Origin of the sequence: Streptomyces sp. NBRC 110611 (genome assembly GCF_001590865.1) — a bacterium.
Classification (GTDB): Bacteria; Actinomycetota; Actinomycetes; order Streptomycetales; family Streptomycetaceae; genus Streptomyces.
The window spans coordinates 128620-243962 of sequence record NZ_BBUY01000009.1; the positions used below are offsets into that span (position 1 = coordinate 128620).

The 115343-nt window shown below is 72.9% G+C and carries 72 protein-coding genes and 1 pseudogene (1 of these 73 running past the window's edge); 40 read left to right on the top strand and 33 right to left on the bottom strand.

Annotated elements, in window-relative coordinates:
• Window positions 1-137 precede the first annotated feature (137 nt).
• The 3 genes from cseC to AZE13_RS20495 are packed head-to-tail and all read right to left on the bottom strand — an operon-like array spanning window position 138 to window position 2842.
• Window positions 138-1442: a two-component system sensor histidine kinase CseC gene (gene cseC, locus AZE13_RS20485; protein ID WP_066933764.1), complete on the bottom strand. Its 1305-nt coding sequence runs from the start codon at window positions 1440-1442 to the stop codon at window positions 138-140.
• Window positions 1443-1450: 8 nt separating this feature from the next.
• Window positions 1451-2161 (bottom strand): two-component system response regulator CseB, encoded by a 711-nt coding sequence (gene cseB, locus AZE13_RS20490; protein WP_066933772.1) that lies wholly within the window; start codon window positions 2159-2161, stop codon window positions 1451-1453.
• Between the two features lie 9 nt (window positions 2162-2170).
• A complete protein-coding gene (locus AZE13_RS20495) occupies window positions 2171-2842 on the bottom strand; it encodes a hypothetical protein (RefSeq protein ID WP_066933773.1) in 672 nt (223 codons plus the stop codon).
• Here AZE13_RS20495 and AZE13_RS38255 point away from each other — a divergent pair.
• Window positions 2820-2948 (top strand): hypothetical protein, encoded by a 129-nt coding sequence (locus AZE13_RS38255; RefSeq protein WP_258527891.1) that lies wholly within the window; start codon window positions 2820-2822, stop codon window positions 2946-2948. The two genes, AZE13_RS20495 and AZE13_RS38255, sit on opposite strands and share 23 nt — an antisense overlap.
• 53 nt (window positions 2949-3001) lie before the next feature.
• Entirely contained in the window at window positions 3002-3133 is a 132-nt protein-coding gene (locus tag AZE13_RS38260) for a hypothetical protein (protein WP_258527892.1), read from the top strand.
• A gap of 56 nt (window positions 3134-3189) precedes the next feature.
• Here the strand turns inward: AZE13_RS38260 and AZE13_RS20500 are convergent, their stop codons facing one another.
• On the bottom strand, window positions 3190-3804 hold the full coding sequence (locus AZE13_RS20500; protein ID WP_258527893.1) for a SigE family RNA polymerase sigma factor: 615 nt from the start codon (window positions 3802-3804) through the stop codon (window positions 3190-3192).
• Window positions 3805-4332: 528 nt separating this feature from the next.
• Window positions 4333-5292 (bottom strand): A/G-specific adenine glycosylase, encoded by a 960-nt coding sequence (locus tag AZE13_RS20505; protein ID WP_066933774.1) that lies wholly within the window; start codon window positions 5290-5292, stop codon window positions 4333-4335.
• A 242-nt stretch (window positions 5293-5534) separates the two neighbouring features.
• On the opposite strand from AZE13_RS20505, the gene AZE13_RS20510 reads away from it, so the two are divergent.
• Window positions 5535-6149, top strand: a complete 615-nt coding sequence (locus tag AZE13_RS20510) for a pyridoxamine 5'-phosphate oxidase (RefSeq protein ID WP_066934000.1) — start codon at window positions 5535-5537, stop codon at window positions 6147-6149.
• Between the two features lie 241 nt (window positions 6150-6390).
• Here AZE13_RS20510 and AZE13_RS20515 read toward each other — a convergent pair whose 3' ends face one another.
• On the bottom strand, window positions 6391-6975 hold the full coding sequence (locus tag AZE13_RS20515; RefSeq protein WP_066933776.1) for a phosphatase PAP2 family protein: 585 nt from the start codon (window positions 6973-6975) through the stop codon (window positions 6391-6393).
• Between the two features lie 356 nt (window positions 6976-7331).
• Between AZE13_RS20515 and AZE13_RS20520 the strand changes: the two genes are divergently transcribed.
• Window positions 7332-8165, top strand: coding sequence for a hypothetical protein (locus tag AZE13_RS20520; protein WP_066933778.1), 834 nt, complete (start codon window positions 7332-7334; stop codon window positions 8163-8165).
• Between the two features lie 167 nt (window positions 8166-8332).
• Entirely contained in the window at window positions 8333-9325 is a 993-nt protein-coding gene (locus tag AZE13_RS20525) for an NAD-dependent epimerase/dehydratase family protein (RefSeq protein ID WP_079124192.1), read from the top strand.
• A 231-nt stretch (window positions 9326-9556) separates the two neighbouring features.
• Here AZE13_RS20525 and disA read toward each other — a convergent pair whose 3' ends face one another.
• Both disA and radA read right to left on the bottom strand, forming a co-directional pair.
• The gene (disA, locus tag AZE13_RS20530) at window positions 9557-10681 is read right to left on the bottom strand and encodes a DNA integrity scanning diadenylate cyclase DisA (protein WP_066933784.1); all 1125 of its coding nucleotides are present in this window, start codon (window positions 10679-10681) and stop codon (window positions 9557-9559) included.
• A 295-nt stretch (window positions 10682-10976) separates the two neighbouring features.
• Entirely contained in the window at window positions 10977-12431 is a 1455-nt protein-coding gene (radA, locus tag AZE13_RS20535; RefSeq protein WP_066933785.1) for a DNA repair protein RadA, read from the bottom strand.
• A 248-nt stretch (window positions 12432-12679) separates the two neighbouring features.
• On the opposite strand from radA, the gene AZE13_RS20540 reads away from it, so the two are divergent.
• Complete coding sequence (locus tag AZE13_RS20540) at window positions 12680-14569, top strand: RNA polymerase sigma factor (protein WP_066934003.1); 1890 nt, start codon at window positions 12680-12682, stop codon at window positions 14567-14569.
• 43 nt (window positions 14570-14612) lie between these two features.
• On the opposite strand, the gene AZE13_RS20545 is transcribed toward AZE13_RS20540, so the two are convergent.
• Window positions 14613-15557, bottom strand: a complete 945-nt coding sequence (locus AZE13_RS20545) for a hypothetical protein (protein ID WP_258527894.1) — start codon at window positions 15555-15557, stop codon at window positions 14613-14615.
• A 150-nt stretch (window positions 15558-15707) separates the two neighbouring features.
• Here AZE13_RS20545 and AZE13_RS20550 point away from each other — a divergent pair, with 150 nt between their 5' ends.
• The 3 genes from AZE13_RS20550 to ilvD all read left to right on the top strand — a co-directional run bounded on the left by AZE13_RS20550 (window position 15708) and on the right by ilvD (window position 19620).
• Entirely contained in the window at window positions 15708-16649 is a 942-nt protein-coding gene (locus AZE13_RS20550) for a Ppx/GppA phosphatase family protein (RefSeq protein WP_066933794.1), read from the top strand.
• A 112-nt stretch (window positions 16650-16761) separates the two neighbouring features.
• On the top strand, window positions 16762-17586 hold the full coding sequence (locus AZE13_RS20555) for a sugar phosphate isomerase/epimerase family protein (RefSeq protein WP_079124193.1): 825 nt from the start codon (window positions 16762-16764) through the stop codon (window positions 17584-17586).
• 183 nt (window positions 17587-17769) lie between these two features.
• Entirely contained in the window at window positions 17770-19620 is a 1851-nt protein-coding gene (gene ilvD, locus AZE13_RS20560; protein WP_066933796.1) for a dihydroxy-acid dehydratase, read from the top strand.
• Window positions 19621-19851: 231 nt separating this feature from the next.
• Here the strand turns inward: ilvD and AZE13_RS20565 are convergent, their stop codons facing one another.
• Both AZE13_RS20565 and AZE13_RS20570 read right to left on the bottom strand, forming a co-directional pair.
• Window positions 19852-20214, bottom strand: a complete 363-nt coding sequence (locus AZE13_RS20565; protein WP_066933799.1) for a DUF397 domain-containing protein — start codon at window positions 20212-20214, stop codon at window positions 19852-19854.
• Window positions 20196-21038 (bottom strand): helix-turn-helix domain-containing protein, encoded by an 843-nt coding sequence (locus AZE13_RS20570; RefSeq protein ID WP_066933802.1) that lies wholly within the window; start codon window positions 21036-21038, stop codon window positions 20196-20198. Before AZE13_RS20570 ends, AZE13_RS20565 begins: the two co-directional genes overlap by 19 nt.
• A 170-nt stretch (window positions 21039-21208) precedes the next feature.
• On the opposite strand from AZE13_RS20570, the gene AZE13_RS20575 reads away from it, so the two are divergent.
• Window positions 21209-21430: a hypothetical protein gene (locus AZE13_RS20575; protein WP_066933805.1), complete on the top strand. Its 222-nt coding sequence runs from the start codon at window positions 21209-21211 to the stop codon at window positions 21428-21430.
• A gap of 130 nt (window positions 21431-21560) precedes the next feature.
• Here AZE13_RS20575 and AZE13_RS20580 read toward each other — a convergent pair whose 3' ends face one another.
• On the bottom strand, window positions 21561-22307 hold the full coding sequence (locus AZE13_RS20580) for a TetR/AcrR family transcriptional regulator (RefSeq protein WP_079124194.1): 747 nt from the start codon (window positions 22305-22307) through the stop codon (window positions 21561-21563).
• Between the two features lie 254 nt (window positions 22308-22561).
• Here AZE13_RS20580 and AZE13_RS20585 point away from each other — a divergent pair, with 254 nt between their 5' ends.
• From AZE13_RS20585 to AZE13_RS20685, 21 genes are all read left to right on the top strand, one after another.
• The gene (locus tag AZE13_RS20585) at window positions 22562-23947 is read left to right on the top strand and encodes an MFS transporter (RefSeq protein ID WP_398780185.1); all 1386 of its coding nucleotides are present in this window, start codon (window positions 22562-22564) and stop codon (window positions 23945-23947) included.
• A gap of 368 nt (window positions 23948-24315) precedes the next feature.
• A complete protein-coding gene (locus AZE13_RS20590; protein WP_181690393.1) occupies window positions 24316-25191 on the top strand; it encodes a hypothetical protein in 876 nt (291 codons plus the stop codon).
• A 35-nt stretch (window positions 25192-25226) separates the two neighbouring features.
• Entirely contained in the window at window positions 25227-26105 is an 879-nt protein-coding gene (locus AZE13_RS20595) for a diiron oxygenase (RefSeq protein ID WP_066933814.1), read from the top strand.
• Window positions 26102-26347 carry an acetyl xylan esterase gene (locus tag AZE13_RS20600; protein ID WP_066933817.1) on the top strand — a complete coding sequence of 82 codons (246 nt, stop codon included), beginning with the start codon at window positions 26102-26104 and terminating at the stop codon, window positions 26345-26347. Before AZE13_RS20595 ends, AZE13_RS20600 begins: the two co-directional genes overlap by 4 nt.
• On the top strand, window positions 26344-27171 hold the full coding sequence (locus AZE13_RS20605) for a hypothetical protein (RefSeq protein WP_066933820.1): 828 nt from the start codon (window positions 26344-26346) through the stop codon (window positions 27169-27171). The genes AZE13_RS20600 and AZE13_RS20605 overlap by 4 nt, the downstream gene beginning before the upstream one ends.
• On the top strand, window positions 27171-28175 hold the full coding sequence (locus AZE13_RS20610) for an NAD(P)H-dependent flavin oxidoreductase (protein WP_066933823.1): 1005 nt from the start codon (window positions 27171-27173) through the stop codon (window positions 28173-28175). Before AZE13_RS20605 ends, AZE13_RS20610 begins: the two co-directional genes overlap by 1 nt.
• Window positions 28162-29031, top strand: coding sequence for an alpha/beta fold hydrolase (locus AZE13_RS20615; protein WP_066933825.1), 870 nt, complete (start codon window positions 28162-28164; stop codon window positions 29029-29031). The genes AZE13_RS20610 and AZE13_RS20615 overlap by 14 nt, the downstream gene beginning before the upstream one ends.
• Window positions 29024-29278: a phosphopantetheine-binding protein gene (locus tag AZE13_RS20620; protein ID WP_066933828.1), complete on the top strand. Its 255-nt coding sequence runs from the start codon at window positions 29024-29026 to the stop codon at window positions 29276-29278. The genes AZE13_RS20615 and AZE13_RS20620 overlap by 8 nt, the downstream gene beginning before the upstream one ends.
• 10 nt (window positions 29279-29288) lie before the next feature.
• Entirely contained in the window at window positions 29289-29855 is a 567-nt protein-coding gene (locus tag AZE13_RS20625; protein WP_181690394.1) for a 4'-phosphopantetheinyl transferase superfamily protein, read from the top strand.
• A 26-nt stretch (window positions 29856-29881) separates the two neighbouring features.
• Entirely contained in the window at window positions 29882-30142 is a 261-nt protein-coding gene (locus AZE13_RS20630; protein ID WP_066933834.1) for an acyl carrier protein, read from the top strand.
• A complete protein-coding gene (locus AZE13_RS20635) occupies window positions 30139-32868 on the top strand; it encodes an aminotransferase class III-fold pyridoxal phosphate-dependent enzyme (protein WP_066933837.1) in 2730 nt (909 codons plus the stop codon). Before AZE13_RS20630 ends, AZE13_RS20635 begins: the two co-directional genes overlap by 4 nt.
• Window positions 32865-34577, top strand: coding sequence for a fatty acyl-AMP ligase (locus AZE13_RS20640; RefSeq protein ID WP_066933839.1), 1713 nt, complete (start codon window positions 32865-32867; stop codon window positions 34575-34577). Before AZE13_RS20635 ends, AZE13_RS20640 begins: the two co-directional genes overlap by 4 nt.
• Window positions 34578-34597: 20 nt before the next feature.
• Window positions 34598-40120 (top strand): non-ribosomal peptide synthetase, encoded by a 5523-nt coding sequence (locus tag AZE13_RS20645; RefSeq protein ID WP_066933842.1) that lies wholly within the window; start codon window positions 34598-34600, stop codon window positions 40118-40120.
• On the top strand, window positions 40117-41286 hold the full coding sequence (locus AZE13_RS20650; RefSeq protein ID WP_066933845.1) for a saccharopine dehydrogenase NADP-binding domain-containing protein: 1170 nt from the start codon (window positions 40117-40119) through the stop codon (window positions 41284-41286). The genes AZE13_RS20645 and AZE13_RS20650 overlap by 4 nt, the downstream gene beginning before the upstream one ends.
• Before the next feature lie 466 nt (window positions 41287-41752).
• On the top strand, window positions 41753-43513 hold the full coding sequence (locus AZE13_RS20655) for an ABC transporter ATP-binding protein (protein ID WP_258527896.1): 1761 nt from the start codon (window positions 41753-41755) through the stop codon (window positions 43511-43513).
• Window positions 43513-45222, top strand: coding sequence for an ABC transporter ATP-binding protein (locus AZE13_RS20660; RefSeq protein ID WP_066933850.1), 1710 nt, complete (start codon window positions 43513-43515; stop codon window positions 45220-45222). The genes AZE13_RS20655 and AZE13_RS20660 overlap by 1 nt, the downstream gene beginning before the upstream one ends.
• A 144-nt stretch (window positions 45223-45366) precedes the next feature.
• A complete protein-coding gene (locus tag AZE13_RS20665; RefSeq protein ID WP_066933853.1) occupies window positions 45367-49890 on the top strand; it encodes a non-ribosomal peptide synthetase in 4524 nt (1507 codons plus the stop codon).
• The gene (locus tag AZE13_RS20670) at window positions 49887-50672 is read left to right on the top strand and encodes a thioesterase II family protein (RefSeq protein ID WP_066933856.1); all 786 of its coding nucleotides are present in this window, start codon (window positions 49887-49889) and stop codon (window positions 50670-50672) included. Before AZE13_RS20665 ends, AZE13_RS20670 begins: the two co-directional genes overlap by 4 nt.
• Window positions 50673-50845: 173 nt before the next feature.
• Window positions 50846-52444 carry a (2,3-dihydroxybenzoyl)adenylate synthase gene (locus tag AZE13_RS20675; RefSeq protein WP_066933859.1) on the top strand — a complete coding sequence of 533 codons (1599 nt, stop codon included), beginning with the start codon at window positions 50846-50848 and terminating at the stop codon, window positions 52442-52444.
• Window positions 52445-52500: 56 nt separating this feature from the next.
• A complete protein-coding gene (asnB, locus tag AZE13_RS20680) occupies window positions 52501-54351 on the top strand; it encodes an asparagine synthase (glutamine-hydrolyzing) (protein WP_066933862.1) in 1851 nt (616 codons plus the stop codon).
• A 95-nt stretch (window positions 54352-54446) separates the two neighbouring features.
• The gene (locus AZE13_RS20685) at window positions 54447-55775 is read left to right on the top strand and encodes a salicylate synthase (protein WP_066933865.1); all 1329 of its coding nucleotides are present in this window, start codon (window positions 54447-54449) and stop codon (window positions 55773-55775) included.
• Here AZE13_RS20685 and AZE13_RS20690 read toward each other — a convergent pair.
• Window positions 55752-56699, bottom strand: coding sequence for an alpha/beta hydrolase (locus AZE13_RS20690; RefSeq protein ID WP_066933868.1), 948 nt, complete (start codon window positions 56697-56699; stop codon window positions 55752-55754). The two genes, AZE13_RS20685 and AZE13_RS20690, sit on opposite strands and share 24 nt — an antisense overlap.
• A gap of 276 nt (window positions 56700-56975) precedes the next feature.
• Here AZE13_RS20690 and AZE13_RS20695 point away from each other — a divergent pair, with 276 nt between their 5' ends.
• Both AZE13_RS20695 and AZE13_RS20700 read left to right on the top strand, forming a co-directional pair.
• Entirely contained in the window at window positions 56976-58775 is a 1800-nt protein-coding gene (locus tag AZE13_RS20695) for a carbamoyltransferase (RefSeq protein ID WP_066933871.1), read from the top strand.
• 71 nt (window positions 58776-58846) lie between these two features.
• Window positions 58847-59146 carry a hypothetical protein gene (locus AZE13_RS20700; RefSeq protein ID WP_066933873.1) on the top strand — a complete coding sequence of 100 codons (300 nt, stop codon included), beginning with the start codon at window positions 58847-58849 and terminating at the stop codon, window positions 59144-59146.
• Between the two features lie 22 nt (window positions 59147-59168).
• Here the strand turns inward: AZE13_RS20700 and AZE13_RS20705 are convergent, their stop codons facing one another.
• From AZE13_RS20705 to AZE13_RS20790, 18 genes are all read right to left on the bottom strand, one after another.
• Entirely contained in the window at window positions 59169-59738 is a 570-nt protein-coding gene (locus AZE13_RS20705) for a response regulator transcription factor (RefSeq protein ID WP_181690395.1), read from the bottom strand.
• A 163-nt stretch (window positions 59739-59901) separates the two neighbouring features.
• Complete coding sequence (locus tag AZE13_RS20710; protein WP_079124206.1) at window positions 59902-62331, bottom strand: penicillin acylase family protein; 2430 nt, start codon at window positions 62329-62331, stop codon at window positions 59902-59904.
• A 128-nt stretch (window positions 62332-62459) separates the two neighbouring features.
• Window positions 62460-63455, bottom strand: a complete 996-nt coding sequence (locus tag AZE13_RS20715) for a TauD/TfdA family dioxygenase (RefSeq protein WP_066933880.1) — start codon at window positions 63453-63455, stop codon at window positions 62460-62462.
• Window positions 63456-63502: 47 nt separating this feature from the next.
• Complete coding sequence (locus AZE13_RS20720; RefSeq protein ID WP_066933883.1) at window positions 63503-66544, bottom strand: amino acid adenylation domain-containing protein; 3042 nt, start codon at window positions 66542-66544, stop codon at window positions 63503-63505.
• An 80-nt stretch (window positions 66545-66624) separates the two neighbouring features.
• Window positions 66625-67380 carry a thioesterase II family protein gene (locus AZE13_RS20725; protein ID WP_066933886.1) on the bottom strand — a complete coding sequence of 252 codons (756 nt, stop codon included), beginning with the start codon at window positions 67378-67380 and terminating at the stop codon, window positions 66625-66627.
• Window positions 67370-69061 (bottom strand): cyclic peptide export ABC transporter, encoded by a 1692-nt coding sequence (locus AZE13_RS20730; RefSeq protein ID WP_066933889.1) that lies wholly within the window; start codon window positions 69059-69061, stop codon window positions 67370-67372. The genes AZE13_RS20725 and AZE13_RS20730 overlap by 11 nt, the downstream gene beginning before the upstream one ends.
• Window position 69062: 1 nt before the next feature.
• Complete coding sequence (locus tag AZE13_RS20735) at window positions 69063-73760, bottom strand: non-ribosomal peptide synthetase (protein ID WP_066933891.1); 4698 nt, start codon at window positions 73758-73760, stop codon at window positions 69063-69065.
• A 64-nt stretch (window positions 73761-73824) separates the two neighbouring features.
• On the bottom strand, window positions 73825-78495 hold the full coding sequence (locus AZE13_RS38265) for a non-ribosomal peptide synthetase (protein ID WP_066933893.1): 4671 nt from the start codon (window positions 78493-78495) through the stop codon (window positions 73825-73827).
• Window positions 78492-84344 (bottom strand): beta-ketoacyl synthase N-terminal-like domain-containing protein, encoded by a 5853-nt coding sequence (locus AZE13_RS20745; RefSeq protein WP_258527897.1) that lies wholly within the window; start codon window positions 84342-84344, stop codon window positions 78492-78494. Before AZE13_RS20745 ends, AZE13_RS38265 begins: the two co-directional genes overlap by 4 nt.
• Window positions 84341-87721, bottom strand: coding sequence for a non-ribosomal peptide synthetase (locus AZE13_RS20750; protein ID WP_066933896.1), 3381 nt, complete (start codon window positions 87719-87721; stop codon window positions 84341-84343). The genes AZE13_RS20745 and AZE13_RS20750 overlap by 4 nt, the downstream gene beginning before the upstream one ends.
• Window positions 87718-92592 carry a type I polyketide synthase gene (locus tag AZE13_RS20755; RefSeq protein WP_066933899.1) on the bottom strand — a complete coding sequence of 1625 codons (4875 nt, stop codon included), beginning with the start codon at window positions 92590-92592 and terminating at the stop codon, window positions 87718-87720. The genes AZE13_RS20750 and AZE13_RS20755 overlap by 4 nt, the downstream gene beginning before the upstream one ends.
• Window positions 92593-92594: 2 nt before the next feature.
• Window positions 92595-101303 carry an SDR family NAD(P)-dependent oxidoreductase gene (locus AZE13_RS20760; protein ID WP_309302203.1) on the bottom strand — a complete coding sequence of 2903 codons (8709 nt, stop codon included), beginning with the start codon at window positions 101301-101303 and terminating at the stop codon, window positions 92595-92597.
• A gap of 142 nt (window positions 101304-101445) precedes the next feature.
• Window positions 101446-101886, bottom strand: a complete 441-nt coding sequence (gene mce, locus AZE13_RS20765) for a methylmalonyl-CoA epimerase (protein ID WP_220127586.1) — start codon at window positions 101884-101886, stop codon at window positions 101446-101448.
• 195 nt (window positions 101887-102081) lie between these two features.
• On the bottom strand, window positions 102082-103302 hold the full coding sequence (locus tag AZE13_RS20770; protein ID WP_066933906.1) for a beta-ketoacyl-[acyl-carrier-protein] synthase family protein: 1221 nt from the start codon (window positions 103300-103302) through the stop codon (window positions 102082-102084).
• A complete protein-coding gene (locus AZE13_RS20775; RefSeq protein ID WP_258527898.1) occupies window positions 103302-103541 on the bottom strand; it encodes an acyl carrier protein in 240 nt (79 codons plus the stop codon). The genes AZE13_RS20770 and AZE13_RS20775 overlap by 1 nt, the downstream gene beginning before the upstream one ends.
• A 154-nt stretch (window positions 103542-103695) precedes the next feature.
• Window positions 103696-104772, bottom strand: a complete 1077-nt coding sequence (locus AZE13_RS20780; RefSeq protein ID WP_079124200.1) for a beta-ketoacyl-ACP synthase III — start codon at window positions 104770-104772, stop codon at window positions 103696-103698.
• Between the two features lie 889 nt (window positions 104773-105661).
• The gene (locus AZE13_RS35730) at window positions 105662-106657 is read right to left on the bottom strand and encodes a ParB/RepB/Spo0J family partition protein (protein WP_066933909.1); all 996 of its coding nucleotides are present in this window, start codon (window positions 106655-106657) and stop codon (window positions 105662-105664) included.
• 398 nt (window positions 106658-107055) lie between these two features.
• Window positions 107056-107787: a CDP-alcohol phosphatidyltransferase family protein gene (locus tag AZE13_RS20790; RefSeq protein ID WP_066933912.1), complete on the bottom strand. Its 732-nt coding sequence runs from the start codon at window positions 107785-107787 to the stop codon at window positions 107056-107058.
• Between the two features lie 137 nt (window positions 107788-107924).
• Between AZE13_RS20790 and AZE13_RS20795 the strand changes: the two genes are divergently transcribed.
• The 5 genes and pseudogenes from AZE13_RS20795 to AZE13_RS20815 form a co-directional block, all read left to right on the top strand.
• Window positions 107925-108971: a zinc-dependent alcohol dehydrogenase gene (locus AZE13_RS20795; RefSeq protein WP_258527899.1), complete on the top strand. Its 1047-nt coding sequence runs from the start codon at window positions 107925-107927 to the stop codon at window positions 108969-108971.
• A gap of 3 nt (window positions 108972-108974) precedes the next feature.
• The gene (locus tag AZE13_RS20800; RefSeq protein ID WP_066933916.1) at window positions 108975-109373 is read left to right on the top strand and encodes a 6-pyruvoyl trahydropterin synthase family protein; all 399 of its coding nucleotides are present in this window, start codon (window positions 108975-108977) and stop codon (window positions 109371-109373) included.
• Window positions 109374-109387: 14 nt separating this feature from the next.
• Window positions 109388-110488, top strand: coding sequence for a glycosyltransferase family 4 protein (locus AZE13_RS20805; protein ID WP_079124208.1), 1101 nt, complete (start codon window positions 109388-109390; stop codon window positions 110486-110488).
• Window positions 110485-111345, top strand: coding sequence for a class I SAM-dependent methyltransferase (locus AZE13_RS20810; protein ID WP_258527900.1), 861 nt, complete (start codon window positions 110485-110487; stop codon window positions 111343-111345). The genes AZE13_RS20805 and AZE13_RS20810 overlap by 4 nt, the downstream gene beginning before the upstream one ends.
• Window positions 111346-111442: 97 nt before the next feature.
• Window positions 111443-112201: pseudogene (locus tag AZE13_RS20815) on the top strand (lysylphosphatidylglycerol synthase transmembrane domain-containing protein); the annotation flags it as partial.
• Between the two features lie 45 nt (window positions 112202-112246).
• Here the strand turns inward: AZE13_RS20815 and AZE13_RS34220 are convergent.
• The gene (locus AZE13_RS34220) at window positions 112247-113161 is read right to left on the bottom strand and encodes a RibD family protein (RefSeq protein ID WP_079124202.1); all 915 of its coding nucleotides are present in this window, start codon (window positions 113159-113161) and stop codon (window positions 112247-112249) included.
• A 70-nt stretch (window positions 113162-113231) separates the two neighbouring features.
• Window positions 113232-113972, bottom strand: a complete 741-nt coding sequence (locus AZE13_RS20825) for a creatininase family protein (RefSeq protein ID WP_066933931.1) — start codon at window positions 113970-113972, stop codon at window positions 113232-113234.
• Between the two features lie 289 nt (window positions 113973-114261).
• On the opposite strand from AZE13_RS20825, the gene ribA reads away from it, so the two are divergent.
• Together ribA and AZE13_RS20835 are read left to right on the top strand one after the other, a co-directional pair.
• Complete coding sequence (ribA, locus tag AZE13_RS20830; RefSeq protein ID WP_066934025.1) at window positions 114262-114912, top strand: GTP cyclohydrolase II; 651 nt, start codon at window positions 114262-114264, stop codon at window positions 114910-114912.
• 378 nt (window positions 114913-115290) lie between these two features.
• Window positions 115291-115343 carry the 5' portion of a hypothetical protein gene (locus AZE13_RS20835; RefSeq protein WP_147264691.1) on the top strand. 442 nt of this gene lie beyond the right edge of the window, so only the first 53 of its 495 coding nucleotides appear in the window; it begins with the start codon at window positions 115291-115293; its stop codon lies beyond the right edge, outside the window.

Consider the following 115343-nt stretch of genomic DNA (forward strand, 5'->3'; position numbering starts at 1 on the left):
GCGCAGCGGCAACAGCCCGCCGCAGGCGAAACGGCGGGAAACGCCGAAAGAAACACGGGGCGCCGCGCCGGGCGCAACGGCGAGCAACAAGCACGGCGCCGCAGCCAAAAACGTGGGAAGCCGGCCAAGCGCAGCGATTAGCGATCGGGCAAGTGGATCACCGGAAAGCTCCCCGTATTCGTAGGCGCGTTCTCCGGCAGCCACAGCACGGACACCGCCCCCGTCGAGCCGTCCGTGAGCTCGTCCGCGTTACGGAACGTGAGCCGCGCGCCCAGCACCCGGGCCTGCCCGGTCGCGATCGTCAGGCCCAGGCCGTGGCCGCGGCCGGCCCGGTCGCTGCTGCCGGTGCGGAACCGGCTCGGCCCCTCCCGGAGCAGCGCCTCCGGGAAGCCGGGGCCGTGGTCGCGGACCCGCAGTACCCGGCCCTCCACGATGACCTCGATCGGCGGCCGGCCGTGCCGGGCGGCGTTCGCGATGAGATTGCCCAGGATCCGCTCCAGCCGGCGCGGATCCGTGGTGACCTCGGCATCCCGTACGACCTCGACGGTGATGTCCGGGTCCAGGGCCCGCACCCGGCGGACCACGAACTCGCCGAGCGCGACGTCCTGCAGCTCGGCGCACTCGGCGTAGCCGTCGAGCCGGGCCACCTCCAGCACGTCCTCGACCAGGGTGCGCAGCGCCTGCGCCCGGTCCCGTACCAGCTCCGACGGGCGGCCGGGCGGCAGCAGTTCGGCCGCGGTGAGCAGGCCGGTGACCGGCGTGCGCAGCTCATGGGCGATATCGGCGGTCACCCGGCGCTCGGCCTCGATGCGCTCCTGAAGGGCGTCCGACATCGCGTCCACGGCCCAGGCCAGATCGTCGGTCTCGTCGTGCACTCGCCCGCCGCCGACCTCGTCCCGGATCCGCACCGCGGTGTCCCCGTCGGCCAGCTTGCCGGCCGCCGCGGCCGCCTTGCGCAGCCGCTTGGACAGCCGTCCGCCGACCAGTACGCCCAGCGCACAGCCACCGACCACGACCGCGGTCGAGCCGATGAGCAGCGCCTGGTCCAGGTCGTCCAGAACGGCGAAGCGGTCCGGGAAACGGTCGTGCATGGACAGCACCCGGCCGTCGCCCAGCGGTGAGGCGGCCCAGACCTCGGGAGCGGTCTCCCCCGTGTCCTGGAGGTAGGTGGCCCGCTCGCCCTGGGCGATCCCCGCGCGCAGCTCCCGCGGCAGCGCCGGATCGTCGATCTTCGCACCGAACTGCAGCCGGTTGGTGGACTCGAAGATCTTCTGCGTGAAGTTGAGCCGCTCGATCTGCACGTCCCGGCTGTTGTCGAGCATCGAATGCCGGGCGGCGTTGTGCACGACAATGCTCAGCGCGACCGCGACCAGCGCTCCGACGAGCGCGATCGCGGCGCTGAGCTTCCATCTCAGCCCCGTCCGCAGGGCCAGCCTGACCACCGGAGGTGTCAGCCTCTCAGCTTGTATCCAAAGCCCCGGACCGTTTCGATCCGGTCCTGGCCGATCTTGCCGCGCAGCCGCTGGACATGGACGTCCACGACCCGGGTGTCACCGCCCCAGCCGTAATCCCAGACCCGCTCCAGCAGCTGGTCCCGCGACAGGACCGTACCCGGGGCGTTGGAGAACTCCAGCAGCAGCCGCATCTCGGTGGGCGTCAGCGCGACGGGCTGGCCGCCCTTGCGCACCTCCATGCCTTCCGTGTCGACCTCGAGATCACCGAAGCGCAGCACCGACTCGACGGAGGCGTCCGCCTCGTCCGCCGCCGGCCTGCCGCCGTCCGGGCCGCTGGCGTGGCCGAAGCGGCGCAGCACGGCCCGGATCCGGGCGACCAGCACCGCACCGTCGAACGGCTTGGTGACGTAGTCGTCCGCGCCCGCCTCCAGGCCCAGCACCACATCGATCGAGTCGGCACGCGCCGACAGCATGATCACCGGCACGGTCGACTCGTCACGGATCCGCCGGCACAGGCTGACGCCGTCCAGCCCCGGCACCATCACGTCCAGCAGTGCGATGTCCGGGCGGTTGGCGCGGAACGCCTCCAGGCCCGCGAGCCCGTCCGGCATCGCGGTGACCACGAACCCGTCCCGCTCCAGGGCGAGCTGGGTGGCCTCACGGATGACGTCGTCGTCCTCGACGAAGAGGACATGGGTCTCGGCCATGTGGTTCTCTCAGCCCTCCGATACCGCACCGTCGCCGTCCGGCGTGCCGCCGGCGACGGTGGTCTTGCTGTAGTCGGTGTGATACTGCTCGTGCTCGGCGAAGTGGTCCTTGGCCCAGCGGTACAAAATCACGTTCTCGCCGGACGGGCAGCACACTTTGTCACTCGGCGCGTAGGTCTGCGTGGAGATCTCCAGCTCACCCTTGCTGATCCCCGCGTGGACCGACGGCTGCTCATTCGCGTACACGTTGTCATACCCGTCCCTCGCGGCGCTGCTCCTGCGGTAGACGTAAGAGCCGATGCCCACGGAATCCGCGCAGGTCATGACGTTGACGATGACGTCGGGAGCCTCGTTGCCGGTCAGTGACGCATAGGTCACATCGACCGCGTACTCATCGGCCGCACAGGGCTTGTACAGGGACTTCTTCACATCCGCGCCGACCTTGGGGTCGTCCCTCATCAGCTGGACGACGTCGGCCTTGGTGGCGCCGGAGGCGGCGGTGGGAGCGGGGGAGGGGGTGGCGGCGGGGCCGGGCGCGGCGCTCGCGCCCGCCGTGCCCTTCGACGCGGTCGTGCTGCTCGCCGAACCCTCGGGGCGGACACCCTCGGCCCCCGAATGGCATCCGGCCAGCAAAAGGCCGACGGCGGCCACACCCGCCGTGGCCGCGCCGCCTCTGGTCAACCCGATCCTGGTCAATCCGGTCCTGGGCAACCTGTTCCTGGACAATCCGTATCCGCTCACCGTGCTGCTCGCACAGCTGCCGCTCCTGCTGCTGTTCCTGATGTGATTGTCGCGCGCCGAACTGTGAACCGTACGGTATCCGTGGGCGCGACCGCCGCCATGACCGTTCTCACACGGGACGCCGCCGCTGCCGCTGATACGGCTGCTGCTGCCGCCGCCGATGCCACCGCTGCGTCACTGCTGATATCGCTGCTGCCGCCGCTGTGGTGCCGTACGTGTCCGCTGCCGTGATGGCATGCCGTGCCATGCCACGCGTTGTCACGGTATGTCGGGTGCCGCGCCGTGGGTCAGGCCGCGCACCGCTCCCTTACCTGCGCACCGCGCTCCAGCACCCGCGCGTCGATGTCGCGCGACTCCAGCTCCTGGCGCAGCCGGGCCAGCGCACGGTGCAGCGTGCTCTTGACCGTACCGGTGGACATGCCGAGCGCGGCAGCGGTCTCCTCGGTGCTCATCTGCTCCCAGTGCCGCAGCACGACAACGCTGCGCTGCTTCGGCGCCAGTACCCCGAGTATGTCCATCAGCAGGGCGCGGTCGGCGCGCTGCTCGGTGCCGTCGTCCACGCTCGCGTCCGGGAGCTGCTCGGTGGGCACCTCCTCCAGCTTGCGCGCCCGCCACCACTCCGTCCGGGTGTTGATCATGACGCGGCGGAGGTACGCGTCCGCCAGCGACTTGTCCGCTATGCCGTCCCAGCGGCCGTAGGTGCGGACCAGGGCCGTCTGGAGCAGGTCCTGGGCGTCAACCGGATCGGGGACCAGGCGCCGGGCGCTGCGCAGCAGGGCCTCCTGCCGCGTACGCACGTACTCTTCGAAGTCCAGTACCTTGCCGCCGCTGGTCGCCATGTTGACGCCTCCGATCCGCTTGCGATTCCCCACGTTGTCCGTGCCGGCGGTCGTCTCCAGCACGGGGAAGACGCTACGGAGGGGGTGTTGCGGCGTAGTGTGCGTCGGCCCCACAGCGAGTGCACGGAAAACCCTCGGTTGTGTAACAGCCCGCTGGGGGTCATACCTCGGGCGGACGGCGGGCCCGCGCGCGTCATCCTCCGGAGGGACGTGCGGCCGGCCACAAGGTCTACGCGCGTCCCGAGGGACGATCGGACGGCATCACGCCATACGGAGACGCTCTCGGCCACGCCCATGCCCGGTGGCTGACGGCTGCTCAGGGAATCGGAGGGCTGGGGAACCGGGCACGGTCACGGCACGGCGACGGCATGGCGACACAGCGGCAGCTGCCCTCACATCCTCCTCCATGTGACAGTCGCGTGACGGCAGCAGCACGGGTACAGCTACAGCGGCGCCACGACCGCAGCAGGACGGCGGGCGACAGGACGGCAGGCGCGGCAGGACGGCAGGCGGCAGCGACGTGCCGCGCAAGGCAGCTGGTAACGGCGGCTGATCCCGTCCCTTGGTGCCCGTACGGGCGGGGGCGGCGGCCTAGGACAGCGGCAGCCGGTACCGGCCCCCGCCCACCGGCTCCACCAAACCGTCCGAGACCAGCCCGTCCAGTGCCCGGGCCCGCTGCACCGGCTCGTCCCAGACCGCGTCCAACACCACCTGCGGTACCGGCGTCACCGACTCCCGCAGGACGGCGAGCAGCTTGCCGCGCACCTGGCGGTCGGTCCCCGCGTATGACTGGGTGCGGCGCGCCGGACCGTCGTGCGCCGGGGATCCGGCCAGCCGCCAGGCGCACTGCGCGGCGATCGGACAGCGGTGGCACTCCGGGGCGCGCGCCGTGCACACCAGCGCACCCAGCTCCATGGTCGCCGCCGCCCAGCGCGCCGCGACGCGCTCGTCGCCGGGCAGCAGCTGACGGGCGAGCTTGCGCTCCGCGGCGGTGGTGGCGTTCGGCGGGTACTCCCGGCCGGCCACCGCGCGGGCGAACACCCGGCGCACATTGGTGTCCAGCACCGCGTGCCGCTGCCCGTACGCGAACGACGCCACCGCGGCGGCGGTGTACTCGCCGACACCGGGCAGCGCCAGCAACTGGCCGTGCTCGCGCGGTACGTCACCGCCGTGCCGCTCTTGTATGGCGGACGCGGCGGCGTGCAGGCGCAGCGCGCGCCGCGGATAGCCGAGGCGGCCCCAGGCCCGTACCGCCTCGCCCGGCGCCTCGGCGGCCAGGTCGGCGGGGCGCGGCCAGCGGGCCAGCCACTGCTCGTACACCGGCAGCACTCTGCTGACCGGGGTCTGCTGCAGCATGAACTCGCTCACCATCACGCCCCAGGCGCCCGCTTCGGGGCGGCGCCAGGGCAGATCGCGGGCGTGCTCGTCGAACCAGTCGGTGACCGGGCCGTGCAGCTCGGTCCCGTCTGCGGCCCCCGCGGCCGGAACGGCGGCGGAGGCGGTCTCGGCGGCGGCGGTCGGGGCAGGAGAGGTGACAGGCGTCGAAGTCATGGCAACGCCGATCCTGGCACGTTCCCGCGCGCCCCGGAAACGCACCGGGCCCGCCCCGCCGCGCGCCCACCCGCACGCAGGACGACCGCATACGCACGGGTGGCCGCTACCGGCGGTACGTAGCGGAGGGAACCCTTCACTCTCCGTAATCGTTGCCGAGATATGGGAGGCGGCGCGCGAGGATGCAGGCATGAGATGCAGGCATGACGAGCATGAGGTGCAGGCATGACGAGGATGCAGGCATGGCGAAGCCACTGAAGGTTCCGGATTCGGTCCGGCGGGCGCTGGCCGCGCACACGACGATGACGCTGGCCTACGTGGACGCGGACGGGCCCCAGGCCTGCGCGGTCCTCTACGCCACGGGCGCCATGGGCGTCGCGGAGGGCACGGAGGGTGCGGATGTCACTGAGGGCGCAGGCGGGGGTGGGGGTGGGGAGCACGGTGCTGGCGGTGTCACGACCGGCCCTGGCGGTGTGGCTCCAGGGCCGCAATGCGCCCCCAGGCTGTACTTCGTCACCGCGGTCACGACCCGGCATGGGCGGGCCCTGGCCGGGCCGGGCGGCGCCGGCGGGCCCGGTGGCGCCAGGGTCGCGTTTACGGCGCAGCGGGACGGCCAGGAGTGGAGCGGGCTGACGGGGCTTCAGGGGCGGGGCCGCTGCCGCGTACTGACCGGTGCCGAGCGGGCGGTCGGCTGGCGGGTCTACACGGAGCGCTTCCCCTTCGTCGAGGCGAGTGACCAGCTGCGTACCGCCCTGGAGCGCACCACCCTGTGGGAGCTGCGCCCCGACTGGCTGCGGCTGATCGACAACGGGAAAGGTTTCGGCCACAAAGAGGAGTGGCAGCGGACGGCGGACTGACGGCGGGATGGGCGGAGGGAAGCGCTCCGTACGGACAGTGGAGCGCCCGTTACAGCGGACGGTGGCTGGTAGCTGCCTCGCCGGCCCGGCCGGCTGGCGGCGGGCGGTGGGTTGCGGGTCGATCAGCCGCAGCCAGTCGCAGTGGGCTGGCGGGAAACGGCTGGCCCTGGGTGTTATGCCTTGTGTTTACGCTTTGGCGGCGTTTGTGCCTTGAGGCGGCGTTCATGCCTTGAGGCGGCGTTCATGCCTTGACGAGTGCGCGCCAGCGGCCGGCGCGCATGCGGTCCACCAGGTTGGTGACCGGGCGGCTGAGCAGGGCTGCGGTGAGGGCTGCCACGACGGCGCCCAGGGCGAGGCCGACGGCTACGTCGTGCGGGTAGTGGACGCCCACGAACACGCGGGAGAAGCCGGTCAGCAGGGCGACCGGCAGGGCGAGCCAGCAGGCGGTCCGCCAGGCGACGGCGATGCCTACGGCCAGGGCCGCCGCGATCGTCGAGTGGTTGCTGGGGAAGGACCAGTCTCCCTCGGGCGGGCACGGCACGATCGAGGCGGCTGCCCCGGCGACCGCGCGACACGGCCGTTCCTCGTCGACCAGGCTCTTGACGATCTCGCTCAGCACGTATGCGACGGCGGTGGCCACCGGCACCAGGACCGCGAGTGCGACCGAGCGAGCCGTACCGCTACGGGCCCGCCACCACCCCACGACCGCCACGGCCATGAGGAGCAGGATCCCGGCCTCGGTGCCGATGTCGGCCAGGGTGCGGAGCCAGTTGGGTGCGTCGTGTGCGAGGTCGGTGACGTCGCGGTAGAGGCTGGTGCTGTTCATGACCGATAAGCGTACTTTTCCGGGGCGACCGGGGGTGACCGGTGAACGTCGCAAGGCGCGTCCGATGAATGTGGAGGGTATGGGTGGTGAATTCGAGGGTGAGGGGCCGTGAGGGGCTGTCCGGGTCCGTTCGGGAGCGCGTGGCCCGTTCTGGGCATGTCTGTTCCGGGTGTGTCTGTTCGGGTGTGCCCGGGGGGCGGTGCGGGGTGTTGGCTAACGGGGTATCAGGCTTTTGGGGCGGGAAGGCGGTCGGGATGAGGCGCGATGAGGGGCGCCGGGCGGATCATGTGAAAAGTTGCAGCCTGATGCGGCGGGTAGTGGCCGGTGTGACTGCGGATCTCTCGTAGAGTTTCCGCGTGGGATCACTGCGCAATCCGATCGGGCCGCTTCCCTCCTCCATCTACTGGCGGCGGAGGGCCGTTGCGCTGGCCATCGTCGTCCTTCTCGTGCTCCTGATCGTCTGGGTCCTCAGTTTGGGCGGCGACAGTGCCGGCGGTGGCGACGAGGGCAAGGGGGGCGCGCGCGGCAAGGAGCCCGCGACGTCCATCACGCCGGGGCCGTCCTCCAGCGGTCCGGCGATCAGTCAAAGGCCGGGCGGGCGCGATGAGTCGAGCGGTGGGGATGCCGGCTCGGGTGGATCCGGTTCCGGTGGTGGCGCCGGGGCCTCGGGCGGCGGCAGCGGCGGCTCCGGCGGTGGATCCGGCTCCGGTGGCGCCGGTTCGGGCGGTTCCGGGGGCGGCGCCCTCGGGCAGGGCTCCGGAAGCGTGGTGCCGGCCGACTCGAATCTTCCCAACTGCACCTACCCGAAGGTGGAGTTGGAGCTGGAGAGCGTCAAGAGTTCCTACGCGCCCGACGGGAAGCCGAAGTTCGAGCTGACGGTCAAGAACGCCGATGGTGCGGCGTGCAAGGTGGACCTCGGGCAGAAGGCGGCCGTGCTGACGATCACCGACACGGCGGGTGACGACCGGGTGTGGGCCTCGAACGACTGCCCCCCGCGGACCGCCCCCGCGCTGCTGGAGGTGCCGGCGAAGGGTTCCGTGAAGCGCACGATCGAGTGGGACCGCCGGGCCAGCAGTCCGCAGTGTGTGACGCCGAGTTCGGCCATGGTGCCGAACGGCAAGTATGTGATCGAGGCCAAGGTGCCGGGGCTGAAGGCGGTCCGTACGTCGTTCGTGCTGGACGAAGGCTGAGGCGAGGGTCGAGGCGACAGCTGAGGCGACGGCTGGGGCGGCAGCCGGGGTGGCGGCTGGGGCGGCAGCCGGGGTGGCGGCTGAGGCCGTTCGTTTCGCTTGCAGTGATTCCGCTGAGAGCGTGCGGTACTGGTTCCGGCGCTCGCGGGTCCGGCACAGTCGCCGTCATGAGACTTCTGATGCTGGGCGGAACGGAGTTCGTGGGGCGCGCGATCAGTGCGGCGGCGGTGGCGCGCGGGTGGCAGGTGACGGTGTTCCACCGGGGAAACCACACGCCGCCGGACGGTGTGACGGCGCTGCACGGTGACCGGGGAGCCGCGGCGGGGCTCGAGGCGCTGGCCGCGGAGCGCGCCGGTGAGTGGGACGCCGTTGTCGATACGTGGAGCGGTGCGCCGTCGGCCGTACGGGACACGGCACGCCTGCTGGCCGGCCGGGCCGGGACCTACGCGTATGTCTCCAGCCGGTCGGTATACGCGTACCCGGCCGCGTACGGGCTGGACGAGCACGGCCCGGTGGTGGCGGGATCCGCCGACGACACCGGCTCCGAGGACTACGCGACGGCGAAGCGCGGCGGTGAGCTGGCCGCGGTCGACGCCTTCGGGGACCGGGCGCTGCTGATCCGCGCGGGGCTGATCCTCGGGCCGTACGAGAACATCGGGCGGCTGCCGTGGTGGCTGGGCCGGATCGCGCGCGGGGGCCCGGTTCTGGCGCCCGGGCCGCGGGAGATGGCGCTTCAGTACGTCGATGTCCGGGATCTGGCGGAGTGGACGCTGGACGCGCTGGAGGCCGGGCGCGGCGGGGCGTTCAACCTCGTGAGCGAGATCGGGCACGCCACCATGGGCGAGCTGTTGGAGAGCTGTGTGCGGGTCACCGGCTCGGACGCGGAGCTGCGCTGGACCGCGCCGGCGGAGGTGCTCGCCGCCGGTATCGAGCCGTGGACGGAACTGCCGGTGTGGCTGGCGCCGGGGGAGCTGCGGGATGCGATCTACGGGGCGGATGTGGCCAAGGCGCTGGCGACGGGGCTGCGTTGTCGTCCCGTCGGCGAGACGGTGGCCGATACCTGGTCCTGGCTCCGGTCCATCGGCGGGACGGCGCCGCAGCGTCCGGACCGGCCGGTGGTGGGGTTGCCGGAGGAGAAGGAGGCGGCGGTTCTGGGGTAGGGGTGGGTGGGGGCGGGAGAGGGAGTGGGGGCTGTGGGGCGGAGGGGGAGCGTGTCCCGTAGGGGGAGGTCGAACGGATCCCCTAGGGGGTGCAAGGCCCCCCGGTGGGCCACAACGTGGGGGCGACGGAAAGTGTTCCCGGCACTCCCGGCGGCGCGCTCCTGGCACTCCTGGCACTGCACTCCCGGCGCCTCCCGGTGCTCCTGGTGCAGGCCAGGACAGGAGCAGGCCCTAGACGTACCGTTCCAGGATGGACGACTCGGCGAGTCGTGAAAGGCCCTCGCGGACCGAGCGGGCGCGGGCCTCGCCGACGCCGTCGACCGTCTGGAGGTCGTCGACGCTGGCGGCGAGCAGTTTCTGAAGGCCGCCGAAGTGGTCGACGAGGCGGTCGATGACGGTGCCGGGGAGGCGGGGGACCTTGGCCAGCAGGCGGAAGCCGCGGGGGGAGATCGCCGAGTCGAGGGTTTCGGGGGCGCCGCTGTAGCCCAAGGCGCGGGCGACGATGGGGAGTTCGAGCAGCTCGGTGTGGGTGAGGGAGTCCAGCTCGGCGAGTGCTTCGGCGACCGTACGGGAGCGCTTGGCGGTGGGCTCGGGAACGTAGTCGCGGACGACCAGTTCGCGTTCCGGCTCCACGCCGGCGATCAGCTCTTCGAGCTGGAGGGCGAGGAGCCGGCCGTCCGTGCCGAGCTCGACGACGTACTCGGCGATCTCGGTGGCGATGCGGCGGACCATCTCCAGGCGCTGGGCGACCGCGGTGACGTCGCGGACGGTGACCAGGTCTTCGATCTCCAGGGCGGAGAGAGTGCCGGCCACCTCGTCGAGGCGGAGCTTGTAGCGCTCCAGGGTCGCCAGGGCCTGGTTGGCGCGGGAGAGGATCGCGGCGGACTCCTCCAGGACGCGGCGTTCACCGTCGACGTAGAGGGCGATCAGCCGCATGGACTGACTCACCGAGACGACCGGGAAGCCGGCCTGGATGGAGACGCGCTGGGCGGTGCGGTGGCGGGTGCCGGTCTCCTCGGTGGGGATGGAGGCGTCCGGGACCAGCTGGACGCCGGCGCGGAGGATCTTGGTGATGTCCTTGTCGAGGACGAGGGCGCCGTCGAGTTTGCAGAGCTCGCGAAGGCGGGTGGCGGTGAATTCGACGTCGAGGACGAAGCCGCCGGTGCACATGGACTCGACGGTCTTGTCGAAGCCCAGCACGATCAGGCCGCCCGTATTGCCGCGGAGGATGCGCTCCAGACCGTCGCGCAGAGCGGTACCGGGAGCGACGGCGCTGAGCGAGGCGCGCATCAGGCTCTCGGTGCCGGAGGTGCCGCCGGACCTGCCGGGAGTCGATGCCCGGTCGTTGACTGCCACTGCACTCCTCCGTCGCAAGGTCGCTCGGTCCGCAGGCCGCCCGCCCATGCTGCGGTTGACGTACCAGCGGAGCGTACGTGGCCGACAGGCAATTCTGCGGTGACGGGCGGGACCAGGGAAAAGTCTACCGGCGTACGCCCTCATCCTGTGGGGCCTCGCGCCCAGCCGTCCGTCCGCCCGTCTGTCCCCCTGTCGCGCCCGTCCGCCCGTCTGTCTGTATCCCCATCCCCCTGTCGCCGCCTGCCGTGCCCGTCCCCCTGCCGCCGGTCCGTCTGCCGTCCGCCCGCCTGCGTTCCTACGGGCCTGGCCTGGCCTCCCTACCGAGCCCGCGGCCCTCGCGCGGGGCGTCCCGGTCTTCCCGTGGGGCCTCCCGGCGTACGCGCTTGGGCAGGACGCTCAGCGCCTGCCCGACGTCGGCGACCTCCAGGACCCGCATTCCGTCGGGGATCTTGCCCGGGTCGGAGGAGACCAGAGCGTGGGTGAAGCCGAGCCGGGCGGCCTCGGACAGCCGGCGCTGGACTCCGGTGACCCGTCTGACCTCGCCGGCCAGCCCCACCTCACCGATGGCGACCAGGTTCTTGGGGAGCGGGGTGTCGCTGGCCGCGCTGGCCAGGGCGAGGGCCACGGCGAGGTCGGCGGCGGGCTCGGTGAGCTTCACCCCGCCGACGGTGGCGCTGTAGATGTCGCGCTTGCCGAGGGCGTTGATCCGGCCGCGCTGCTCCAGGACGGCGAGCATCATCGACACCCGGGAGGTCTCCAGGCCGGAGGTGGTGCGCCGGGGGGAGGGGATCTGGGAGTCGACGGTCAGCGCCTGGACCTCGGCGACCAGGGGGCGGCGGCCCTCCAGCGTCACCGTGAGGCAGGTGCCGGGCACCGGTTCGGCGCGGCGGGTGAGGAACAGGCCGGAGGGATCGGCGAGGCCGGTGATCCCCTCGTCGTGCAGTTCGAAGCAGCCGACCTCGTCGGTGGTGCCGTAGCGGTTCTTGACGCCGCGGACCAGGCGCAGGCGGGCGTGCCGGTCACCCTCGAAGTGGAGGACGACGTCGACGAGGTGCTCCAGGAGGCGGGGGCCGGCGATGGCGCCGTCCTTGGTGACATGGCCCACCAGGAGGGTGGACATACCGCGTTCCTTGGAGGCCCGGATCAGGGCGCCGGCGACCTCGCGGACCTGGGCCATCCCGCCGGGGGCGCCGTCGATCTCGGGGGAGGCGACGGTCTGGACCGAGTCGAGGATGAGGAGGGAGGGCTTGACGGTATCGAGGTGGCCGAGGACGGCGGAGAGGTCGGTCTCGGCGGCGAGGTAGAGGTGGTCGTTGATGGCGCCGATGCGGTCGGCGCGCAGCCGCACCTGGCTCGCGGACTCCTCGCCGGTCACGTAGAGCGTGCGGTGGTCGTCGGAGGCGGCCTTGGCGGCGGCGTCCAGGAGGAGCGTGGACTTGCCGACGCCGGGCTCGCCGGCCAGCAGCACCACGGCGCCGGGGACCAGGCCGCCGCCGAGCACGCGGTCCAGCTCGGCCACGCCCGTGGAGCGGGCGGCGGCCTGCCGGCCGTCGACCTGGCCGATGGGCAGGGCGGCGGCGGTGACCCGGCCGGGCGCGGTCGTCCGCACGGCGGGGGCGCCGCCGAACTCCTCGACCGTGCCCCACGCCTGGCACTCGGGGCAGCGGCCGAGCCACTTGGCCGTGGTCCAGCCGCATTCGGTGCAGCGGTAGGAGGGGCGCTCCTTGCCCGACGATTTACGCGTTGCCATGGGAGCCACCGTAGCGGTGGGGTCTGACAGCGCCCCCTCGCGGAGCTCTCTCGCGGAGTCCCACACGGAGTCCCCCTCGGAGGTGTTCCAGCGGCGTCTGCTTGCGTCGAGTGAGTGGCGTACGCCGCATGCCGCTCAAGGATGGACAGGGTCGTGTCCCCTTTTGAGGGAGAAGGTCACCCGTATGGGTTAAAACAGACCGGGGAGTGCAGGCGCGGCTGCATCATCCCCCTACCGTCGCCGGGGTGATGAGCAGCAGGCCCGAGCACCCCACGCACTCCACCGGCGCACACCGGTCGCGCGGCGACGACCGGCGCCGGCCGCGATCCGCCGAGCCGCACGACCCGCCCGCCCCCGACGGGCGCGAGGACGACGGCGACGACGGCTACGAGCCCTACCTGGACGGGCTGTTCACCTACTGTCTGTCCGTTCTGTGCGATCACGACGCGGCGACCGCGGTGCTGGGCGAGGTGCTCGCGCTCGCCGAGCGGCACCGTGCCCGGCGCCCCGCCGATCCGGCGCTGCACCGCTCCTGGCTCTACGCCCTGGCCCGTTGGGCCTGTCTGCGCCGGCTGGCCGAACGGGCGGCACCGGACACCAAGCGGACGGTCACCGAGTGGACGGACGCCAAGCGGACGGACACCGAGCGGGCAGATACGGAGTGGGCGGACGCCGAGCAGGCGGGCGCGAAGGGGGCGGCCGACGCCGGTCGGCGGCAGCGCGAACTGGCCGTCCTGGCCTGGCCGGAGGCCGCCGGTACGACGCCGCAGCAGCGCGAGGCGCTGGAGCTCTCGGTACGTCATCTCCTCTCCGCCGACGAGGTCGCCGCGGTGCTCGGCGCCGACCCGATCGCCACCCGCGCCCTGCTGGCCACCGCGTCCTGCGAGGTGGAACGGACCCGGGCGGCGCTGGCCGTCGTCGAGTCCGGCCGGTGCCGCGAGGTCGCACGGCTGGCGGGCGACAGCCGGATGCTGCTGGGCGCGGCGCTCAGCCGGGAGCTGGTACGCCACGTCGACGACTGCGCCGTGTGCCGGCGGACCGCCGAGCGGGCCACCGTACCGGGGACCTGGCCGGGCACCGCGCCGGTGGCCCCGGGCGCGTTGCCGCTGGTCAGCGCGGACCGGGAGGCGGTACTCGGCGCGCTGGCGGCGGCCCGGCGCTCCCGGTCGGGCCGTGCCGAGGGGGTGGCCGGTGCCGGACGCGGCGGTGGCCGGATGCGTGGGCCAAACGGTTCTCCGCGCTACGACCGCAACGGCTTCCCCGTAGGCGCCCCCACGGACCGGGCCGCCCGCCGGCGCAGGCTGCGCGCCCGGGCCCTGACCACGACGGTGGTCGCCACGGTCGTCGCGGCGCCGGTGCTCGCCCTCTGGGCGGCCTACCGGGGGGCACCCGCCACGACGGAGGTGGCGGACGGCTCGCCCTCGGTGACGGCCCACGACACGGAGGCGGAACCGCGGCTCGGCGGCCGCCCGTACGAGAACGCCGGCAACGCCCGGACGACGCCCGAGCCCGGGTTCACGACGGGGGACGGGGCGCCCGATGTGTCGGTCGAGGTGATCGGGGAGGACGGCACTCCGCTGCGGGCCGGGACGGCGGGCCGGCGGGCGAAGAAGGGCCCGGGGCGGCTGACGGTGGCCGCCCAGCCGAGCGGCGGGACCACGGTCGTCACGCTCAGCGCCTCGGGCGGTGAGCCGGTGAGCTGGCGGGCGTCGGCGGTCGCGCCCTGGCTGCAGATGAGCCATACCGCGGGCTCGCTGCGGCCGGGGGAGTCCACGACGATCACGGTCTACGTCGACCATGACCGGGAGCCCGCGGGCGACTGGCGGGCCAGGATCGCCATCGAGCCCGGCAACACCGCGGTCACGCTGGAGGGCCACGGCCCGGCGGACCAGAGCCCCGACCGCCAGGACCCGGAGCCCACGGACCCGACACCGGCCCCCTCGCGTCCGGCGCCGAAGCCGAAGCCGACGGCCACGTCCCCCTCGGCCAGTCCGACGCCCACACCGACGCCGACGCCCACGCCGGCCCCGACCCGTTCGGCGCCCGGCCCGACCGCGACCCCGACCGGCCCGGCGGCTCCGACCGGCCCCGGCGCCTCGACCACGAGCCCGTGGAACACGGCGCACCCGGCCGACTGACCACGGTCGGCCGGCTGAGCCCGGCCGGCTGCTTCTTCTACTTCTACTTCTTCGGCTTCGTCGGTTCGTCCTGCTTCTTCGGCTTCTCGGCCTTCTCGGCCTTCTCGGCTTTCCCGGCTTTCCCGGCCTTCCGGAGTGGCAGCAGCGGCAGCGGATCCGCCGGATGCGGGGCCATCGGCAGCGTCGACGCCAGCCGCTCCTCGCACAGCTCGGCGAGCTTGGTGTAGCCCTTCTCGCCCATCAGCTCGGTCAGCTCCGGCCGGTACGTGACGTACACCGGCTCGCCCGCGCCGTGCGCCGACGTCGCGGACGTGCACCACCAGTGCAGGTCATGCCCGCCCGGGCCCCAGCCGCGCCGGTCGTACTCGCCGATCGTCACCTCGAGCACCTGGGTGTCGTCCGGCCGGTCGATCCACTCGTACGTCCGGCGGACCGGCAGCTGCCAGCAGACGTCCGGCTTGGTCTCCAGCGGCTCGCGGCCCTCGCGCAGCGCGAGGATGTGCAGGGAGCAGCCGGCGCCGGCCGGGAAGCCGGGCCGGTTCTGGAAGATGCACGAGCCCTGCCAGCGGCGGGTCTGCCGCTCGCCGTCCTCGTCCACCTCGGTCCAGCCGGTCTCGGTCCCGACGTCGTGGAACTGCCACAGGTCGGGCGTGAGGCGTGCCACGTGCTGGGCGACCCGCTCCTCGTCCTCCTCGTCGGAGAAGTGCGCGCCGAGCGTGCAGCAGCCGTCGTCCGCCCGGCCGGCCTGGATGCCCTGGCAGCCGCTGCCGAAGATGCAGGTCCAGCGGGAGGTCAGCCAGGTCAGGTCGCAGCGGAAGCGCTGCTCGTCGTCGGCCGGGTCGGGGAAGGTGACCCAGGCGCGGGCGAAGTCGAGTCCGACCTCGTCGGCCTGGGGCTGGTTCCCCTCAGCCGCCTGGGTGCGCTGCTTTTCTGCCTTCTTCAGCGCTTTCTCGGCTTTCTCGTGCTTCGCCTTTTTCGTCTTTGCCACGGGTCCAGCGTACGGGGAGCCGCGTGCAGCCCACGGCGCCGCCGGGCGGCCCGCGCCACCCGCGCCATCCGCGCCACCCGTCCCCCCCCCGCACCACCCGCGCCACCCGTGCCGAGAGGAGGGCGCCGGCCGCGCAGTAGGTTTCCCCCTATGAGACTCGGTGTCCTCGACGTGGGTTCGAATACGGTCCATCTGCTGGTGGTGGACGCGCACCCGGGCGCGCGCCCGCTGCCCGCCTACTCGCACAAGGCGGAGCTGCGCCTCGCCGAACTCCTCGACGAGGACGGCGCCATAAGCGACGCGGGGGTGGAGCGGCTGGTGGCCACCGTCCTGGAAGCGCTCCAGGTGGCCGAGGACAAGGGCGTCGAGAGCGTGCTGCCGTTCGCCACCTCCGCGGTCCGGGAGGCGACCAACGGGGAGGACGTCCTGCGGCGGGTCGCCCTGGAGACCGGTGTGGAGCTGCAGGTGCTCTCCGGGGAGGACGAGGCGCGGCTCACCTTCCTGGCTGCCCGCCGCTGGCTGGGCTGGTCCGCGGGCCGGCTGCTCGTCCTGGACATCGGCGGCGGCTCGCTGGAGGTGGCGTACGGACTGGACGAGGACCCGGACGTGGCGGTCTCGCTGCCGCTGGGCGCCGGCCGGCTGACCACGCACGGTCTGCCCGGCGATCCGCCGGACGCCGAGGACGTCCGCGCGGTGCGGCGCCAGGTCCGGGCCGAGATCGCCAAGGTGGTCAGCGAGTTCCGCCGCTACGGCACCCCCGACCAGATCGTCGGCACGTCCAAGACCTTCAAGCAGCTGGCCCGGATCGCGGGTGCGGCGCGCTCCGCCGAGGGCCTCTACGTCCAGCGCGAGCTGCCCCGCAAGAAGCTGGAGGAGTGGGTGCCGCGGCTGGCCGGGATGTCGGTGGAGGAGCGGGCGGGGCTGCCCGGGGTGTCCGAGGGGCGCGCGCCGCAGCTGCTGGCCGGGGCGCTGGTGGCCGAGGCGGCGATGGACCTGTTCGGGGTCGAGATGCTGGAGATCTGCCCGTGGGCGCTGCGCGAGGGGGTCATCCTGCGACGGCTGGACCATCTGCCGACGCCGACGGCTCGGTGACTGCCGGCGCCGACCGCTCAGCGACTGCCGCGCGCCGACCGCTCAGTGACCTGCAACGCATCCACCCCGGCCTCCTGCCCCGTGCACAGCCCCGGCCCGTACGCTGTCCCTCGTGACAGAGCCAGTGGTGCGGATCCCGGGCGCGAAGGTCGCGCTGTCCACGGCCTCGGTGTATCCGGAGTCGACGGCGACGGCCTTCGAGATCGCCGCGCGGCTGGGCTACGACGGTGTCGAGGTCATGGTGTGGACCGACCCTGTCAGCCAGGACATCGAGGCGCTGCGCCGGCTCTCCGACTACCACGGTGTACCGGTCCTGGCGGTGCACGCGCCCTGCCTGCTGATCACCCAGCGGGTCTGGTCCACCGACCCCTGGGTCAAACTGCAGCGTGCCCGTACGGCCGCGGAGAAGCTGGGCGCCTCGACCGTGGTCGTCCACCCGCCGTTCCGCTGGCAGCGCAGCTACGCCCGGGAGTTCGTCCGCGGGGTGTGGCGGATGGCCGGGGAGACGGACGTACGGTTCGCCGTCGAGAACATGTATCCGTGGCGCTACCGGGACCGCGAGATGCTGGCGTACGCGCCGGACTGGGACCCCACCAAGGAGGACTACCGGCACTTCACCGTCGACCTCTCGCACACCGCCACCGCGCGCAGCGACGCGCTGGCGATGGTGGAGCGGATGGGCGACCGGCTGGGGCACGTCCACCTCGCCGACGGAAACGGTTCTGCGAAGGACGAGCATCTGGTGCCGGGCCGCGGCGGCCAGCCCTGTGCCGAGGTGCTGGAGCGGCTGGCCGCCACCGGTTTCGACGGGCATGTGGTCATCGAGGTCAATACCCGTCGCGCGATGTCCGCCGCCGAACGCGAGGCCGACCTGGCCGAGGCGCTGGCCTTCACCCGGCTCCACCTGGCCTCGCCGTCCCGGGTGCCGGGCACCTGACGGCTACGAGGGCGTTCGCACCCCCGCCCGGGCCTCCGCACCGGATACGGAGGCCGTTCACACCCCGGGCACGCGTCTCATATACCGGAGTCCGGTGTCCAGATCCCGGATCAAGCGCGTAACCTCGGTCTCAGCTGCTACGCATACGTTTTCGTGTTTCCCGTCCCGAGGGAGTGACCCGTCATGCCCGAGCTGAGGTCCCGCACCGTTACCCACGGCCGCAACATGGCGGGCGCCCGCGCCCTGATGCGGGCCTCGGGCGTAGCGAGCGAGGACATCGGCAAGCCGGTCATCGCGGTCGCCAACTCGTTCACCGAGTTCGTGCCGGGGCACACCCACCTCGCCCCAGTCGGCCGGATCGTCTCCGACGCCATCCTGGCCGCCGGCGCCGTCCCCCGCGAGTTCAACACCATCGCCGTGGACGACGGCATCGCGATGGGCCACGGCGGCATGCTCTACTCGCTCCCCTCCCGCGACCTGATCGCGGACAGCGTCGAGTACATGGTGGAAGCCCACTGCGCCGACGCGCTGATCTGCATCTCCAACTGCGACAAGATCACCCCGGGCATGCTGATGGCCGCGATGCGCCTCAACATCCCGGTCGTCTTCGTCTCCGGCGGCCCGATGGAGGCCGGCCAGGCCACCCTCGTCGACGGTACGGTCCGCAAGCTCGACCTGATCAACGCGATCGTCGACTCGGTCAACGACCAGGTCTCCGACGAGGACGTCCTCCGCATCGAGGAGAACGCCTGCCCCACCTGCGGCTCCTGCTCCGGCATGTTCACCGCCAACTCGATGAACTGCCTGACGGAGGCCATCGGCCTGAGCCTCCCCGGCAACGGCTCGGTGCTCGCCACCCACACCGCCCGCCGCGCGCTGTACGAGAACGCCGGGCGCACGGTCGTGGAGATCACCAAGCGCTACTACGAGGACGGCGACGAGTCCGTCCTGCCGCGCAACATCGCCACCCGCGCCGCCTTCGAGAACGCCATGGCCCTCGACATCGCCATGGGCGGCTCCACCAACACCATCCTCCACCTCCTGGCCGCCGCCCAGGAGGCCGACCTCGGCTACGACCTCAAGGACATCGACGCCGTCTCGCGCCGCGTCCCCTGCCTGGCGAAGGTCGCCCCGAACGTCGCGCCCGGCGGCACGTACTACATGGAGGACGTGCACCGCGCCGGCGGCATCCCCGCCATCCTCGGCGAGCTCCACCGGGGCGGTCTGCTCAACGAGGACGTGCACACCGTCCACGCCGCCTCGCTCGCCGAGTGGCTCAAGACCTGGGACGTGCGCGGGGGTTCGCCGTCCGCCGAGGCCGTCGAGCTGTTCCACGCCGCGCCCGGCTGCCGGCGCTCCGCGACCGCGTTCTCGCAGTCCGAGCGCTGGGAGAGCCTGGACCTGGACGCCGCGGGCGGCTGTATCCGCGACGTCGCCCACGCCTACTCCGCGGACGGCGGCCTGGCGGTCCTCAAGGGCAACATCGCGGCGGACGGCTGCGTCGTGAAGACGGCCGGTGTCGACGAGTCGATCTGGACCTTCGAGGGCCCGGCCGTCGTCTGCGAGTCGCAGGAGGAGGCCGTCGACAAGATCCTCGCCAAGCAGGTCAAGGAGGGCGACGTCGTCGTCATCCGCTACGAGGGCCCGAAGGGCGGCCCGGGTATGCAGGAGATGCTCTACCCGACGTCGTTCCTCAAGGGCCGCGGTCTGGGCAAGGCGTGCGCCCTGGTCACCGACGGGCGCTTCTCCGGCGGTACGTCCGGCCTCTCCATCGGCCACGCCTCGCCCGAGGCGGCCTCCGGCGGCACCATCGCCCTCGTCGAGGACGGCGACCGCATCCGCATCGACATCCCCCGCCGGTCGATCGAGCTCCTTGTGGACGAGGCAGAGCTGACGCGCCGTCGAGAGGCCCTCGGCGGCGTCTACGCCCCCAAGTCCCGCGAGCGCAAGGTCTCGGCGGCCCTGCGCGCGTACGCGGCGATGGCCACCAGTGCGGACAAGGGCGCGGTCCGGGACGTGTCGAAGCTGGGCTGAGCGGCACTCAGGCCGGCAGAACAAATGCCCGAATCGCGGCTATAAGCAGTGAGATACTGCCGCCATGATGCTTGAGGAGCCTGGCCCCGCGGATGCATTGGCCGCGGTCACCACGCACGTCTGCGACTGCAGCGCCGTCGTCGAGGGCCTGCACGGCAGATGGGCCTGCACAGCCTGCGGCCGTGTGTCCCCGTACCTGGAACCCCCGCAGGGCTGGCAGTCGGAGCCCGGTTACGCGGACTGGAAGTGAGGCACCGCCTTCACGAACGATGACCAGGCGGCGGCACCGAAGATGAGCGCGGGGCCGCCGGGGTTCTTGCTGTCGCGGACGGGGACGAGGGCGGGGTGGTTGTCGGCGACCTCGACGCACTGGCCGCCGTCCTGGTTGCTGTACGAGCTCTTGCGCCAGGTGGCGGCGGCGAGGAAGTCGTCGGAGACCTCGATGCACTCGCCGCCGTCCGGGTTGCTGTAGCTGGACTTGCGCCAGGTGGCGTCGGCGAGGCAGTCGTCGGCGACCTCGACGCACGCGCCGCCGTCCTGGTTGCTGTAGCTGGACTTGCGCCAGGTGACAGTGCTCAGGTCGATGGTTCGCACGGCACTTCCTCCAACGTCTGGATGATGAACTTCCGCGAGTCGGCCGGGCTCAACGCCAGGTCTCGCACCGCATCGTACGCGTGTTGCAGACGCTCAACCGACTCTGATTCCTGGACGAGTTCGCCCGAGTATCCGGTCTCCACCCATGCCGCGGTGCGACCACCCGGGAGCCTCAGGAACATGGTGTCGGTGTTCGACAGAGCATGGGGACCAGCTTCAGACAGTACGACCTGAATGGTGATGTTCGGCCGCTCCCCCATGGCCACGAGGTGCTCCAACTGCTTCCGCCACTCGTCAGCGTCAGTGAGCGGCGTGCGCAGCACAGCCTCGGACAGGATGGTGCGGAACTGCGGCGGGTTGTCCGCATTCAGCACCTCGCAGCGCCCTATACGGGCATCGACCTGCCGCGTCAGCTCGTCGCCGCTGAGTCCGCCCGCCGCGAGCAAGGCGCGCGCATAGCCCGGCGTCTGGAGCAGTCCGGGAAGGACGCTCACGGCGTAGTGCCAAAGGCTCACCGCCTGGGACTCCAGGAACATGTAGCGCCGGTAACGCTCCTTGAATTGCGTGGGGTCTGCGGCCGCCAACTCCCACAGGGCCAGCAGCAGTCCAGGCGTTCCGTAGTGCTGGTCGAGGGCCTCGGCGACCTCCGGGCTGCCGATCGTCTGCCCGCTCTCCAGCTTCCCGAAGAGGGACGCGTCCCAGCCCAGCGCCTTGCCGAGCTGCCGCAGGCTCTCGCCTCGCTGTGTGCGCATTAACCGCAACTCCTCCGCGTAGCGTCGGCGCGGCTCCAGGCTTCGGCCGGTGACGGTTGTCCTCGGTGGCATGGCGACCTCCTCTGTGGAAGGTGTGGAATTAACGGTTCCGGGCGTAGAGCTACGGCCCGGATCTGTGGGGCAGTCCCCATCGCTGGCCCATGCTCGTAATGGCCGGAATACTCACGGTAGTTGGGCTCCGGCGTGCCATGCAGCGGAACGGCAGACGGGAGCGGCACCAAATGACCACAGAAGCCCACACGACAGAACCGCGCTCGGCGGCGCAGGAGGCGTGCGACGAGCTGGCCGCCGCACTCGCGGAGGCCGGCATCGTGCTGCCCTCGCTGGGCGTCGATCTCGTGACGTACAGCAGTCAGCGGCCGTCCGTGCTGATCGAGCTGGGGCGTTGCAATGTGGCGACGGCGCGTCGGCTCGTCGCGGCGCTCGCGAAGGCGGCCAGGTGAGCGGCGGCCGCCTCCCCTACGTCTCCCCGGCGTGCCATGTGGGCAGGCACGGGAGGTGCGACAAGGGTGTGCCCGAGCCGGGGATCGGCGTCGTGCCCGGGGTTCGGCGCGAGGTCTGTGTCTGTGACTGTCATGGCGAACCCGCGCCGGGGGCCTGCCGGTTCGCCGGGGGCTTCGTGGGCGATGCGGCCTGGGCGAGGAGGCCGTCGACGAACGTGCGGAGTCCCTGGGGGTAGGTGTCGCGTGCGGCCAGTGCGGGCCATTGGTCGCCGATGGCGGCCAGGTACGGCACCTGGGACGTGTCGAGGCTGCTGAAGAAGGTGTCGCTGTAGACGGGGGGCTCGCCGCCGGCCTGCCGGTGGGCGGTGCGGGCGCGTACGAGGATCTCGCCGACGGTGTAGTACCAGACGCCGCGGAAGAGGTCGACGGCCTGCGCGGGGGTGCATCCGCAGTCGCCGGCTCCGGCCACGATGGTTTCGACCATCCACAGCGCCGAGGCGTCCAGGAGGCCGACGAACCCGTCGATGGTGAGGACTTCCGCGGCCCATGGCCAGGCGGCGAGGGCGTCATGCATCGCGGTGGCGGCCGCGACGATGCGGTCCCGGGGGGCGTCGGCCGGCTGGGGGCGCTCGATGTGGCCGATGTAGTCGTTGAGCAGGAGGACCAGCAGGTCCTCCTTGTTCCGGATGTGGTGGTACAGGGTCGTCGCCCCGACTCCGGTCTCGGCGGCCAGCCGGCGGATGGTCAGCTTCTCCCAGCCGTCCCGGTCGATGAGCCGGCGGGCCGCCGCCAGGATCTGCGCACGGGAGGTCAGGGGCGGCCGGCCGGTGCGGCCGTGCGGTGCGTGCGGTGTGGTCGGTGCGGGGGGTCGGGGCATCGCCCCATCATGCCGTCGGCTTCCCGGCGCCGCGAACTGGGTGAGTTCTGCTGTCTTCTGCGCTGCGGACCGGTGCGAGTTCTGCCGTTTCCGTTTGTGGCGGCCGGTCCCGTGGTAGTTTCGGAACATGTTCGAAAAATTAGTCGGGAGCGCCCAGGGCGGAGTCCGCGATGACCGATAGTTCGCTGAGCGGGACGAAGAGGTCGAGTGCCCGGCCGGGGCTCATACTCGCCGCGGTGGCCGTCGTCCAGTTCATGGTGTCGCTGGACCTGTCGGTCGTGAACGTCGGACTCCCGCAGATCGCCGCCGGCCTCGGCTTCAGCGCCATGGGCCTGACCTGGGTGATCCACGCCTACGCCCTCACCTTCGGCGGGCTGCTCCTCCTGGGCGGCAAGGCCGCCGACCGGTACGGCCGCAGGCGCGTCCTGCTGCTCGGGCTCGGCCTGTTCGGCCTCGCCTCTCTCGTCGGCGGGTTCGCCCAGGAACCCGGCCATCTCGTCGCCGCCCGGGCGGCACAGGGCGTCGGGGCCGCCGCGCTGGCTCCGGCCGCACTGGCGCTGCTGACCGCGACGTTCCCCAGCGGCAAGCCCCGTATCCGGGCCTTCGGGGTGTGGAGCGCGATGAACGCCGCCGGAGGCGCCTTCGGCGTGCTGATCGGCGGCGTGCTCACCGAGTACGCCAGCTGGCGCTGGGTGATGTTCGTGAACGTGCCGATGGCCGCCGTCGCGCTGGCGCTGGCCTGGCGCGCCGTCGCCGCCACCCCGCCGAACACCCGCAGCGGCCGTCCGGACGTGCTCGGTGCCGTCCTGGCCACGGCGGGGATGACCCTGCTGGTGTTCGGTGTCGTGCGCACCGACCAGTACGCGTGGACCTCGCCGGTCACCCTGACGACGCTGGCGGTCGCCGTCGCGCTGCTGGTCGCGTTCGTCCTCGTCGAGCGGACCACGTCCCGCGAACCGCTGGTCCGGCTCGGCCTGTTCGCCAACCGCTCGGTCGCCGGCGCGAACTCCTACAACCTCCTGGTCGGCGCGGCGATGGCCTCGGCCTTCTACTTCGTGTCGCTCTACCTCCAGCGCGTGCTCGGGCAGGGGCCGGCGATGACCGGGATCATGTACCTGCCGCTCGCCCTCGGTGTGGTCGTCGGCTCCTTCCTCGCCATCAAACTCGGGTACCGGCTCGCTCCCCGCACGCTGCTGATCGGCGGCGGGCTGGTGACCGCGGCCGGGTTCGCCTGGTTCGGTCTGATCAGCTCCGACGGCACCTTCGCCGTCGATGTCCTCGGCCCCTCGATCGTCACCGCCGTCGGCTTCGGGCTCTGCCTCGGGCCGGTGGTCTCCACCGCCACCGCCGGCGTCGAGCCCCACGAGGTCGGCACCGCCTCGGGTCTGCTCAACAGTGCGCGCCAGATCGGCGCCGCCCTCGGACTGGCCGCCCTCGGCACCGCGTCCCACGACCGCACCGGCCCGGTCGTCACCCCCGAGACCCTCAACGACGGCTACGCGCTCGGCCTGACGCTCGGCGCCGGGCTCCTGGTCGCCGCCGTCCTCATCGCCCTCACCGTCCTGCCCCGGACCGGCCCGCCGGCGCCGGCCGGGCGGCAGACCGAGGAGGAGCGTGACCTGCTCCCCGCCCGGGAGTGACCACGGGAGCCGGCGGTCCGGGGACCAGGACCGCCGGCTCCCCCCCCCGTAACTGTCAGGCATTGGTTTCTCCATTCCGTGCATGTAAAACGCATGGCGACGGATGTGAAGTGAACATGTCGCCATGGGCCATCCGGCTGCTAGCGTCACTATCGCTTTCCGTATGTCAGGGACGGGCGGGAAGCGGCACATTCATGTTCGTGACGCGATGGACCGATGCCGTGCGCCGGTGACCGGCGTGGGTGGCCAAACGGGGGAGATGCATTGTGTTGCACCAAGCCGGCACCACCGGTGCGCCCTGGGAAGACGTAGCGGATTCGGTCGAGTTCATTCCTGCCGAGTATTCCAGCAGGACCCAGCCGGAATCCGTGGCGCGGGAAATGCTCGGCTGCACGGCCGCGGATATCGACAGGCTCGTCGGCGCCGGGTTGCCGTTCGATGACCGGTCCGGGGTACGTCACTTCGACGCGAACGACCTGTACAACCTCGGCATGTATTCGAGGAAGTCGACGACACAGCCGGAGCTGGCGTTCCGTATGCTCTTCCGGTTCGCCGGCCGACCGGTCGGCGATCTGCTGCGCGCGAAGTCCTGGGACTTCCGGGTCCAGCTGGAGTGCACCGACTGTGCCGGGCCCGCGCCGTGGCACTTCGAGGAGCCGGATGTCGTCCGGTTCGGCGGCCGGGTGACGGACGTGACCGTGCCGGTGGCCGGTTCGGGGCGGTCGGAGTACGCGGCGACGGTCACCACGGCCGGCGCGCGCACGCCCCTGGTCTCGTCGACGCTGCGGCGGCTCACCCGCGAGTACCTGGACGCCGGCTACCGCTGGCAGATGATCCCGGTATCCATGCAGGCCGACTACGAGTTGGTGCACCGGCTCGGCGCGACGAGCTGTATCGCGGCGAGCCTGCTGCTGGCCGAGCGCTTCCGCGCGGCCGGGTACCGGGCCGAGGCGCGGCGGGGCTGGTTCTGCGGTGTGCTGGGCGGCGCTCTCGACCTGCCGCACGCGTGTGTCGAGGTCGAGGACGACGACGGCGCGCTGCGGACCGTCGACATCGCCAAGGCGCAGCTGGCCGCGCGGCTTCCGATGAACACCGAGGAGTTCCAGGAACTGTGCCTCGGATCGATCTACAACAAGGTGATTCCGTCCACCGCCTCCGGTAATGCGCCCTTCGGTTATCACGCATGCGGTTCACCGCTGCCGATCCAGGTGCGCGCGGATATTCGTGCGGTGCGCAAGAACTGACGTCGGGGTCTCTACGTGGGGAAAGATGAGTGAAAATGGCGGTACGTGAGATCGAGCCGGTTCTGCTGAACCTCGACCGGCTGGAGCACCTGGCCGAAACCGGCTACTACAACCCGTACACGATGTTCGACTGGCCCGAATCGATCGAGCCCGACCTCCCGTGGATGAGCGAGAGCCTGACCACGCTGGCGGGCACGCCGATGTGGGACGAGCTGTCCCGCGAACAGCAACTCGCGCTGACCAGGTACGAGGCGATCAACTTCTTCAGCCTCAATATTCACGGCATCCGTGAATTGATGAGCGAAGTGGTGATGCGCATCCACGAGCGGACTTATGCGAACGTCTCGGATTTCCTCCACCACTTCATCGGTGAGGAGAACGAGCACATGTGGTTCTTCGCACGGTTCTGTCTGCGCTACGGCGGCAAGCTGTATCCGGCTCAGCCTTCGCTGAAGGCCGGCTCGGTCGATCATCTCTCACCGGTGGCCCGCGAGCTGATCGTGTTCGCGCGCATCCTGATCTTCGAGGAGATCGTCGACTACTACAACGCGCACATGGCCACCGACCAGTCGTTGCCGCGGATCGCCCGGGAGATCAACCGGGTGCACCACCAGGACGAGAGCAGGCATGTCGCGTTCGGCCGGATGGTCTTCGTCAACCTGCTCGACCAGGTGGTCAAGCGTGATCCGGCCGAGGTGCCGGTGGTCGCCGAATACCTCGAAAGCTACCTCCAGTACAGCATCGCCACCCTCTACAACCCGGCCGCCTACCGGGACGCGGGCATCCCGGACGCGCTGGCGCTGCGGCGGCGCGCGCTGGAACACCCCGCCCGGGTGACGGCGCATGACGAGGTGCTCAAGCGGACCCGGAAATTTCTGTCCAAAGCGGGTGTCGGTAGGGAAGCCATCGCATGAGCGTTCAGATGCAGGCGGTACGGGAGTTCATCCTCGGCCGCAACCCCAAGCTCGGTGAGGTGTCCGACGAGCTGGATCTGATCGACAGCCGGGCCATCAATTCGCTGGCCTTCGTCGAGTTCATCTTCCTGCTGGAGGAACTGATCGGCGAGTCGATCGATCCGGAGGACGTGGACCTGGACGACTTCCGCACCCTCAACGCGATCGAAGCACGTTTCTTCCAGCCGAAAGCAGCACGATGACCACAGCGGCCGACAACGGCTTGACAGTTCTCGACGGCGGCCAGCTGCGTCTGCTGCGGGCCATCGACACCGTCTTCCGGGGCTTCGCCGAGGACTGGGACGCTCCGGAGTTCCGGTTCCCGTTCCTGATGCGGTGCCAGGACCTGGACAGGTTCGACTACTACGACAACTTCCCGCATCTGGGGCTCGCCGTCACCGGGCTCGCCCCGGAACGCCTCGGCAGCCTGCTGACCGAGGTGGACCGGCCGGTGGACCGCCTGCCGACCGAGGTGATGGAGGCGAGCGGGTTCGCCCTGCCGTCGGCGGCGTGCTACGCGCTCTACGCCGATCTGGCCGGTGCGAAGCTGCCTGCCGAGGGGACGCTGCGGACCACCGTCGGTACGTGTTTCCGCAAGGAGAGCCACTACGACGGGCTGCAGCGGCTGCTCGGCTTCTCCATGCGGGAGATCGTCTGCGTCGGGCCCGAGGACGGTGCCAAGAAGTTCCTGCTCCGCGCCAAGGAAGCCGTAGCGGCCCTGTGCACCGAACTCGGCCTGGACTTCCGGGTCGAGGTCGCCACCGACCCGTTCTTCGACAAGAACAGCGGCAAGGCGAAGATGCAGCGGCTGTTCCCGGTGAAGGAGGAGTTCGTCGTCGACGGCCTGGCGATCGGCTCGGTCAACTACCACCGGAACTTCTTCGGCGAGCGGTGCGCCATCCAGGCCGGTGAGGCCACCGCGCACACCAGCTGCCTCGCCTTCGGCCTCGAACGATGGGTGCACACCCTGACCGAGCGGTTCGGCACCGCCGCCGCCGCGGCGTCCGCGGTCGAGAGCCTGCGCTGATGCGTACCACCCTGGCGCGGGCCCTCGGCCTGGAGGTGAGCCTGCTGCAGTCGGGCATGGGCGGGGTCGCGGGCGCGGAGCTGGCCTGCGCGGTGTCCAACGCCGGAGCGGCGGGCTGTGCGGGCGGCTACAAGCTCGTCGGCGGGGCGCTGTCGGCGATGCTCCGCCGGCTGACCGCGGGTACCGATCGCCCGGTCGGCGTGAACCTGATCCCGGAGGTGGTCGGGCCGGACGAGCTCGACCGGCAAGTGGCGCAGGTACTCGACGAGACACCCGGGCGCGTGCACCTGTCCTTCTTCGGCATGCCGGACGACGCGGTGTTCGCCCGCGTGGCCGCGGCGGGCCGGAAGACGGTGGTCCAGATCGGGACGGTCGAGGACGGTGTCCACGCGGCCGCGCACGGCGCGGTCGTGGTGGCCCAGGGCACCGAGGCGGGCGGTCACCTCCTCGGTACGTCGCACCGTGACGAGCTGGTGGCCGCGCTGCGGGAACGGCTGCCCGAGGCCTGCCTGGTCGCCTCGGGCGGGATCGGCTCGCCGGAGGAGGCCGGGCGGGTGCTGGCCGCCGGCGCCGACGGGGTGCTGCTCGGCACCGCCTTCGTCGTCGCCCATGAATCAAGGGCCCACGCCCGTTTCAAGTCGGCGGTGGCCGGAGCCGACGCGACCGACACCGTGATCACCGATGTGTACGAGGTCGGATGGCCGGGCCGGCGGCACCGCGTCCTGGCCACGGCCGTGACCGCCGACCCGGATCAGCCCGCGAAGTTCATCGGCAGAACGGTGGTCGAGGGCAAGCCGTACCTGGTGCCGCGGTTCAGCGCGGCGGTGCCCACCGAAGCCACCAGCGGCCGCATCGAAGAGATGGCGCTGTACTGCGGCCGGTCCTGCGGCGCGATCGCGCACGAAGTCCCGGCGGCCGAGGTCGTCGCCGCCTTCGCGCGGGTCCTGCCGGGGGCCGGGGCCGTCAAGAGCGAGGAGAAGGAGGAGAGTTATGCCGGCCGATGAGGCGCAGGACCACCACCACGACCTGAGTTACCGCGAGGACACCGCACCGGTACGCACCAGGGAGGGCGTCGAGCTCTACTGCGAGTCCACCGGTGAGGGCGTCGCCATCACGACGCTCAACAACTTCTTCTTCAGCGCGCCGTTCTGGCGGGAGTACACCGGGGAACTCGCCCGGCACCACCGGGTCATCAGCTACGACCTCTGCAACCACGGCCGGTCCACCCGGCTCGCGCAGGAGCCGACCTGGGAGGAGCACGCCCAGGACCTGATCGGGCTGCTCGACGCGCTGGAGATTCCGTCGACGTATCTGATCGCCTCGTCGGCCTCCACCCAGCTCGCCCGGGACGTGGCGCTCGCGTACCCGGACCGGGTCCGGGGGCTCGTCCTCGCCGGACCGGTCGTCGGCCCGCAGGGAATGCGGCGGCACCGGATGCTGCAGCGGGCCTGGCTGCGGACCCTGAACAGCTATGGCATGCCCGAGCTGTACAGCCATATGTACCCCGAGGTGATCAGCACGGACATGAACGAGGAGACCCGTACGCCGGGCTTCCTCGGCCTCCGGGAGAGCTTCCTGGCCATGTCGACGCCCGAGGAGCTCAACAACGGGCTGACACTGGCGCAACAAGGCGACCCCAGCCCGGAGTTGCTGACGCGGATCCAGGCGCCGACGCTGATCGCCCTCGGCGACGACGACATCCTGCTCGGCCCGACGGCCGGCCACGAGCTGGCGGCGTTGTTCCCGCAAGGCCGCTGCGTGATCATGCCGAAGGCCGGCCATGTGCCCTTCCTCGACGAACCCGAGGGCTTCCAGGAGATCGTCCGGAAGTTCATCGACGAAGTGGAAGCGCATGTCTGACCCGGCGGCCGAGGTACGGCAGCGGATCCGCGAACTGCTGGCCGGTGTCTTCGGCGACCCCTCCTTCGTCAGCACAGTGGACGACGCGGTGTCGCTCCGCGAGGCGGGGGTCCCGTCCACCGCGCTGGTCGCCCTGCTGGTCGCGATGGAGGACGCGTTCGGATTCGAGTGGGACGACGACGTCCGGCCGGAGGTGCTGCGCTCGATCGACTCGCTGGCGTGCCATGTCGTGGCGCTGCGCACCTGAGGCCGTCACGGTGACCGCTGAGCTCGCCGAACCCTGGGGCGTGGCACCGGAGATGTCGGTGGAGACGTATCCGGTGCCGCCGCCCCACGGACCGGCCGAGCAGTCCGCGGCCGGCCGCCGGGCGGCCGCCGCGGCGCTCGCCGCGGCCGGGTCGGCCGAGCGGACGGTGCCCCGGGCCCCGGACGGCAGGCCGCTCTTCCCGCCGGGGTTCGCCGGTTCGATCTCCCACACCGGCCGGCTCGCGGTCGCGGCGGTGGTCCCCGGTGCCGAGGCGGTCGGCGTCGACATCGAGTCCGCGGTCATCACCCCCCGTGCGGCGGCGTTCCTCCTCCGGGAACGGGAGCGGCGCTCGCTGCTCGCCCCGGCCGGGGCCTACACCGCGCGCGACCTGTTCGCCGCCAAGGAAGCGGCGTACAAGGCGATGAACCGCCGGGGCACGCTGGGGGAGTTCCTCTTCTGGCAGATCGCCCTCGGCCGCTCCGATGGCGAGTTGACCGCGACGTACGGCGGCGAATCGGTGCCTCTGTGGATTCGCTCGGAGGCGGATCTTTCGTTCGCCGTGGCGATACGGCGTTGAACTTCATGAGATGGAAAGACAGCGCAATGGACCACGAAATTCTTCAGACCGTCGATGACATGTTCCGCAGTGAACTGCACGTGGCGGAGATCAAGCCCGACGTCCCCCTGGTGGACTACGGACTCGACTCGGTCCGCTCCATCACCCTGGTCGTCGAGATGGAGGCCAGGTTCGACGTGCGCATTTCGGATGAACAGGCCGCCTCGATGCACACCTTGAGCGATGTCGTGGACCGGATCAGCGAGCTGCTGACCGTACGGGCCGGCCAAGGGGAAGGGAACGGATGAACGCCGCTTCGGACTTCGAACGGTACACCCGGCCGGAGCTCGCCAGGCTCTTCCGAGCGCTGCACCTGGATGTCACGTACCGGGCGGGCCAGGGTGACCACCTGACCCGGGAGCTGCCCGCGGGGGAGGACGGTGCCGCGGGTGCGGACCGGATTCTCGACCTGGTCGGCGGCGCGGGTTCGTCGCTCTTCGGGCACAACCACCCGGCCCTGCTGGAGACGGCCCGGAGGTGTTTCGACGCGCAGATCCCGTTCAACGCCCAGGTCAGCGTCCGGCCGGCGACGGCCGCGCTGGCCAGGCGGCTGTCGGAGGCGGTCGGGGCCTCGACCGGTGCGCGCTATGTGGTCACCCTCGGCAACACCGGCGCGGACGCGGTGGAAGCCGCGGTGAAGCACGCGACGGTCGAGCACCGGCGGCGGCTCGGCGCACTGCAGGAGGAGGTCGAACTGTCCCTGCGGCGGGTGCGGCGGGACGGCCTCGCGGACACCCCGTGCGCGAGCGGGCCCGGCGTCGGCCGCCCCTGCGCGGAGGTGCTGACCGAGGCGCTCGCCCGGATCGACGCCATGCGGCGGCAGGACCCCGTCTTCGTCTCGCTGCGCAACGCCTTCCACGGCAAGTCGGCCGGTGCCGGGACGCTGACGCACGGCGCCAATGTGCCGGGGGATCTGCATGTGCCGGGACCGCGGCACCGGCGGCTGAGCGACTGGACGCCGCGGACGGTGGTGACCGCGCTCGACTCCGAACGCGACGCGATATGCCTGGTCACCGTCGATGCCAAGGGAACTCCGGGCTCCGTCGTACGTCAGCTGTCGCCGGTGGCCGCCTGCTTCGTCGAGCCCATCCAGGGCGAGTCCGGGGTGCACGAGGTCCCCGACGAGACCCTCGCCGCCCTGCGCGAGCTGGCCGACCGGCACGAGGCGGCCCTGGTGTTCGACGAGATCCAGTGCGGCATGGGGCGTACCGGGACCTTCCTCGCCTCCGAGGCCTCCGGCGTGGTCGCCGACTACTACCTGTTCTCCAAGTCCCTCGGGGGCGGACTGGCCAAGATCTCGGCGCTGCTGGTCGACGCGGAGCGCTATGTACCGGAGTTCGGCCGCCACCATACGTCCACGTTCGCCGACGACGACTTCTCGTCGTCGATCGCGAAGGCCGCCGTGGACCTGTCCTTCGTCTATCGCGACCGGATCGTCGAGACGGGCACGCTGCTGCGTGAGCGGCTGCGGCGGATCGCCGCGCGGTGGCCGGACGTCATCGTCGAGGTGCGCGGCCGCGGCCTGCTCCTCGGCGTCGAATTCGTGCTGCCGCGGCCCGGGTCGGGGCTGCTGCGCGAGGCGATCGACTCCGAGTCGCTCGGCTATCTCATCGCGGGACGGCTGCTGCACACCCACCGGATCAGGGTCATCCCCACCCTGTCCGCCCCCACGACCGTCCGGGTCCAGCCGTCGGCGCTGCTGGAGGCCGCGGACGTGGACCGTGTCGAGGCCGCGTTCGAGGACGTGGCCGAGCTGCTCGGGCGCGGGGACTACGCGACCCTGCTGGAGCACCTGACCGTGCCGGCCGCCACCGAGTGGCAGCCCAGAGTGCATGTCCCGCTGCCGCGCAGCGAATGGCGGCCGCAGCACGCCGGCCGGCGCGCGGGCGTGCCGCGCGTCGCGTTCCTCGCCAACATCGACAGCCCGGCCAAGCTCGGGTCGCTGGCGCCCGAACTGGCCCGGTGGTCGGAGGAGCAGAGCACGGCGGCGCTCGACCGGATGTGGGGCGAACTGGACCCGTTCGAGGTCACCCGGCATGTCATCACCTCCGAGGCCCGGGGCGAGGTCGAAGTCGTCATGGTGGCGGCGCCGTTCACCGCCGCCCAGGCCAACGCCGCGCTGCGGGCCGGCCATGGCGCCTGGCTGCGGCGGACGGTCCTGGACGCGGTGGATCTGGGGGTCTCGCTCGGTGCCGAGGTCATCGGCCTCGGCGGCCATACGTCGATCGTCACCAACGCCGCGCGGGACGTGGTCGAGAGCGGCATCAAGGTGACCTCGGGCAACTCGCTGACCGCGGCCTGCGCCTACGATCTGCTCCGCCTTCAGCTGGCCGACTCGGACGGCCCGCGCCGCGTGGGCGTCGTGGGCGGAATCGGGAACATCGGCGCGGTGATGGCGGAACTCATCGCCCCGCACTGCGATTCGATGGTGCTCGTCGGCCGCCCCGGCTCGGGACGGCGGCTCGCGACGGTCGCCGAGCGGCTGGAGGGCGGGGCGGACATCTCGATCGCCGAGGACATGTCCGCGCTGCGGGACTGCCCGATCGTGATCAGTGCCACGAACGCGGCGGAGCCGGTGATCCTGCCCGGTCATCTCGCCGACGACCGGAAGGTCCTGGTGTGCGATCTCGCCGTGCCCGGCGATGTGCACCTGAGCGTGGCGGGCCTGTCGAACGTGACGCTGGTCTCCGGCGGCCGCATTCAGCTGCCGGGTGTCCAGACCCCGCACTTCCCGGGCCTCACCCTGCCGCCGGGAATCCTCTACTCCTGCATGGCCGAGACGATGCTGCTCGGATTCGAGCCGGAGACCCCGAGCTCCTCCTACGGCGGCCTCACCTCGGCCGGTGTGCTCGCGGCCCGGGACCTGGCGGCCCGGCACGGGTTCCACCCCGCACGCATCGTCTCCGACGACATCTCCGTACAGCCGTGGGTCGCGGACCGGTTCGGCACCACTACCGAGGAGCGCATGGGATGACCGCATTTCACACGCGATCCGCGAGCGTCCTGCACGCGTTGTGGGAACACGCGGAACGCGGATCCGACGCACCGGTGATCAAGCTGATCCCGGAACCGGGCAGAGAGGAACTCCTGCGCTACGACACCCTCGTCGAGAACGCGGCGCGCTGCGCGGCGGCCCTCGCCGAGCACGGTGTCGGCCGCGGCGACCGGGTGGTGCTCTGTCTGCCGACGGGTCAGGCGTTCCTCACCGCCTTCTTCGGGATCCAGCTGCTCGGCGCCATGCCGACCGCGATCTCCGTGCCCATGCGCTTCGGCGGTGCCGCGGGCGTCGAAGGCCAGCTGAAGGACCTCGCGGGATATCTGCGCCCGGCCGCGCTCGTCACCACGGCCGACGTGATCGAGGCGCTCCCGCATCTCGTCGACACCCACCTGGTCGACGGCGAGCAGCTCCTCGCGCGCGCCACGTCGAGCGACGCCCCGAAGCACCCCGTCCGCCTGCCGAAGAGCGAGGACCTGGCCCTGATCCAGTGCACCTCCGGGTCGACGGGCCGGCCCAAGGGCGTCATGATCTCGCACGCCAACATGGCCGCGAACTGCGAGCAGTTCATCAGCGCCGCCGGCTGGACCCGTGCGGACACGGCGGTCAACTGGGTGCCCCTGTACCACGACATGGGGCTGTTCACCGGAGTCCTCTACCCCGTGTACGCCGGCGCGGACTCGGTCCTGATGCCGCCCAGCCGGCTGCTGCGCGCGCCGGCCGACTGGCTGCGGCACATCAGCGCCCACCGCGGCGCCGTCTCGGCCGCGCCGAACTTCGCCTTCGGATATGCCGCCGCCCGGATACGCGACGAGGAACTCGACGGCGTGGACCTCTCCAGCTGGCGTATCTCGATCTGCGGGGCGGAACCCATCCAGCCCGCCACCATGGAGCGCTTCTTCGAGCGGTTCGGCCGATGGGGCCTGCCCGCCACCATGCCGCTGCCCTCGTACGGCATGGCGGAGGCCTCCCTGATCATCACCACCACACGGCCGGAGGAGCCGCTCCGCTTCGACTCCATCGACCGGAGATCCGCCGCCGAGGGACGGGCCGTCGACGCCGAGCCGCACAGCGCGGACGCGGTACGGATCGTGGACTGCGGCCGGCCGGTGGCCGATACCGAGGTCCGGATAGTCGACGAGCACGGTCAGCTGCTGGGGGAGAACCGTATCGGGCATATCCAGTTCCGCGGCCCCGCGCGCACGCTCGGATACTTCGACCTGCCGGAGGAGACCGCGGCGACGACCGACGCGCCGGACTGGTGGAAGACCGGCGACATCGGCTACCTGCGCGACGGCGGCCTGCGGATCACCAGCCGGGCCAAGGACCTGATCATCATCCGCGGCGCCAACTACTTCCCCTCGGACTTCGAGCAGGCCGCGGAGAAGGTGCCCGGGGTCCGCCTGGGCGCCGTGGTCGCGGTCGGGCACCAGCCGGAGCACAGCGACACCGAGGAGCTCCACCTGATCGTCGAGACCGAGCTGGACGGCGAGCAGCACGAACCACTGCGCCAAGCGGTCCGGGCCGCGGTCACCTCCGCCACCGGCGTGCCCCCCGCGGGGATCCACCTGGTGCCGAAGCGGAGCATCCCCAAGACGACCAGCGGGAAGCTCCAGCGGGCGAAGGCGCGGGGGTTGTTCGTGGCCCAGGACGGACTCGCCGGGCTGCCGGCCACATCAGCACAGTGAAGACAGGGAGGCGCAGCGATATGCGCGTCGAGGAGTACGTCGCCGAGCTCACCGCCCTCGGCGTCACGTTGTACGAGGAGGCCGGGCGGCTTCGCTACCGGGCTCCGAAAGGGGCCCTCACTCCGGAGCGCCTCGGCTGGCTGCGGGACCACAAGGACGAGGTGCTCGTCCACCTCAAGGAGACCGAGCTCGGTCCCGGCCTGGTGCCCGAACCCGGCGCGCGCCACGAGCCCTTCCCGCTGACCGACGTCCAGGCGGCGTATCTGCTCGGCCGCAGCGACGCGTTCGACTACGGGGGCGTGGCCTGCCACGGCTACCTGGAGATCGCGCTGCCCGGCGGCGCGGCGGAGCACGTCGAGGACGCCTGGAACCACCTCGTCCGCCGGCACGACATGCTGCGCGCGGTCGTCTCCGCCGAGGGCCACCAGCGGGTGCTGCCCGAGGTGCCGCGGTACGAGATCCGCACCCAGGACCTCAGCGGCCGGTCCGAGGACGACCAGCGGCGCGCCGTCGAGGAGATCCGCGGTGCGATGTCGCACCAGGTCCGGCAGACGGACCGCTGGCCGCTGTTCGAGCTGCGGACCACCCGCGTCGGCGGGAAGCTGCTGCTGCACGTCGCCGTCGACCTGCTGATCTGCGACTACGGCAGTATCCGGATGCTGCTCGGCGAGCTGCACGGGCTCTGCGGCGGTGCCGCTCCGGCGGATCCCCCTCAGCTGACCTTCCGCGACTACGTCCTCGCGGCGCGCGGTGCCCGTGAGGGCTCCCGCTACCAGCGCGACCGGGACTACTGGTGGGACCGCGTCGACGCGCTGCCCCCCGCCCCCGAACTGCCGCTGCGCACCGACGCGGTCGACGCCCCGCCCCGCTTCCGGCGGCACGGGATGCGCCTCACCCCGCAGCAGTGGGCGGCGCTCGGCCGGCGCTCGGCCGCGGCGGGCGTGACACCCTCGGGAGCCCTGCTCCAGTCGTTCGCCGAGGTGCTCGGACGGTGGAGCCGCACGCCGCGGTTCACGCTCAGCCTCACCCTCCAGAACCGGCTGCCGCTGCACCCGGAGGTCGACCGCGTCATCGGCGACTTCAGCTCCACCAGCCTGCTCGCCGTCGACCTCACGGAGGGGGCGACCTTCCTCGACCGCACCCGCGCGGCGCAGGCCCGCCTCTGGGACGACATGGACCACGGACTGTGCTCCGGCGTCGAGGTCCTGCGCGAGATCGCCCGGCGGCGGGGGCGTGCCGAGGCGCTGATGCCGGTCACCTTCACCAGCGTGGTCGGCGGTGCGGACCGCGGCGACGCGCCGTCCCTCATGCCGGGCGGCGAGCTGGTGTACGGCATCACCCAGACCCCGCAGGTGTGGATCGACTGCCAGACCCTGGAGGACGGCGGCGGACTCCTCGTCCACTGGGACGTACGCGAGGGGCTGTTCCCCGACGGCGTCGTCGAGGACATGTTCGGCGCCTTCGCGGAGCTGGTGCGGCAGCTGGCCGACGGCGGGGCCGGGTGGGAGTCCGCCGACCCGGCGGAGCTGCCCCGGGCCCAGCTGGAGCGGCTGGCACAGGCCAACGCGACGGAGGCCGCACGCTCCACGGAGCCGCTGCACGCCGAGGTCGTGGCGCAGGCCCGGCGCACCCCGGACCGCGCCGCGGTCATCACGTCCGGGCGGACCCTGGACTACGCGGAGCTGCTCGGCCGGGCCGCGGCGGTGGCCGCGGCGCTCACCGAGGCGGGCGTCGCCCGCGGCGAGCGCGTCGGCATCGTCATGGACAAGGGGTGGGAGCAGGTCGTCGGCGCGCTCGGGGTCCTCCTCGCGGGCGGCGCGTACCTGCCGGTCGACACCACACAGCCGGCCCTGCGCAGGGACGCGATGCTCACCGACGCCGGGGTGCGGCAGGTGCTCACCCAGTCGTGGCTGGCGCCGGGGCTCGGGGTGCCGGCCGGTACCCGGACCGTCGTCGTGGACACCCTGCCCCCGGCCGACGGGCTTCCGGCGACCGTGGCGGGCGACCCCGACGACCTGGCGTACGTCATCTACACCTCCGGCTCCACGGGCACCCCGAAGGGCGTGATGATCAGTCACGCCGCGGCCCGGAACACCGTGGACGACATCAACTCCCGCTTCGGGGTGGGCGCGGAGGACCGGGTGCTCGGCCTCGCCCAGCTCGGCTTCGACCTCTCCGTCTACGACCTCTTCGGCCCCCTCGCGGCCGGCGGCGCCGTGGTCCTGCCGGACGCCGGGCGGCGCGGCGACCCCACGCACTGGGCCGACCTCATCGAGCGGTTCGGCGTGACGGTGTGGAACTCGGTACCCGCCCAGATGCAGATGCTGCACGAGTATCTGCGGACCCAGCCCGCGCTCGACGTCCACCGGCTGCGGCTGGCGCTGCTGTCCGGCGACTGGATCCCCGTGACGCTGCCGGACGCCGTACGGCAGCGGGTGCCGGGGCTGCGGGTGGTCAGCCTCGGCGGTGCGACGGAGGCGGCGATCTGGTCGATCCACCACCCCGTCACCACCGTCGATCCCGCCCTGGGCAGCATTCCGTACGGCAGGCCGCTGGCGAATCAGACCATCCGGGTCCTCGATCCCCTCATGCGGGACTGCCCGGAGCAGGTGACGGGCGAGCTGTACATCGGCGGCGTGGGCCTGGCCCTCGGCTACCTCGGCGACGCGGCCCGCACCGAGGAGCGCTTCGTCAGGCACCCGCACAGCGGTGAACGGCTCTACCGCACCGGGGACATGGGACGCCGGATGGCGAACGCGGAGATCGAGTTCCTCGGCCGCGCCGACGGACAGGTCAAGCTGAACGGCCACCGCGTGGAGCTCGCCGAGGTGGAGGCGGTCCTCCAGGGGCACGACGCGGTGCACCTGGCCGCGACGGTGGTGCGCGGCGAAGGCCCGAGCCGCAAGCTGGTGGCCTTCGCGGAGCCCGCCCGCACCGAACGCCCCCCGCTCGATGCGGCCCTCGCCCGGGCGGCCGGGCGGCGGGCCACTGCCGAGGCGCGCTTCGACGAGGCGGCGCAGGGCGCGGACGTCCGCGCGATGGGCGAGGCGCTCGACGAGTCGGGGCTGCAGGCGATGACCCTGCTCCTGCGCGGCCGCGGCCTGTTCGCCGCGGACGGCGACCGGCACACCGCCGAGGAGATCACCGCCGCCAGTGGAGCCGCCCCGCAGAACCACTACCTCGTACGGCGATGGCTGACCGCGCTGGCCGAGGCGGGCCGGGTCGTCCACGACCAGGACAGCGGCACGTACCACGGCCTGGCGCCGGTGACCGGCGAGGACCGCGCGGCCGTGCGCGAGCGCGTGGACGCCCTGGAGCCCAGGGTCGGCTGGGGTGCGGAGCTGGTGCGCTTCCACCGTGACTGCGAGGAGAACCTGGCACGGCTGCTCAGCGGTGAACTCCCGCTGAAGGACCTGCTGTTCCCCGAGGGCCGCCTGGAGACGGCCGCGGCCGCCTACCGCGACAACCTGATCAGCCGCTACAACAACGCCGCCGTCATCGAGATCGTCCGCCGGATCGCCCTGGCGCACCGGGGCCCCGGGCCGCTGCGGATCCTGGAGATCGGCGCCGGGGTCGGCGGGACCAGTGCCGCGCTGATACCGGAGCTGCGGGACCTCCCCGTCGACTACCACTTCACCGACCTGTCGCACTTCTTCCTCAACGAGGCGCAGGAGGCGTACCGGGACCACCCCTGGGTGCGCTACGGCCTGTTCGACCTCAACGAGGACTACCGGGCCCAGGGGTTCCAGCCCAACTCGGCGGATGTCATCATCGCCGCGAACGTCCTGCACAACGCCGTGCACGCGGACGAGATGCTGCGGCGGATCCGCGAACTCGCCGCGCCGGGCGGCTGGCTGGTCTTCATCGACGCCACCCGCGACACCTGGCGCGGTATGACGTCCATGGAGTTCAACGACGGGCTCACCGGTTTCACCGACGAGCGCGCGCAGAGCGGTGCCACCTTCTTCACCCGGCAGCAGTGGCTGGACCTGCTGCGCGGGGCGGATGCCGAGGTGGCGGTCTGCCTGCCCGAGGAGGACAGCGCGCTGGCCGGGATCGGTCAGCAGGTCTTCGCGGCCCGCTTCAAGGCCGACCGGGTCGCCCTCACCACGGGCGAGCTGCACGGCCACCTCGCCGAGCGGCTGCCCGGGTACATGATCCCGGCGGAGCTGCAGCTGGTGGACCGGATTCCGCTGACCGCCAACGGCAAGGTGGACCGCGGCCGGCTCGCCGAGTGGACCGGCGCGGCGTCGGCGGAGGGCCACCAGGACGGCGGGGAGGCACCCGCCGACGAACTGGAGCGGGCCCTGGCCGACCTGTGGTCCGAGGTCCTGCACGTGCCCGCCGTCGGCCGGGACGCCAACTTCTTCAACCTGGGCGGGGATTCCCTGCTGGTCGCCCAGCTCGTGGGCCGGATGCGGGAGCGCGTGCCGCAGGCGGTCGGGCTGGCCTGGGACGACCTGCTGCGCTCCGTGCTCAACCGGCCGACCGTCGCGGCGCTCGCCGCGCAGCTGCGCTCGGCCGCCGCGGAGGACGGCACGGGGGCCCTCGGCTCGGCCTCACCCCTGGTGGAGATCGACCCGGGCCCCGGCGGGGCGGACGGCGCCGCGACGCTGGTCCTGGTGCACGACGGCACCGGCACGGTCGGACCGTACCGGGCGCTGGTGCGGGAGCTCTCCGGCACGCTGCCGGTCGCCGGACTCGTCGTCGACGACTTGGACGCCTACCTGGACGCCGATCCCGCGACGGTGATCGGCGAACTCGCCGGCCGCTACGCCGAGACGCTGCTGGCCGCCGGCTGCTCCAAGGTCCATCTCGTCGGCTACTGCATGGGCGGGCTGTTGGTCACCGAGCTGGCCGACCGTATGACCGCGGCCGGCGGCGAGGTGACCGAGGTGTCGATCATCAGCAGTTACCGGGTGCCCTACCTCGTCGAGGACGACCTGCTGGCCGAGTACATCTTCGCCCGCATGATGCGGGCCGACACCGTCGGACTCGGTTACCCGCAGGACGAGTCGGCGATCCGCGAGCTGGTCACCGAGGTCACCCGGAAGCATGGCGACCGGGTGCCGCCGGGCAGCATGACCGAGCTGTCGCCCGACGTGCTCGGCGCGAAGGGGGCACTGGCGCTGCGGGCCTTCCGGGCGCTGGCCGCCCGGACCCAGGAGGAGCGGCTGCGGGCCGTCGGCGCCGCCATGCCGCAGGAGAGCACACAGCTGAGCTCGCCCGAGCGGCTGGCCCGGGTGTTCCGCGCCGTCAAGCACAGCCTGGTGGCCGTGGCCGGGCACCGGGCGACGCCGTACCCGGGAGACGTCACCCTGTTCCGTCAGGTCGGCGAGGCGGAGATCTTCCCCGGGATGCACCACGACATGGGTGCCTACTGGCAGCAGGTGTGCACCGGCGGACTGCGCCTGGTCGACGTGCCCGGCGACCACTTCAGCTGCGTACAGCCGCCGCACGCCGCGGCGGTGGCGGCGCTCCTCGCCCAGGGCGGGGCAGCGGGTCCGGCGGCCCCCGCCGGGGCCCGGGAGGCACGCCGATGACGGCCCGGGAAGCGCCGTTGATCGGCATCATCGGCGGGTATGGCGCGGTGGGCGCCGCCGCCGCGCGCCGCCTCGCGGCCGAGGGCCGGTTCCGGCTGCGCATCGGCGGGCGGAACGCCGACGCCGCGCGGGCCTGCGCCGCCGGACTCGGGGCGGCGGCACAGGCCATGGCCGTCGACGCGGCGGCGGACGACAGCCTGGCGGCCTTCAGCCGGGGCTGTCGCACCGTGCTCAACTGCGCGGGCCCCGCCTACCTCCTGCTCGACCGGGCCCGGCGGGCGGCGCTCGCCGTGGGCGCCGACTATGTGGACGTCATGGACGACGGCAGCGTCCCCGGACCGGTGGCGGGGCGCACGGTCGTCCTGTCCGCGGGCCTCGCGCCGGGCCTCTCCGGGCTGCTGCCCGGACTGCTGGCGCGGGGAGCCGGCGGCGGCCGGTTCACCGGCTGCTATGCGGGACTGGGCGTCTTCACCCACACCGGAGCCGTCGACTACCTGCTGAGCATGGAGCGGGACTACGGCACCCCGCTCGCCGAGTGGCGCGGCCGCGTGGTGCCGGGGGCGCTCAGGGCCGAGGAGGACTTCCGGCTGCCCGGAGTGGCGCGGCCGCTCGTCGCGTACCCCTACCTGACGGCGGAGACGGCGGACCGGGCCCGGGCCCTGAGGCTCGACCGGGCCCGGTGGTACAACGCCTTCGACGGTCCGGCCCTGCTCGGTGTCCTGAACCGGGCCCGGGCCGGCCGGCCCGGGGAGCGGGACGTGGCGGCCACGGCGGCGGAACTGGTCGCGGCGAGCGCCCTGGACGCGGCGGGCCGTACGCCGTACCACCTGGTGTGGGGTTCTCTGGAGACCCGGGGGCCGGACGGCACACCGGTGCGGCGCACCGCCGCGGTCCGCGCCGCGGACGGGTCCGAACTGACCGGCCTGGTGGGCGCGTTCGCCGCCGCGGCCGTCTGCGACGGGCGGCTTCCGCACGGGGTGCATCCGGCATCGGCGGTGCTCGACCCGGCGGCGGTCGTCCGGTGGCTGCGCGAGAGCGCGGCCGGGGTGACGGTCACCGAGACGGAGACGGCCACCGAGACGGAGACGGCCACCGGTACCGATACCGGTGCCGGGGCCTCGCTCGCGGCGGAGTCGGCGGAGCCCGTGGAAGGGGGAGTGCTGTGAGCAGTGCGTGCGCGCAATAGTTCCCTCGCGGTCGTTGGACGAGGAATTTCGGGTGTCTGGAAAATGCCGGGTGACGCTCCGGTGCATCGCCCTTGAAGAATGTCGTTCACGAACCCCGGGAGGGAATTCCAAAAGTAATGTGCGTACGCAAACACAACGCCTTACGATCCTTTAACTGTCCTGCTTGGAGAGTCAGTTTAGGAAAAGATTCTCCTTTGCTCGATAATTTGCGACCGCTCCTCGTTCTTGGTCGCTGAGGTCGCGGGAAAGTGGTTGCGAGTCGCGTTGTCATACATGTAGATTCTGTGGCTGGAGTCCCGGGTGAATCGGCCAGGAAAGTGGGAAATCTATGGCCACGACAGGTGAATCGGCCACTCGCTTAGAAGGCGGCGATCAGGTCAAACGACATGATCCGGACGGCGGCGGCACGCAGCGCCCGCCGGATGCCGCCGGGGGCGGGAAAGGGATGCTGCTGGAGCTGCTCCGTCCCTACCGTGGCCGTCTCGCCGCAGTCTTCGTACTGCAGTCGGTGGGTGCCCTGGCGGGCCTCGCACCGGTGCTCGCGGTCGTCGAACTGGGCCGGCAGCTCCTCGTGTCCGGCGCGGTCGACGCGAGCGCCGCATGGACCGCCGTCGTCATCGGCGCGGCCGGCCTCCTGCTCCGCGTCCTCGCGGCCACGGCGGCGAGCGGGATCGCCCATCTCGTCGACGGCGAGATGCATCTGGCGCTGCGCAGGTCGCTCGCCCGGCGCCTGGGCGAGGTGCCCCTGGGCTGGTACTCCCGGCGCAGCTCCGGCGAGATCAACCGCGTGGTGCAGAGCGATGTCGACTCCCTGCACTACCTGTTCGCGCACACCCCGGGCGAGTTCGCGTCGGCCGTGATCGTCCCGCTGGCCGCGCTCGGCTATCTGGGCTGGGTGGACTGGCGGCTGATGCTCGTCGCGCTGCTCCCCGTCGTGGCCGCGATAGTGATCTTCAGCCGGCTGATGACCGAGGAACGGCGGCGTGCGGAGGAGGCCATGGGCGAGGCCATGGGGCGGATCGGCGCCAGCGCGGTCGAGTTCGTCGAGGGCATCTCCGTCGTCAAGACGTTCGGCGGCGCGGGCCGTGCCCACCGCCGCTACCGCAAGGCCGCCGACGACTTCGCCGACTTCTTCCTGGGCTACGTCCAGGGCAGCGCCACCCTGGCGTCCCTGGCCTCGGTCGTGCTCTCGCCGCCCTTCGTGCTGTTCGTCGTCCTCGCGGGAGGGACGGCCCTGGTCGCGAGCGGCTCCATGCCCGCGGGCGAGCTGCTGCCCTTCCTGCTGCTCTCGGTCGTGCTGACCGCGCCGGTGGCCGCGCTGGGACACGGCCTCGACAACATCCAGGCCGCGCAGCAGGCGGCGGGCCGTATCCACGAGATGCTCTCCGCGCCGCCCCTGCCCCAGCCCGCCGACCCGCAGGTCCCGGACGGCGAGCGGGTGGAGTTCCGCGGCGTCGGCTTCTCCTACGACGAGGCGGACGGCCCGGTCCTGAGCGATATCGACCTCGTTCTCGAACCCGGCACCACCACGGCCCTGGTGGGCCCGTCCGGCTCGGGCAAGAGCACGCTGGCGCAGCTGCTGCCCCGGTTCTTCGACCCCACCGAAGGGGCCGTGCTGCTCGGCGGGGCGGACGTCCGCGACATCCCGAACCACGAGCTGTACAAGAAGGTCTCGTTCATCCTCCAGGACGTCCGGGTGCTGCGGGCGACCGTCGCCGAGAACATCGCCCTCGCGGTACCGCAGGCCGACCGGGCGGACATCGTGGCGGCGGCCAGGACGGCGGGCATCCACGACCGCGTCGAAGCGCTGCCGGACGGCTACGACACCGTGATCGGCGAGGGGGTGGGGTTCTCCGGCGGCGAGGCCCAACGCCTCGCGATCGCCCGGGCGCTGCTGATCGGCGCCCCCGTACTGGTACTGGACGAGGCGATGTCCTTCGCCGACGCCAAGACCGAGGCCGAGATCCGCCGGGCGCTCGACGCCCTGATGGCCGGCCGCACCCAACTGGTCATCGCCCACCGCCTGGAGACCGTCACCCGCGCCGACCGCATCGTCGTCCTGGAGCGCGGACGGATCGTGGAGAGCGGCAGCTACGCCGAACTCCTCGCCCGCGACGGCCGGTTCGCCGCCATGTGGCGGGCACAGCACGAGAGCACCGTGTCCGGCCGTGGCACGGACCGGAGCACGCGAGGAGAGGGCCGCTGATGATCCGCTTACTGCTGAAGGTCCTCGGCGAGCCGGACGCCCGGCCGGTGCGCCGCACGCTCACGCTCATGACGGTGTGCGCGGTGGCCGAGGGCCTCTCCTACGCGCTGCTCGTCCCCCTGCTCCGCGCCCTCCTCGGCGACGACCCGGCCGGCGCCTGGCCCTGGCTGGCGGCCTTCGCCGCGGCCGTCCTGGTGAGCGCCGTGCTGGGCTTCCGCAGCGACCTCGCCGGATTCCGCACGGGCGGGGAGCTGTCCCGCAGGCTGCATCACCACCTCGGTGACCACATCGCCCGGCTGCCGCTCGGCTGGTTCACCTCCGCCCGGATCGGCGAGGTGTCCGGGCTGACCAGCCGCAGCGTGATGGAGGTGATGTCCGTCCCCGCGCACCGCCTGCGGCCGGTGATCAGTGCCTCGGTGACCCCGCTGACCATCGTGGCCGTGATGTTCGTCTTCGACTGGCGCCTCGCGCTGGCCGCCCTGATCGCCGTGCCCGTGATCGTCGCCGTCCAGAAGGCCACCGGCCGGGCGACGGCACGGCAGGACGCCGAGCGGCTGCGGCGCAGCGACGAGGCCGCGGGCCGCGTGGTGGAGTACGTACGGGCCCAGCCGGTACTGCGGGCCGGCGGACGCTCCGGGGAGCGGCTCGGCATGCTCGACGACGCGCTGCGCGAGCAGTGGCGCAGCGAACGCGGCGCGGCGCTCAAGAGCCTGCCGGGCACGCTCGGTCTGAGCATCACCGTGCAGGCGTTCTTCACCCTCGTCCTGGCCCTGGCGACGTATCTCGCCCTGGACGGCGGCATCGGGGCCCCGGAGGTCCTCGCACTGCTGGTGCTCACGGCGCGCTGTGTGGACCCGCTGCTCGCCCTGTCGGACCTGGGCGGAGTGATGCGGGCCTCCCGGGGAGAGCTGGAGCGTATCCAGGCGGTGCTCCAGGAGGAGCCGCTGCCCGAGGCCGACGAGCCGCTGGCCCCGGCGGGCGGCGGCGTCGAGCTGGCGGACGTGACCTTCCGCCGTGGCGACCGTACGGTGCTCGACGGGCTCTCGCTCACGGTCGAGGAGGGGCAGCGGGTGGCCCTCGTCGGTTCCTCCGGCGCGGGCAAGAGCACCCTGCTCCAGCTGACGGCACGCTTCCACGACGTGGACTCCGGTGTGGTACGCGTCGGGGGAGCGGACGTGCGCCGGCTCGACGGCGACCGGCTGATGGCCCACATCTCCATGGTCTTCCAGGACGTCTATCTCTTCAGCGGGACCATCGAGGAGAACGTCCGCCTCGGACGTCCCGACGCCACGGACAGCGAGGTGCGCGCGGCGGCCGTCGCGGCACGCCTGGACGACGTCGTGGCCCGGCTGCCCCAAGGCTGGGCGACCCAGGTCGGCGAGGGCGGCAGCTCCCTGTCCGGCGGCGAGCGCCAGCGCGTCTCGATCGCCCGCGCCCTGCTCAAGGACGCCCCGGTCCTGCTGCTCGACGAGGCGACATCGGCGCTGGACCCGGAGAGCGAAGCCGCCGTCCAGGACGCCCTGGACCGGCTGATGCACGGCCGCACCGTGCTGATGGTCGCGCACCGGCTGAACACCGTGCGCGAGGCCGACCGGATCGCGTTCCTGCACGAAGGGCGGATCGCCGAGGAGGGCAGCCATCTGGATCTCCTCCGGCTCGGCGGGAAGTACGCCGAGTTCTGGGAGATCGCCGCGTACGACCCGGCCTGAGCGGCGTACCGCGGCGCCCGGCCGGGCAGCCGATCCGCGGCCACCCGGACCCACTTGCACAGCACCTTCTGCCGAACCGAGGTAGGGATGTCACACACGCGCACGTCGAGACGATCGCCACGGCCCCTTGACCGCCACGCCCTGATGGGCAGCCTGGACGCTTTCCGGGCCCAGGTCTCCGCGGTGCTCGAGATGGAACTCGGTCCCGCGCACGACGAGGAGGACCTCTTCGCGCTCGGGCTCCAGTCACTGCAGCTGATGCAGCTCACCAACCACCTCAACCGCGCCGGCCTGGGGGCCGACTTCACGGTGATGGCCCGCGACGCGCGCCTGACGACCTGGTACGCGCAGCTGTCCGGCGCGGACGGGGAGCAGCCGGCGCCGGCCGGGTCCGGCTCCGGTCCCGTCCCGCCGGCCGCCCCGGCCGACAGCCGCGCTCCCTTCCCCCTGACGCCCGTCCAGCAGGCGTACTGGATCGGCCGCGCGGACGGCCGGACGCTGGGCGGTGTGGGCTGCCACGCCTACCTGGAGTTCGACGCCCCGCACGTCGACGCGGACCGGCTGGAGAGCGCCGTCCGCGCGCTGATGCGACGTCACCCGATGCTGCGTGCCCGCTTCGACGAGGACGGTATGCAGCGGGTGCTCGACACCTCGCCCTGGCCGGGGCTGATCGTCCATGACCACAGCGGGCAGGACGCGGCCGTCGCCGGGCAGGAGCTCCGCCGGCGCCGGGACACGCTGTCCCACCGGCGGCTGGACGTGGCACGCGGCGAGGTCGTCGACGTCCAGCTGAGCCGCCTGCCGGACGGCACACACCGCATCCATGTCGAGATGGACCTGCTCGTCGCCGACGTCCACAGCTTCCGGGTGATCCTCGCCGACCTGGCCGCCCTCTACGGATCCCCCTCGGCACTGCCCGAGCTGGGCTACGACTTCCCGCGGTACCTCGCGGAGCGTGCGGGCACGCGCGCCGCCGACCGGGCCCGCGCCGAGAAGTACTGGGCCGAGCGGCTGCCCGGCCTGCCGGGCGGCCCGCGGCTGCCGCTGAGGACCGAGCCCGACGACGTCGCCGTCACCCGGTTCGTCCGGCGCACCCACGAACTGACGCCGCACGAGTGGGCGGTCCTGCGGGGCAAGGCCACCGAGCACGGCATCACCCCGTCGGTGCTGCTGGCCACCGCCTTCGCCGAGATCCTCGCGCGCTGGAGCGGGGAGCAGCACTTCCTGCTCAACCTGCCGCTCTTCGACCGGGACCACGCCACACACGCCGATATCGAGGGCATCGTCGCCGACTTCACCAGCCTGGTGCTGCTGGAGGTCGACCTGACCCGTGGCGGCTGCTTCGCCGAGCGGGCCAAGGCGGTGCAGCAGCGGCTGCACGACGACGTCGGCCACGCCGCGTACACCGGCGTGGACGTGCTGCGCGACTTCATCCGCGCCGACGGCGAGTCGCCGCGCACCGCTCCGGTCGTCTTCGCCTGCAACCTGGACGCCCCGCTGGTTCCCGACGCCTTCGCCGAGCTGTTCGGCGATCTGTCCTGGATGGTGTCCCAGACCCCGCAGGTGTGGCTCGACTGCCAGGTCTTCCGCACGCGGGACGACGGTCTGCTGCTCGCCTGGGACGCGGTCGACGAGCTGTTCCCCGACGGGGTGCTCGACACCATGCTGGCCGCCTGCGGCGCGCTGCTGCGCGCGCTGATGACGGCGGACTGGCGGACCACACCGGACATCCCGCTGCCGGACGCCCAGCGGCGCCGCCGCGAACAGGTGAACGCGGTGTCCCGGACCACCGGCGGGCGGCTGCTGCACGAGGAGTTCTTCCTCCGGGCCGCGGAGCGGGACCAGGCCCCCGCACTGCTGTGGGGCACGGCCGGCGAGCGGAACGCGGGCACGGTCACCCATCAGGAACTCGCCGGGCGCGCCCTGCGCATCGCCGGTGCGCTCGCCGGCCGTGGCATCGGGCGCGGCAGCCCGGTGGCCGTCACCGCGCCGAAGGGGCCCGACCAGATAGCCGCGGTGCTCGGCGTGCTGGCCGCCGGGGGAACGTACATACCCATCGGTGTCGACCAGCCTGCCGAGCGCCGCGAACGGATCCTGTCCCTGAGCGGTGCGCGGCTGGTCCTGGACGGCGGCGACACCCTGTCGGCCGCCGGCCCCGGCATCGAGGTCCTGCCGCTGGCGCGGGCCCTGGCGGCCGAACCGCTGCCCGCCCCGGTGGCCGCGGAGGCGGACGACACCGCGTACACCATCTTCACCTCCGGGTCCACCGGCACCCCCAAGGGGGTGGAGATCAGCCACCGTGCGGCGGTCAACACCGTCGAGGACGTCAACGAGCGCTACGGGATCACCGGCCAGGACCGTGTGCTGGCCGTCTCCGCGCTGGACTTCGACCTGTCGGTGTGGGACGTCTTCGGCCTGCTGGGCCGGGGCGGCGCCCTCGTCCTGGTCGAGGAGGGGGACCGGCGCGACGCGCACCGGTGGCTGGAGCTGTGCGAGCGGCACCGGGTGACGGTGTGGAACTCCGTGCCCGCCCTGATGGACATGCTGCTCACGGCCGCCGACCGGGCGCCGCTGCCCGCCGGGCTGCGGCTGGCGCTGCTCTCGGGTGACTGGATCGGCCTCGACCTTCCCGCGGCGCTGCGCGAGGCGTCGGGCGGACGCTGCCGGCTCGTGGCGCTCGGCGGCGCCACCGAGGCCGCGATCTGGTCGAACTTCCACGAGGTGGACGAGGTGCCCGGGCACTGGCACTCCATCCCGTACGGCACCCCGCTGAGCAATCAGCGGTTCCGGGTGGCCGACCCCAGGGGCCGGGACTGCCCCGACTGGGTGCCGGGCGAGCTCTGGATCGGCGGTGACGGAGTGGCGCTCGGCTACCGCGGGGACGCGGAGCTGACCGCCGAACGCTTCGTGTGGCACGAGGGCGAGCGCTGGTACCGCACCGGCGACCTGGGGCGGTACTGGCCCGACGGCACCCTGGAGTTCCTGGGCCGCGTGGACCACCAGGTGAAGATCAACGGCTTCCGCGTCGAGCTGGGCGAGATCGAGGCCGCGCTGCAGGGCCACCCGGGCCTGGCCCATGCGGTCGCCGTGGCGGTCGGCGACCGCCACAAGGAACTCGTGGCCGCCGTCGTCGAACGGCGCGGCACACCGGCGGCCGCGGACCGGGACACCCCGGCGCCGACGCCGGACGGTCCGGCGCCGGGCCCGGCATCCACGGCGGTGGCACTCGAACACGCCCTCACCGAGGCGCTCCTGGCCACGGTGCTCGGCGGGATCGGCCTCGGCGGGGAGCCCGGCGGGAGCTGGTCGCCGCCGGTGCCGGGGGACCGGCGGCCGGTGCTCGCCCGCTGGGTGGACTACCTGACGGAGCGCCAGGTCCTCGCGGGTCCCGCGCGCACGCCCGCACCCGGACCCCGGTGGGCCGAGGTGCGCGACCCGCGGCAGCTCGTACGGATCCGGGAGCGCGCGCACGGCACGTACCTGGAGACCGTTGCGGACGCGTGGGAGCGGGCGGTGCCGCTGCTGACGGCGGTACTCAGGGGCGAGGCCCCGCCGGCCGCACCGCTCGACGACCCGGCCCTCGCGCCGGACGGACTCGGCGACCTGCTGCCCGGGGCCCGGGCGGGCCTGGCCGCGATCGGCGCCGGGCTGGCCGGCCTCGCGCAGGACCGGCCGGAACCGCTCGCCGTCGTCGAGTGGGCGGCGGCCGGCGGCAGAAGCGCCGCCCGGCTCCTGGACGGGACCGGGTCCGCCCCCGTGGCGTACACGCTGATGGGCCCCTCGGCGGCCGGACTGGCCGCTGCCGAGGCCCGCTTGACCGGGGCCGGGCACACCGTGCGCACGGTCCTGCGGGACGCCTCGGCGATACCGGAGGCGTATCTGCACCGCTTCGACGCGGTGGTGGTCGACGACGCCCTGAGCGGGGTACCGGACCCGGACGCCGCGGCGGCCGCGATGGCCCTGCTCGGCAGGCCGGGCGCCCCGCTGTGGCTCGTGGCACGGACCGAGCCGTCGCCGCTGCCGCTGCCGGGCGGCACGGCGCCCGCTCCGTCCGATGCGGGGCGGTGGCTGCGCGCACTGGAGCGCGAGGGGTTCACCGAGGTCCGCCCGGCCCGGACGGAACCGGACGGCGTGGTCCTCGTCACCGCCCGATGTCCGGCGCAGCCCCTGGCCGCGGACGCCGACGCACTGCGGACCTGGCTGGCCGAGCGGCTCCCGGCGCATATGATCCCCGGCACGTTCGTGGCCCTGCCCGCCCTGCCGCTGAGCGACAACGGCAAGGTGGACCGGCGGCGTATCCAGCGGCTGCTCCACGACTGTGCCGAGCGGCCCCAGGAGAGCGCCGAGCCGCCCCGGGGCGAGACGGAGGAGCTGGTGGCCGAGCTGTGGGCCGAGGTCCTCGGCACCCGGAACGTGGCGCGGGAGACCAGCTTCTTCCTGCTGGGCGGGGACAGTCTGCGGGCGACCCGCCTGGTCACCGCCGTCCGGCGGCGCACCGGCGTCGAGCTGCCCATGCGTGAGGTGTTGCGGGACCCGACCGTCGCCGGGCTGGGCGCGCTCATCACGGAGCTGCGCAAGGCGCCGGCCGCCGGGAGCGGCGGGGGCCTGCCGCACGACACCGACGGCGCCGGGTACGACGACGCCGAGTACGAGGCGGGTGTGCTGTGAGCGCCGGCTCCAGCGTGCGCACCGTCTCGCCGCGCGCCCACGCCCGGGCCCGGCTCATCTGCTTCCCGCACGCCGGCGGATCCGCGGGCGCCTACCGCCTGTGGTCGCTGGACGCGCCCTGGGACATCGAGGTGAGCGCGGTCCAGTACGCCGGGCGGGAGGACCGCTACGGTGAGGAGGCGGCCGCGGACATGAGCGACCTCGTCGCCGGGCTCTGCGCCGATCTCGTCCGCGACCTCGCCGCCCGCCCGCGGTGCGCCACCGTGCTCTTCGGGCACAGCATGGGCGCCGCGGTGGCATACGAGACGGCCCGTGCCCTGGCCACCCTGGGGCACGCCCCGCAGGCGCTGGTGGTCTCCGGCCAGCCCGCGCCGCACCTCGCGCGCGGCGGCACACTGCACCTGGCCTCCGACGCGGAACTCGTCGCGGACCTCGAGCGGTTGGGCGGCACCGCGGCGAACGTGCTCGACAACGAAGCGCTGCTGTCCGCGATGCTGCCCACGATCCGGCGCGACTACCGGCTCATCGAGACCTACACCCCACTGCCGGGCCGCGGGCTGGACCTGCCCGTGACCGTGCTGTACGCCGACGCCGACCCGGAGGTCGACGCCGAGGAGGCCGGGGCGTGGCGCGCGAGCACGCTCGGCCCGTGCCAGGTGCTGCCCTTCCGCGGCGGCCACTTCTACCTGGAGGAACAGCGCGAACACGTGCTGCCCCGGATCTGGGAACGCGTGCGGGCCGTGCTGCCCGCCACGTCCGAGGCCTGGGCCTCCATGCCCTGAGACCGCCGGGCGGGCGACCGAAATCCCCCGCGGCGCCCGCCCGGCTCCCCTTTCCCCCCCACCCCACCCCCCACCACCGTCCATGCGTCACCCGTGTCACCTGTGTCACCCGTGTCATCACCCTTGCCCCAATCCCCTTCCGGACTTCAAGACTTCAAGAGTTGGGATGTGCCATGCGAGAAGGCTGTACGCCGTGGCCCGACGCGTTCGCCAGTGACTACCGAGCCAAGGGGTACTGGACCGACGACGTCCTGGGCGAGTTGCCCCTGTCCGCCCCCGGCGCGCGGGACAGGCCCGCCGTGATCACGCCCACCCGCACCCTGACCTACGGCGAACTGGACCGGGCGGCCGACCGCCTCGCCGCCGGACTGATCGGTCACGGCGTCGAATCCGGTGACCGCGTCGTCGTCCAACTGCCCAACGACGTCGAGATGGTGGTGCTGTTCCTCGCCCTCTTCCGGCTCGGGGCGCTGCCGGTGTTCGCGCTCCCCGCGCACCGGACGTCGGAGATCACCCACCTGGTGAACGCCTCCGAGGCGGTCGCGTACGTCTGCCCCGACCAGCTGCTCGACTGCGACTACCGGACCATCGCCAAGGAGGTCCTGGCCGGTACGGAGAGCCTGCGGCACGTCCTGGTGGCCGGTGACCCCGGGCCCTTCACCGCGCTCGCGGAACTGGACGCGGACCCGGTCGAGCTGCCGGCTCCGGACCCCGGGGACGTGGCGCTCTTCCTGCTCTCCGGGGGCACGTCCGGGGCGCCGAAGCTCATCCCGCGCACCCACGCCGACTACACCTACCAACTGCGGCAGAGCGCCCGGCTGTGCGGCCTGGGCCCCGACAAGCGGTACCTGTGCGCGCTGCCGATGGGGCACAACTTCGCGCTGGCCAGCCCGGGCGTGCTCGGCACCCTGCGCGTGGGCGGCACCGTGGTCCTCGCCCCGGCGCCCACCCCCGAGTCCTGCTTCCCGCTCATCGAGAGCGCCGGGGTGACGGTCACGTCGCTGGTCCCGCCCCTGGTGCCGCTCTGGCTCGACGCCGCCGAGTGGACCGAATACGACCTGAGCTCCCTCGAACTCCTCCAGGTCGGCGGGGCCCGGCTCGCCCCGGAGACCGCGAGCGAGGTGCCCGAGGGGCTCGGATGCACCCTGCAACAGGTGTACGGGATGGCCGAGGGGCTGCTCAACTACACCCGCCTGGACGATCCGCCGAGCGTGGTCCTGCACACCCAGGGGCGCCCGCTGTCGCCGGGCGACGAGATCCGGGTGATCCGCGAGGACGGCCAGGACGCCCGTCCCGGCGAGGAGGGCGAGCTGTTCACCCGCGGCCCGTACACGGTGCGTGGCTACTACCGGGCCGAGGAGCGCAACCGCACCGCGTTCACCGCGGAGGGCTACTACCGCACCGGTGACGTGGTCCGCCGGACCGCCGCGGGCTACTTCGAGGTGGTGGGCCGGATCAACGACGTGGTCAACCGGGGCGGTGAGAAGGTGCCGGCCCAGGAGGTCGAGGAGCACCTGCTCACCGATCCCCGCATCGGTGCCGCCGCGGTCGTCGCGCTGCCGCACCCGCACATGGGCGAGCAGACCTGTGCCTGCGTGGTGCCGCAGGACGCGGAGCAGCCGCCGACCCTGCGCGAGGTGCAGGCGGGACTCAGGGACCGCGGTATCGCGCCGTACAAGCTGCCCGACCGGCTGGTGGTGCTCCCCGCCATGCCGCTGACCGCGGTCGGGAAGATCGACAAGAAGGCACTCAAGGCTCAGCTCCAGGGCTGACAACTGCCGCTGTCCGTACGGGGGTCGTCCCGGCGGTGCGGGAAAGGTGATCAAGCATGTGTGGAATCGCCGGTTGGGTCGACTTCGGCCGGGACCTGCGGCAGGAACGCCACAGGCTGACGCTCATGACGGAGACCATGAGCTGCCGTGGCCCGGACGCCGGGGGAGTGTGGGTCGACCGCCACGCCGCACTCGGGCACCGCAGGCTGGCGGTCATCGACATCGAGGGCGGGACCCAGCCCATGCTCGCCGAGGAGGCGGGCGAGGCGCTCGCCTGCCTCACCTACAGCGGTGAGGTGTACAACTTCGCCGAGCTCCGCCAGGAGTTGAGGGCCCGGGGGCACAGCTTCCGGACGCGCAGCGACACCGAAGTGGTGCTGCGCGCCTACCTGGAGTGGGGCGAGGGGCTGGCCGAGAAGCTCAACGGGATGTTCGCGTTCGCCATCTGGGACGTCCGCAAGCAGGAACTGCTGCTGGTGCGGGACCGCATGGGCATCAAACCGCTGTACTACTACCCGGTACCCGGCGGGGTCCTCTTCGGGTCGGAGCCGAAGGCGGTCCTGGCCCACCCCGACGTCCCCCGCCGGGTCGACGCGGATGGTCTGCGCGAGGTCCTGGCACTGGTCAAGACCCCCGGGCAGGCGGTCTTCGCCGGGCTGAAGGAGGTCCGTCCGGGCACCGTGGTGCGGGTGCGCGGGGAGGGGCTCACCGAGCGGCGCTACTGGCAGCTGACGGCCCGGGAGCACACGGACGACCTCGGGACCACCATCCGGACGGTGCGGTCCCTCCTGGAGGACACCGTGGAGCGCCAGCTCGTCTCGGACGTCCCGCTGTGCACCCTGCTCTCCGGCGGTCTGGACTCCTCCACGATCACCGCGCTGGCGGCGAAGCACCAGCTGGCCCAGGGGGGCGGTCCGGTGCGCTCGTTCTCCGTCGACTTCCACGGCAACGCCGAGAAGTTCGGCGACGACCCGATGCGGGGTCTGGCCGACGCCCCCTTCGTCCGGGAACTCGCCGCGCATGTCGGCACGGAACACTCCGAGATCCTCCTGGAGAGCACGACGCTGGCGGACCCGGAGGTGCGGGCCACGGTGCAGCGCGCCACCGATCTGCCCCTGGCGTACTGGGGTGACCTGTACCCCTCGCTGTACCGGCTGTTCGGCGCCGTACGCGAGCAGTCCACGGTGGCGCTCTCCGGCGAAGCGGCGGACGAGCTGTTCGGCGGCTATCCGTGGTTCCGCGACCCGGAGACGGCCGGGGCGGACGTCTTCCCCTGGCTGACCCCGCGCATCCGCAACTACTTCGTCGACGACTCGCTGTTCGCCCCGGAGCTGCTGACCAAGCTCGACATGGGCGGCTTCGTGCGCGACAGCTACGCGCAGGCGCTCGCGGAGGCCCCGGTACTGGCCGGCGAGCCGGCCGAGGAGCGCAGGATGCGCGGGCTCGGCTATGTGCACCTCACCCGGTTCGTCCAGGCCCTCCTGGACCGCAAGGACCGGATGAGCATGGCCACCGGCCTGGAGGTGCGGGTGCCGTTCTGCGACCACCGGCTGGTGGAGTACGTGTTCAACGTGCCGTGGGAGATGAAGTCCTTCGACGGCCGGGAGAAGAGCCTGCTGCGGGCGGCCGCGGGCGACTTGCTGCCGGAGTCGGTCCGGCAGCGGGTCAAGGCCCCCTACCCGAGCACCCACGATCCGGCCTACGAGCAGAGCCTGCGCGACGAGCTGCGCACGGTGATGGCGGACTCCGCGTCCCCGGTGTCCGAGCTGCTCGACCCGAAGCAGGTGGCGGACCTGCTCGGCCGTCCGCTCGGCCACAAGAGCCTGCAGAGCGACCGGATGGGCATGGAGCTGGCACTCGGCCTGAACTCCTGGCTCACGTCCTACGACGTGACGGTGGATCTTTAAGGGTCCTGCGCGACGTAACCGACACCACGGGCGCGGCGTGCCGTGCGGCGGCGGGTTCGCAGGTCCGCGTGCCGCCGCGCCCCCAGGGAGGGCAGATGAACACCCACTACCGAACTGCCGTGGTGGACACACCGCGGGAGCCGTTGGACACCGCGACCGGGCTGGCGGCGTCCGGCCTCTTCGGCACCTACGTGGTGTACGAAGAGCCCGGCTGCTGGTCCGTCGCCGGGGGCGTGGCGGCGGAGGTCACCGTCACCGCCCGCACCGTCCGCACCGCCCACGCCGGAGAGGTCGTGGAGCGGCCCTGGCACGGAGATCCGCTGGCCGCGGTGCGGGAGTTCCTGGCCGGCCTGCCGATCGCCGGCTGGACCGCGTACGGCTGGTGCGCCTTCGAACTCGCCCACGCCCTGGCGGGGGCGGCCCCGGACCACGATGATGTGCTGGTCCATCTCGTCGTCCCCGAGACGGAGATCAGGCTGACCGGGGGGCGAGCGCTGATCCGCAGCCTCAGCAGCGGCGCCCTGGCGGACGCGGAGGCCGCGATCGCCCTGGCGGACGCGCCGGCCGCACCGGCCCGGCAGCAGGTCCGGGTGGACCTGGACGCCGACGCCGACATCTACCGCAAGGGTGTCGAATCCCTGGTGGCGGACATCCGCGCGGGCGTCCTGCACAAGGCCGTGCTCTCCCGGGTGGTGCCCGTCGAAGGGGAGATCGACTTCCCCGCGAGCTATGCGCACGGCCGCCGGAGCAATACGCCGGCCCGCTCCTTCCTCCTGGACATGGCGGGCCTGAAGGTCTTCGGCTTCAGCCCGGAGACCGTGGCGGAGGTCGACGCCGAGGGCCGTGTGACCAGCCAGCCGCTCGCGGGCACGCGCGCCCTGGCCGAGGATCCCGAGGTGAGCCGGGAGCTGCGCGAGGACCTGCTCGGGGACGCCAAGGAGGTGCACGAGCACGCCATTTCGGTGAAGGTGGCGATGGACGAACTCGCCGGTCCCTGCGAGCCGGGTTCGGTGGTGGTGCAGGAGTACCTGGCGGTCGAGGAGCGCGGCTCGGTCCAGCACCTGGCGTCCCGGGTCGGCGGCCGGCTGCCCGAAGGGGCCGGTCCCTGGGGTGCGTTCGCCGCCCTGTTCCCCGCGGTGACCGCCTCCGGGGTGCCCAAGCCCGCCGCGTACGAGGCGATCCGCCGCTATGAGCCGCAGCGCCGCGGACCGTACGCGGGCACCGTGCTGAAGGTGACCCAGGACGGCGCCATGGACGCCGCCCTGGTGCTCCGCAGCGCCTTCGCCGAGAACGGCCGGACCTGGCTGCGGGCCGGCGGGGGCGTCATGGGGCAGTCCCGCGCGGAGCGCGAACTGGAGGAGACCTACGAGAAGTTGCGGTCCGTCTCCCGGTTCCTGGTGTCACGCCCGGCCGACGCGGAGTGACCGCAGGACGGCGTCGAGTTCCCCGAGCACCCGCCCGGCGCACGCGGCGGCCGCCGGCACGATGTCCTGCATCAGAAAGTAGCCGTGGACGAGGCCCGCCCCCGGGACATGGCGTACCGGTACGCCGGTGACGGCCAGCTTGTCGGCCAGCTCGACCCCCTCGTCGTGCAGCGGGTCGAATTCGGCGGTGGCGACCACCGTGGGCGGCAGGTTCCGCAGGTCCGCGTTGAGCAGGTCGACGGCGGGTTCGCCGCGCTGCCGGGGATCGGGCACGTACAGGTCGTAGTGCCAGGCCATGTCGTCGACGGTCAGCAGATATCCGTCGGCGTACGGGCCGGCCGAGGCGAAGAGCAGCCTCGGGTCCACGGGCGGGTACACAAGGAGCTGCGCGGCGAGAGCGAGGTCGCCGGTGTCGCGGGCGTCGAGCGCGACACCGAGCGCCAGGGCGGCGCCCGCGCTGTCACCGGCGATCACATGGTCGCGGCCGGGGAAGGACCGGCTCGTCCAGCGGGCCGCGGCAGCGGCGTCGAGCAGGGGGACGGGGTAGGGGAATTCCGGCGCCCGTCGGTAGTCGGCCGAGACGACGACCGCGCCCAGCGCGGTCGCCACGATGCGGCAGGCCCGGTCATGGCTGTCGAGGTCGCCCAGCACCCACCCGCCGCCGTGCAGGTAGGTGACCACCCGGCCGGCATCGTGTACCGGGGTGTAGACCCGGCACCGGAACGACGATCCGTCCGTGGCGCCGACCGTGGTGTCGGCGGCGGTGACGGCGGCGGGGGAGTCGTGGTCCGCCCCGTGCGGGCGGACCGCATTCGCCAGATATCGTTCACGGGCATTCTCGAGGGATATTTCCCGGGCCGGAACCGGAGGGCCGTCGGCGCGTTGCCAGGCGATCAGACTTCGAAGTATGCGATCCAATGGCACGGCTACCCCTCCCAAGGGCTGATCCGCTGTGGAATGCGACGCAGGTGATTGTCCTCGGAAATTCTTCCGCGGCGCGTCACCTTACAGTAATCAACGGCCGCGGAGCCGTATTTCCGTGGCACCCGGTGGCGCCGGCATGCCGCCGATGCGATTCCGGCGCGCTTTCCGCCGAGTTGTGAGAAACGCATTCGCGGCGGTGTGAAACGCATATTGCAGCGGACTGATACGCGTCGGTAGCGTGATGTGAGAAGTCGGTCGTAGATAAGGGAATTTGCCATGATTGTTCTGGGTTGCAACGGATTCTCCCGGGGCGCCGAAGTCTTCGCCGAGGAATTGGGTGCGGTCGGCACCGAGAAGCACTACGTCCTCGGTCACGACTCGGGGTCGGCGCTGCTGGTGGACGGCGAGCTGGTGGCCGCCGTGGAGGAGGAGCGGCTCAACCGGGAGAAGAAGACCTCCGACTTCCCGTTCCTCGGCGTGCAGTGGTGCCTGGAAAAGGCCGGCATCGAGTTCTCCGATATCGATCTCATCGCCGTCCCGTGGAACTTCTCCCCCGACGTCTTCGATGAGATGATGCGCGGCCTGGCGTCCGCTCCGCTGACACCTGCGGAGAAGGTGTCGCGGCTGAAGCACCTCAGTGAGCTCTTCGCCAAGGTGCTCAGCCCCGAGGCGATCCTCGCCGACTTCGCCGCACGTACCGGATTCACCCCCGATCCGGACAAGGTGGTGTTCGTGCGGCATCACCTCGCGCACGCCATGACCGGCTACTACATGGCGGGAAAGAAGGACACGGCGTTCCTCATCAGCGACGGCCGTGCCGAACTGTTCTCCTCGCTGATCGGCGAAATCCGCGACGGCCGGATACGCGTTTTCGACGAGTCGACCATCAGCGCGGAGGACTCGATCGGCAACCTCTTCGCCTCGGTCACGCGCTACCTCGGCTTTGTGCCCAACAACGACGAATACAAGGTCATGGGGCTCTCCGGGTTCGCCGAGGCCCCGTCACCGAATCCGTTCATGGAACACCTCGTCCGGCTGCACGAGGACGGGCGGTACACCCTCTCCAGGCCGCACGACCTGGAGAACTACCAGAACTACGACGATCTCTTCGAGAAGGGTTTCGGCCCGTTCGAGGACACCGTCGAGTACAAGGCCAGGGTGGCGGCCGCGGCGCAGGACATGCTCACGGTCGTCACGAGCCACCAGCTCCGCGCGCTGGAGGCCAAGACCGACCTGAACCACCTGCTGTTCGAGGGCGGTCTGGCGCTGAACTGTGTGAACAACACCAAGCTGCTGGAGGGTTCGCGCTTCGAGGACATGGCGGTGAGCTTCGGTGCCAGCGACACCGGAGTCGTCATCGGCGCCGCCGTGTACGCCTGGGCCAACCACCCGGACAACACCGCCGAGGTGAAGTACGCCGACACGGTCACCCCGTATCTGGGGCCGGAGTACGACGAGGAGACGATCGAGCGCACTCTGGACGAGTTCGGTGACCGGGTGCGGTGGAACCGGCTGTTCGAGGGCGAGATCGTCGAGCAGGTGGCGAAGCTGCTCACCGAGAAGGTCGTCATCGGCTGGTACCAGGGGCGGATCGAGCACGGCCCCAGGGCACTCGGTCACCGCAGCATCCTGGCGAACCCGAGCTTCCACGACATCAAGGACGTCATCAACACCCGGGTCAAGCACCGCGAGCCGTTCCGGCCGTTCGCGCCGATCGTCTTCGAATCGGATGCCCCGAAGGTCTTCGAAATGGGCCGCAAGACCCGTTCGCCCTTCATGACCTTCGTGTTCCCGGTGCGGCCGGAGTACCGCGACATCATTCCCGGTGCGACGCACGTGGACGGCACCTCCCGGGTGCAGACGATCACCGACGAGGACACTCCGCTGCTGGCGTCGCTGCTGCGCCGGTTCACCGCGCTGACCGACGTGCCCTGCCTGATCAACACGTCCTTCAACGTGGCGGGCGAGCCGATCGTGTGCACGCCGGCCGACGCGCTGAACTGCTTCCTGGGCACCGAGATCGACTACCTCGTGCTCGGCAACTACCTCGTCACCAAGGCCGACCGGTCCGCATGACATCCGCTGTCCGCCCGCCGGGACGCCGTGCACGGCGTCCCGGCGCCGGGGCAAGTGAAGGGGGTTCTCCCATGCGTACGGGCCCTGAGACGACCGTGGATCTCGCGGCGGTCGTCCAGCAGCTGGAAGCACTGGCCGGGGAGCTCCGGGACGCGTCCCGGCGGCTCACCCCGGAGGTCAGCGCCGCCTGCGATGCCCTCGGCTGCGCGGCTGTTCTGCTGCGCTCACAGCAGGGCGCCGCGGACGGTGACGCCGCCCGTTCCGATCTCCTCTACGACGCCGTCGCCATGGCCCGCAGTGCGGTGGAGTCGGCGAAGTTCGCGTGCCGCGCGCGGATGGGATCGCGGGCGGGCACCAGTGGCCGGAGGTGAGCGGACCGCCCGGCGCCGGGATTCAGATCCAGTGCGCGTCCCGGGCGATGCGCAGGGCGTCGATGCGATTGCGTGCGCCCAGTTTCGCCACCGCGGAGGAGACGTAATTGCGTACGGTTCCCTCGGACAGACACAATCGCGCCGCGATCTCCGTGACCGTGTCGCCCCGGGAGACGTACTCCAGCACGGATATCTGCCGCAAGGTCAGCGGGCAGTCCCCGTTGCCCACCGCCGCGACCGTCAACTCCGTATCGAAGAACCGCTCGCCCTGGTGCACCGTGTGAATGGCCTCGAAAAACTGGCGAGGCGGCGAACTCCGGCACACTATTCCGGCGATCCCGCTGGTGAAGGCCCGGCGGACGGCCGACCGGGTGAAGGTGGTGGCGAGCAGCAGCGTCCGGCACCCCGGAATGCCCGTGATCTTCTGGGCGGTTTCGATCGTGCCGTCGTCCCCGCCGTCGTAGCTCATCACCACGACATCGGGGCGGTGCAGTGTGGCCAGTTCCAGTGCGGCCGGCCCGCCGCCCGCCGATCCGGCGACCCGGATCTCGTGGTGCTGCTCCAGTAATGCCGTGAGCGCGAACCGGGACAAGCGCTGATCATCGGAAACCATGACATTGATACCCACTTGATCCCCCATGCAAAGAGTAGGCCTCTGGAAAAAATGCCGCCGCGCGACCGGGCGGCGGTTGTGACCCGGTGAAGGGGGCACAACCGCCGCGCGGTTCAGGCTGCCGGCGTGAACCGGTCCGGACTCAGGAGAGCTCGACCACCTTCAGATCGGGCGACGCCAGGATGTCCTTCTCGCAGAACCGGCCGGGGAGCCACTTGCCGGACGAGTAGAGCTTCGTCTGGTCCGCGTGGTGCGGGGAGGTCGGGTCGGCGGACTGCGAAGTGGTCACCAGCGTCGAGGCGTTGGGGCAGGGGTCGTCGGTGAAGGAGACGACCTGGATGTAGCTGGAGCCGGTGCGGACGCCGACATTGCCGCCCTTGGGGTCCCAGACGGGAGTGATCAGGTTGAGCACCCCCAGCGCTTCCCGGGCACCGTGCAGGGGGATGCGGTCCTTGCCGCGGAGGATGTACTGGTAGTCGCCCAGCTCGGCGTCGAGCGGGATGCCCGCGGCGTGCAGTTCACCGGCCGCGTCGCCGAAGGCCCGCTGGACGTCGGGGCTCGCGGTCTTCAGCGACTTCGGGGTGCCGACCGGATCGGCCGGGTCGAACGGGACGTTCCAGATGCCGCCGGGCACCTTGTCCAGCTTGAGCGCGAAGCGCTCGAAGAGCAGCGATCCGCGGCTCTTGAGGGAGAAGGTGTGGTCCCAGTCGGCCAGGGCCCGGCACGCCTGCCGGACGTCGACCGGCCCGTTGCCGGACGGGGCCTTCCCGTTCGGGAAGGCGGCGCACATCCCGGCGGTGTCGGCCGCCGCGAGCACGGCCATCCGGCTGCGGTCGGTGAACAGCATGCGCTGCATCGACTCCTTGGTGAAGCCCTTCCCCTTGAGCGTCTCCTCGACGGTGGCCAGCGACTCGCGGGTACGGAGCGACCGCGGGGTGCCGACGTCGCCGACGATGCGCGGGTAGCCGGTGAGCGGCGCGTGCAGGTTGGCGAGCCAGGGGCTGTCGTTGGAGTTGAGGACGTAGTCCTTGCGGGTCAGCGACGGCAGCCGCTTGGGCGAGAACAGTCCGGGCTCCACCGAGTCCGGGTCCGACCCCCAGGCGCAGGACGACTTCGACCCGTCCAGGACGGGCAGGCCGGTCCTGGGGAACAGTTCCTTGCCGAGCGCGGTGCCGCAGCGCTTCGCCTGCTCGTCGGTGACGTGCGGGACGACCTGGATGTCCGCGTAGAAGGCGTTGCCCGCGCGGTCGGTCGCCATGGTGTTGATCCACGGCGCGCCCTGGGTGGAGTCCAGCGACTCCTTGATGTCGGCGGTGCTGTCTGCGGTGGCGAAGCCGAACCAGGTGTTGAGCCCGCGCAGGTTGGTGGCGTTGGCGTCCCGCAGGGCGTGGCCGGTCCCGGCGGTCCAGGGCAGGTCGACGCCCATCGCACGGTTGATCATGGGGCCGTAGCGGGTCTCGTACAGCGTCCGCGCGACCTCGGTGACGGAGCCGTCGGGCTGCTTGACCTTCACCCGCACCGTCCGCGGCGTCATCTTCTCCTTGACGCCGTCCACGAGGTAGCTGGTCGGGTCGCCGGGTGCGAGGTGGACCTCGTACAGGCCGAAGGTCCGGGGTGTGGCCAGGCTGTGCGTCCAGGCGATCCGGTCGTTGTGGCCCTTCTGGACGAACGGCGTGCCGAGCAGCCCGGCGCCGGAGACGTCGAGCTTGCCGGGCACGGTCAGCTGCACCTGCCAGAAGAGACCGACGCCGCGCCAGGGGAAGTGCGGGTTGCCGAGCAGGACGCTGTGGCTGCCGTCCGCGCCGTCCGAGCCGATGGCGATGCCGTTGCTGCCCTTGCCGTCGGCGCGCAGGGTGCGGTCGAGGCCGGCCTTGAGGCGGTCCGCGGTCCGGGCGTCGGCGGGGGCCGGCGCGGCCCCGGGGGCGGGCTTGGCGCCGACGATGCCGTCGGCGAGGGTGCCCTGGCCGGTCCAGTTCATCAGCCCGTAGAAGAGCCGGTAGACGTCGGTCGTGGTGATCGGCTTCACCCACGCGGCGCCGCGGCAGGCGGGGTCGGTGAGGTGGTCGCGGCCGGTCTCCGCGAGGTAGCGGTTGTAGCCCTCGGCGTACCCGGCGACGATGTCGCGCATCTCCTGGCGCGGGCCCTTGGGGGCGGGCTGGGCGGCCAGCCGCTCCACCACGCCGGAGTCGTTGATCCGCTGGAAGTGCAGATCGCTGGTGAGGTTGTCGCTCGCCGAGGTCACGGTGGTGTTGGGCTCGCCGTCGGGCCCGTGGTACCGGGAGCGCTCGGCGCCCACGGAGAGGAAGTTGTCGGCGAGTACGCAGATGTTGTCCTTGGCGACCGCGTAGCCGTAGCCGTAGCCCAGGTCGGTGAAGTTCCGGGCGACGATGTGCGGGACGCCGCCCTCGGTGTAGCGGAGCGTCGCCCTGGCCGCGTCCGCGGTCCCGCCGGTGTCCGCCACGGCGCCGGAGGCGCCGGGCAGCACGGCCAGGAGGGCCGCGATGAGGGCCGTGCCGAGCGCCCGCCCGGTGCGTCGCCTTCTTCGTATGGGTTCCTGCGCGTGCGGGCGCATGAACACCGCCTTTCTGTCGGGCTGTTCTGTCGGGTTCTCCGTCCTGCGCGGGACACCGGGTGTGTCGCGTCGTGCAGGACGTCGTGGAGGTGACGCGGCGGTGCGGCGGCGGGCGCGGGGGCCGCCGGTCACGTCATGACGGCGCCGTTGTCCGCGCGGAGGACGCGGGTGCGCCGGTTGTCGAGGTGGACGAAGATCCGCTGCAGCCAGCGGTCCCGGCCGTCGTAGTTCGGGGTGAACGGGGCCCGGCCGTGCAGCACCACGCGATTGTCGACGAACACCAGTTCCCCGGCGCTGAGTTCCACCGAGGCGGAGATGTCCATCATGGTCGCCCGCAGCCGCTCCAGGACCTGCTTGGCCTCGTCGTCCAGCGCGGTCGTCGCGTGGAAGTCGACGACGATGTTGGGGTCGTCCGGGCTGCCGTCGAGGACCGGGCGGGCGGGGGTCTCGCTGCCGGAACGGAACGAGGGCGGCGGGACGGTGACGAAGCGCGCCTGGTGCAGCACCCGGCGGTCGCTCTCCTCGATCAGCGGCAGGGCCCGGCGGATGGAGGCGACCGTCGTCCCCGCGTTCTGGCCGACGGCCTGCCGCAGGCAGGTCAGCCCGACGAAGTCCGGGCGGTACGGGTGGAAGGCGTTCTCTATGTGGAACTCCAGCGGCACCGAGCCGGCGTTGCTCTGGGAGGCCTCCAGGCCGCGCACCGGGACGACGTTCTGCACCAGGGCGCCGGACTTCTCCTCGCGGTAGGCGACGATCTCGCCGAGCTGGAGGCCGATCAGTACGGCGGTGGCGGCGGGGACGGTGGCCTCCCGCTGTACCGACTCGGCGACGTCCGGGGTGTCGGGCAGCGCGTCCTCGTCGATGGGCAGCCCCGACAGCAGCAGCGTCCCGTCCGCGCCGGGGTCGTGCCGGTAGGTCCGGACGGTGTCCAGCAGACGGACGGGCAGGCGGCTGCTGAGGTGCCGGGCCGCGGCCAGCCAGCCCGGGTCGTCGACGAGGGCGGGCGCGGTCTCGGTCAGTTTCCGGGCCAGCGCGGCGAGTTCCTCGCGCTCGGCGTCGGTCAGCCGCAGGCGGTAGGCGTCGGCGCCCGCGGGCACGGAGGCGGTGTGGGCTTCGGTGGTCATGGTGCGGGTCCTTTCAGGGTGTCGCGGGGGTTGTCGCGAACGGGGTTTCAGGGGGCCGGCGGCAGGGCGCGGGTGTCGACCTTGCCGTTGGCGGTCAGCGGGATGCGGTCGACCCCGACGAAGCCGGCCGGGACCATGTAGTCCGGCAGGGCATCGGCGAGGTGGGCGCGGAGCACGGAACCGTCCGGGGCCTTCCTGGCGGCCGGCACGACGTACGCGACCAGGCGTACGGCCCCCGGGCTCGGTTCGCGGGCGACGACGACGGTGTCCTGTACATCCGGGTGGAGCCGCAACCGCGCCTCGATTTCGCCGAGTTCGACGCGGTAGCCCCGGATCTTGACCTGGTTGTCGATGCGTCCGAGGAAGTCGAGGGTGCCGTCGGGCAGCCACCGGGCGAGGTCGCCGGTGCGGTAGAGCCGTGCCCCGGCGGGCCCGTAGGGGTCGGGGACGAAGCGCTCGTCGGTCAGCTCGGGGCGGCCGAGGTAGCCGCGGGCCACGCCGGCGCCGCCGATGAAGATCTCCCCGGGGACGCCGACCGGCACCGGCTCCAGGCGGTCGGTCAGGACGTACATGGTGGTGTTGGGGATCGGGGCGCCGAGCGGGACCAGCTCCGTGGTGGGCGTGCCGAGGATCTGCTGCCCCGAATTGCCGATGGTGATCTCGGTCGGCCCGTACTCGGTGGCGACCCGGGTGCCGCCGGGGCCCGCCAGCGTGTGCCAGCGCTCGGCCAGCGTCGCGGGGAAGGAGTCCCCGGCGGCGATCACGATGCCCGCGAGGTCGCGGATCTGGTCGCCGGTGAGCTGGTGGGTGAGCAGGTCCAGGTGGCCGGGGGTCATCTTGATGAAGCTGTACGGCGCCCCCTCGGCCAGATGGCGGCCCAGGTCCGCGGGCTCGAACGGCTCGGGGAGCAGGTGGACGGGCCGGCCCGCGAGCAGCGGCGCGAAGAGGTTGGGGATGCCCAGGTCGAAGGAGATGGAGGAGAAGACCGGCGCACCGCCGCTGCCCTGGGCCACGTACGCGTCGAGCGTCCACAGCAGGTAGTTGGCCAGGCCACCGTGCTGGATCATCACACCCTTGGGCGCGCCGGTCGAACCGGAGGTGTAGATGACGTACGCGAGGTGCGCGGGGTCCACGCGGATGCCGGTGGGGGCCGCCGGGCGGGCCGCGACGGCCTCGTGGTCGGTGTCCAGCATGACGAAGGTGCCCCGGTGGAGGGGGCCCAGCGCGGCCCGGTGGTCCTCGGTGCTGATCACCAGGGGGCAGCCGGTGTCGTCCAGCATCCCGCGGATCCGTTCGGCCGGGAGGGCCGGGTCGAGCGGGAGGTAGCCGGCGCCGGCCTTCCACACGCCGATCAGGGCGGGCAGCAGGTGCGCGGTGCGGTGCAGGCTGACCCCGACGAGGGTGTCGGTCCCGGCGCCCAGCGCGGCGAGGTGGTGGGCGATCCGGTTGGAGCGCTCGTCCAGCTCGCGGAAGGTCAGGGTCTGCTCGCCCACGCGGACCGCGACGGCGTCCGGGACGGCCGCGGCCCGCTCCTGGAGGAGACCGACGACGGTGGCGGTGCCGCGGTCGGCGGACGGACCCACGCTCCAGGTGCCGAGCACCAGCTCCCGTTCGTCCGGGTCGAGATGGGCGCGCAGCGCGTCGCCGTCGGGGCCGGCCGCCATGGCCTCCAGGACGGCGCGGTACATACGGGCGAGGCGCTCGGCCCGGTCCCGGGGGACCGCCACGGCCGCGGCGCGCAGCCGCAGATGATCCTCGCCGGCCAGGACGCGCAGACCGTAGCCCTCGGTCCGCACCGCGAAGTCCCAGGCGGACAAGGGGTCTTCGGCCGTGCCGGGGCCGTGCGCGGAGTCCGTCCGCCGCCCGGTCTCGTACACCACCGCGGCGAACCGCTCGGCCCCGGACCCGGCCCCGCCGTCCTGGGCGGCGCCGCGCGGGGCGTGCCGGTGGAGCCAGGTCCGCCGCTCCTCCTCCCGTACGTGTGTCACGAGCCCGCGCCAGTCCGGGGCGGTGTCCGGCGAGGCGAAGGGCAGCGCCACGCGGTGCAGCCGGGCTTCGCAGGTGTCCTGCGCGCCGTCGGGGGCCCAGTCGGCGCGTGCCACGACGTCCGAGCGGAAGGACCGGTCGGCGGTGAGGGTGCCCAGTACCTTCAGATGGGCCGTCAGCAGCACGGTGTCCAGCGGGACCTGGGCGGCGCCGGCCAGGGCCGTCAGCCCGTCGCGCAGGTCGCCGAAGGGCACGGTCAGCTCCGTGACCGGCGACGCTCCGCCCGGCTCCGCGCCCCGGGCCCCGTCCCCGGCGGCCTCGGTGGCCGCGGCGGCGGGCTCCGGCTCCTGACCGCCGTCGGTCTCCCGCCAGGCCCGGGGCAGGACGAACGGCGAGGTGCGCTCGGCGGTCCGCCGCCAGTGGGCGCGCCCGGCGCGGTCGAGCAGGCTGCCCCGCTCGGCGGCCGCGCACGGCGCGTGCCGCACCACCGGCCGGTGCCCGGCCGGGTCCGCGCCGCCGCGGGCCCGTGCGCAGGCGTCCGCCAGCTCGGTCAGCACCGCGTCCGCGCTGATGACCGTGGCGAGCGCGCGGTGCAGGGTCAGCAGCAGCACCCAGGTGACGTCCGGCTCCCGTACGGCGTGCAGCCGCAGCAGGGGCGGGGCGTCGAGGTCGAAGGGCTTGCCGCACTCGGCGTCGGCGAGCGCGGCGAGCCGCGTCCGCCGGGTGCCGGGGTCCAGTGCGCGGTGGTCGTGCAGTTCCAGGGGCGGCCGGACCTGGCCGTGCACCCGCAGGAGCGGCCCGGAGGCACCGGCCGGGTCGATGGAGGTGCGCAGTATCTCGTGGGCCTGGACGACGGTCTCGGCCGCGGCGGCGAACTCCCCGGCGGACAGCGGCGCACGGAGGGTCAGGCGCCGGGCGGCGACCTGTGCCCGGTCGCCGGGCAACGGCGGTTCCGCGAGCAGCGCGGCCTGTTCGCGGCCGAGCGGGTAGGCGTCCACGGTGTCGGCGGGCAGGCGGGCGCGGTCGGCGCGGCCGAGCAGCGCGAAGGGTTCGGCGTCGGCCCCTGGCTCCGGCGTGCGGGCCATCGGGTCGGACAGGGTCATGGACGTCTCCTCCGGAGAAACGCGGCGGGTACGGGAGGGCGTGGCGCGGTGGCGCCGTGGAGCGGAGGGGCGGGACGGCGTCATGGGGCGGTGGAGAGTCCGGGGGCGAGCGCCTCCCGGACGGTCGCGATGACCTCGGCCGTGGCGGAGTGCAGGAAGAAGTGGTCGCCGGCGAAGAGTTTCAGCCGGGAGCCCGCGGTGGTCTGGTCGCGCCAGCCCTGGAGCGCGGAGATCTCGACGGAGGGGTCGGCCGTTCCGGCGAGGACGGTGAGGGGGACCGCGAGCGGGGGCGCCTCCTGGTACGTGTAGGTCTCCAGGACGGAGAAGTCGGCGCGCAGCGTGGGCAGCATCAGCTCCATCAGCTCGGCGTTCTCCAGGAGTTCCCTGGGGGTGCCGTTGAGGACCCGCAGTTCACCGCGCATCTCGGCGTCGGTGGCGTTGTGCACCACCGGGCGGGTGCGCCGGGTCCCGGGGGCGGCCGCGCCGGAGACGAAGAGGTGCACCGGCTGCGGGAGGCCGCGTTCGCGCAGGGTCCTGGTCAGCTCGAAGGCGAGCAGGCCGCCCATACTGTGCCCGAACAGCGCGTACGGGCGGTCCAGGGCCGGCCGCAGGGCGTCCGCCAGGGCCGCCACCAGGGGCCTGAGCCGGCTGTACGGGGGCTCCTTCAGCCGCCGTCCGCGGCCGGGGAGTTCCACGGGGCACACCTGGGTGCCGCCGGGCAGGGCGCCGGGCCAGTCGCGGTACGCGGCCGCCCCTCCGCCCGCGTACGGCAGGCAGAAGAGCCGGGTTCCGGCGTCCCGGCCGGCGTCCGGTCCGGTCAACCACTTACTGTCCACGGCTGTTCTCCTTCTCGAGGATCCGGCTCTCGCGGGCCGGGTCCCGGCCGGCCCGGCCGGCGTGGTCCTGGTCCTCGCGGATCCGGCCGTAGTCGAGCCGTACGATCCGGTCGGCCACGGGGAAGTACTGGTCGTCGTGGCTGATGACCACGACCGTCCTGCCCTTCGCCTTCAGCTCCGCCAGCAGCTCGGTGTAGAAGAACTCCTTGAACACCGGGTCCTGGTCCGCGGCCCACTCGTCGAAGAGGTAGCAGGGGCGGTCCGCGAGGTAGGCGGTCAGCAGCGCCAGCCGCTTGCGCTGTCCCGTGGACAGCTCGGTCGTGGAGAAGCGGTCGTCCACGATGGAGACCTTGTGGTCGAGCTGGAGGCGCCGCAGGTAGTGCCCGGCCTTCGCGGCCCGGTCGGCGTCGGGCAGGCCGCCGAGGCTCTCGAAGAGGAAGAAGTCCGAGAACACCGCGCCGAACAGCTCGCGGTAGGCGTCGCGGTTGTCGTCGGTGACCTCGTTGTCGTCGACCCAGACCGCGCCCTGCTCCGGCAGGTACAGGCCGGTGAGCAGCTTGGCCAGGGTGGTCTTCCCGCTGCCGTTGCCACCGACGACGAACAGCACCTCGCCGCGGCGGAACGTGAAGTCCAGGGGGCCCAGGACGAATTGCTCGCCGGTGGCGCCCGGGTAGGCGTGGGCGACCCCGCGGAAGTGGATCCGCTGCCAGTTCCCGTCCGGGGCGGCCGGGCTGTCGTGGTGCTGCTCGCGGCCGGCGCCTTCCAGGTCCGCCAGCCGTTCCTCGATCTTGCGCAGCGCGACGGCCGCCCGGCCCAGGACGGGCAGCCAGGTCAGGACGCCCTGGAGGCTGGACACCATGAACAGCAGCACCATCACGCTGTCGGTCAGCGTCTTGGCGGAGACGGCGAAGGCGACGGGGAAGACGAACAACAGGACGCCGATGAGCCCGAAGAAGACCGTCTGTCCGCTGCCGGCCGCGCCTTCGAAGACCGACAGGCCCACCACGCTGCGCCTGCGGTAGGTGGTGGCGGTGGCGTCCAGCGCGGCACCGGCCAGCGCCTCGCGGCGGCGGCGGTCCAGCTTGAGTTCCTTGGTGCCCTCGGTGACGGCCCGGAAGTGCTCGAAGAGGCGGTCCTGTTCCTCGCGGGCCGCGCCCAGGTGGCGCATTCCGTAGGCGGAGAACATCCGGTAGACGCCGACCGCGACGCCCATGGCGAGGAGCGAGGTGAGGGCCACCGCGGGCGACACCACGGCCAGGTAGATCACGCACACCACGGCGAAGGTGCCGCTGAAGCACACCATCGGCAGGCCGGGCAGGGCATCCGCGATCACCACCACGTCGTCGGCCAGCGCGGAGTACAGGCGGGCGGTGCCGAGCTTCTCGACGCTGCGCAGGGGCGCGTCGAGGATGCCGTCGACCAGGCGGCGGCGCAGGCGCTGGATGAAGCCCTGCGAGAGGCGGAAGAGGAGGTTCTGGGACAGGAAGCGGGTCACGACGGTGGCCACGCACAGGCCGGTGAAGGCCCAGACGACGGCCGCCGGGACGTCCCCGGTCCGGCTCAGGGCCGTGTTGACCATCGCGATGAAGGCGGCGCCCGCGGCGCCGCTGATGACGCTGGCGGCCAGGGCGAGCAGGAAGGGGCGGCGCGAGGACCGCAGCAGGTAGCCGAACAGACCCATGTCAGCCCCGCTCCGTGGTCGTGGGGGCGTCGTTGCCGGGGCGCAGGGGCGCCAGCAGCAGCTGCCGCAGTTCGCGGACCGGGCGGTCCGGGCCGGCGGTGACCGCCTCGACGAGGCGGGGCCACTGCCGGGTCATCGCGGCCACCGCGCGGGCGTCGACGGCCTCCAGGTCGTACAGCCACATACCGCGCAGGGCTCCGCTCTCCTCCTCGCGCATGATCAGCGCGAGGTCGACGGCGTCCGGTGTGACGTTGATGACCACCTCGGAGAAGACGTAGTCGTCGCCGATGCCGAGGTCCAGCGGTGTGGTGGTGAGCCCCTCCAGTTCGACGGCCGGGACGGTGGCGTTGAGCAGGTTGAAGGAGATGCCCGAGGGGTCGTGGCCCTCGGGGACGGCCCCGTCCAGCGCCCACAGCGGGGCGCTCTGGTGGGCGTAGGCGCTCAGGGTCCGCTCCCGGACCTGGCCGACGAGGTCGCGGAACGTCGGGTCGCCGGTGAGGTCCGAGCGCACCACGAGGTGGTTGACGAAGTAGCCGATCAGGTTCTCGGTCTCGGGCCGTTCGCGGCCGGCGACCGGGAAGTCGACGGGGATGTCGTCGCTGCCGGAGTACGCGGACAGCAGGACGCCGAAGGCGGCCAGCAGCACCATGAACGAGGTCGCGCCCTCGCGCCTGCCGAGGTCCGCGACGGCGGTCGCGGACCGGGCGTCGAGCACGAAGCCGGCGGTGCTGCCGGTGGCGGGCGGGACCTCCTGGTGCGCGGGTGCGGTGAAGCGCAGGGTGGGCGGCAGGCCGGCGAGCCGGTCCCGCCAGTGGTCCAGGTGCGGGTCGAGTTCCCCGTCGGCGAGCTGCTGTTGCTGCCAGGCGGCGACGTCGGCGAACTCCACCTCGAACCGCGGGAGCCGGGCCTCGGTGCCGTGGACGCGGGCCCGGTACAGCTCGCGCATCTCGTGGAAGAGGATGCCGTAGGACCAGTTGTCCGTGACGAGGTGGTGCATCACCTGGACCAGGACGTGTTCGTCCTCGGCGAGCCGGACCAGGGTGCCGCGCACCAGGGTCTCCTCGGCGAGGCGGAAGGCCCGGCGCTCCTCCGTCGCGACGAGCCGGCGCAGCTCCGCGCGCCGCGCGGCCGGTTCGTGGGCGCTCAGGTCGACGACGGCCAGCGGCCAGGTCCCGTCGGCCTCGACGAGCTGGACCGGGGTGCCGTCGCGCACCACGACGCGGGTGCGCAGCGCCTCGTGGCGCCGTACCACGGAGTCCAGCGTGTGGCGCAGGGCCGCTTCGTCGAGCGGGCCGGTGAGGGTGACCGCCGTCAGGACGTTGTGGAACGGGTCCTCGGCGGGCACCGGCTGGTGCACGTACAGCTCTTCCTGCGCGAAGGACAGCGGCACGCCGCCGTCGCGGCCGGTGACCGGGATGGCGGTGGCCTTCGGGGTGCCCTCGGCCTGGCGCGCGCCGATCCAGGCCGCCATCTGCGCGACGGTCGGGTTGTCGAACAGCATGCGCAGCGGGACGTGCAGGCCGTGGGCGGAGGAGAGCTGGGAGGCGAGTTTGGTCAGGAGCAGGGAGTGGCCGCCCAGGTCGAAGAAGTTGTCGTGGGCGCCGACGCGCGCGGCGCCCAGCAGCTTCTGCCAGGTCACGGCGATGGCGCGTTCGAGGTCGTCGCGGGGTTCGGTGAAGCCCGGCCGGCCGCCGGAGCCGGTGGGCTCGGGGCCGGGCAGGGCGTCGCGGTCGGTGCGGCCGTCGAAGGTCAGCGGGAGTTCCGGCAGGACGACGACGGCCGACGGTGCCATGTACTCCGGCAGCCGCTCCTTCGCGTGGGCGGTCAGTGCGTCCGGGTCGGGGATCCGCGCGCCGTCCGCGGTGACATGGGCGACGACCTGCTCGGTGCCGTCGGCCGCCGTGGCCACGGTGACCCGGGCCTCGCGTACGGAGGGGTGGGCGGCCAGTTCGGCGGCGACGCGCTCCACCGGTATGGCGAAGCCGCGCAGGGTCGCCTCCTGTCCGGTGCGGCCGACGATCTCCAGGGCGCCGTCGGGGCGTACGCGGGCCAGGTCGCCGGTCCGGTGGAGCCGTTCGCCGGGGACGAAGGGGTGGTCGGTGAAGTGCTCGGCGGTGAGGTCGGGCCGGTCCGGGTAGCCCTGGGCGAGGGCGGGTCCGCCGAGGTACAGCTCGCCGGTCACGCCGGTGGGCACGAGCCGGCGGGCCGGGTCCAGTACCAGGGCGCGGGCGCCGGCGAGGGGGGTGCCGATGGTCAGCGGGGAGCCGGCGTCGTCCGGGCGGCAGTGCCGGGCCAGGGCCGGCCCGCCGGTCTCGCGGGTCCCGTAGAGGTGGTGCAGCTCGGCCCCGGTCAGGGCGTGGAAGCGGGCCTGGAGGGCCGGGGGCAGCGGTTCGCCGGTGCTGAGCACCTGCCGCAGGGCGGTGGCGCGGGCCGCGTCCGGCTCGTCGAGGAACCGCTGGAGCTGTGGCGGGGTGAGGTGGACGGTGGTGACGTCCGCCTCGCGTATCAGCGCCGCCAGCTCCCCGGGGGCGGCGGGCGCCGTGCCGGGGGCGAGGACGAGTTCCGCGCCGCTCAGCAGCGGCCACAGCACCTCGATGAGCCCGGTGCCGGCGGAGAACGGCGCGGCGTGCAGCACCCGGTCCCGGGCGCCGAGCGCGAAGTGGTCGCGCAGGGCCGGCAGCAGGTGGCAGGCCGCGGCGTGGGTGACCAGTGCGCCCTTGGGGCGGCCGGTGGTGCCCGCGGTGTGGCCGAGGTACGCGGGGTGGGTGCCGTCGGTGCCGGCCGGCGGGGCGTCCTCGGGCTCGTCGTCGAGGGCCGGGCCGAGGGCGTCGAGGTCCAGGATCTCGGCGTCGTCCGCCGGCAGGACGGCACGCGCGCCGCCCTGGGTGAGGAGCAGCGGGGGCTGGGCGTCGTCGAGCAGCTGCGCGAGGCGCTGCGGCGGGTCGGCGGGGTCCAGCGGCAGGAGGGTGCCGCCCGCCTTGAGCACCGCCAGCGCGCCGATGGCCCGCTCGGGGGAGCGGTCGGTGCACAGGCCGACCAGGACGCCCTGCTGTACGCCCAGTCTGCGGAGCCAGTGGGCGAGCTGGTTGGCGCGCCGGTCGGTCTGCCCGTAGGTCAGGACGCGGCCGCCGTGCCGTACGGCGGGGGCGTCGGGGTGGCGGCGGGCGAGGTCCTCGAAGGGCGCGTGCAGCAGTGCGTCCTGCTCGTCCTGGGGCCGGTCCGGGGCGGCGGCGGGGGTGGCCGGCCGCCGCTCCTCGTCGTCGAGCAGGGGGAGGTCACCGATGCGCTGGTGCGGGTCGGCGGCGACGGCCCGCAGCAGCCGCTCGAAGCGGGCCACCAGGGACCGGGCGGCCGCCTCGTCGAGGATGTCGGTGCTGTATTCGAGGCGGCCCCAGACCTTCCCGTCGTCCTCGAACATGTCCACCAGCAGGTCGAATTCGGCCTTCTTGGCCTCCAGGGCGAGCGGCTGTGCGCGGACCGCTCCCTCGTCCCAGACCGGGATCGGGACGTTCTGGTAGGAGACCAGCACCTGGAACACCGGGGTGTGGGCCAGCGACCGCTCGGGCTGGAGCTGTTCCACCAGGCGCTCGAAGGGGATGCTCTGGTGGTCGTACGCCTCCAGGCACACCGTGGCGGCGCGGCGCAGGGCCTCGTGGAAGGTGGGGTCCCCGCTCAGGTCGGTGCGCAGCGCGAGGGTGTTGACGAACAGGCCGACCAGCGGCTCCAGTTCCGCCAGGGTGCGGTTGGCGACCGGGGTGCCGACGACGATGTCGTCGTTGCCGGTCAGGCGGGCCAGCAGGACCTGGAAGGCCGCGGTGAGCACCATGAACGGCGTGGCGTCCGCCTCCCGTCCCACCGCGCGCAGCCGCTCCAGGAGGCCGGCGGGCAGTTCGAGCGGTACGGAGGAGCCGCGGTAGGTCTTCTCCTTGGGGCGCGGCAGCACCGTCGGCAGGCCGGTCTCCGAGGGGAGGCCGGCGAGCTGCCGCGTCCAGTACTCCAGGTCGGACTGCCAGGCCGCCTGCGCCTGCGGGCCGTTCTGCCAGCTCGCGAAGTCGGCGTACTGCACGGTGAGCGGGGGCAGTTGGACCGGACGGCCGGCCGTCAGCGCGCCGTAGACGCTGGTGATCTCCCGCATGAGGATGTCCATGGACCAGCGGTCGGTGACGATGTGGTGGAGGTTGACCAGGACGACCGCCTCGTCCGGTGCCAGGTCGAGAATCTCGGCGCGCAGCAGCGGCCCGGTGCCGAGGTCGAAGGGCCGGGCGACCAGTGCCGCCTCGCGCCGCTCGATCTCGGCCGCGACGGCGTCCCCGGCCAGGTGCCGCAGGTCCACGGTGCGCACGTCGGGCGGCAGGTCGTCGCGGACCCGCTGGACGGGCTGCCCGTCCTCCTCGTGGAAGACGGTGCGCAGCGCCTCGTGGCGTCGTACGACCTCCTGGCAGGCACGGGTGAACACCTCCGGGCGGAAGTCGCCGCGCAGGCGCAGACCGGCCGAGACGACGTAGGAGGCGCTGTTGGCCGAGAAGCGGTCCAGGAACCAGAACCGGCTCTGCGAGAAGGCCAGGGGAACGGGTGCCGCCGGGTCCTCGCGCGGCACGACCGTCTGCGACGGCGCCCGTTCGATTCCTTCCGCGCGCAGCAGGCTCTCCAGGAGCTCCCGGCGCTGGGACGAGAGATTGAAGCGGCCGGTGGGGGTCACTGATGGTGCCTCTTTCGTGCCGTGGTCGTGAGGTGGTCCGTGCGGGCCTGGGGCGGCCGGTGGGTCACGAGCCGCTCCCCGGGGGCGGGTTGCCGCCGAAGGCCTCGGCCACCTGCTCGTCGGACAGGGCGCTCAGCTTCACCAGCAGCTCGGCGGTCTTCTCGACGACCGCGCGGTTCCCGCTCTCGGCCACCAGGGCCTCGGCGAGGCCGGCCACGGTCGGGCGGCCGAAGACCCGGTGCAGCGGGACGGTGATCTGGAAGGCGTCCTTGAGGCGGGCGGCGATGCGGGTGCTGAGGAGCGAGTGGCCGCCCAGGTCGAAGAAGTTGTCGAACGCGCCCACCTGGTCCAGGCCCAGCACCTCCGCCCAGATGCCCGCCACGACCTCCTCGACCGCGGTACGCGGGGCGACATAGGCCGCACTCAGGTCCCGGCGGCCGGTGTCGGGTGCCGGCAGGGCCTTACGGTCGATCTTGCCGTTGGGGGTGAGCGGCAGCGCGTCCAGGAAGACGAACGCGGAGGGGATCATGTAGTCGGGAAGCGTGCGGGCGGAGACGCTGCGCAGCCGGGCCGTGAGCCGCTGGGTACGGCGGTGCCGGGAGCCGTTGACATAGGTGTGCCAGGGGCGGGTGGGGGTGTCGGCGGGCGGCGCGGCGGGGAGTGCGGCACCGGTCTCCGTGGTGCGCTCGGCGATATCGGCACGGGTGAGTACGGCATCGAAGGAGCCGTCGGAATCGTGCCGGACCCAGTCGAAGGCGATGTGGTAGCCGCTCTCCTCCGCGAGCTGCCACAGCTGTTCGGGGTCGGTGGCGCCATCGGCGTCCGAGGTGCTGTCGAGGGCGGCGCGCAGCTCCGCGACCGGGGAGTCGTCCGCGTCCTGGAGGCCCGCCAGCAGTGCGGCGCTGGGGGCGACCCGCCGGTTCGGTATGGCGCGAAGGGCCAGCGTCGCGGGCTGGTCCGCGGTCAGGCGGGTGCCCAGCGCGGCAGGGGTGAGCTGCTCCGCACGCCAGTCATGCCACGCGGGCGCGGGTGGCATGGAGGTACCCGCGGTTTCCTGGGAACCAGCGGTCAGCAGGACGTCGTAGCGGAAGCGGGTCATCTCGTTGGCGAAGGTGCCGCGCTTGGGCAGCACCGCCACCGAGGTAATGGCGTCCCACTGCGCGGCGAGGGCGGTGAACAGGGCCGGGTCGATGACCAGTTCCCGGTCCTCGGCGACGGCGTGGCGGATCCGCTCGCTCAGCTGGCCGGCGGTCAACTCCCCCTCGGCGCGGTGGAGCTGGACGGAAGCGTGGAAGTTCTCCAGCAGCGGCAGGCTGCGCACATCGCCCACCAGGAGCGTACCGCCGGGGGCCAGGCGCCGCACGGCGCCCTCCAGCACCCGCAGCAGGTAGCGCTCGTCGGGGAAGTACTGCACGACCGAGTTGAGGACCACGACATCGAACAGCTGGTCCGGCAGGGTGTCGACCCGGTCCGCGGCGCACTCGAAGAGCTGGATGTCCGCAGGGAAGCGGCCGGGACCGGTGGCGCACCGCAGCCTGTCCAGGGCGACGCGGGAGATATCGGTTCCCCAGTAGTGCGCGCAGTGCGGGGCGAGCCGGTGCAGCAGCAGGCCGGTGCCGCAGCCCAGGTCGAGGACGCTCCGCGGGGTCAGGCCGTGAACCAGCTCCGCGGTCCGGTCGACCCACTCGCGCATCTCCGTGGCGGGGATCGGCGCGCCGGTGTAACTGCTGTTCCAGCCACGGATGTCGAAGGCCGCTCCGTCCTCTGCCCTGGTGCCCACGTCGACGGTGGTGTCGGAGGCGGCATTGTCCGCGGCCTCGTCGTAGGCGGCGTCCCAGATGCGGCGCCACTCCTCCCAGCCCTCCGATGGTGCCTGGCCGCTGTGCGATTCCTGCACCGCTACGAGGCCGTCGGCGTCGCCCTCGCCGTCCGCGGCCTCCTCGTCCCCGGCCACCACGTACGCCGTCAGCCGCTGGTCCCCGGGCACGTCCTCGCGAACCGCTACGACCACTTCCTTGACCGCGTCGTGCTGGGCCAGCACCGACTCGATCTCACCGAGCTCGATGCGGTATCCACGCAGCTTCACCTGGTGGTCCAGCCGACCCAGGAACTCGATGCGGCCGTCGGACCGGCGGCGCACCAGATCCCCGGTGCGGTACAGCCGCTCCCCCGGACCGTGGGGGAAGGGATGGGCGATGAACCGCTCCCGCGTCAGCTCGGGCCGGCCCAGGTAGCCGCGGGCCAGGCCCGAGCCGCCGATGCACAGCTCGCCCGGCACGCCCCGGGGCACCAGCCGACCGCCGGCGTCCAGCACGTGCAGCTCGGTGTTGGCGATAGGGCCGCCGAGGATGACCGGGCCCGGGGCGACCCGGGTGACCGCGGACCAGATGGTGGTCTCGGTCGGCCCGTACATGTTCCACAGCTCCACGCCGGTGGCGAGCAGCCGGTGGGCGAGCTCCTCGGGCAGCGGCTCGCCGCCCGCCAGTGCGCGGAAGCCCTCGGCCCCTTGCCAGCCGGTGTCGAGCAGCATGCGCCAGGTGGAGGGGGTGGCCTGCATGACGGTCGCCCCGCACTCCGCCAGGGCGGCGCCCAGCCGCTCCCCGTCGGCGGCGGTCGCGCGGTCGGCCAGGACGACCTGGGCGCCTTCGGTCAGCGGCAGCAGGATCTCCAGCAGGGAGATGTCGAACGCGAGGGTGGTGACGGCCAGCAGGGTGTCACCGGCCTCGATGCCGGGCTCCTCCCGCATCGAGCGCAGGAAGTTGCCCAGCGCGCCGTGCGGGACCTGGACGCCCTTGGGCCGCCCGGTGGAGCCGGAGGTGTAGATGACGTAGGCGAGGTCCTGCGGGTCCACCGGCACGCCGGGGAAGTCGTCCGGCTCGGCGGCCAGTTCCTCGCGCAGCTCGTCCAGGCACAGCACCGTCGCCACCGAGGGTGCCAGGTCCTCGACCACGGCCCGCTGGGTCAGCAGGACGGATACCCCGGAGTCCGCCAGGCAGTAGGCGATGCGGTCCGGCGGGAAACCGGGGTCCAGCGGTACGAAGGCGCCGCCCGCCTTGAGCACCGCCAGCAGGCCCACGACCATGTCCGCGGTGCGCTCAAGGCACAGGCCGACCAGGGTGTCGCGGTCCACGCCGAGCCCGCGCAGGCGGTGCGCCAACTTGCCGGAGCGCCGTTCGAGTTCGGCGTAGTCGAGCGTCTCCCCGGACGCGCGCAGGGCGGGCGCGTGCGGCGTACGGGCGGCCTGCCGCGTGAAGCGCAGGTGCGCGGGCAGCGGCGCGTCCCAGTCGCGGCGGCGGCCGGTGCCCTCCTCGCGCAGCGCGCTCTCCTCGCCGTCGGTGAGCATCGGCAGCTCGCCGACCGGCCGGTCCGGGTCCGCGGTCACGCTCTCCAGCAACACCCCCAGGTGGCGGGCCAGCCGCTCGATGGTGGCGGCGTCGAACAGGTCGGTGTTGAACTCGAACCAGCCGCTGAGGCCGTCTGGTCTGTCGAAGACCTGGAGTTCCAGGTCGAATCGGGAGGTGGTGCTCTCCACGTCCATCGGCTCCATGCGCAGCCCGACCTCGTCGAAGCTGGGCAACGGGATGTTCTGGAAGAGGAAGGAGACCTGGAAGACCGGCGAGCGCGACGGGTCCCGCTGCGGGTGCAGCTCCTCCACCAGCCGTTCGAAGGGCAGTTCCTGGTGCGCGAACGCGCCCAGGGAGGCCTGGCGGACCCGGGCCAGCAGCTCCCGGAACGACGGCGCCCCCGAAAGGTCGGTGCGCAGCGCCAGCATGTTGGTGAACAGCCCGATCAGCGGCTCGACCTCGGAGCGGCCGCGCCCGGCGACGGGCACGCCGACGACGATGTCCTCCTCGCGGCTGTGGCGGTGCAGCAGCACCAGGAACGCCGCCAGGACCGTCATGAACGGGGTGGCGCCCGCCTCCCGGCTCAGCTCCCGCAGCCGGTCCATGACCGGCGCGGGCGCGCTGAAGGGCAGCGAGCTGCCGAGGGTGCTCTGCACGGCCGGCCGGGGCCGGTCGGTGGGCAGCTCCAGCATCGGCGGGGCGCCGCGCAGGGTCTCCTTCCAGTACTCCAGGTCGCCGGCGAGCGCGTCGCCCTCCAGGCGCTTGCGCTGCCACACGGCGTAGTCCGCGTACTGGATGGGGAGGGCGGGCAGATCCGGCTGCTCGTCCTTGCTCAACGTGCCGTAGAGAGCGACCAGTTCCCCGAAGGCCACCGAGGTGGACCACAGGTCGCCGACGATGTGGTGCATCGTCAGCAGCAGGATGTGCTCCTCGGGCGCCAGCCGCAGGAACTTCATCCGCAGCAGCGGGCCGGTGGTCAGGTCGAAGGGGCGGGCGAACTCGTCGCGAGCCAGCTTCCGGATGCCCGCCTCGCCCTCGGGCCCCCGCAGGTGCGGGCAGTCCTCGACGGTCACCTCCAGCTCGCCCGTGGCGGCGACGACCTGCACCGGCTGCCCGTCGGACTCCTCGAACGTGGTGCGCAGGGCCTCGTGCCGCCGTACCAGTTCCTGGCAGCAGCGCCGCCACACGGCCACGTCCAACGGTCCGTTCACTCGCATCGCCCCGGGGACGCTGTACGCGGCGTTGCCCGGCGTCAGCTGTTCCAGGAACCACATGCGCTGCTGGGAGAACGACGCGGGGAAGGTGCGCCGCCGCGTGCGCTCCTTCAGCCGCTGGGCCAGCAGGGCCCGCTTCTGTTCCGGTGTGAGGTTCTCCAGGTTGTTGCCGCTCATTCCCTCTCCCCCTGCTCCGTCTGGGCGTCGTGCTCCCCCGGGCCCGCCGCGTCCTCGGCGAGCACCTCCCGGAGCATGGCTTCCACTTCCTCGTCGGACAGGTCCTCCACATCGAGGTCGTCCGGTGCGTCCTGCGGCGCGCCGTCCGCCGCGCCGGGTGCCGTGCCGCGGCTCAGTACCGGGATGGCGTCCTCGGGCCCGCGCCGCCCGCCGCCGGCCGCGAGGAGGGCGACGGTGTGCGCGACGGTCGGCTCGTTGAAGAACTCCTGCAGCTCGATCTCCGTGCCGAACCGGGTCTGGATCTTCGCGCCGACCTGTACGGCGGCGAGCGAGTGGCCGCCCAGGGCGAAGAAGTCGTCGTCGACGCCGATGCCGTCGATGCCCAGCACCTCCTGCCAGATGGCGGCGACCGCCCGCTCGGTGTCGGTGGCCGGTGCGGCGTAGGGCGTGTCCAGGTCGGGGCGCGGGTGGCTGCCGCCGGGCGGTGTGACGGCCTCGATCTCGCGGGCCAGCACCTCCGGGGTGAGCGAACGGGCCAGCTGCCGTGCCGTGGCGAGGCCGTGGTGGCAGACGACGAGCTGTTCCGGCAGCGCGGGCGCGGCCAGGAGGCGGGCGAACGCGGCCACCCCGTCCTGTTCGGCGATGCCCTCGGCCAGGGTGCGCAGGGTGCCGCCGCCGGCGGGCCCCTCCGCCGCGCCGCCGGCGTCCTCGCCGGCGCGTACCGCGGCGTCGGTGGCCTGCTCGATCTGCTCGACCATGGCGTCGACATCGTTGATCCGCTTGAGCGTGAAGCCGGCGATCCGGACCAGCACCCGGCCGTGCGGGTCGAGGAGGTCGATATCGCACATCAGGGTCTCGCCCGCGTCGTCGGAGCCCTTGAGACGTACGTCGCACAGCACGGAGCCGGTCAGCGCGCCGTGGACGCGCAGGCTGCTGTAGGTGAACGGCAGGTAGTAGCCGTCGCGCATCTGGATGCGGGCGGAGACGCCCGCGACGTCCAGCAGGGCCGGGTGCAGCGCGTAGCCGTCGAGGTCGGCCAGGAAGGCGTCGTCCAGGGCGAGTTCGACCAGCAGCCGGTCCTGGCCGACGTGGACCCGGCGCAGGCAGTGCCAGCGCGGGCCGAGGGTGAACTCGATGCGCCCGCCCTGCTCCAGGAGGTTCAGCTTGAACAGCTGGCGCAGCTCCTCCTGGTCCGCGACGACGCGCGCGTCGGCGAACTCCCGGCGCAGCGCCTCGATGTCACGCGGGGCGGCGGCATCCGGGCCGTCGGGGTCGGGGAAGGCGATGGTGCCGACGGCGTGCGTCTGCCAGTTCGCGGGGTCGCCGGTGCCGTCGTTGCTGCGGACGGTGAACCGCTGCCGTCCGTCGTGGGTGTCGACGGTGGTGTAGAGCCTCCTGGTGTGCCCGTCGGGGACGACGACGGGGAGGGCGAAGAGCACATCGCGGAGTTCCACGGCGCGCCCGTCCGCCTCCTCGGCGACCGCGGCCCGGACGAGTTCGAGGTAGGTGGTGCCGGGAACCAGGCCGTGGCCCATGATGCGGTGGTCGGCGATCACCCAGGTGTCGGCGGTGTTGAGTTCGGTGCGGTAGGTCCGCGACCCCGGCGCGGATTCGACCAGGTGCGACAGCAGCGGATGGCCGGTCGGTTCGCCGTCGTCGGCTGCGGTGCCGCCGAGCCGGGCGGCGAGTCCGGCGGCCATGCCCACACCGCGCCAGGTGTCCCAGGCGACGGCGGTGACCGGCACGCCGGTCGCGCGGCGCTTCCACTGGGCGTAGGCGTCCAGGAAGGCGTTGGCGGCGCAGTAGTCGCTCTGGCCGGGCCCGCCCAGCAGGGACGTCAGGGAGGAGCACAGCACGAGGAAGTCCAGCTCGTCCGTGCCGCAGACCTCGTCGAGCACCAGCGTGCCGTGGGTCTTGGCGGCGAGCACCTGGCCGGCCTCCTCGGGCGTCTTGCCGGTGATCAGGCCGCGGGAGGGCAGTCCGGCCGCGTGGACGACGCCGTTGAGCGGGCCGTGCCGGCGCAGCGCGGCGACGGCCCGCGCGGTCTGGTCCCGGTCGGTGACATCGCCCCGCAGCACGACGGTGCGGGCGCCCAGCTCCTGGACGCGCCGCAGCCTGCGGATGCGTACCGAGTCGGCGTCCTGCTCGCCGTGGGCGGCCAGGTGGGCGTCCCAGGTGTCCTCGGCGGGGAACGCGGAGCGGCTCAGCAGGCCGATGACGGGGTGCTCGACGGCGCCCGCCAGGTGTTCGGCCAGGGCCAGCCCGATACCGCCCAGGCCGCCGGTGATGAGGTAGACCCCGCCGTCGCGCAGCCGGGTGCGGCCTTCGGGCAGCGGTGTGGCGTCGAAGTCGCGGATCCACCAGTGGGTTCCGCGCAGGGCCAGTTCCCGCTCCTCGGGAGGCGTGCCGAGGGCGTCGCGCACCGCCCGTACCGCGCTTTCGCCCGGCTGGTGCGGGTCGGTGCCGGTGAGGTCCAGGGTGCGGCAGGTGACGCCCGCGATCTCCTGGCCGATGACGGTGCAGGCGCCGAGCAGGGTGGCGTTCTCCGGCTGGAGGGGCTCGTCCCCGGTGACGCTGTACAGGCCGCGGGCCAGCACGTCGAGGGTGACCGGGGCGGCCGGGCGGACCTCGCCGAGGGCCTGGGCGAGCGCCAGGAGGCTGTCGAAGCCGGCCCGGCGGGCGGCGTCCAGCCGGTCCGTGTCGAGGCCGGCCGCGGGCCCGGTGGCGGTGCTCCACAGGTGGACGAGGCGGAGCGGCCGTGGCCCTTCGGCGTCCAGGGACTTCACGAGGTCGGTGAGGTGCTCGCGGGCGGTGGGGTCCACCGTCCAGGAGCGCTCCCCGTCCCGGGCGAGGACGCTGCCGGAGCCGACGCGGACGACGGTGGCGCCCTCCGCCTCCAGGCGCTGCGCCAGTTCGCGGCCCAGGGCGAGGTCGGTGCCCAGGACGGCCCACAGGGCCTCGCGGGCGTCGTCGGGCCGGCCCGCGGTGTGCGGCCGCCGCTTCCAGCCGGGGGTGTAGAACCAGTCGTCGAGCGGGGCGGGGGCGACGGCGGCGGCCCGCGGGCCGGGGCCGGCGGTGGGGTCCGGCTCGATCCAGTAGCGCTGCCGCTCGAAGGCGTACCCGGGCAGCCGCAGGGGGCGGCGGCGCTCGCCGGCGAAGTAGGCCTGCCAGTCGACCCCGGCCCCCGCGCTCCACAGCGCGCCGAGGGTCTGCGCGAGGTGGGCGCGGTCGTCGCGCTTGTCCTTGGGGTGCCGCAGCGAGCCGAGCACGGTGCGGCCGTCGTGCCACGCGGCGTGCTGGCGGGTGAAGTTGGCCAGCGCCTGGCCCGGTCCCACCTCCAGCGTCACGAGGTCGGGGTCGGCGAGCAGGACGTCGAGGACGTCGGCGAACCGCACGGTGCCGCGCAGGTGCCGGCCCCAGTACTCGGGGCTGGTGGCCTGCTCGTCGGTGATCCAGGTGCCGGTGACGTCCGAGCAGAACGGGATCTCGGGTGCGGACAGGCGGACCGTGCGCACCTCCTCGACGAAGGGCCCGACGGCACCGTCCATGCTCGGCGAGTGGAACGCGTGCGAGGTGTGCAGGGCGCGGGAGGCGACCCCGGCGGCCGTCAGGCGCGCGCGCAGCGCCTCGACGGCCTCATGGGAGCCGGAGACCACGCTCAGCCGGGTGGAGTTCACCGCGGCCAGGCACAGTGCGCCGTCCTCGCCGAGCCACCGCAGGGTCTCGTCCTCGGGCAGGAACACGGTGAGCATGGCGCCGGTGGGCATCGCCTGGACCAGCCGTCCGCGGGCCGCGACCAGGCGTACCGCGTCCGGCAGCGAGAAGACGCCCGCCAGGCAGGCGGCGACGTACTCGCCGACGCTGTGGCCGGCCATCGCACTGGGCCGCACTCCCCAGGAGTTCCACAGCCGTGCCAGCGCGTACTCGACGGTGAACAGGGCGGGCTGGGTGAGCGCGGTCTGCTCCAGCTCGCGGTGCGCGGCGTCCTCCTGGCCGGGCTCCGGGAACAGCAGCGTGCGCAGGTCCGTGCCCAGGTGCGGGGCGAACAGCCCGGCGCACCGGTCGATTTCCTCGGCGAAGTGCGGCTCGTGCTCGTACAGCGCGCGGGCCATGCCCGCGTACTGGGAGCCCTGGCCGGGGAAGAGGAACGCGACCGGGGCCCGGTCGCCCGCCGGGCGGGCGTCGGCCTCGGTCAGGGCGCGCAGTGCGGTGACGGCCTCCGCCCGGTCCCGGGCGGCCACCGCGCCGCGGGTGCCGAAGGCCCGCCGCCCGAGGGCCAGGGTGTGGGCCACGTCGCCGAGTTGCGCCTCGGGGTGGCGCTCCAGGTGGTCGGCGAGCCGGCGCGCGCCCGCGACCAGCGCGGAGGCGGTCCGCGCGGACAGCGGGAGCGGCTGTACGGACCGGGAGGGCCCGCCGGGCCCGGTGGCCGGGGCCTCCTCCAGGACGACGTGGACATTGGTGCCGCCGATACCGAAGGCGCTGACGCCGGCCCGGCGCGGGGCGCCGTCCTGGCGGGGCCAGGGGCGCAGCGTGTCGTTGACGAAGAACGGGCTCTCGGCGAGGGCGAGTTCCGGGTTGGGCCGGCTGAAGCCGAGGGAGGCCGGGATGGCCTGGCGCTTGAGCGCGAGGGCGGCCTTGATGAGGGCGGTGACCCCGGCGGCGGCGTCGAGGTGTCCGACGCTGGTCTTCACCGACCCGATCGCGCAGTAGCCGGTGTCGTCGGTGTGCTCCCGGTAGGCGCGGGTCAGCGCGGCGATCTCGATGGGGTCGCCGAGGGCGGTGCCGGTGCCGTGGGTCTCGACGTAGCCGACGGTGGCGGGGTCCACCTCGGCCACCGCCAGGGCCTCGGCGATGACCTCGCTCTGGCCCTCGACGCTGGGGGCGGTGTAGCCGGCCTTGAGGGCGCCGTCGTTGTTGACGGCGGTGCCGCGGACGACGGCCTCGATCTCGTCGCCGTGGTCGCGGGCGTCGGCCAGCCGGCGCAGGACGACGACGCCCGCGCCGTTGCCCGCGACGGTGCCGTCGGCGTCGGCGTCGAAGGCGCGGCAGTGCCCGTCGGCGGACAGGATGCCGCCCTGCTCGTGCACGTAGCCGCTCTGCAGCGGGACGGAGACGGACACGCCGCCGGCCAGGGCGATGTCGCACTCGCCGTTGAGCAGGCTCTGGCAGGCCAGGTGCACCGCCGTCAGGGAGGTGGAGCACGCGGTCTGGACGGTGATGGCCGGGCCCTTGAGGTCGAACTTGTAGGACGCGCGGGTGGCGAGGAAGTCCTTGTCGCCGGCGAGCAGGGTGCGGTAGAGGCCGGCGGAGTCGTAGGCCTCCCGGTTCCCCATGATGTTGAACAGCAGGTACGAGTTGAGGCTGGTGCCGGCGAACACGCCGATCCGGCCTTCGAAGGTGCTCGGGTCGCAGCCCGCGGACTCCAGGGCCGCCCAGGCGCACTCCAGGAACACCCGGTGCTGGGGGTCCATCAGCTCGGCCTCGCGCGGGGTGTAGCCGAAGAACGCGGCGTCGAAGCGGTCGCCGTCCTCCAGTACACCCTTGGCCCGGACGTAGCGGGGGTTCTTCAGCTCGTCGGGGGCGACGCCGGAGGCCAGCAGCTCCTCGTCGGTGAGGGCGGCGATGGTCTCGCGGCCCGCTTCGAGGTTCTGCCAGAAGGCGTCGATGTCGGGAGCGCCGGGGAAGCGGCCGGCCATGCCGGTGATCGCTATGTGGTTCGCGTCCGGCGCGGTGTCCGCACCGTCCGCGGCCGCCGGGCCGTCTGCCGTGTTCAGGCCGTCCACCGTGTCCCGGTCATCCCTCGCGTTCGGTTCTTCCACTGTGTCGGGTGTGCTGGGCACGAAGGTCACCTACCGTTCCTTGAGCGCGCCCGGCGGTCAGCGCTCTGCTGCCGCCGGTTCCGGGTCTGCCGTCGGCTCTCGGCGCGCTGCTGGGCGCCGAGCGTCGGTTCCGCCCCCGGTGCCGAGGAACGGTCGAGCCGCTCCGTGAGGGAGCCGATCGTCGGGTACTGGAAGAGTTCGACCATGGACAGCTCGTGTCCGAGGCCGGCGGCGAGCCGGGCGCGGAACTCGGCCATGAGCAGGGAGTGCCCGCCCAGGTCGAAGAAGTTGTCGTGCGCGCCGACCTGTTCGACGCCGAGCAGGTCACGCCACATCCCGGCGAGCGCGGCCTCCAGGCCGTCCCGGGGCGCCACGAACCGGGTCCGCAGCTCGGGGCGTACCCCCTGCGGCTCGGGCAGTGCTGCCCGGTCGGCCTTGCCGTTGGGGGTGAGCGGCAGCTCGGCCAGGACGACGAAGGCGGCGGGCACCATGAACTCCGGGAGCCGCTCCCTGAGATGGGCGGTCAGCTCGCCGGTGTCCGGCTCCCGGCGCCCCTCCCCGTCCGGATCCCCGGCCGTCTCCGCGGTCAGGTAGGCGATCAGCCGTACGTCGCCCGCCGTGTGCTCGCGGGCGACCACGACCGCCTCGCGTACCGCGGGGTGCTGGGCGAGGACGGCCTCGATCTCGCCGAGTTCGAGGCGCTGCCCGCGCAGCTTGACCTGGTGGTCCAGGCGGCCCAGGAACTCCAGGGCGCCGTCGCCGCGGTAGCGGGCGAGGTCCCCGGTCCGGTACAGGCGCGCCCCCGGTTCCGGCCCGAACGGGCTGGGGACGAAGCGCTCCTCGGTCAGCTCGGGCCGGCCCAGGTAGCCGCGGGCGAGGTTGGCCCCGCCGATGTACAGCTCCCCGGGCACGCCGTCCGGCACCGGGCGCCGCAGGTGGTCCAGGACGTGCAGCCGGGTGTTGGCGATGGGGTGCCCGATGGGGACCGGGCCCGGCCCCGCGTCCGGGCGGCAGGCCCAGGCGGAGACGTCGATGGCGGCCTCGGTCGGCCCGTAGAGGTTGTGCAGTTCGGCCTGCGAGCAGGCGAAGAAGCGCTCCTGAAGCTTCTCGGGCAGCGCCTCGCCGCTGCAGATCACCCGGCGCAGCCCGGAGCATTCGGCGGCCTGCGGCTCCTGGAGGAAGAGCTGGAGCATCGACGGGACGAAGTGCACCGTGGTGACGCCCTCGGCGCGGATGGTCCCGGCGAGCCGGCCGCTGTCCTTGTGCGCTTCCGGACTGGCGACCACCAGGACCGCGCCGGTCATCAGCGGCCAGAAGAACTCCCACACCGACACGTCGAACGAGAACGGCGTCTTCTGGAGCACCCGGTCGGTGGCGTCCAGCCGGTACGCGTCCTGCATCCACAGCAGCCGGTTGCGCAGCGCCGAGTGGATGTTCATCACGCCCTTGGGGCGTCCGGTGGAGCCGGAGGTGTAGATGACATAGGCGAGGTCCTCGCCGTCGACCCGCACACCGGTGCCGTCGGCGGATTCGCGGTCCAGCTCCCCGGCCAGCTCCTCCACGCACAGCACCTCGGCGGACACCTCGGGCAGCCGCTCCAGGACCCGCCGCTGGGTGAGCAGGACGGGCGCCTTCGCGTCGCCGAGCATGTACGCCAGCCGGGCCGGCGGGTAGCCGGGGTCCATCGGTACGTACGCGCCGCCCGCCTTGAGGACCGCCAGCAGGCTCACGACCAGTTCCAGGGAGCGTTCCATGCTGACGCCGACGAGCGTGTCGCGGCGCACGCCGAGCCGGACGAGGCGGTGGGCGAGCTGGTTGGCCCGCCGGTCGAGTTCGCCGTAGGTGAGCGAGTGCCCTTCGAAGCGCACCGCCTCCGCCCGCGGGTGCCGCCGGGCCCGCTCCTCGAAGCACTCGTGCACCAGGCCCTTGTCCGGCCACTGGTGCGCGGTGGCGTTGCGCTCCACGACGATGCGGTGCCGCTCGGCGTCGTCGAGCAGTTCCAGCCGGTCCACGGGGGTGTCCTGGTCGGCCACCACCAGTTCCACCAGCCGCCGGAAGTGGCCCGCCAGGCCGGCGATGGTCGCCTCGTCGAACAGGTCCCGGTCGTACTCGAACCAGCCGGTCAGCCGGCCCGCGTCGTCGAAGAACTGGAGCTCCAGGTCGAAGCGGGCGCCCTGGGCGCTGAGCGGCAGCCGGCTGATCGAGATGCCCGCCATGGCCAGCGCGGGCAGGGGGTCGCTCTGGTAGGACAGGCTGACCTGGAAGAACGGCGGGCGGCTGAGGTCGCGTTCGGGTCGCAGCTCCGTCACGACCTTCTCGAAGGGGATGCCCTGATGGGCGTAGGCGCCCAGGCAGGACTCACGTACCCGCCGCAGGACCTCGGCGAAGCCGGGGTCGCCGGCCAGCAGGGTGCGGACCGGGAGGGTGTTGACGAAGAACCCGATGAGCGGCTCGACCTCGGCGCGGCCGCGGTTGGCGGTCGGCACGCCCACGGTGACCTCGCCCTGGTTGCTGTAGCGGTGCAGCAGGACCTTGAAGACCGCCAGCAGTGCCATGTACGGGGTGGCGCGGTGCCGTTTGCCCACCGCGGCCAGCTCCGCCATCAGCTTCTTGGGGAGTTCGAAGGGCACCGAGGCGCCGTTGAACCCCTGGACGGCGGGCCGGGGCCGGTCGGTGGCCAGCTCCAGGGGCGCGTTCGCCCCGGCGAGGTGTTCGCGCCAGTAGTCGAGGTCCTCGCGTTCGCCGGCCGCACCGGCCTGCTCCTGCTGCCAGACGGCGAAGTCCCCGTACTGGATGGGGAGTTCGGGCAGCGGCGACGGCTTCCCGGCGCTGAACGCCGCGTAGAGCGCGGAGAGTTCGGAGACCAGCACGCCCACCGACCAGCCGTCGGAGATCAGATGGTGCATGGCCAGCGCGAGGACGTGCTCGTCGGGCCCCAGCCGCAGCAGGCGGAACCGCAGCAGCGGCCCGGTCGCCAGGTCGAAGGGGTCGGCCAGCGCCTCGGTGATGCGCTGCTCCAGCTGCCGGGCGTCCAGCCGCTGCCCGCCGAGGTCGGTCTCGGGCAGCTCCAGGGTGAGCTCGCGGCGCACGACCTGGGTGGGCCGCCCGTCGCGCAGCTGGAAGGTGGTGCGCAGCGACTCATGGCGGCGCACGATCTCGTTCAGGGCGTCCAGCAGCACCCCGGCGTCGAGCGGGCCGCGCATGTGCAGGGCGGCGGGGACGATGTAGGCGGGGTTGTGGGGGCGGAGCTGTTCGAGGAACCAGATGCCCTGCTGCATCACGGAGACCGGGAAGGCGGTCTCCGCGTCCCGCGCGTCCGCGGTCAGGCCGCGTTCGCGCATCAGCTCCTCGAACAGGGCGCGCTTCTCCGGGGAGAGCGCCGCCAGGCTCGCTTCGAGGTCGGTCACTTCGTCCCTTCCTGCTGCCGGTCCTGCGGCCGGGCGGGCACCTGGCCGTCGGGGAGTTCCGCGAGCTGGGCGAGGAGCTCGGCCGCGGCGTCCTCGTAGCGCGGTGCCTTGCGGATGCCGGCTTCGCCGGCCGGGGCGCCGGGGCCGTCCGACAGGTGCGCCATGATCTGCTCGACGAGCCTGCTGACCGAGGCGCCCTCGAGGAAGGCGGAGATGGGCAGGGAGACACCCAGCCCGCCCTCGATCTCGTTCTTCAGCTCCACGGCCATCAGGGAGTCGACGCCGAGGTCGAGCAGCGGCTGGTCGGGGGCCGGGCTCACGGACTGGGCGTCCAGCGCCGCGGTGACGCTGTGCAGCAGCCGCTCGGTCAGCGTCGGTACCCGCTCGGGCTCGGGAAGCGCGAAGAGTTCGTCACGGGTGATCAGCCGGCGCTGGCGGCGGGCCATGGCCCGCGCCGCGGGCACGCTGCCGCGGCTGCCGACGAGTTCGGACAGCAGGGCGGAGCCGGAGACCTCCTGGTAGCGGCGTCCCCAGTCCTCCCAGTCGACCGGCACCACCGCGATCTGTGCCCCGTCGTGGCGGAACAGCCGGTGGAAGACCCGCAGGGCCTGGCCGGGGCGCAGGGTGCCCATGCCGCGGCTGAGCCCGGGGGTGGACGCGGCCTCCCGCGCGGCCATGCCGGTGTCCTGCCAGATGCCCCAGTTGACGCTGAGCGCGGGCAGGCCCTGGCCGCGGCGCAGCTCCGCCAGGGCGTCGAGGAAGGCGTTGGCCGCCGCGTACGCCGCGAAGAACGGCGAGCTGAGCAGGGAGCTGGTGGAGGAGAACAGCGTGAAGAAGTCCAGCTCCCGCCCGGCGAATTCGCGGTGCAGGACCCAGGCGCCCAGTGCCTTGGCGCGCAGGTGCCACTGGAGGACGTCCGGTTCCAGGTCGAGCAGCGGGACGACGTCACCGACGCCGGCCGCGTGCACCACGCCGCGGATCGGGGGGTGGCCCTCCTGGTCGTAGCGCTCCAGGAAGGCGCCCACCTGCTCCTCGTCGGAGACGTCCAGCGCCGCCACGCGGACGCTGACGCCCAGGGACTCCAGCTCCCGTACGGCGGCGACGCGGTCGGCCGCCGGGTCGTCGGCGGGCAGCGCGGACCAGGTGCCGCGCGGCGGGAGGGCGGTGCGTCCGGCGAGGATCAGCCGGCGGGCGCCGGCCTGGGCCATGGAGCGGGCCACGGCCAGTCCGACGCCGCCCAGGCCGCCGGTGACGAGGTAGGCGGCGTCCCGGCGCCAGCCGAAGCCGCGCCCGGGGGCCTCCGGTGACGCCTCGCGCACCAGGCGTGCGACGTAGCGGTGTGCGCCGCGCAGCGCGATCTGGTCCTCGCCGTCGCCGCGGCCGATCTCGGCGGTCAGCCGGGCCCCGACGGCCTGCGGCTCCTCCTGGGGGCCGAGGTCGATCAGCCCGCCCCAGATCGCGGAGTGCTCCTGCTGGAGCGAGCGGCCCAGGCCCCACAGGGTGGACGGGGCGACGGCCGGTGCCGCGGGGTCGTCGTCGCCGGTGCGTACGGCGCCCTGGCTGACCAGCCACAGGCGGGCCGGGCCGGTGCCGGTGCGCCGGGCGAGCGCCTGGGCGGCGCGTACCGCGCTCATGCAGCTCTCGTCCTGGGCGCGCAGCAGGCCGGCGGCGTCGACGGGGTCCGCCGCGGCCGCGTCCAGGCTCCACAGGTGGACGACCTCCAGACCGTCCCCGGCGTCCGGGCCCAGGTCGTCCAGGAGCCGGGCGAGGTCCTCGGCGGTGTCGCGGCGGACGGTGGCCGTCGCGGTGCCGTCGTAGTGGTACGCGGTGCCGGGTACGGCGCGCACGCAGCGGTCGCCGCGCCCGGTGACCGCGTCGGCGACGGCGTCGGCGACTCCGGTGCCGTCGGCCAGGAGGAGCCAGGTGCGGCTGCCGCCGTCCGGCTGGGGCGCCGGTGCGTCCGGGGCCTGCTGCCAGGCGAGCCGGTACAGCAGGTCCTCGTCCTCGAACGCGTCGCTGCCGTCGGCGGGCGCGGTGTCCGTGCCGTCCGGCTGTCCGTAGCCGGCTGGCAGCCCGCCCGCCGCCCCGATGGCGGCGTTGCGCGGCTCACGCCAGCAGGAGGTCCCCTCGAAGGCGTAGGTGGGGACGCGGACCTTGGTGCGGGTGTAGTCGGCGTCGAAGCCGGTCCAGTCGATGTCGCCGCCGCCCGCGTGGAACTGCGCGACGGTGGCGGACAGCACCTGCCAGTCGTTCTGCTTGGGCCGCAGGCTGGGCAGCAGCAGGGCGTCGTGGTCGGCCGGCAGCATGTCGCCGACCAGACCGAGCAGGACGGGGGCCGGGCCGACCTCGATGAAGGTGCGGTAGCCCAGGCCCAGGAGGGTGGAGATGCCCGCGGCGAAGCGCACCGGGCGGCGGGCGTGGCGGCACCAGTAGTCGGCGTCGGGCGCCTGGTCCCACTGCCACAGCTCGCCGTCGAGGTTGGAGATCAGGGGGATGCGCGGCGGGATGAAGGTGATCTCCTGGGCCGCGCGGCGCAGCGGTTCGAGGATGGGCTCGATCAGCGGGGAGTGCGAGGAGGTGGTGATGTGCAGCAGCTTGGCGCGCACCTCCCGCGCGGAGAAGATCTCGCAGACCCGCTCCACCAGTTCGCGCTCGCCGGAAATGGTGGTGTTGGCGGGGCCGTTGACGGCCGCGATGGAGATCCGGTCGGGCCAGTCGGCGATCTCCTCGGCGACCTCCAGCTCGGACGCGGAGATCGCGGCCATGGCGCCGGTGTCCGCCAGTAACTGCATCAGCCGGGAGCGGGCGACGGTCAGCTTCAGGCCGTCCTCCAGGCTCATCGCGCCCGCGACGCAGGAGGCGACGTACTCGCCGAAGCTGTGGCCGAGGACGGCCACCGGCTGCACGCCCCAGGACATCCACAGCTGGGCCATGGCGTACTCGACGGCGAAGACGGCCGGCTGGGCGTAGCCGGTCTCGTTGACCTCCTGGGAGTCCGGGTCGTCCGGGTACAGCACGGACAGCAGGGGCTTGGCGAGCATGGGCCGCAGGATCTCGGCGCAGCGGTCGATGGCCGCGCGGAAGGTGGGCTGGGTCTCGTACAGGCCGCGGGCCATGCCGGTGCGCTGGACGCCCTGGCCGGTGAACAGGAACACCGCCTCGGAGCTGCGGGCCTCGCCGGCGGCGGTGCCCTCGCCCACCGGCCCGCCGGCGGTGAACGCGGCGAGTTCGGCGGCGATGTCCTCCGTGGTGGCGCCCGCGACGGCGAGGCGGTGGCGGAAGGCGGAGCGTCCGGTGTTCGCGGAGTAGCACACGTCGGCGACGCTGTCGGCGCCGTCGGCGCCGAGGTGGTCGCGGTACTTCGCGGCGAGTTCGGCCAGCGCCGTCTCGCTCTTGGCGGACAGCGCGAGGACGGAGCGCGGCCGGGTGTCGTCCCGGGGGGCCTCGGGGCGGTCGGGGGCCTGCTCCAGGAGGAGGTGGGCGTTGGTGCCGCTGAAGCCGAAGCTGCTGACGCCCGCGATGCGGCGGCCCTCGACGGCGGGCCAGGGGGTCAGTTCGGTGGGGACGGCGAAGGTGGTGCCGTCGAAGGAGATGTCGGGGTTGAGCTCCTTGAAGTGCACGTTGCCGGGGACGGCGCCGTGCTGGAGGGAGAGGACGACCTTGATGAGCGCGGCGATGCCCGCGGCGGCCTCGGGGTGGCCGATGTTGGTCTTGCAGGAGCCGAGGTAGACCGGGCTGCCCTCGGGGCGGCCGTAGACGTCGGCCAGGGCCTCGACCTCGATGGGGTCGCCGATGCGGGTGCCGGTGCCGTGCGCCTCGACGAAGTTGACCTCCTCGGGCCTGACGCCCGCGGCGGCCACCGCGGCGCGCAGCACATCGCGCTGGGAGGAGCCGTTGGGGGCGGTGAGTCCGGCGCTGCGGCCGTCCTGGTTGAGCGCCCCGCCGCGGATCACGGCGAGGACCGCGTCGCCGTCCCGGACGGCTTCGGAGAGCCGCTTGAGGACGATGACACCGCAGCCCTCGCTGCGTACGTAGCCGTTGGCGGAGGCGTCGAAGGCCTTGCAGCGCCCGTCGACCGACACCATGCGGCCGAACTGCGAGAAGGAGACGCTGGGCAGCGGCGAGAGGATGACGTTGACGCCGCCGGTCAGGGCCAGGTCGCACTCCTTGGCGCGCAGGCTCTGGCACGCCTGGTGCACGGCGACCAGGGACGAGGAGCAGGCGGTGTCCACGGCGACACTGGGGCCGCGCAGGTCGAGGGTGTAGGAGATGCGGCCGGGCAGGACGCTGTGGGCGAAGCCGGTGGTGGAGTGGGCGGTGTAGTCCAGGGGGGTGTGCAGCGTCTCGGTGGCGAAGTCGAAGCTGGCCACGCCCATGAACACGCCGGTGCGGCTGCCGGCCAGGGAGGACGGGGCGAGGCCCGCGTTCTCCAGGGCCTCCCAGGCCACTTCCAGGCTGAGGCGCTGCTGCGGGTCCATGAAGACGGCCTCGCGCCGGGAGATCCCGAAGAAGCCGTGGTCGAAGCGGTCGACGTGGTCCAGGAAGCCGCCCGACTTGGTGCTCACCTTGCCGGGGGCCGGGGTCTCGCTGAAGAACGCCTCGGCGTCCCAGCGGTCCGCGGGCACCTCGGTGACCGCGTCGATGCCCTTGCTCAGCACGTCCCAGTAGGTGTCGGCGTCGACGGCGCCGCCGGGAAAGCGGCAGCCCAGGCCGACGATCGCGATGGGCTCGGCGGCGGCGCGCTCATAGGCGTCGAGGCGCCGCTGCATCCGCTCCATGGTCGCGTAGGCGCGCTTGAGCGTGGACGCCGAGGTCTGGCCGCCGGCGGCGGGCCGCGCGGCCGGGGTCTGCTGTTCTTCCTGCGGGGTCATGCTCAACGCCCTTCGTCGATCTGCTTCGTCTTTGCGAGGAGGAGCGCCTCGATGTCGCTGTCGGAGAGCTCGTCCAGTTCGCTCTCGATGTCGTCAGCGGGCGGCTCGGTGACTGCGGCCTCGGCCGGTGGGTGGGCCGCTTCGGCTTCCAGCGCGATGTCCATGCGCTCGGCGAGGAAGGGCACCAGCACCTCGAGGGTGGGGTAGCGCCAGGTGATGGTGGCGGGCAGCTCGATCTGCAGCGAGGACTCCAGGCGCTTGCGCAGTTCGAGGGAGAGCAGGGAGTCGAAGCCCATGCCGGTGAGCGGCGCGGTGGGGTCGACCCGGTCCGCCTCCAGGCGCAGCACCCGCCCGGCCTCGGCCTGGCAGTGCTGGACGAGGAGGGTGCGGCGGCGCCGTCCGGGCTCCATGGCGAGCAGCTTGCGGCGGATCTCGCCCTGCGGCCGCTGTCCTTCGGCGGCGCCCGCCGCCGGGGTGCCGAGGAGCGAGGTGAGCAGCCCGGAGACCATCCCGCCGTCCGCGGCCTCGCGCAGCCGGTCCCGGTCCAGGGGCAGCACGCCGGCCTGGGCGGTGGGGGTGCGCAGCAGGCGGTCCAGGGCGTCGATGCCGTCCTGGGGGCTCAGGCTGAGGATGCCCCGGGCGGACAGCGCGCCGCCGCGGTCGGGGCGGGCCGCGAGCCCGGCCTCGGCCCAGGGGCCCCAGTTGATGCTGAGCGCGGGCAGGCCGCGGGCGGCCCGGTGCTGGGCGAGGGAGTCCAGGAAGGCGTTGGCGGCGGCGTAGTTGGCCTGGCTGGCCGAGCCGATGACCGAGGCGGCGGAGGAGTACAGGACGAAGAAGTCCAGCTCGCGGTGTTCGGTGGCGCGGTGCAGGTGCCAGGCGCCGGCGGCCTTGGGGGCGGCCACGGTGCGGAAGCGGTCCGCGTCGAGCTGGAGCATCAGGCCGTCGTCGAGGGTGCCCGCCGCGTGGAAGACGCCCGCCAGGGGCGGCATGGTCGCGTCGAGGTCCGCCAGGAGGGCGGTGACGTCCTCCCGGCGGGAGACGTCGGCGGCGCGGACGGCGATCTCGGCGCCCCGGGACCGCAGTTCGTCCAGTGCGCCGGCGGCCTCGGGCGAGGGTCCGCCGCGGCCCACCAGGACGAGGTGGCGGGCCCCCTGGTCGACGAGGTAGCGGGCGGTGTGCAGGCCCAGTGCGCCCAGACCACCGGTGATCAGGTAGGTGGCGGCGGCCCTGACCGGGCCGTGGGAGCGGACGGCGACCGTCTGGGGGGCGTCGTCGTCGGGGCTGAGCACGATCTTGCCGGTGTGCCGGGCCTTGGCCATGTGGGCGAAGGCGTCGGCGGCCTGGGCGTAGCGGAACTCGGTGACCGGCAGGGGGGTGAAGTCGCCGTCGGCGAAGCCGCGTTGCAGGATGCCGAAGAGGTGGGCGATCAGGCGCGGCTGTTCGGCGAAGGAGCGCTCCAGGTCCACGGCGAAGAACGACCGGTTGTGCTTGAGGAAGCCCAGTCCCAGGTGGTTGTTGTCGTAGATGTCCTGCTTGCCGATCTCGACGAACCGGCCGTTGGGGGCCAGCAGTTCCAGGCTGCGGGTGAGCGCCTCGCCGGCGAGGGAGTTGAGGACCACGTCGACGCCGTAGCCGTCGGTCAGTTCGCGGATCTCGTCGGCGAAGCGCAGCGACCGCGAGTCCATGACGTGCGGTACGCCCAGGCCGCGCAGCAGCTCCCGCTTCTCCTCGGTGCCGGCGGTGGCGTAGACCTCGGCGCCGTTGCGGCGGGCGACCTGGAGGGCCGCCAGGCCCACGCCGCCGGTCGCGGAGTGGATGAGCACCTTGTCGCCCTCGCCGAGGTGGGCGAGGTACTCCAGACCGTGGATCGCGGTCAGGAACGCGATGGGCAGGGCGGCCGCCTGGGGGTCGGTCAGGCCCTCGGGCAGGCGGGCCACCAGGGCGGCGGGGGTGGTGGTGCACGCGGCCATGCTGGAGGTGGCGACGGCCATGACCCGGTCGCCGGGCCGCAGGTCCACCCCCTCGCCGACCGCGGTGACCCGGCCGGAGCACTCGCCGCCGAGCGGGACGCTGCCGGAGGGCACCCCGGGGCAGATGTCCATGGCCTTGAGGACGTCGTTGAAGTTCAGCCCGGCGGCCGCGACTTCGATCTCGACCTGTCCGGGGCCGGGCTCCCGGCGCTCCCACAGGGTCGGCGCGAGGCTGTCGAGGAGGCCCGGACGGGTGGCGAGGACGCGGTGGTTGGCGTCGGCGTGCGGGTCGTAGGGGCGCTGCTCCCAGACGTCCTCGTCGTCCTGCTCGGGCGCGTGCCAGGTGTCCAGGCGCGGCAGGAAGCGCTCGCCGTCGCGCAGGGCGAGCTGTTCGTCGTCGCCGGGGCGCAGCAGTTCGCCGAGGAGCCCTGCCGCGTCACCGCCGGCGGCCGGGTCGAGGTCGACGACGGTGGGGCGCAGTTCGGCGTGTTCCAGCCGCAGCACCCGGGCCAGGCCCCACAGGGGCGCCTGGGCGAGGGCGGGCGGAGCGTCCTGCTCGCGGACGCGCTGTGCGCCGCGGGTGGCCAGGACGAGGCGGGGGGCGGCGGCGAAGTCCGCGGCGGCCAGGGCCTGGACGAGGTGGAGCGCGGAGACGCAGCCGCCGTCGCGCGGGGTCCACAGGACCTCGGGCAGGCCCTCGGCAGCCTCCTCGTCCTGCCGGTCCTCCCGGGCGTCCAGCGTCCAGGCGTGGACGACGCCGGCCGGGGCGGAGCGGGCCTCCCCGAGGTCGGCCAGGAGCGCGGTGTAGTGCTCGGGACGCGCGGGGTCGATCTCGTAGTGGTGGCGGTCGAGCCGGTGGTACCGGTCGCCGGGGGTGACGGTGACGGCGGTGCCGCCCGCGGCCCGGACGCGGGCGCGCAGGTCGTCGCCGACGCCGGTGCGGTCGGCGAACAGCAGCCACCAGCCGGTGGCCGGGTCGGCGTGGCCGGTGCCGCTGTCGTCGGCGGCGGGCCGCCAGTGCAGGTCGAGCAGGGCTTCGGTGACGGCGTCCGGCTCCTCGCCCTGGCCGAGGGCCTGGAGGGTGATACCGCCGACCTCGCCGACCCGGGCGCCGGTCGCGTCGAACAGGACGATCTCGCCGTGCACGGTCCCTTCGTCGCCCGGTGCCTCCCGGGTCACGGCGTGCGCCCAGCGCGGGGCGGCGGTACGGGAGGTGAGGGTGAACCGGCCGACGCCGACGGGCAGGTAGGTGGCCGCCCGGCCGAGCGCCGCGGCCAGCGCCTGCAGGCAGCTGTCGAGGAGGGCGGGGTGGACGAGGTAGGGGTCCTTGTCGTCGGTGAGTTCGGGCAGCGGCCGCAGTTCGACGAGGGCCTCGTCACGGCCGCGGCGGATGCCGGTGATGCCCTGGAAGGCGGGTCCGTACCGGAGGGCGGCCCGGTCCAGCGCGGTGTAGTGGTCGCCTGCCGCGACCTGCTCGCCGCAGCGCTCGCGTACCCCGTCGGGGGTGTCCGCGGCGGCGGGCGGGGTGCCGGTGTCGCGTGCGGGCAGGCGGTATCTGCCCTGGGCGGCCTCCTCCCAGTTCTCGGCTTCGGCGGCCTGGCCGCTGCGGCTGAAGAGCCGGAAGGAGCCGGCGTCACCGGTCTCGGGGAACAGGACGAGCTGGAGGGTGGTCTCCTCGGCGGCCTCGGGCACCACCGTCATCCGGCTGAAGCGGACGTCCTCGACGACGGCGCGCTGATCGCCGAGGGTGCGCCGGGCGGCGGCCAGGGCCGCGTCGAGCAGGAAGCTGGCGGGCAGTACGGCGGTGCCGCCCACGCAGTGGTCGCGCAGGTAGGGGAAGCCGTCGAGGTCGATACGGGCGGACCAGTACGAGGCGCGGGGGGCGACGGCGGAACGCACGAAGGTCTCCAGCGCCGGGTGGCCGTGCGGTGCCCGGCCGCGCCGGCGGCCGGGGGTCTCCGGCAGCCAGCAGCGTTCGCGCTGCCACGGGTAGGACGGCAGGGGCTCCATCGGGCCCTCGGCCCCGTACAGGCGGGCCCAGTCCACGGGGTATCCCGCGCTGTACAGGCGGCCGACGGCGTCGAGCAGGGAGTGCCGGCCGGAGGCGTCGCGGCGCAGCGAGGAGACCACCACGCCGTCCGCCTGCTGGGCGGTCAGCCGTTCCGTGACGGCCTCCACGAGCATCGGGTGCGGGGAGATCTCGACGATCGCGTCGTGGCCGGAGTCGGCCAGGGCGGTGACCGCGCGGTCGAAGAGGACCGGCGAGGTGAGGTTGGACGCCCAGTACTCGGCGTCGAGCCGCGTGCCGTCGATCGCTTCGCCGGTGACGGTGGAGAGCATCCCGATCGCCGTCGCGCGGGGGGTGAGGCCGGGCAGCGCCCGCCACAGTTCGCCGGCGACCGGCTCCATCAGCGGGCAGTGGGAGGCGAATTCGACCGACTCCAGGACGCGGCAGAAGACCCCGTCGGCCTCCAGGTCGCGGGCCAGTTCCTCCAGGGCGGCCCGCTCGCCGGAGAACACGGTGGTTCCGGGGCTGTTGGCGGCCGCGATCCATACCGGGGCGGATCCGCGGTCGGCGAGGACCTGCCGGGCCCGGTCGTGGGACAGCGCGGCCATCGCCATCCGGCCGCGTCCGGCGGCCGAGCGCAGCACCCGGCCACGGTGCAGGGCGATGCACAGCGCGTCCTCCAGGCCGAGGGCGCCGGCGATATGGGCGGCGGCGATCTCGCCGACGCTGTGGCCGACGACGGTGGTGGGCTCCACCCCCCAGGACCGCCACAGCGCCGCCAGGGCGATCTGGACCGCGCACAGGGCGGGCTGGCCGACATCGGTGTGCATCAGCCGTGCGCTGTCCCGGTCGGCCGTCAGCTGCACCATCAGGGACCAGTCGGTGTGCTTGCGCAGCAGCGCGTCACAGCGTTCGAGGGCGGCCCGGAACACCGGCTCGGTGGCGAGCAGATCGGCGGCCAGTGGCCACCACAGGGGGCCCTGTCCGGAGAAGACGAAGGCGGTACGGGGGCGGCGGCCGACCCGGCGCGGTCCGGTGGACAGACCGGGGGCCTCCTCGCCGCTGCCGAAGGCGAGCAGGGCGCGGCGCAGATCCTGCGGGGTGTCGCCGACGGCCGTGAGGCGGTGGTCGTGGTGGTCGCGGCGGACCGCGGCGGCGAAGGTGAGGCGCCGCGGTGCGACCGCCGCGGCCGGCCCGACGAGGTGCTCGGCGTAGCGGGCCGCGAGGTCGCGCAGGGCCTCCTGGCTGCGGGCGGACAGCGGCAGCGCGTAGGCGCCCTCGCCGTCGGTCCGCGGGGTGTCGCCGGCGGGCCGTGGTGCCTCCTCGACGACGATGTGGGCGTTGGTGCCGCCGAAGCCGAAGGAGCTGACGCCGGCCAGGGCGGGCCCTTCGGTGTCGGGCCAGGGCTGGAGCGTGTCGGCCACCCGCAGGGCCACTTCGTCGAAGGGGATGTGCGGGTTGGGCTCCTTGTAGTGGAGGCTGGGCGGCACGACCTTGTGGCGCACCATCAGCGCGGCCTTGATCAGTCCGCCGATGCCGGCGGCGGCCTCCATGTGGCCGAGGTTGGACTTGACCGACCCGATCAGGCAGGGCGCGCCGGCGTCCCGGCCGTCGGCGAGCACCGCCGCCAGCGCCTTGGCCTCGATGGGGTCGCCGAGCATGGTGCCGGTGCCGTGAGCCTCGGCGTAGTGCACCGTGCGGGGGTCGACCCCGGCGTTGGCGTAGGCGGCGCGCAGCACCGCTTCCTGGGCCTGCGGGTTGGGAGCCATGATGCCGTTACTGCGGCCGTCCTGGTTGACCGCGCCGCCGCGGATGACGCCGTAGACCGGGTCGCGGTCGGCCAGCGCCCGGCTCAGCGGCTTGAGGACGACGACGCCCGCGCCTTCGGCACGTACGTAGCCGTTGGCGCTCGCGTCGAAGGTCTTGCAGCGGCCGTCGGGGGCCATCGCCCCGGCCTTGCTGAAGTTGATGGCGAACGCCGGGGACAGGATGAGGTTGACACCGCCGGCCAGGGCGACGGAGCAGTCCCCGCGGGCCAGGCTCGCACAGGCCTGGAGCACGGCGACCAGGGACGAGGAGCAGGCGGTGTCCACGGCCATGCTGGGACCGCGCAGGTCGAAGAGGTACGACAGGCGGTTCGCGGCGATGCTCAGCGCGCTGCCGGTGCCGCTGTAGGCGTCGATCCCCTCGAGGTCCTGGAGCTGGAGGTTGGCGTAGTCGAAGGTGGAGATGCCGATGTAGACCCCGGTGCGGGTGCCGGCCAGGCTCCGCGCGGGGATTCCGGCGTCCTCCAGTGCCTCCCAGGCCACCTCGGCCAGCAGCCGCTGCTGGGGGTCCATGCGGGCGGCCTCGCTCGCGGAGATGCCGAAGAAGTGCGGGTCGAACCGGTCGACGCCGTCGAGGAATCCGCCCCAGCGGGTGGTGGTTTTGCCGGGGGCCGCGGGGTCGGGATCGAGGAACTCCTCGACGTCCCAGCGGTCCGCGGGCACCTCGGTCACCGCGTCGCGGCCCTCGCACAGCAGGTCCCAGAAGGACCGGGGGCCGTCGACGCCGCCGGGGAAGCGGCAGCCCATGCCCACGATGGCGATGGGTTCGGCCGGGCCGGGGGTCTGCCGGGCCGGTTGCGCGGCGGCGGTGGCGGTGGCGGCCGTCGGGGCACCGTCCGCCGGGACGGCGGCGGCGTCCGGCGTGGCGCCGTCCGGGGAGTCCAGGAAGCGGGCCAGCGCCTCGATCGTCGGGTACTCCCACAGCACCGTGGTCGGCAGGTCGCGCCCGAGCCACTGCTCCAGCTCGCCGAGCATGGCCACCATATACACCGACTGGAGCCCGTAGCTCGCGATGGGCCGGGTGACGTCCACCTCGCCCACGGGCAGGCCCAGTTGGCCGGCCAGCTGCCCGGTCAGCCACTCCTCGATACGGGCCCGGCCCGGGGACGGCGCGACCGCCGCGGCGGGCTCCGGGTGCGCGGCGCCGTCCGCCGCCTCCGCGTCGAGCGGGGTCAGGTGCCAGGTGGCGACGGTGGGGAGGCTGCCGTCGAGCAAGGAGTCCACACAGGCGGCGCGCTGCAGCTTTCCGCTGGACGTCTTGGGGACCCGGCCGCGCCCGGTCAGGGCGATGTGGTGCACCTGGAGGCCGAACTCGTCGGCGACCTTGGTGCGCAGCGCCGTCATGATGCCCTCGGTGTCGAGGTCCTCCGGCCCGCCGTCGACCTCGTGGACGATCAGCAGCCGTTCCTCGCCGCCGATTTCGCGGGCCCCGGCCACGCCGCAGCCGGCCCGCAGGGCCGGGTGGACGTCCTCCACGGCCCGCTCGATGTCCTGCGGGTAGTGGTTGCGGCCCGCGATGATGATGACGTCCTTGATGCGGCCGGTGACGTGGAGTTCGGCGCCGTCGAGGAAGCCGAGGTCGCCGGTGCGCAGGAAGGGCCCCCGGCCGTCGGCGGTGCGGGCGCCGAAGGTCTCCTCGGTCTCCTGGGGGCGCTGCCAGTAGCCGTGGGCGACGCTGGGGCCGGATACCCAGATCTCGCCGACCCGGCCTTCGGGCAGGGCGGTGCGGGTCGCGGGGTCCACGATGGCGATCTGCTGGCCGTCCAGGGAGCTGCCGCAGCCGACCACCTGCCGGCTGTCCTCGCCGGGGCGGGCGTCGGCGGCGTGGTGCCGGGCGAGCGCATCGGCCGCGAGGTCGCGGACGGCCGGGCGGGCGGTGCGGTCGCCGCCGGAGACGACGAGGGTGGCCTCGGCCAGGCCGTAGGCCGGGTACAGCGCCTCGCGGCGGAATCCGGCCGGGGCGAAGGTCTCGGCGAACCGGTCGAGAGTGGCGCCGCGGACCGGTTCGGCGCCGTTGAGCGCCAGCCGCCAGCGGCTGAGGTCGAGGGTGGCCAGGTCGGCCTCGGAGGCCTTCGCGACGCACAGGTCGTAGGCGAAGTTGGGGGCGCCGCTGAGCGTCGCGCCGTGCTCCGATATCGCCCGCAGCCAGCGGAGCGGGCGCTTGAGGAAGGCGAACGGCGACATGAAGGTCACCGGGTAGCCGCCGAAGGCCGGCGCCAGCAGCCCGAAGATCAGCCCGAGGTCGTGGTACGGCGGCAGCCAGGACACCATGTGGTCGTCGGGGCCGGCCGCGAACAGCCGCTGGTTCTGCTCCCGCAGATTGTGGGCGAGGTTGGCGTGGCCGACCATGACGCCCTTGGGCCGGCTGGTGGAGCCGGAGGTGTACTGGAGGAAGGCCAGGTCCTCCCCCGTGAGGTCCGGGTGCCGCCAGGCGTCCGCGGCGGCGGCCGGGTCCTCGCCGAGGTCGTCGACGCTCAGCCACGTCAGGTCCCCCAGCGCCGGGGCGGACGCGGCGAAGCGGGGCGCCATGGCCACGACCGACGCGGGCGCGAGCACCACCGCGGGCCGTGCGTCCTCGATGATGCCCACGAGCCGGGGCAGGGTCCGCTTGAGGAAGGCCGGGTCCGGCGGGTAGACGGGGACGGCGGTCACGCCCGCGTACAGGCAGGCGAGGAACGACGTCACGTAGTCCAGCCCGGCCGGGCACAGGATCAGGGCGCGCTCCTTGGGCGCCACCCGCTCCTGGAGGGCGGCCGCGAGGGCCCGGATCCTCAGGTCGAGCTGGGCGTTGGTGCTGCTGAGCGGCTCCCCTTCGCCGTTCGCGAGAAAGCGGAAGATCCGCTCCTCGGGGCGCTCTGAAAATACCGCACGGAAATGTTCGACGAGTGTTGCCGATTCCCGGCCCACTGCGGACCCCTTTGCCGATTGCGAGTGAACATGCATGGATTTCTTGGACGCCTTGCCGTGCTTGCCGGATGTCCGGGTGCGCGGCTTCGCGGCGTCTTACCGACGCACCGGAGCGGGTGCCGTCAGGCGGGACCGGGGGAATTCACCGGCCGGCGGCCGGGGCCGGCTCCACCAGCTCGACCAGCAGACCGCCGGCGTCCTTGGGGTTCACGAAGTTGACCCGGGAGCCCGCGGTGCCCCGCCGCGGCGCCTCGTACAGCAGCCGTACCCCGCGCTCGCGCAGCGCGGCGCCGGCCGCCTCGATATCGGTGACGGTGTACGCGACCTGCTGGACCCCGGGGCCCGAGCGGTCCAGGAAGCGCGCGATCGTCGAGGTCGGCGCCAGGGGCGCGAGCAGCTGGACGCAACCGCCCGCCGGGTCGTCCCCGACCGACATCATCGCCTCGCGTACGCCTTGTTCGTGGTTCTCCTCGATATGGACGCAGCGCATGCCGAACACCCGCTGGTAGTACGCGATCGCCTCGTCGAGATCGGCCACGGCCATGCCGATGTGGTCGATGCGCAGCAGGCCGATACTCTGCACGGCTTTTCCGGTCACATCTGTTAAGGCGTCCGTCGTACCGTTCGTTGCACTCATGGGCGGCAGGGGAGTGCGACCCGGTGGCCGTACGCCCCCTCCTCCTTTCTCGCAGGTCTTCTCGTAAGCCTTCTTGTCAGCCTTGTCGCAGGCCTTTTTGCAGTTAGGTGAATTCCGGGGGCCGACCGGTTCCGTGCGCGGTCAGGCCGCGGCGATGGCCAACGTGGCGTTCTGGCCGCCGAATCCACAGGAATTGCTCAGCGCGAGTTCCACCCGGGTTCCGGTACGGGCCCGGGCGACGTCGATGTCCATCCGCGGGTCCAGCCGGGACAGGTTGGCGGTGGGCGGCACCACGCCCTGCTCCACCGCCAGGACGGAGAACGCGGCCTCCACCGCGCCCGCCGCGCCCAGCAGATGCCCCGTCACGCCCTTGGTGGAGGTGACGAGCGGGCGCCCGGTCAGCACCCGGCTCAGCGCCCGTGCCTCGACCAGGTCGTTGAGCGGGGTGGAGGTGCCGTGGGCGTTGACGTGCTGCACATCGGCGGGGTCGGCGCCCGCGTCGGCCAGGGCCGCGCGCAGCGCCTGCTCGACCCCGGCGCCCTCGGGGTGCGGGCTGGTCATGTGGTGGGCGTCCGCGGTCGCACCGTAGCCGACGATCCGGCCCCGCACCCCGGCGCCGCGGGCCCGCGCGTCGGCGGTGCGTTCCAGCACCAGGACGCCCGCGCCCTCGCCCGCGACGAAACCGTCGCGGTCGGCGTCGAAGGGCCGGGAGGCGGCCGACGGGTCGTCCTCGCGCAGGGAGAGCGCTCCCATCTGCGCGAAACCCGCCATCACCAGGGGCGTGATCATCGCCTCGCTGCCGCCCGCCAGGACGACGTCGCACCGGTCCAGCGCGAGCAGGTCGCGTGCCGTGCCGATGGCGGTGGCACCGGACGCGCAGGCCGTCGCGACCACCAGGTTGGGGCCGGTGGCCCCGAACTCCATGGCGGTCTGGCCGGCCAGCATGTTCGGCAGCTGCATGGGCAGCAGCAGCGGGGAGACCTTGGCGGCGCCGCGGTCCCGCAGCACGTCGTGCTGCTGCTCCACCGTGCCCGGCCCGCCGTCGGCACAGCCGAGCACCACCCCGACCCGCGCGCCGTCCCAGGACCGCGGGTCGAGCCCGGAGTCGGCGAGCGCCTCATGGGCGGCCACCAGCGCGAACTGTACGAACCTGTCCAGCCGGTAGGCCCGGCGGGCGCCGAGCAGCCCGTCCGCGTCGAAGCCGGGGACCCGGCACGCGAGCCGTACGGGGTTGCCTTCCAGGGCGGGGTCGAGGGCCGCCGTCGGCAGGCCGTCGCACGCCGCGGCCCAGCTCGGCCCGACGCCGACACCACCGGGGGTGACCAGGCCGATCCCGGTCACCGCGACATCGTTCGCGGACATCAGGCCTTGGTGCTCCGCTCTTCCATGAGGCGGACCATGTCGCTGATGGTCGGCGTCTCCAGCAGCTCGTCGTCACCGATCTGCAGACCGCAGTTCTCCTCCAGCATCAGCGACAGCTCGACCATCGCCAGTGAGTCCAGCTCGATGTCCTCCCACGTCGCCTCGGGCGTGACCTGCTCCTCGGCCACCCGCAGCCTGGTGACCAGGATTTCCTTGAGCTGCTCGAACTGCACGGACACGATGCTTCCTTTCCTCGGGTCCTCTTGGGTTCTCGGCGCCTTGCGGATCAGGGGAGTTGCGGCCCCGGGGCCGCAAGGCGTTGGCGCATGAGGGTCGTCGGGAGGGGCGCCGCCCGGGACGGCGTCCGGCGGGCGGTCCGGCCCGGAGAGCGGTTCACAGGGCCTTCACCTCGGGCCACACCAGCGTGGTCGCGCCCCAGGCCAGCCCCCCGCCGAACGCGGTGAGCAGCACGCGGTGACCGGCCGCCAGCTCACCCGTCGCCGCGGACTGGGCCAGGAGGAGCGGGATCGACGCGCCGCCGGTGTTGCCCACCCGCTCGATGTTGGACAGCTGCCGCTCGGCGGGAATGCCCAGCCGCTCCGCGACGGTGGCGAGAATGCGGGCGTTGGCCTGGTGGGCGGCGAGCCGGTCCACGTCCGCCAGTTGCCATCCCGCGCGTGCGACCGCCTCCCCGGAGGCGGCGAGCATGTGCGTGACCGCGTGCCGGTAGGTGTCGCGGCCGTGCATCCGGAAGAACTCCTCGCCCGGCTCCGGCGCCCGGCCCGAGGAGCGCTGACGGGAGCCGCCCGCGGGGACCTCGATGAGGTGGCTGAGCGTGCCGTCGCTGCCGAGCACGATCGGCCCGAGAGCTCCCGGCTCGTCGGCCGTACCGGCCCGCAGGACCACCGCGCCCGCGCCGTCCGCGAAGATCACGGCGGTGCCGCGGTCCTGCGGGTCGATGAGGGTGGTGAAGGCGTCGGCGGCGATGAGCAGCACCCGGCCGGCGGTTCCGGCGGCGATCAGGCCCGAGGCGGTGGCCAGCCCGTACAGGAAGCCCGAGCAGACGGCGGCGATGTCGTAGGCGGCCACGCCGGCCAGCCCGAGCCGGGCGGCCACGTCCGGCGCGGTGGCCGGGCACGGCTGGTCGGGGGTGGTGGTGGCGAGCACCACGGCGTCCACCCGCGGATCGCCCGCGGAGGTCAGTGCCCGCCGCCCGGCTTCCACGGCCAGGTCGGAGGTCGCGGTTCCGGGGTCGATCATGTGCCGGGTCGCGATGCCGGTCCGGGTGCGGATCCACTCATCGGAGGTGTCCAGCCGCTTCTCCAGGTCCTGGTTGGTCACCACACCGGGCGGCACGTACGACCCGATCCCCTCGATGACCGCGGCGCGTCCTCGTGGCGGGCCGGCCGCGGCATCGGGGAGGTGGTGCGCCAGGACCGGATCCGCTGCCGGGGCCGGGGGTTCAGTCATGTCGCCGGGTTCTCCTTCCTGGTGGGGGCGCCCGGGCTCGCACCGGCCGGGCACGGGGCACGGTCCGGCGAGTGGAGGGCGGTGGGGTGCGGGCACGGCCGGAACCTCGTTCCGGCGCGCCGCGGGGCCAGCCGTCATGGCGGCTGTGGGGGATCAGGGAGTTGGGGAGTCGGGGAGCTGCGGAATCGGGGACTGCGGGATCACGGTGCGAACGTCGCGGAGCGGCGGCGACGGACCGGATACCTGAAGGAGCGCCGGTCAGCCCGGCGGGCGGACCGCTCCGACGGCGTGGCGCGGCGGCACGGGCACGGCCAGGGGGTGACGGGCACCGGTCACGGCAGGCGTCCTGCGGGCGGTGCCGCAACCGAGCGGGCCCATGGACGCCGAGGACACCAGAGGTGCCGAAGATGCCAAGAAGTCTGTATTCCGCCTGACGGAAACCACGTCAATCCCCCGTCGCCGTATCTCGTGCATGCGTTGGCGTAATTCCGCTCAACCAAACGTGTACCGCGTACTCCCACACTTGTACCTACCTCGCATACGAGCAGCAAGCTTCGCCCGTACGGCAGCCGCACACTTGCACACCGTCAACCCGGCTCCGAGCAGGGAAAACGCCAGGCACACCACACTGATCACCGCACGCTGAACACCGCACCCCGCACACCGGACCGGCGCCCCCGCACGTACCGGACCGGCGCGCCGGCAAGGACCGAACCAGCGCCCCGGCAAGTGCGGCGCCCGGCAACTGCGGTGCCCGGCAGGTGCGGTGAAGCGGAAAGCGGCAGAAGGGTGTGGGGCGCACACGACCGCGCGCCCCACACCCTTCTGCCGCTTCTCCCGTGGCTGAACCGCTCCCCGGGAAGCGCCCTGACCGCTCCCCGGGCAGGCTCTAACCCTCCCTCCCCCGCTGCTCCAACTCGGTGGCGAACCGCAGCCACTGCTCGGCGCACCGGCGCGCGGCCCGCACCACGTCGTACGCGCGGTGGGTGGGCACGCCTTCGGCGAGCCACCGCCACTTCTCCGGCTCCAGTGCCTGGGAGCTGAGCAGATGCAGCAGCGTCCGCCCGGAGTCGGTGAAGCGCAGCGCGGGGTCCTTGCGCATGCTCGACAGGATCCCGGAGCCGATGACGGGCGGGGGTTCGGGCGTCCCGCCCTCCTCCTTCGCCTCGTGTGTACCATTGACGTCGGCGTCCCGCCATTCGGCGGCCCGCAGTTTCGGCGGTACGGGATCTTCTCCCATCCGCAGTCTCTTGCGTACGTCCCGGGCGGTGGCCACGGCGATCCCGGCGGCCTCGGCGATCTCCCTCAGGGAGGCTTCGGGACGGCCGGCGATGAACTCACCGGCCCGTCGGCGGGCTTCGGCGGCGTTGAGAGGCCTGACCCGTCCGTCGCGTCCGGTCCGGGTGTTCAACTGACCGGCACCGACAGTTGAACGGGTGCGCAGGGCGCCGACCCCGCTCGGCGAGATGCCGGCGATCTCCGCGATCCGGCGGTCGGACCAGTGCGGGTGGGTACCGATGATGCGCGCGGCGGCCGCGGTGCGGTCGGCCTGCGAAAGCGGTCTGCCGTGCCGGGTGTTGAGTTTGACGGCCAGTACGAAGGCGTCCTCGGGGGAGCCGTCGAAGAACCTCGCCTCGATGTGCTCGTCGCCCCGCAGGAGGGCGGCGCGTACCCGGTGCAGACCATCGATCACGTGCATCGTGGGGCGGTGCACCACGATGGGCGGCAGGGGGATGTCCGTCTCGGCCAGTGCGCGGGAGTGGCGGGGGTCCTCGCCCGCCAGCCGTGGTGAGCCGAAGGACAGCAGCGATCTGACGGACACGATCTCGATGACGTACTGCTGGAGTTCTCTACTGTCCCGAAGCTCCGGGCCTAAAGCGGTCATTCTCCACTGTCCCGAAGCTCCGTGCCTAAACCGGTCAAAAGGTCGGACATCAGTGCTCCCCCTTGGTGCGTCGAGCGATACCCATACTTCAACACACTCATTGATCACGGAGAAAGCAATTCGAACAATGAACGCGCGCGAGGGCAACGGAATTTGACATTCCGCAACGCTGTCGCGGCTCCGGGGAATGACCGTCGGCGGCGGCCGCGCAGGTTCACCGGACGTCGGCGATCGCCGACGGAACAACGGCCCGAACCAGGCCCGGAAGAGGGGGAGGCAAGCGCCAGGACGCGGTGCGGATCCCGCCGAAACACCATGTTCGAATCGGGCCACGGCCACGTCAAGACAGATCAAGTGCCGACCGGCCCGGGCCGAAAACGTACGCCCCGGATCCGGCCTCAGACCGCCTGACGCGGCCTGAACCGCCACAGCCACCCGATGTCCCGCCCGAACGACCACACCAGGGCGGCCAGCGCCACCGCGAGCAGCGCCGTGGCGGCCACCGGCGGCAGCACTCCCGCACTCACCACGACGAGAATGATCCCCTGCAGCGCGGCCACGGCCTTACGGGCGTAACTCACCGGCAGCGGCACGCGCAGCCACGGCAGCAGCCGGGCCGCCCCGACGAAGGCATAGCGCATGGCGCCGATCGCCAGCACCCACGCCCCCTCGGACACCGCCACATACCCGCTCAGCACCAGGATCAGCACGGCGTCGACCTCCATGTCGAAGCGTGCGCCCACCGCGGAGGCGGACCCGGTGCGCCGTGCCACCCGGCCGTCGACCGCGTCCATGACCAGCGCCACCGAGGCGAGCACGACCATGGACAGAACGGTGAGGGTCCGCCGGTGCGCCACGGCACTGGCCGCCAGCGCCGCGACCCCGCACACCAGCCCGGCCCGCGCCAGCGTGACGCGGTTCGCCGGCCCCAACGGCCGCGACCACGTCCGGCGCAGGGTCAGCACCAGAACCGCCCAGGTGACGGCGGCGAACGCGGAACCGACCAGCCAGCCCGCCGGTCCCAGCCCCACTCCGGCCCACAACAGCGCCAGCAGGGCGAACTGGGCCACCACCCCGATGGCCAGTTCCTGGCTGAACTCACAGGTGCTGTGCAGATCTTGTGACGCCACCAGGTCTCCTCGCGGTGTGGCAAAGTGACATGTGCCCGATAGAGCGTAACCGCGCACCACCTGGCCTTTGGTGGACTATGCGCCGCCCTTTTCCGGGGACTTGACGACCCACCGCACCGCCGCCACGGAGGTCACCCATGCAGCGCGCGGCACGCGCATTCTGGCTCCGGGCCCCCGGCCGGGGCGAGATCCGGCCGGTTTCGTTATCCGTTCCGGACGTCGGCGAGGTCATGGTGCGCACCCTGTACTCCGGGGTCAGCCGCGGCACCGAGACCCTGGTCTTCCGCGGCGAGGTGCCGGAGAGCCAGCGCGAGGCCATGCGCGCGCCCTTCCAGGAAGGCGACTTCCCCGGCCCGGTCAAATACGGCTACCTCAACGTGGGCGTGGTCGAACAGGGGCCGCCGTCCCTGCTCGGCCGTACGGTCTTCTGCCTGTACCCGCACCAGACCCGCTATGTCGTCCCCGCCGACGCGGTGACGGTCGTACCGGACTCGGTGCCTCCGGCTCGCGCCGTGCTGGCCGGCACGGTGGAGACCGCGGTCAACGCGCTCTGGGATGCCGCCCCGTCGCTCGGCGACCGGATCACGGTGGTCGGGGCCGGCATGGTCGGCTGCTGCGTCGCCGCGCTCCTCGCCCGCTACCCCGCCGCCAGGGTGCAGCTGGTCGACACCGACCCCACCCGGGCCGGGGTGGCCAGGGCCCTCGGTGCCGAGTTCGCGCTCCCCGAGGAGGCCGCCGCCGCGCGCGACCTGGTCGTCCACACCAGCGCCACCGAGGCGGGACTCGCCCGCTCGCTCGAACTCCTCGCGCCGGACGGCGAGGTGCTCGAGCTCAGCTGGTACGGCGACCGGCGGGTCAGCCTGCCGCTGGGCGAGTCCTTCCACTCCCGCCGCCTGACCGTACGCAGCAGCCAGGTGGGCGCGGTACCCCCGGCCCACCGCTCCCGCCGCACCTTCGCCGACCGGCTCGCCCTCGCCCTGGAACTGCTCGCCGACCCGGCGTTCGACGTGCTGCTCACCGAGCGGTGTGCCTTCGAGGACCTGCCGCGGGTCATGCCCGGTCTGGCCGAAAACGGCCCCTCGGCCCTGTGCCGGCTGGTCGAGTACCGCACCGTCGAGGGCGAGGACGAGAGCGGGACCGCAGACGAAGACCGGCCGGGAACCGGCCGCCCCCTGGGAGGATGACCGTTGTTCAGCATCACCGTCCGCGACCACGTCATGGTCGCCCACAGTTTCCGCGGCGAGGTCTTCGGCCCCGCCCAGCGGCTGCACGGCGCGACCTTCACCGTGGACGCGACATTCCGCCGCGCCGCGCTCGACGCCGACAACATCGTCGTCGACATCGGCCTGGCCACCCGGGAGCTCCAAGAGGTCCTGAGCGATTTCCACTACCGCAATCTCGACGACCACCCCGACTTCCAGGGCGTCAACACCTCCACGGAGTTCCTCGCCAAGGTCATCGCCGACCGCCTCGCCGACCGCGTGCACTCCGGCGCCCTCGGCGAAGGGGCCCGTGAACTGTCCGGTATCGCCGTCACCCTGCACGAGTCGCATATCGCGTGGGCGGGTTACGAGCGCGGCCTGTGAAGCCGTCCGCCGCCATGGCCGCCCCCGTCCCGGTGCACTTCGTGCTGCCCGGCGGCATCGACGATCCGGCCGCCCCCAGCGGCGGCAACGTCTACGACCGCCGGGTGTGCCAGGGCCTCACGGCGGCCGGCTGGCCGGTGCGCGAGACCGCGCTGCCGGGCGCCTGGCCGCAGCCGGACGCAGCGGACCGTACGCGGCTGGCCCGTACGCTCGCCGCACTGCCCGACGACTCCCTGGTCGTCCTCGACGGCCTGGTCGCCTGCGGCGTACCCGACGCCGTCCTCCCGCAGTCCGGCCGGCTGCGCCTGGCCGTCCTGGTGCATCTGCCACTGGCCGACGAGACCGGGCTGCCGCCCGCCACCGCCGCCCGCCTCGACGACCGGGAACGGCGCACCCTGCGCGCCGCCGACGCGGTCGTGGCGACCAGCCCGTGGACGGCGCGCCGGCTCGCCGCACACCACGGGCTCGACCCGCGCCGCGTCCACCTCGCCGCACCGGGCGCCGCCCCCGCGCCCCTCGCCCCCGGCACCGACGGCGCCGCACGGCTGCTGTGCGTCGCGTCCCTGACCCCCCGCAAAGGCCACGACCTGCTCATCGAGGCGCTCTCCGGCCTCACCGGCCTGTCCTGGGACTGCGAGTTCGCCGGAGCGCCGGGCCCCGACCCCGGCTACGTCGCGGAACTGCGCGAGACGGTGGCGCGGCGCGGCCTCACCCGTCGCGTCCGCCTGCTCGGCCCGCGCACCGGCGCGGCCCTCCACCGCACCTACGCCGCCGCGGACCTCGTGGTGCTGGCCTCCCGCGCCGAGACCTACGGCATGGTCGTCACGGAGGCGCTGGCGCGCGGAACGCCCGTCCTGGCGACCGACGTCGGCGGCGTCCCGGACGCCCTCGGACGGGCCCCCGACGGCAGCCTGCCCGGCGTCCTCGTGCCCCCCGGGGACCCCGGGGCGCTGGCCGCCGCGCTGCGCCGGTGGCTGGAGGACGCCGCGCTGCGCCACCGCCTGAGGATGTCGGCGCGCCGGCGACGTGACATGTTGGCAGGATGGCAGACGACGACGCAGAGCCTGGCCGGCGTGCTGGAACAGCTCCGCCGGCAGCCGGGGAGGACGGCGTGAGCACCGCGGAACCGATCCGATACGCCGCCGACTGGCTGGAGTTGCGGGAGCCGGCCGACGCCCGGGCCCGGTCCCGGGAACTGCTCTCCCCGCTCACCGCCCACCTGGCGCACGCGTCGTCCGCCGCCGGCGGGACGGCGGTCCACGACCTCGGCTGCGGCACCGGCTCCATGGGACGCTGGCTCGCCGCCCGACTGCCCGGGCCGCAGCGCTGGGTGCTGCACGACCGCGACCCCGAGCTGCTCGCGCTGGCCGGTGCCGGGATGCCGGACACCGCCGCCGACGGCGCCCCCGTCACGGTCCGCACCCGGCAGAGCGACGTCACCCGGCTGCGCGCGGCCGACCTCGCGGGCGCCTCCCTGGTCACCGCCTCCGCCCTGCTGGACCTGCTCACCGCCGACGAGGTGGACGCGTTCGCCGCCCGGTGCGTACAGGCCCGGTGCCCGGCGCTGCTGGCCCTCTCCGTGGTGGGGAAGGTCGACCTCGATCCGGCCGATCCGCTCGACGCCGAGCTCACCGATGCGTTCAACGCCCACCAGCGCCGGGTCACCGACGGCCGCCGCCTGCTCGGCCCGGACGCCCCCGGCGCCGCCGCCCGCGCGTTCCGCCTGCGCGGCGCGGAGGTGCACTCCAGGCCCAGCCCCTGGCGACTCGGCGCCGGTGAGGAGGGGCTGCTGAGGCGATGGCTGACCGACTGGGTGGCCGCGGCCGTCGAACAGCGGCCGGAGCTGGCCCCCCATGCCGACGCGTATCTGCGGCGCCGCCTGCGGTCCTGCGCGGCGGGCGGGTTGCGTGCCGTGGTGCACCACAGCGACCTGCTGGCGATCCCGGCCGCGCCCGGCGGGACACCGGCATGAACCGGCGGTCCGGGGCGGTACCGGCATGAACCGGCGGTTCTGGGCGGTGGTCCGGGTGCTCGCCGGGCTCGGCATCCTGACGGTGGTGCTGTGGCGGATGGGCACCGGCGCGCCCCTGGCCGCCCTGCGCTCCGTGGACGCCGCGACGCTGCTCACCGCGCTCGGCGCCGGTCTGGCCACCACCGTGCTCAGCGCCCGCCGCTGGTGTCTGGTCGCGGGCCGGCTGGGCCTGCGGCTCCCGCTGCCCGCGGCCGTCGCCGACTACTACCGCGCGCTGTTCCTGAACGCGGCACTCCCCGGCGGGGTGATCGGCGACGTCCACCGGGCGGTACGGCACGGCAAGGACGCCGGGGACCTCGGCCGTGGCGTCCGCGCGGTGGTCCTCGAACGGACCGCGGGCCAGGTGGCGCTGATCGCCGTCGGCGGCGCCGCCCTGCTGGCCGATACGTCCCTCTTCCGCCACGGCGGCGTCTTCCCCATGGGGTCGGTCCTCGTGGCGCTCGTGGCGGTACTGGGCGCGGCGGCCATCGTCCTGGCGGTGGCCGCCCGTCGGGGACGGTACGCCGCCAGGCTGCGGCGCGCGCTGGCCGCCACCGTCACGGACCTCGGACGGGGGCTGCTCGCCCGCGACACCTGGCCGCGGGTGGCGGCCCTGTCCCTGGCGGTGCTCGCGGGACACCTCGGTCTGTTCCTCGTCGCCGCACGCGTGGCGGGCTCCCGGGCACCGGTGACCCAACTGGTGCCGCTGCTGCTCCTGGCGCTGCTGGCGATGGCGCTGCCGGTGAACATCGGCGGGTGGGGGCCGCGGGAGGGCACCCTGGCACTGGCCTTCCACTCCGCCGGTCTGAGCCCGGAACAAGGGCTGGCCGTCTCCGTGGTCTACGGGGTGCTCACCTTCGTCTCAAGCCTGCCCGGCGCCGGTGTGCTGCTGCTGCGGCAGGTCCGCCCGCTCCCGTCCGGTGCGGAGGTCGAACTCCAGGAGCGTGTCCTCCCCGAGCGTGAAGCGGCGCACCGGGGCTCGTAGCGCCCCGCCCATCCGGTCCGGGCCGGGGAAGCGCAGCCCGGGTACCCCCTCGCCCAGGATCACCGGGGCGACGGTGACATGGAGCCGGTCCAGGACGCCGGCGGCCAGGAAGCGGGAGACGGTGACGCCGCCGCCCTCGACCAGGACCCGGCCGAGGCCGCGGCCGGCGAGGGTGTCCAGCAGCCGCCGCGGCGCGAAACCCTCGTCGTCGCCCGGCACTTCCAGGGTCGCCACCCCGTCCCCCCCGGGCCGGGCCGCGGCGCGCCCGGCTCCTCGTATCCACAGGGTGGGCGCCGCGCCGTCGGTGAACACGCCCCGGTCCGGCGGCACCCGCCCGCCGCGGTCCACCACCACCCGCGCGGGGCTGCGGCCCGCGCAGGCGCGTACGGTCAGCCGGGGATCGTCCGCGACGACCGTGCCGGCCCCGACGACCACGGCGTCGGCCAGGGCCCGCAGCCGGTGCAGGTGGCGGCGGTCCTCCTCCCCGGTGATGTAGTTCGCGTCGCCGGTACGGGTCGCGATGAACCCGTCCACGCTCTGCCCGAGCTGGGCGAAGACGCAGTGCGGGCCTGCCAGGCACAGCGGGAGGTAGCGCCGGGCCAGCCGCGTCGCCCCGGGGGTGGCGGCCTGCGTCCAGCGCCACTCCCCGTCAGCACCGGGCGCGAGTCCGGCGGCCTCGGCATCCCGGGGGGTCCGGACGGAGAGCAGCCGGTCCCAGGCCCGGTCGGCATCGAGGGCCGGGCGCCGTGACGGGGCGGACGTGGCCTGTTGGGGCGCTGGTTCTCCTGGCATGGTGGCCTTTCTCCGGTGCCTGCTGTGGTTGCGCGCTGCCGCCCGCCGGCCGGTGTCCTCCGGACAGGCCTTAGGCGCCGAGGACGGTGATGTACTCGCCGAACGACGCGACCAGATGGGCGATCAGCGCCTCGCCCTTCTCCGGCGACGCCAGTGACGGCCGTCCGATCACCCCCGAGTCGGTGTACTCCGCCATCCCCAGGGTGAGCAGGTGCCTGCGGTCGTCGGCGATACGGTCCGCCGACCGGTAGCCGGGCCGGACGAGTGACGGGTGGGCGTGCAGGAGGACCGAGGTCTCCAGCTCTCCCGCGTGCATGTCGCTGTGGGCGGACGTCCGTACACCGGCGGCGTCCGCCGCGGCGGCCCAGTCGGCCCCTCCGGGGAACAGCGCCATCCGGATGCCGCCGCCCGCCGACTCCTGAACAAGGTTGCGCAGTACGTAGTTTCCGCCGTGGCCGTTGACCAGCACCAGCCCGGTGACGCCGGAGCGCCGCAGCGAGTCCGCGATGTCCCGTACGACCGTGTAGAGGGTGCCGGCCGAGATGCTCACCGTCCCGGGCCAGGCCGCGTGCTCGTGCGAGCAGGAGATGGTCAGCGGGGGGAGCGGGAGCACGGGGTGGACGGCGGCGATCGCCTGGGCGAGGGTGCAGGCGAGGACCGTGTCGGTGGCCAGCGGCAGGTGGGGGCCGTGCTGCTCGTAGCTGCCGATGGGCAGCAACGCCACCGTGGCGTCCCGGTTCCGGACGTCCTCGGTGGTGTCCAGGGGCACCAGGCAGGGCGTCGGCACCGGAGCGGGCGCTGCGTCGTTCATGGCGGTTCGGCCTTCCCCTCCAAGGGCGTGGGGCCGCCGTCGGTCCGCGCGGGGCCTGCGGGGCCACGGGCGCCATGGGTGGGCGGCGGGAACTGCCGTTCAGGATGCGGCTCGGCGACGGCGTGACACAAGTGATCACTTGCCTGTCCGGGCGTGCCATTCCGGCCATGGCGTCGCCCGGAATTGCCCTGCCCGCTTTTACGGCCAACCCGGCAAATCAGGCGCCGGGAAGACAACTGGGGCGCCCTGACCGGTGATTTCCCGCTCCCGGGGGTTTACCATCGGCCGCATGCCAGAAAAAGACATCGTACCCGGTGACACTCCTCGGCAGTCGCATATTGAACGCGTGGTGGATGTCCGATTGCCAACCGTGCACGGCGATTTTCTCGTGGTCGGCTATCTGGACCACAACTCCATGCGCGAGCAGGTGGCATTGGTGTACGGCGATGTCGCGGGCCAGGACACGCTCACGCGAGTGCATTCGGAGTGCCTTACCGGCGACGCGTTCGGCTCCCTGCACTGTGAGTGCGGCGACCAGTTATCCGCTGCACTGGAATCCATAGCCGCGGCAGGGGCCGGCGTTCTCGTGTACCTCCAGGGCCACGAGGGGCGCGGCATCGGCCTGCTGGCCAAATTGAAAGCGATGCGCCTGCAGGCGGAGGGGCTGGACACCGTCGAGGCGAACCTGTCGCTGGGGCTTCCGGCGGACGCCCGCGAGTACGACGTCGCGGCCGACATCCTCCACGATCTGGGCGTGCGGTCGATCCGCCTGTTGTCCAACAACCCCAGGAAGAGAGAGGCGTTGCAGCACTACGGCATCAAGGTCAGCGAGGTGGTTCCCCTGCTGATGCCGCCCCGCCCGGAAAATCTCCGTTATCTGTGGGCGAAGCGGGAGCGGCTGGACCACTATTTACCGCACCTGGACGGTTTCCCCGGCTGACCGGCCGCCCGCTCCGTTCATTGCTCTTCCGTGAACCTTCCGGTTCTTCCGTGAACCCGCCGTGAACCCTCCGTGGACACAGCCCCGAATCTGTGGATACCCATCGCACCCCCTTCGTCAAACCCTCGTAGCGCCGGGTTCCGGCGCGCCGTTGGACGAGGCCGAAACGCCACCCCCTAAGGGTCGTACCTAGGGTTTTCCCTGATTTCCGCGGAGGGGCCCGTCGCTAGACTCGCCACGCCAACTCCGGCCTGCGTCCACCGCCATCGCCGGAGCGGGCACGCACAGAATCGGCGACACGGTCCACGGCACTCGACCGCGGGCAGAAGCCGTCCCGTATATGCCGCGCAGCCGGAAGAACCAGAAAAAGGAGTACCCATGTCCACCTACCAGGACAGCCCCCAGCAATTAGCACGGCCGACTGCGCCCGC

Coding starts and splice junctions, on each gene's coding strand:
- cseB (WP_066933772.1), bottom strand. CDS start 2,161: ATGGCCGAGACCCATGTCCTCTTCGTCGAGGACGACGACGTCATCCGT.
- AZE13_RS38260 (WP_258527892.1), top strand. CDS start 3,002: ATGACCGTTCTCACACGGGACGCCGCCGCTGCCGCTGATACGGCTGCT.
- AZE13_RS20505 (WP_066933774.1), bottom strand. CDS start 5,292: ATGACTTCGACGCCTGTCACCTCTCCTGCCCCGACCGCCGCCGCCGAG.
- AZE13_RS20510 (WP_066934000.1), top strand. CDS start 5,535: ATGGCGAAGCCACTGAAGGTTCCGGATTCGGTCCGGCGGGCGCTGGCC.
- AZE13_RS20515 (WP_066933776.1), bottom strand. CDS start 6,975: ATGAACAGCACCAGCCTCTACCGCGACGTCACCGACCTCGCACACGAC.
- AZE13_RS20525 (WP_079124192.1), top strand. CDS start 8,333: ATGAGACTTCTGATGCTGGGCGGAACGGAGTTCGTGGGGCGCGCGATC.
- radA (WP_066933785.1), bottom strand. CDS start 12,431: ATGGCAACGCGTAAATCGTCGGGCAAGGAGCGCCCCTCCTACCGCTGC.
- AZE13_RS20540 (WP_066934003.1), top strand. CDS start 12,680: ATGAGCAGCAGGCCCGAGCACCCCACGCACTCCACCGGCGCACACCGG.
- AZE13_RS20550 (WP_066933794.1), top strand. CDS start 15,708: ATGAGACTCGGTGTCCTCGACGTGGGTTCGAATACGGTCCATCTGCTG.
- ilvD (WP_066933796.1), top strand. CDS start 17,770: ATGCCCGAGCTGAGGTCCCGCACCGTTACCCACGGCCGCAACATGGCG.
- AZE13_RS20570 (WP_066933802.1), bottom strand. CDS start 21,038: ATGCCACCGAGGACAACCGTCACCGGCCGAAGCCTGGAGCCGCGCCGA.
- AZE13_RS20575 (WP_066933805.1), top strand. CDS start 21,209: ATGACCACAGAAGCCCACACGACAGAACCGCGCTCGGCGGCGCAGGAG.
- AZE13_RS20580 (WP_079124194.1), bottom strand. CDS start 22,307: ATGCCCCGACCCCCCGCACCGACCACACCGCACGCACCGCACGGCCGC.
- AZE13_RS20585 (WP_398780185.1), top strand. CDS start 22,562: ATGGTGTCGCTGGACCTGTCGGTCGTGAACGTCGGACTCCCGCAGATC.
- AZE13_RS20595 (WP_066933814.1), top strand. CDS start 25,227: ATGGCGGTACGTGAGATCGAGCCGGTTCTGCTGAACCTCGACCGGCTG.
- AZE13_RS20600 (WP_066933817.1), top strand. CDS start 26,102: ATGAGCGTTCAGATGCAGGCGGTACGGGAGTTCATCCTCGGCCGCAAC.
- AZE13_RS20605 (WP_066933820.1), top strand. CDS start 26,344: ATGACCACAGCGGCCGACAACGGCTTGACAGTTCTCGACGGCGGCCAG.
- AZE13_RS20610 (WP_066933823.1), top strand. CDS start 27,171: ATGCGTACCACCCTGGCGCGGGCCCTCGGCCTGGAGGTGAGCCTGCTG.
- AZE13_RS20615 (WP_066933825.1), top strand. CDS start 28,162: ATGCCGGCCGATGAGGCGCAGGACCACCACCACGACCTGAGTTACCGC.
- AZE13_RS20620 (WP_066933828.1), top strand. CDS start 29,024: ATGTCTGACCCGGCGGCCGAGGTACGGCAGCGGATCCGCGAACTGCTG.
- AZE13_RS20630 (WP_066933834.1), top strand. CDS start 29,882: ATGGACCACGAAATTCTTCAGACCGTCGATGACATGTTCCGCAGTGAA.
- AZE13_RS20635 (WP_066933837.1), top strand. CDS start 30,139: ATGAACGCCGCTTCGGACTTCGAACGGTACACCCGGCCGGAGCTCGCC.
- AZE13_RS20640 (WP_066933839.1), top strand. CDS start 32,865: ATGACCGCATTTCACACGCGATCCGCGAGCGTCCTGCACGCGTTGTGG.
- AZE13_RS20645 (WP_066933842.1), top strand. CDS start 34,598: ATGCGCGTCGAGGAGTACGTCGCCGAGCTCACCGCCCTCGGCGTCACG.
- AZE13_RS20650 (WP_066933845.1), top strand. CDS start 40,117: ATGACGGCCCGGGAAGCGCCGTTGATCGGCATCATCGGCGGGTATGGC.
- AZE13_RS20655 (WP_258527896.1), top strand. CDS start 41,753: ATGCTGCTGGAGCTGCTCCGTCCCTACCGTGGCCGTCTCGCCGCAGTC.
- AZE13_RS20660 (WP_066933850.1), top strand. CDS start 43,513: ATGATCCGCTTACTGCTGAAGGTCCTCGGCGAGCCGGACGCCCGGCCG.
- AZE13_RS20665 (WP_066933853.1), top strand. CDS start 45,367: ATGGGCAGCCTGGACGCTTTCCGGGCCCAGGTCTCCGCGGTGCTCGAG.
- AZE13_RS20675 (WP_066933859.1), top strand. CDS start 50,846: ATGCGAGAAGGCTGTACGCCGTGGCCCGACGCGTTCGCCAGTGACTAC.
- asnB (WP_066933862.1), top strand. CDS start 52,501: ATGTGTGGAATCGCCGGTTGGGTCGACTTCGGCCGGGACCTGCGGCAG.
- AZE13_RS20685 (WP_066933865.1), top strand. CDS start 54,447: ATGAACACCCACTACCGAACTGCCGTGGTGGACACACCGCGGGAGCCG.
- AZE13_RS20695 (WP_066933871.1), top strand. CDS start 56,976: ATGATTGTTCTGGGTTGCAACGGATTCTCCCGGGGCGCCGAAGTCTTC.
- AZE13_RS20700 (WP_066933873.1), top strand. CDS start 58,847: ATGCGTACGGGCCCTGAGACGACCGTGGATCTCGCGGCGGTCGTCCAG.
- AZE13_RS20710 (WP_079124206.1), bottom strand. CDS start 62,331: ATGCGCCCGCACGCGCAGGAACCCATACGAAGAAGGCGACGCACCGGG.
- AZE13_RS20715 (WP_066933880.1), bottom strand. CDS start 63,455: ATGACCACCGAAGCCCACACCGCCTCCGTGCCCGCGGGCGCCGACGCC.
- AZE13_RS20720 (WP_066933883.1), bottom strand. CDS start 66,544: ATGACCCTGTCCGACCCGATGGCCCGCACGCCGGAGCCAGGGGCCGAC.
- AZE13_RS20730 (WP_066933889.1), bottom strand. CDS start 69,061: ATGGGTCTGTTCGGCTACCTGCTGCGGTCCTCGCGCCGCCCCTTCCTG.
- AZE13_RS38265 (WP_066933893.1), bottom strand. CDS start 78,495: ATGAGCGGCAACAACCTGGAGAACCTCACACCGGAACAGAAGCGGGCC.
- AZE13_RS20755 (WP_066933899.1), bottom strand. CDS start 92,592: ATGACCCCGCAGGAAGAACAGCAGACCCCGGCCGCGCGGCCCGCCGCC.
- AZE13_RS20770 (WP_066933906.1), bottom strand. CDS start 103,302: ATGTCCGCGAACGATGTCGCGGTGACCGGGATCGGCCTGGTCACCCCC.
- AZE13_RS20780 (WP_079124200.1), bottom strand. CDS start 104,772: ATGACTGAACCCCCGGCCCCGGCAGCGGATCCGGTCCTGGCGCACCAC.
- AZE13_RS35730 (WP_066933909.1), bottom strand. CDS start 106,657: ATGACCGCTTTAGGCCCGGAGCTTCGGGACAGTAGAGAACTCCAGCAG.
- AZE13_RS20795 (WP_258527899.1), top strand. CDS start 107,925: ATGCAGCGCGCGGCACGCGCATTCTGGCTCCGGGCCCCCGGCCGGGGC.
- AZE13_RS20805 (WP_079124208.1), top strand. CDS start 109,388: ATGGCCGCCCCCGTCCCGGTGCACTTCGTGCTGCCCGGCGGCATCGAC.
- AZE13_RS34220 (WP_079124202.1), bottom strand. CDS start 113,161: ATGCCAGGAGAACCAGCGCCCCAACAGGCCACGTCCGCCCCGTCACGG.
- AZE13_RS20825 (WP_066933931.1), bottom strand. CDS start 113,972: ATGAACGACGCAGCGCCCGCTCCGGTGCCGACGCCCTGCCTGGTGCCC.
- ribA (WP_066934025.1), top strand. CDS start 114,262: ATGCCAGAAAAAGACATCGTACCCGGTGACACTCCTCGGCAGTCGCAT.